Source organism: Halomonas sp. WWR20, assembly GCF_054602495.1.
Map to the genome: position 1 here is coordinate 169,119 of NZ_JBTRHR010000003.1, position 113,005 is coordinate 282,123.

The 113,005-nt window shown below is 58.9% G+C and carries 120 protein-coding genes, 1 tRNA gene and 1 pseudogene (2 of these 122 only partly in view); 68 read left to right on the forward strand and 54 right to left on the reverse strand.

Translation table 11 applies throughout. The annotated features are described in order from the left end of the window. Positions 1-594, reverse strand: the 5' portion of a protein-coding gene (locus tag ACW4DH_RS07155) for a LexA family protein (protein ID WP_459635687.1). Its footprint begins 66 nt before the window's first position; 594 of the gene's 660 nt are visible here — the first part of the coding sequence; its start codon is at positions 592-594; its stop codon lies beyond the left edge, outside the window. 122 nt (positions 595-716) lie between these two features. Here ACW4DH_RS07155 and ACW4DH_RS07160 point away from each other — a divergent pair, with 122 nt between their 5' ends. The 18 genes and pseudogenes from ACW4DH_RS07160 (at position 717) to ACW4DH_RS07245 (ending at position 10,035) form a co-directional block, all read left to right on the forward strand. Beyond that, entirely contained in the window at positions 717-932 is a 216-nt protein-coding gene (locus tag ACW4DH_RS07160) for a helix-turn-helix transcriptional regulator (protein WP_459635688.1), read from the forward strand. A 66-nt stretch (positions 933-998) separates the two neighbouring features. Further along, a complete protein-coding gene (locus ACW4DH_RS07165) occupies positions 999-1,343 on the forward strand; it encodes a hypothetical protein (protein ID WP_459635689.1) in 345 nt (114 codons plus the stop codon). Between the two features lie 19 nt (positions 1,344-1,362). After that, the gene (locus ACW4DH_RS07170; RefSeq protein WP_459635690.1) at positions 1,363-1,572 is read left to right on the forward strand and encodes a hypothetical protein; all 210 of its coding nucleotides are present in this window, start codon (positions 1,363-1,365) and stop codon (positions 1,570-1,572) included. Positions 1,573-1,640: 68 nt separating this feature from the next. Beyond that, a pseudogene (locus ACW4DH_RS07175) lies at positions 1,641-2,009 on the forward strand (replication protein); the annotation flags it as partial. A 481-nt stretch (positions 2,010-2,490) separates the two neighbouring features. Further along, a complete protein-coding gene (locus tag ACW4DH_RS07180) occupies positions 2,491-3,255 on the forward strand; it encodes a replication protein P (RefSeq protein ID WP_459635691.1) in 765 nt (254 codons plus the stop codon). Continuing rightward, complete coding sequence (locus ACW4DH_RS07185; protein WP_459635692.1) at positions 3,252-3,443, forward strand: hypothetical protein; 192 nt, start codon at positions 3,252-3,254, stop codon at positions 3,441-3,443. Before ACW4DH_RS07180 ends, ACW4DH_RS07185 begins: the two co-directional genes overlap by 4 nt. Further along, positions 3,443-3,763: a hypothetical protein gene (locus ACW4DH_RS07190; protein WP_459635693.1), complete on the forward strand. Its 321-nt coding sequence runs from the start codon at positions 3,443-3,445 to the stop codon at positions 3,761-3,763. Before ACW4DH_RS07185 ends, ACW4DH_RS07190 begins: the two co-directional genes overlap by 1 nt. Beyond that, positions 3,760-4,467, forward strand: coding sequence for a DNA methyltransferase (locus ACW4DH_RS07195; protein WP_459635694.1), 708 nt, complete (start codon positions 3,760-3,762; stop codon positions 4,465-4,467). Before ACW4DH_RS07190 ends, ACW4DH_RS07195 begins: the two co-directional genes overlap by 4 nt. A 332-nt stretch (positions 4,468-4,799) precedes the next feature. Next, complete coding sequence (locus ACW4DH_RS07200; protein ID WP_459635695.1) at positions 4,800-5,309, forward strand: hypothetical protein; 510 nt, start codon at positions 4,800-4,802, stop codon at positions 5,307-5,309. Continuing rightward, positions 5,306-5,629, forward strand: a complete 324-nt coding sequence (locus tag ACW4DH_RS07205; protein ID WP_459635696.1) for a DUF1364 domain-containing protein — start codon at positions 5,306-5,308, stop codon at positions 5,627-5,629. Before ACW4DH_RS07200 ends, ACW4DH_RS07205 begins: the two co-directional genes overlap by 4 nt. After that, on the forward strand, positions 5,626-6,006 hold the full coding sequence (locus tag ACW4DH_RS07210; protein ID WP_459635697.1) for a RusA family crossover junction endodeoxyribonuclease: 381 nt from the start codon (positions 5,626-5,628) through the stop codon (positions 6,004-6,006). Before ACW4DH_RS07205 ends, ACW4DH_RS07210 begins: the two co-directional genes overlap by 4 nt. Continuing rightward, a complete protein-coding gene (locus ACW4DH_RS07215; protein ID WP_459635698.1) occupies positions 6,003-6,236 on the forward strand; it encodes a hypothetical protein in 234 nt (77 codons plus the stop codon). The genes ACW4DH_RS07210 and ACW4DH_RS07215 overlap by 4 nt, the downstream gene beginning before the upstream one ends. 121 nt (positions 6,237-6,357) lie before the next feature. Next, positions 6,358-7,164, forward strand: coding sequence for a hypothetical protein (locus ACW4DH_RS07220; protein ID WP_459635699.1), 807 nt, complete (start codon positions 6,358-6,360; stop codon positions 7,162-7,164). 10 nt (positions 7,165-7,174) lie between these two features. After that, positions 7,175-7,660 (forward strand): hypothetical protein, encoded by a 486-nt coding sequence (locus ACW4DH_RS07225; RefSeq protein WP_459635700.1) that lies wholly within the window; start codon positions 7,175-7,177, stop codon positions 7,658-7,660. Continuing rightward, positions 7,641-8,279 (forward strand): hypothetical protein, encoded by a 639-nt coding sequence (locus ACW4DH_RS07230; protein ID WP_459635701.1) that lies wholly within the window; start codon positions 7,641-7,643, stop codon positions 8,277-8,279. The genes ACW4DH_RS07225 and ACW4DH_RS07230 overlap by 20 nt, the downstream gene beginning before the upstream one ends. A gap of 363 nt (positions 8,280-8,642) precedes the next feature. Continuing rightward, positions 8,643-9,209: a glycoside hydrolase family 108 protein gene (locus ACW4DH_RS07235; RefSeq protein WP_459635702.1), complete on the forward strand. Its 567-nt coding sequence runs from the start codon at positions 8,643-8,645 to the stop codon at positions 9,207-9,209. Then, entirely contained in the window at positions 9,209-9,532 is a 324-nt protein-coding gene (locus ACW4DH_RS07240; RefSeq protein WP_459635703.1) for a hypothetical protein, read from the forward strand. The genes ACW4DH_RS07235 and ACW4DH_RS07240 overlap by 1 nt, the downstream gene beginning before the upstream one ends. Next, complete coding sequence (locus tag ACW4DH_RS07245; protein WP_459635957.1) at positions 9,532-10,035, forward strand: 3TM-type holin; 504 nt, start codon at positions 9,532-9,534, stop codon at positions 10,033-10,035. Before ACW4DH_RS07240 ends, ACW4DH_RS07245 begins: the two co-directional genes overlap by 1 nt. Positions 10,036-10,071: 36 nt before the next feature. Here ACW4DH_RS07245 and ACW4DH_RS07250 read toward each other — a convergent pair whose 3' ends face one another. Next, the gene (locus tag ACW4DH_RS07250) at positions 10,072-10,677 is read right to left on the reverse strand and encodes a hypothetical protein (RefSeq protein WP_459635704.1); all 606 of its coding nucleotides are present in this window, start codon (positions 10,675-10,677) and stop codon (positions 10,072-10,074) included. Between the two features lie 153 nt (positions 10,678-10,830). Here ACW4DH_RS07250 and ACW4DH_RS07255 point away from each other — a divergent pair, with 153 nt between their 5' ends. From ACW4DH_RS07255 to ACW4DH_RS07345, 19 genes are all read left to right on the forward strand, one after another. Then, a complete protein-coding gene (locus ACW4DH_RS07255; protein WP_459635705.1) occupies positions 10,831-11,403 on the forward strand; it encodes a hypothetical protein in 573 nt (190 codons plus the stop codon). Beyond that, positions 11,400-12,923 carry a hypothetical protein gene (locus tag ACW4DH_RS07260; RefSeq protein WP_459635706.1) on the forward strand — a complete coding sequence of 508 codons (1,524 nt, stop codon included), beginning with the start codon at positions 11,400-11,402 and terminating at the stop codon, positions 12,921-12,923. The genes ACW4DH_RS07255 and ACW4DH_RS07260 overlap by 4 nt, the downstream gene beginning before the upstream one ends. 58 nt (positions 12,924-12,981) lie before the next feature. Continuing rightward, a complete protein-coding gene (locus ACW4DH_RS07265; protein WP_459635707.1) occupies positions 12,982-15,186 on the forward strand; it encodes a hypothetical protein in 2,205 nt (734 codons plus the stop codon). Beyond that, positions 15,186-15,386 carry a hypothetical protein gene (locus ACW4DH_RS07270; RefSeq protein WP_459635708.1) on the forward strand — a complete coding sequence of 67 codons (201 nt, stop codon included), beginning with the start codon at positions 15,186-15,188 and terminating at the stop codon, positions 15,384-15,386. Before ACW4DH_RS07265 ends, ACW4DH_RS07270 begins: the two co-directional genes overlap by 1 nt. 34 nt (positions 15,387-15,420) lie before the next feature. Beyond that, positions 15,421-16,377 (forward strand): hypothetical protein, encoded by a 957-nt coding sequence (locus ACW4DH_RS07275; protein WP_459635709.1) that lies wholly within the window; start codon positions 15,421-15,423, stop codon positions 16,375-16,377. 180 nt (positions 16,378-16,557) lie between these two features. Then, positions 16,558-17,550 (forward strand): N4-gp56 family major capsid protein, encoded by a 993-nt coding sequence (locus ACW4DH_RS07280; protein ID WP_459635710.1) that lies wholly within the window; start codon positions 16,558-16,560, stop codon positions 17,548-17,550. Between the two features lie 89 nt (positions 17,551-17,639). Beyond that, positions 17,640-18,065 carry a hypothetical protein gene (locus ACW4DH_RS07285; protein WP_459635711.1) on the forward strand — a complete coding sequence of 142 codons (426 nt, stop codon included), beginning with the start codon at positions 17,640-17,642 and terminating at the stop codon, positions 18,063-18,065. A gap of 3 nt (positions 18,066-18,068) precedes the next feature. Continuing rightward, positions 18,069-18,701 (forward strand): phage adaptor protein, encoded by a 633-nt coding sequence (locus ACW4DH_RS07290; protein ID WP_459635712.1) that lies wholly within the window; start codon positions 18,069-18,071, stop codon positions 18,699-18,701. After that, positions 18,698-20,161, forward strand: coding sequence for a hypothetical protein (locus ACW4DH_RS07295; RefSeq protein ID WP_459635713.1), 1,464 nt, complete (start codon positions 18,698-18,700; stop codon positions 20,159-20,161). The genes ACW4DH_RS07290 and ACW4DH_RS07295 overlap by 4 nt, the downstream gene beginning before the upstream one ends. Then, positions 20,154-21,398, forward strand: a complete 1,245-nt coding sequence (locus ACW4DH_RS07300; protein ID WP_459635714.1) for a hypothetical protein — start codon at positions 20,154-20,156, stop codon at positions 21,396-21,398. Before ACW4DH_RS07295 ends, ACW4DH_RS07300 begins: the two co-directional genes overlap by 8 nt. Before the next feature lie 9 nt (positions 21,399-21,407). Next, a complete protein-coding gene (locus ACW4DH_RS07305) occupies positions 21,408-22,391 on the forward strand; it encodes a DUF7483 domain-containing protein (protein WP_459635715.1) in 984 nt (327 codons plus the stop codon). A 9-nt stretch (positions 22,392-22,400) separates the two neighbouring features. Next, positions 22,401-23,027 carry a hypothetical protein gene (locus ACW4DH_RS07310; RefSeq protein ID WP_459635716.1) on the forward strand — a complete coding sequence of 209 codons (627 nt, stop codon included), beginning with the start codon at positions 22,401-22,403 and terminating at the stop codon, positions 23,025-23,027. Positions 23,028-23,060: 33 nt separating this feature from the next. Then, on the forward strand, positions 23,061-24,110 hold the full coding sequence (locus ACW4DH_RS07315) for a hypothetical protein (RefSeq protein ID WP_459635717.1): 1,050 nt from the start codon (positions 23,061-23,063) through the stop codon (positions 24,108-24,110). 12 nt (positions 24,111-24,122) lie between these two features. Then, positions 24,123-24,461 (forward strand): hypothetical protein, encoded by a 339-nt coding sequence (locus ACW4DH_RS07320; RefSeq protein WP_459635718.1) that lies wholly within the window; start codon positions 24,123-24,125, stop codon positions 24,459-24,461. A 1-nt stretch (position 24,462) separates the two neighbouring features. Further along, positions 24,463-25,410: a hypothetical protein gene (locus ACW4DH_RS07325; protein ID WP_459635719.1), complete on the forward strand. Its 948-nt coding sequence runs from the start codon at positions 24,463-24,465 to the stop codon at positions 25,408-25,410. A gap of 21 nt (positions 25,411-25,431) precedes the next feature. After that, positions 25,432-26,085: a hypothetical protein gene (locus ACW4DH_RS07330; RefSeq protein ID WP_459635720.1), complete on the forward strand. Its 654-nt coding sequence runs from the start codon at positions 25,432-25,434 to the stop codon at positions 26,083-26,085. Next, positions 26,085-27,137, forward strand: coding sequence for a hypothetical protein (locus ACW4DH_RS07335; RefSeq protein WP_459635721.1), 1,053 nt, complete (start codon positions 26,085-26,087; stop codon positions 27,135-27,137). The genes ACW4DH_RS07330 and ACW4DH_RS07335 overlap by 1 nt, the downstream gene beginning before the upstream one ends. 81 nt (positions 27,138-27,218) lie before the next feature. Beyond that, positions 27,219-34,304, forward strand: a complete 7,086-nt coding sequence (locus ACW4DH_RS07340; RefSeq protein WP_459635722.1) for an LPD38 domain-containing protein — start codon at positions 27,219-27,221, stop codon at positions 34,302-34,304. Between the two features lie 133 nt (positions 34,305-34,437). Beyond that, a complete protein-coding gene (locus ACW4DH_RS07345) occupies positions 34,438-34,695 on the forward strand; it encodes a hypothetical protein (protein WP_459635723.1) in 258 nt (85 codons plus the stop codon). Here the strand turns inward: ACW4DH_RS07345 and ACW4DH_RS07350 are convergent. From ACW4DH_RS07350 to ACW4DH_RS07365, 4 genes are all read right to left on the reverse strand, one after another. Next, the gene (locus ACW4DH_RS07350) at positions 34,692-34,904 is read right to left on the reverse strand and encodes a hypothetical protein (protein WP_459635724.1); all 213 of its coding nucleotides are present in this window, start codon (positions 34,902-34,904) and stop codon (positions 34,692-34,694) included. The genes ACW4DH_RS07345 and ACW4DH_RS07350 overlap by 4 nt on opposite strands. A 57-nt stretch (positions 34,905-34,961) precedes the next feature. Then, a complete protein-coding gene (locus ACW4DH_RS07355) occupies positions 34,962-35,510 on the reverse strand; it encodes a DUF4760 domain-containing protein (RefSeq protein ID WP_459635725.1) in 549 nt (182 codons plus the stop codon). A gap of 716 nt (positions 35,511-36,226) precedes the next feature. Next, the gene (locus tag ACW4DH_RS07360) at positions 36,227-37,111 is read right to left on the reverse strand and encodes an endonuclease (RefSeq protein ID WP_459635726.1); all 885 of its coding nucleotides are present in this window, start codon (positions 37,109-37,111) and stop codon (positions 36,227-36,229) included. Further along, the gene (locus ACW4DH_RS07365) at positions 37,108-37,413 is read right to left on the reverse strand and encodes an Arc family DNA-binding protein (protein ID WP_459635727.1); all 306 of its coding nucleotides are present in this window, start codon (positions 37,411-37,413) and stop codon (positions 37,108-37,110) included. The genes ACW4DH_RS07360 and ACW4DH_RS07365 overlap by 4 nt, the downstream gene beginning before the upstream one ends. A gap of 86 nt (positions 37,414-37,499) precedes the next feature. Here ACW4DH_RS07365 and ACW4DH_RS07370 point away from each other — a divergent pair, with 86 nt between their 5' ends. Further along, a complete protein-coding gene (locus ACW4DH_RS07370; RefSeq protein ID WP_459635728.1) occupies positions 37,500-37,670 on the forward strand; it encodes an Arc family DNA-binding protein in 171 nt (56 codons plus the stop codon). 356 nt (positions 37,671-38,026) lie between these two features. Here ACW4DH_RS07370 and ACW4DH_RS07375 read toward each other — a convergent pair whose 3' ends face one another. The 5 genes from ACW4DH_RS07375 to ACW4DH_RS07395 form a co-directional block, all read right to left on the reverse strand. Next, on the reverse strand, positions 38,027-38,356 hold the full coding sequence (locus ACW4DH_RS07375; RefSeq protein ID WP_459635729.1) for an STAS-like domain-containing protein: 330 nt from the start codon (positions 38,354-38,356) through the stop codon (positions 38,027-38,029). Then, entirely contained in the window at positions 38,340-39,290 is a 951-nt protein-coding gene (locus ACW4DH_RS07380; RefSeq protein WP_459635730.1) for a hypothetical protein, read from the reverse strand. Before ACW4DH_RS07380 ends, ACW4DH_RS07375 begins: the two co-directional genes overlap by 17 nt. Before the next feature lie 181 nt (positions 39,291-39,471). Next, a complete protein-coding gene (locus ACW4DH_RS07385) occupies positions 39,472-39,684 on the reverse strand; it encodes a DUF4113 domain-containing protein (RefSeq protein WP_459635958.1) in 213 nt (70 codons plus the stop codon). Positions 39,685-39,835: 151 nt separating this feature from the next. Then, positions 39,836-40,084 carry a DUF1654 domain-containing protein gene (locus tag ACW4DH_RS07390; protein WP_459635731.1) on the reverse strand — a complete coding sequence of 83 codons (249 nt, stop codon included), beginning with the start codon at positions 40,082-40,084 and terminating at the stop codon, positions 39,836-39,838. Between the two features lie 272 nt (positions 40,085-40,356). Then, positions 40,357-40,446, reverse strand: a tRNA-Ser gene (locus ACW4DH_RS07395). A 165-nt stretch (positions 40,447-40,611) separates the two neighbouring features. Between ACW4DH_RS07395 and ACW4DH_RS07400 the strand changes: the two genes are divergently transcribed. From ACW4DH_RS07400 to ACW4DH_RS07425, 6 genes are all read left to right on the forward strand, one after another. After that, positions 40,612-41,283, forward strand: a complete 672-nt coding sequence (locus ACW4DH_RS07400) for a Bax inhibitor-1/YccA family protein (protein ID WP_459635732.1) — start codon at positions 40,612-40,614, stop codon at positions 41,281-41,283. 103 nt (positions 41,284-41,386) lie between these two features. Continuing rightward, positions 41,387-41,779: a sulfurtransferase complex subunit TusD gene (tusD, locus tag ACW4DH_RS07405; RefSeq protein WP_459635733.1), complete on the forward strand. Its 393-nt coding sequence runs from the start codon at positions 41,387-41,389 to the stop codon at positions 41,777-41,779. 46 nt (positions 41,780-41,825) lie between these two features. After that, the gene (tusC, locus tag ACW4DH_RS07410; RefSeq protein WP_459635734.1) at positions 41,826-42,206 is read left to right on the forward strand and encodes a sulfurtransferase complex subunit TusC; all 381 of its coding nucleotides are present in this window, start codon (positions 41,826-41,828) and stop codon (positions 42,204-42,206) included. A gap of 66 nt (positions 42,207-42,272) precedes the next feature. Then, entirely contained in the window at positions 42,273-42,563 is a 291-nt protein-coding gene (tusB, locus tag ACW4DH_RS07415; RefSeq protein WP_459635735.1) for a sulfurtransferase complex subunit TusB, read from the forward strand. Next, positions 42,563-42,916, forward strand: a complete 354-nt coding sequence (locus tag ACW4DH_RS07420) for a TusE/DsrC/DsvC family sulfur relay protein (protein ID WP_459635736.1) — start codon at positions 42,563-42,565, stop codon at positions 42,914-42,916. Before tusB ends, ACW4DH_RS07420 begins: the two co-directional genes overlap by 1 nt. A 3-nt stretch (positions 42,917-42,919) precedes the next feature. Next, positions 42,920-43,480, forward strand: a complete 561-nt coding sequence (locus ACW4DH_RS07425) for an acyl carrier protein phosphodiesterase (protein ID WP_459635737.1) — start codon at positions 42,920-42,922, stop codon at positions 43,478-43,480. A gap of 13 nt (positions 43,481-43,493) precedes the next feature. Here the strand turns inward: ACW4DH_RS07425 and ACW4DH_RS07430 are convergent, their stop codons facing one another. The 5 genes from ACW4DH_RS07430 to ACW4DH_RS07450 all read right to left on the reverse strand — a co-directional run bounded on the left by ACW4DH_RS07430 (position 43,494) and on the right by ACW4DH_RS07450 (position 47,310). After that, positions 43,494-44,687, reverse strand: coding sequence for a molybdopterin molybdotransferase MoeA (locus tag ACW4DH_RS07430; RefSeq protein WP_459635738.1), 1,194 nt, complete (start codon positions 44,685-44,687; stop codon positions 43,494-43,496). After that, on the reverse strand, positions 44,680-45,207 hold the full coding sequence (gene moaB / locus ACW4DH_RS07435; protein ID WP_459635739.1) for a molybdenum cofactor biosynthesis protein B: 528 nt from the start codon (positions 45,205-45,207) through the stop codon (positions 44,680-44,682). The genes ACW4DH_RS07430 and moaB overlap by 8 nt, the downstream gene beginning before the upstream one ends. Beyond that, the gene (locus ACW4DH_RS07440) at positions 45,204-45,518 is read right to left on the reverse strand and encodes a DUF1244 domain-containing protein (protein WP_459635740.1); all 315 of its coding nucleotides are present in this window, start codon (positions 45,516-45,518) and stop codon (positions 45,204-45,206) included. Before ACW4DH_RS07440 ends, moaB begins: the two co-directional genes overlap by 4 nt. Positions 45,519-45,618: 100 nt before the next feature. After that, positions 45,619-46,251, reverse strand: a complete 633-nt coding sequence (locus ACW4DH_RS07445) for a helix-turn-helix domain-containing protein (protein WP_459635741.1) — start codon at positions 46,249-46,251, stop codon at positions 45,619-45,621. A 99-nt stretch (positions 46,252-46,350) separates the two neighbouring features. Further along, complete coding sequence (locus ACW4DH_RS07450; RefSeq protein ID WP_459635742.1) at positions 46,351-47,310, reverse strand: histone deacetylase family protein; 960 nt, start codon at positions 47,308-47,310, stop codon at positions 46,351-46,353. A gap of 105 nt (positions 47,311-47,415) precedes the next feature. On the opposite strand from ACW4DH_RS07450, the gene ACW4DH_RS07455 reads away from it, so the two are divergent. From ACW4DH_RS07455 to ACW4DH_RS07470, 4 genes are all read left to right on the forward strand, one after another. Beyond that, positions 47,416-50,163, forward strand: a complete 2,748-nt coding sequence (locus ACW4DH_RS07455) for a bifunctional acetate--CoA ligase family protein/GNAT family N-acetyltransferase (RefSeq protein WP_459635743.1) — start codon at positions 47,416-47,418, stop codon at positions 50,161-50,163. Between the two features lie 240 nt (positions 50,164-50,403). After that, positions 50,404-51,612: a quaternary amine ABC transporter ATP-binding protein gene (locus tag ACW4DH_RS07460; protein ID WP_459635744.1), complete on the forward strand. Its 1,209-nt coding sequence runs from the start codon at positions 50,404-50,406 to the stop codon at positions 51,610-51,612. 5 nt (positions 51,613-51,617) lie between these two features. Next, positions 51,618-52,451, forward strand: coding sequence for an ABC transporter permease (locus ACW4DH_RS07465; protein ID WP_459635959.1), 834 nt, complete (start codon positions 51,618-51,620; stop codon positions 52,449-52,451). Positions 52,452-52,536: 85 nt separating this feature from the next. Then, positions 52,537-53,424, forward strand: coding sequence for a glycine betaine ABC transporter substrate-binding protein (locus ACW4DH_RS07470; protein WP_459635745.1), 888 nt, complete (start codon positions 52,537-52,539; stop codon positions 53,422-53,424). A gap of 100 nt (positions 53,425-53,524) precedes the next feature. On the opposite strand, the gene pdxH is transcribed toward ACW4DH_RS07470, so the two are convergent. The 3 genes from pdxH to ACW4DH_RS07485 form a co-directional block, all read right to left on the reverse strand. Further along, positions 53,525-54,166, reverse strand: a complete 642-nt coding sequence (gene pdxH / locus ACW4DH_RS07475; protein WP_459635746.1) for a pyridoxamine 5'-phosphate oxidase — start codon at positions 54,164-54,166, stop codon at positions 53,525-53,527. 87 nt (positions 54,167-54,253) lie between these two features. Beyond that, positions 54,254-54,607, reverse strand: a complete 354-nt coding sequence (locus ACW4DH_RS07480) for a branched-chain amino acid transporter permease (RefSeq protein WP_459635747.1) — start codon at positions 54,605-54,607, stop codon at positions 54,254-54,256. Beyond that, on the reverse strand, positions 54,604-55,329 hold the full coding sequence (locus ACW4DH_RS07485; RefSeq protein WP_459635748.1) for an AzlC family ABC transporter permease: 726 nt from the start codon (positions 55,327-55,329) through the stop codon (positions 54,604-54,606). The genes ACW4DH_RS07480 and ACW4DH_RS07485 overlap by 4 nt, the downstream gene beginning before the upstream one ends. A gap of 143 nt (positions 55,330-55,472) precedes the next feature. On the opposite strand from ACW4DH_RS07485, the gene ACW4DH_RS07490 reads away from it, so the two are divergent. Beyond that, positions 55,473-56,162 (forward strand): cytochrome b/b6 domain-containing protein, encoded by a 690-nt coding sequence (locus ACW4DH_RS07490; RefSeq protein WP_459635749.1) that lies wholly within the window; start codon positions 55,473-55,475, stop codon positions 56,160-56,162. A 115-nt stretch (positions 56,163-56,277) separates the two neighbouring features. Here the strand turns inward: ACW4DH_RS07490 and ACW4DH_RS07495 are convergent, their stop codons facing one another. From ACW4DH_RS07495 to ACW4DH_RS07510, 4 genes are read right to left on the reverse strand one after another with little or no spacing between them, the layout of a single operon-like run. Next, entirely contained in the window at positions 56,278-57,552 is a 1,275-nt protein-coding gene (locus ACW4DH_RS07495) for a hypothetical protein (RefSeq protein ID WP_459635750.1), read from the reverse strand. Continuing rightward, a complete protein-coding gene (locus ACW4DH_RS07500; protein ID WP_459635751.1) occupies positions 57,549-57,941 on the reverse strand; it encodes a DUF2069 domain-containing protein in 393 nt (130 codons plus the stop codon). Before ACW4DH_RS07500 ends, ACW4DH_RS07495 begins: the two co-directional genes overlap by 4 nt. Further along, positions 57,941-58,570, reverse strand: coding sequence for an NAD(P)H:quinone oxidoreductase (wrbA, locus tag ACW4DH_RS07505; RefSeq protein ID WP_459635752.1), 630 nt, complete (start codon positions 58,568-58,570; stop codon positions 57,941-57,943). Before wrbA ends, ACW4DH_RS07500 begins: the two co-directional genes overlap by 1 nt. 47 nt (positions 58,571-58,617) lie before the next feature. Then, positions 58,618-58,965: an arsenate reductase family protein gene (locus ACW4DH_RS07510; protein ID WP_459635753.1), complete on the reverse strand. Its 348-nt coding sequence runs from the start codon at positions 58,963-58,965 to the stop codon at positions 58,618-58,620. A gap of 62 nt (positions 58,966-59,027) precedes the next feature. On the opposite strand from ACW4DH_RS07510, the gene ACW4DH_RS07515 reads away from it, so the two are divergent. Further along, on the forward strand, positions 59,028-60,254 hold the full coding sequence (locus ACW4DH_RS07515; RefSeq protein WP_459635754.1) for a YihY family inner membrane protein: 1,227 nt from the start codon (positions 59,028-59,030) through the stop codon (positions 60,252-60,254). A gap of 177 nt (positions 60,255-60,431) precedes the next feature. After that, complete coding sequence (gene smrA / locus ACW4DH_RS07520; protein WP_459635755.1) at positions 60,432-61,037, forward strand: DNA endonuclease SmrA; 606 nt, start codon at positions 60,432-60,434, stop codon at positions 61,035-61,037. Between the two features lie 68 nt (positions 61,038-61,105). Here smrA and ACW4DH_RS07525 read toward each other — a convergent pair whose 3' ends face one another. The 3 genes from ACW4DH_RS07525 to metH form a co-directional block, all read right to left on the reverse strand. Beyond that, positions 61,106-61,636 carry a DUF934 domain-containing protein gene (locus ACW4DH_RS07525; RefSeq protein ID WP_459635756.1) on the reverse strand — a complete coding sequence of 177 codons (531 nt, stop codon included), beginning with the start codon at positions 61,634-61,636 and terminating at the stop codon, positions 61,106-61,108. Continuing rightward, a complete protein-coding gene (locus ACW4DH_RS07530) occupies positions 61,629-63,281 on the reverse strand; it encodes a nitrite/sulfite reductase (RefSeq protein ID WP_459635757.1) in 1,653 nt (550 codons plus the stop codon). The genes ACW4DH_RS07525 and ACW4DH_RS07530 overlap by 8 nt, the downstream gene beginning before the upstream one ends. 268 nt (positions 63,282-63,549) lie before the next feature. Then, the gene (metH, locus tag ACW4DH_RS07535; protein WP_459635758.1) at positions 63,550-67,269 is read right to left on the reverse strand and encodes a methionine synthase; all 3,720 of its coding nucleotides are present in this window, start codon (positions 67,267-67,269) and stop codon (positions 63,550-63,552) included. Positions 67,270-67,463: 194 nt separating this feature from the next. On the opposite strand from metH, the gene nfuA reads away from it, so the two are divergent. Beyond that, a complete protein-coding gene (gene nfuA / locus ACW4DH_RS07540) occupies positions 67,464-68,054 on the forward strand; it encodes a Fe-S biogenesis protein NfuA (protein WP_459635759.1) in 591 nt (196 codons plus the stop codon). Positions 68,055-68,178: 124 nt separating this feature from the next. Then, the gene (locus tag ACW4DH_RS07545; protein WP_459635760.1) at positions 68,179-69,138 is read left to right on the forward strand and encodes a TAXI family TRAP transporter solute-binding subunit; all 960 of its coding nucleotides are present in this window, start codon (positions 68,179-68,181) and stop codon (positions 69,136-69,138) included. A 43-nt stretch (positions 69,139-69,181) separates the two neighbouring features. On the opposite strand, the gene ACW4DH_RS07550 is transcribed toward ACW4DH_RS07545, so the two are convergent. Further along, positions 69,182-70,147 carry a DNA-binding protein gene (locus ACW4DH_RS07550; RefSeq protein ID WP_459635761.1) on the reverse strand — a complete coding sequence of 322 codons (966 nt, stop codon included), beginning with the start codon at positions 70,145-70,147 and terminating at the stop codon, positions 69,182-69,184. Positions 70,148-70,484: 337 nt separating this feature from the next. On the opposite strand from ACW4DH_RS07550, the gene ACW4DH_RS07555 reads away from it, so the two are divergent. Both ACW4DH_RS07555 and ACW4DH_RS07560 read left to right on the forward strand, forming a co-directional pair. Further along, positions 70,485-71,591 (forward strand): tyrosine-type recombinase/integrase, encoded by a 1,107-nt coding sequence (locus ACW4DH_RS07555; protein ID WP_459635960.1) that lies wholly within the window; start codon positions 70,485-70,487, stop codon positions 71,589-71,591. A 42-nt stretch (positions 71,592-71,633) separates the two neighbouring features. Next, complete coding sequence (locus tag ACW4DH_RS07560; protein WP_459635762.1) at positions 71,634-72,053, forward strand: SufE family protein; 420 nt, start codon at positions 71,634-71,636, stop codon at positions 72,051-72,053. 15 nt (positions 72,054-72,068) lie between these two features. On the opposite strand, the gene yidD is transcribed toward ACW4DH_RS07560, so the two are convergent. The 10 genes from yidD to gorA all read right to left on the reverse strand — a co-directional run bounded on the left by yidD (position 72,069) and on the right by gorA (position 81,073). Further along, the gene (gene yidD, locus ACW4DH_RS07565; protein WP_459635763.1) at positions 72,069-72,374 is read right to left on the reverse strand and encodes a membrane protein insertion efficiency factor YidD; all 306 of its coding nucleotides are present in this window, start codon (positions 72,372-72,374) and stop codon (positions 72,069-72,071) included. Beyond that, positions 72,371-72,817 carry a phosphoribosyl-AMP cyclohydrolase gene (gene hisI, locus ACW4DH_RS07570; protein WP_459635764.1) on the reverse strand — a complete coding sequence of 149 codons (447 nt, stop codon included), beginning with the start codon at positions 72,815-72,817 and terminating at the stop codon, positions 72,371-72,373. Before hisI ends, yidD begins: the two co-directional genes overlap by 4 nt. Before the next feature lie 37 nt (positions 72,818-72,854). After that, entirely contained in the window at positions 72,855-73,295 is a 441-nt protein-coding gene (locus ACW4DH_RS07575; RefSeq protein ID WP_459635765.1) for a Fur family transcriptional regulator, read from the reverse strand. A 79-nt stretch (positions 73,296-73,374) separates the two neighbouring features. Continuing rightward, the gene (locus ACW4DH_RS07580; protein WP_459635766.1) at positions 73,375-74,346 is read right to left on the reverse strand and encodes an alpha-L-glutamate ligase-like protein; all 972 of its coding nucleotides are present in this window, start codon (positions 74,344-74,346) and stop codon (positions 73,375-73,377) included. 3 nt (positions 74,347-74,349) lie between these two features. Next, the gene (locus ACW4DH_RS07585) at positions 74,350-75,855 is read right to left on the reverse strand and encodes an inactive transglutaminase family protein (protein WP_459635767.1); all 1,506 of its coding nucleotides are present in this window, start codon (positions 75,853-75,855) and stop codon (positions 74,350-74,352) included. An 8-nt stretch (positions 75,856-75,863) separates the two neighbouring features. Further along, positions 75,864-76,721, reverse strand: coding sequence for an ATP-dependent zinc protease family protein (locus ACW4DH_RS07590; RefSeq protein ID WP_459635768.1), 858 nt, complete (start codon positions 76,719-76,721; stop codon positions 75,864-75,866). Between the two features lie 340 nt (positions 76,722-77,061). Further along, positions 77,062-77,457, reverse strand: a complete 396-nt coding sequence (locus tag ACW4DH_RS07595) for an ectoine synthase (RefSeq protein WP_459635769.1) — start codon at positions 77,455-77,457, stop codon at positions 77,062-77,064. A 122-nt stretch (positions 77,458-77,579) separates the two neighbouring features. Further along, positions 77,580-78,845, reverse strand: a complete 1,266-nt coding sequence (gene ectB / locus ACW4DH_RS07600) for a diaminobutyrate--2-oxoglutarate transaminase (RefSeq protein WP_459635961.1) — start codon at positions 78,843-78,845, stop codon at positions 77,580-77,582. Between the two features lie 22 nt (positions 78,846-78,867). After that, entirely contained in the window at positions 78,868-79,446 is a 579-nt protein-coding gene (gene ectA / locus ACW4DH_RS07605; protein ID WP_459635770.1) for a diaminobutyrate acetyltransferase, read from the reverse strand. A 265-nt stretch (positions 79,447-79,711) separates the two neighbouring features. After that, positions 79,712-81,073, reverse strand: a complete 1,362-nt coding sequence (gorA, locus tag ACW4DH_RS07610) for a glutathione-disulfide reductase (RefSeq protein ID WP_459635771.1) — start codon at positions 81,071-81,073, stop codon at positions 79,712-79,714. 139 nt (positions 81,074-81,212) lie between these two features. On the opposite strand from gorA, the gene can reads away from it, so the two are divergent. Then, entirely contained in the window at positions 81,213-81,863 is a 651-nt protein-coding gene (gene can, locus ACW4DH_RS07615; RefSeq protein WP_459635772.1) for a carbonate dehydratase, read from the forward strand. Positions 81,864-81,904: 41 nt separating this feature from the next. Here the strand turns inward: can and ACW4DH_RS07620 are convergent, their stop codons facing one another. Further along, positions 81,905-82,402 carry a c-type cytochrome gene (locus ACW4DH_RS07620; protein WP_459635773.1) on the reverse strand — a complete coding sequence of 166 codons (498 nt, stop codon included), beginning with the start codon at positions 82,400-82,402 and terminating at the stop codon, positions 81,905-81,907. 312 nt (positions 82,403-82,714) lie between these two features. Between ACW4DH_RS07620 and ACW4DH_RS07625 the strand changes: the two genes are divergently transcribed. The 8 genes from ACW4DH_RS07625 (at position 82,715) to ACW4DH_RS07660 (ending at position 92,014) form a co-directional block, all read left to right on the forward strand. Then, a complete protein-coding gene (locus tag ACW4DH_RS07625) occupies positions 82,715-84,298 on the forward strand; it encodes an ABC transporter substrate-binding protein (RefSeq protein WP_459635774.1) in 1,584 nt (527 codons plus the stop codon). A gap of 151 nt (positions 84,299-84,449) precedes the next feature. Continuing rightward, complete coding sequence (locus ACW4DH_RS07630; RefSeq protein ID WP_459635775.1) at positions 84,450-85,499, forward strand: ABC transporter permease; 1,050 nt, start codon at positions 84,450-84,452, stop codon at positions 85,497-85,499. Next, positions 85,496-86,437, forward strand: a complete 942-nt coding sequence (locus ACW4DH_RS07635; RefSeq protein ID WP_459635776.1) for an ABC transporter permease — start codon at positions 85,496-85,498, stop codon at positions 86,435-86,437. The genes ACW4DH_RS07630 and ACW4DH_RS07635 overlap by 4 nt, the downstream gene beginning before the upstream one ends. A 5-nt stretch (positions 86,438-86,442) precedes the next feature. After that, complete coding sequence (locus ACW4DH_RS07640) at positions 86,443-87,447, forward strand: ABC transporter ATP-binding protein (RefSeq protein ID WP_459635777.1); 1,005 nt, start codon at positions 86,443-86,445, stop codon at positions 87,445-87,447. Positions 87,448-87,467: 20 nt separating this feature from the next. Then, on the forward strand, positions 87,468-88,529 hold the full coding sequence (locus ACW4DH_RS07645) for an ABC transporter ATP-binding protein (protein ID WP_459635962.1): 1,062 nt from the start codon (positions 87,468-87,470) through the stop codon (positions 88,527-88,529). Between the two features lie 138 nt (positions 88,530-88,667). Further along, a complete protein-coding gene (locus tag ACW4DH_RS07650; protein ID WP_459635778.1) occupies positions 88,668-89,585 on the forward strand; it encodes a LysR family transcriptional regulator in 918 nt (305 codons plus the stop codon). After that, a complete protein-coding gene (gene pepQ, locus ACW4DH_RS07655; RefSeq protein WP_459635779.1) occupies positions 89,575-90,894 on the forward strand; it encodes a Xaa-Pro dipeptidase in 1,320 nt (439 codons plus the stop codon). The genes ACW4DH_RS07650 and pepQ overlap by 11 nt, the downstream gene beginning before the upstream one ends. Before the next feature lie 76 nt (positions 90,895-90,970). Next, a complete protein-coding gene (locus ACW4DH_RS07660; protein WP_459635780.1) occupies positions 90,971-92,014 on the forward strand; it encodes a hydrolase in 1,044 nt (347 codons plus the stop codon). Between the two features lie 27 nt (positions 92,015-92,041). Here the strand turns inward: ACW4DH_RS07660 and msrA are convergent, their stop codons facing one another. Further along, the gene (msrA, locus tag ACW4DH_RS07665; protein ID WP_459635781.1) at positions 92,042-92,677 is read right to left on the reverse strand and encodes a peptide-methionine (S)-S-oxide reductase MsrA; all 636 of its coding nucleotides are present in this window, start codon (positions 92,675-92,677) and stop codon (positions 92,042-92,044) included. A gap of 18 nt (positions 92,678-92,695) precedes the next feature. Here msrA and ACW4DH_RS07670 point away from each other — a divergent pair, with 18 nt between their 5' ends. Next, positions 92,696-93,169, forward strand: coding sequence for a YchJ family protein (locus ACW4DH_RS07670; protein WP_459635782.1), 474 nt, complete (start codon positions 92,696-92,698; stop codon positions 93,167-93,169). Here the strand turns inward: ACW4DH_RS07670 and tamB are convergent. Genes tamB through ACW4DH_RS07685 form a run of 3 tightly spaced genes read right to left on the reverse strand, consistent with a single transcriptional unit; the run spans position 93,138 to position 100,164 of the window. Continuing rightward, positions 93,138-97,232 carry an autotransporter assembly complex protein TamB gene (gene tamB, locus ACW4DH_RS07675; protein WP_459635783.1) on the reverse strand — a complete coding sequence of 1,365 codons (4,095 nt, stop codon included), beginning with the start codon at positions 97,230-97,232 and terminating at the stop codon, positions 93,138-93,140. The two genes, ACW4DH_RS07670 and tamB, sit on opposite strands and share 32 nt — an antisense overlap. Next, positions 97,196-99,043, reverse strand: a complete 1,848-nt coding sequence (gene tamA / locus ACW4DH_RS07680) for an autotransporter assembly complex protein TamA (RefSeq protein WP_459635784.1) — start codon at positions 99,041-99,043, stop codon at positions 97,196-97,198. Before tamA ends, tamB begins: the two co-directional genes overlap by 37 nt. A 2-nt stretch (positions 99,044-99,045) precedes the next feature. Then, positions 99,046-100,164, reverse strand: a complete 1,119-nt coding sequence (locus ACW4DH_RS07685) for a hypothetical protein (protein WP_459635785.1) — start codon at positions 100,162-100,164, stop codon at positions 99,046-99,048. Between the two features lie 191 nt (positions 100,165-100,355). On the opposite strand from ACW4DH_RS07685, the gene ACW4DH_RS07690 reads away from it, so the two are divergent. Continuing rightward, positions 100,356-100,934 (forward strand): superoxide dismutase, encoded by a 579-nt coding sequence (locus ACW4DH_RS07690; RefSeq protein ID WP_459635786.1) that lies wholly within the window; start codon positions 100,356-100,358, stop codon positions 100,932-100,934. A gap of 103 nt (positions 100,935-101,037) precedes the next feature. Here the strand turns inward: ACW4DH_RS07690 and ACW4DH_RS07695 are convergent, their stop codons facing one another. Further along, complete coding sequence (locus ACW4DH_RS07695) at positions 101,038-102,324, reverse strand: nucleotide sugar dehydrogenase (protein ID WP_459635787.1); 1,287 nt, start codon at positions 102,322-102,324, stop codon at positions 101,038-101,040. Positions 102,325-102,328: 4 nt separating this feature from the next. Then, positions 102,329-103,216, reverse strand: a complete 888-nt coding sequence (galU, locus tag ACW4DH_RS07700) for a UTP--glucose-1-phosphate uridylyltransferase GalU (protein WP_459635788.1) — start codon at positions 103,214-103,216, stop codon at positions 102,329-102,331. A gap of 485 nt (positions 103,217-103,701) precedes the next feature. Between galU and ubiG the strand changes: the two genes are divergently transcribed. Together ubiG and ACW4DH_RS07710 are read left to right on the forward strand one after the other, a co-directional pair. Then, positions 103,702-104,439 carry a bifunctional 2-polyprenyl-6-hydroxyphenol methylase/3-demethylubiquinol 3-O-methyltransferase UbiG gene (ubiG, locus tag ACW4DH_RS07705; RefSeq protein ID WP_459635789.1) on the forward strand — a complete coding sequence of 246 codons (738 nt, stop codon included), beginning with the start codon at positions 103,702-103,704 and terminating at the stop codon, positions 104,437-104,439. After that, positions 104,436-105,122, forward strand: coding sequence for an HAD-IA family hydrolase (locus ACW4DH_RS07710; RefSeq protein ID WP_459635790.1), 687 nt, complete (start codon positions 104,436-104,438; stop codon positions 105,120-105,122). Before ubiG ends, ACW4DH_RS07710 begins: the two co-directional genes overlap by 4 nt. A gap of 72 nt (positions 105,123-105,194) precedes the next feature. Here ACW4DH_RS07710 and ACW4DH_RS07715 read toward each other — a convergent pair whose 3' ends face one another. The 10 genes in view from ACW4DH_RS07715 to ruvA are tightly spaced (at most 47 nt apart) and all read right to left on the reverse strand, a layout consistent with a single transcriptional unit that may run on beyond the window. Then, entirely contained in the window at positions 105,195-105,956 is a 762-nt protein-coding gene (locus tag ACW4DH_RS07715) for a YciK family oxidoreductase (RefSeq protein WP_459635791.1), read from the reverse strand. A gap of 23 nt (positions 105,957-105,979) precedes the next feature. Continuing rightward, positions 105,980-106,741 (reverse strand): tol-pal system protein YbgF, encoded by a 762-nt coding sequence (ybgF, locus tag ACW4DH_RS07720; RefSeq protein WP_459635792.1) that lies wholly within the window; start codon positions 106,739-106,741, stop codon positions 105,980-105,982. Between the two features lie 40 nt (positions 106,742-106,781). Then, on the reverse strand, positions 106,782-107,303 hold the full coding sequence (gene pal, locus ACW4DH_RS07725) for a peptidoglycan-associated lipoprotein Pal (RefSeq protein ID WP_459635793.1): 522 nt from the start codon (positions 107,301-107,303) through the stop codon (positions 106,782-106,784). Between the two features lie 47 nt (positions 107,304-107,350). Beyond that, positions 107,351-108,637, reverse strand: a complete 1,287-nt coding sequence (gene tolB / locus ACW4DH_RS07730; protein WP_459635794.1) for a Tol-Pal system beta propeller repeat protein TolB — start codon at positions 108,635-108,637, stop codon at positions 107,351-107,353. Beyond that, positions 108,637-109,851, reverse strand: coding sequence for a cell envelope integrity protein TolA (gene tolA, locus ACW4DH_RS07735; RefSeq protein WP_459635795.1), 1,215 nt, complete (start codon positions 109,849-109,851; stop codon positions 108,637-108,639). The genes tolB and tolA overlap by 1 nt, the downstream gene beginning before the upstream one ends. 9 nt (positions 109,852-109,860) lie before the next feature. Then, positions 109,861-110,298, reverse strand: coding sequence for a protein TolR (gene tolR / locus ACW4DH_RS07740; protein WP_459635796.1), 438 nt, complete (start codon positions 110,296-110,298; stop codon positions 109,861-109,863). Positions 110,299-110,313: 15 nt separating this feature from the next. Then, complete coding sequence (gene tolQ / locus ACW4DH_RS07745; protein ID WP_459635797.1) at positions 110,314-111,003, reverse strand: protein TolQ; 690 nt, start codon at positions 111,001-111,003, stop codon at positions 110,314-110,316. 22 nt (positions 111,004-111,025) lie between these two features. After that, positions 111,026-111,421 carry a tol-pal system-associated acyl-CoA thioesterase gene (gene ybgC / locus ACW4DH_RS07750; RefSeq protein WP_459635798.1) on the reverse strand — a complete coding sequence of 132 codons (396 nt, stop codon included), beginning with the start codon at positions 111,419-111,421 and terminating at the stop codon, positions 111,026-111,028. Beyond that, positions 111,418-112,458 (reverse strand): Holliday junction branch migration DNA helicase RuvB, encoded by a 1,041-nt coding sequence (gene ruvB / locus ACW4DH_RS07755; RefSeq protein WP_459635799.1) that lies wholly within the window; start codon positions 112,456-112,458, stop codon positions 111,418-111,420. Before ruvB ends, ybgC begins: the two co-directional genes overlap by 4 nt. A gap of 10 nt (positions 112,459-112,468) precedes the next feature. After that, positions 112,469-113,005, reverse strand: partial view of a Holliday junction branch migration protein RuvA gene (ruvA, locus tag ACW4DH_RS07760; protein ID WP_459635800.1) — the 3' portion only. Its footprint extends 75 nt past the window's final position; the window shows 537 of its 612 coding nt (coding positions 76-612); its start codon lies off the right edge, out of view; the stop codon is at positions 112,469-112,471.

The following is a 113,005-nucleotide window of genomic DNA, read 5'->3' on the forward strand; positions in this document are numbered from 1 at the left end:
CTGCTGTGGCCAGTTAGGATTCATGGCCTTAAGCATCTTTTGGCCCCCGTCCTCAATGTATTGCTTGAAAGTGGCTTGGTTTGTGTCGGTCAGAATGGCAACGACCTTCTTACCACTTATCGGCATCACTTCTGGATCAATGAAGATCAGCGTGCCAGGCATGAAGTTGGGCGCCATGGAGTCGCCCTCGACACGCAGCGCAAACGTGTTTTCACTGCAGCTGACTGGACATGGCCAATAGGGCGCATCGGAAAGATCCAAGGAGAAGTCTTCCACCTCGGTCCAGCAGCCAGCCTGTACCCAACTGATTTCGGGAACATGGCGGAAGAAGGCGGGGCCTGGCCTGACGTTCTCTTCAGTTGGTTCACGTCTTTTGTCGGGCGTGCTTTCTTTTCCGCTCCAAAGCCACTCCATACTGACATCAAGCGCCTTGGCGAGCTTCTCTAGGTCGGTCCGCTTTGGCTCGCGTAGATCCCTCTCATAGTTCGAGATGCGCCCCTGAGAATCCCACCCGCAAGCCGCAGTCAGCTCTGGCTGGGTTAGCCCCATTCTTTTTCTCGCTTTTCGGATGCGGTCCCCGATGGTCTCGCTCATACCGTATCTCCCGTTGATACGCCTAGGCTAACCACGTTTCGTGATAAGTCACTCGACAAATCGTGTTGTTGGAAAACACATTACGTGATATACCTAGGGGCAATTATCACGGGGCATCACCTATGAAGCTGAAAGAACTCCGCGAGAAGGCCAATTTGACCCAGAGCGAGCTGGGCAAAGCCACTGGGCTCGGTCAAACGGCCATCTCCAACTACGAATCCGGTTACCGGACACCTGACTTAAACAAGGTGGGCCGGATCGTGGCCGCACTTCGCGCCAAAGGTGTGCCGGTGACCCTTGAAGATATTTTCAGCGACCTGGCCGACCAGGCCGCTTAAACCCCAACCGCCTGCTCGTGAGAGCCGCGACCCATAGAACCCCAGAAACAAGCAAGGAAAGCATTCATGGATCGTTATCTCTCTCACGACAGTTGCATCACCGAGGATCGCCGGCGAAAGCCCGAGGGCACGCACCAACGCAACGAAGTGAAGGTGCGCTTCACCGACTCCGAATTCGAGGAGCTAAAGGCGGCAGCGGCGATGCAGACCGGCGGACGACTGGCACCGTATGTCCACGATCTCGCCCTGGAAGGGCTCGCGAGAAGCCAGCAGCGTCATGCCCAGCTGCTCGCCGAATTGGCCGAAGGCAAGCCGCTCAGTACGGATAGCCGCGAAGCCGCCACGCAGATGCTGCAACGCATGCTCGAGGTCGGGCTCATGCGGAGTCTGCACCAACAGCTAACTGCCTGAAAGGCCCTAGGAGGCACATGTGTACGACCGGGAAATGGCGCAAGCCGCACTCCAAAGAACAAGCCCCGAGTACCAGGCAATGGTGGAGGAAGTCGCAAGGAAACGCGGCATGGCAGCTTGTGACGTAGCGCTGGAAACAGCGCTGCTGGTCGCGCAGGAAGCAACGAGGGAAGCGCTATTCGCGCTGAACAACCGAAAGGGTAACCCGCCGCCTTTGCGGCTGGTGTGACATCCAGACAAGAGAAAGCCCCGGCGGCTGTGGGGGCCATGTGCCGGGGCTTCAACGAGGTAATCAGTATGTCCGAAACAGCAGAAATAATCCAGTTCCCAGCGCGTCGTGATGACGCCCAATCGTCAGGGCCTGCTAGTGCCCCGGCAAGGAGTCCTCAGGTGGAGGATGGTTTTACGCGCATAGCTCACGAGCTGTACGAGGCCACGTACAACCGCAAAGTATGCCCTGCCACCGCAACGCAGCTTTGCATCATTCACGCTGTCATTCGCAAAACCTACGGCTTCAACAAGACGCAAGATTGGATAAGCGACTCTCAGCTGGCCAAGGCGGTGGGTATCTCTCGCCAGAACGTCAATGAAGCCAAGCAACAGCTGCTCTCGATGAAGGTGCTCAACCTTTCAAGCGATGGGCGGTTGCTGAGCGTCAACAAGCATTACGACGAGTGGGATTTTTCCGCCTCACCGAAGCGTAAGGCCCCTGTCTCCAACTCTGCACAAGGTGGAGACACTGTCTCCAAGATGGAGACAAAAAACGTCTCCCAGGTGGAGACACACAATAGACAGAAAGACATAACCCCTCTCACTACGTTCGAGGGGAACGTCGCGCAAAGCGCTCCTCGCTCCTCGAAGCGGAAAGTCTGGGGCGAGCCTGTTGATCACGAGCTGGCCCACTGGATGGCCGAGATCATCGACCAGCTGCCCGGCGGCTCTGAGAAACGAAACATGGATGGCTGGGCGAACACGATCCGCCTGATGCGTGAGCGTGACGAGCGTGACCCAGCGCATATCCGAATCCTGTTCACCTGGGCCAGCCAGGACACGTTCTGGCAATCCAACATCCTCAGCCCCGCCAAGCTGCGCAAGCAGTGGAAAACGCTCGCCATCCAATTCAACCGTGACCGCTCTGGAGCCCGCCATGCAGACCGCCAAACAACTGACAGCCAGCGCTCAGAGCGAGATCGCATCGCGGCGCGGCTCGCCAACCCCCACGACGACGACTGGATGGACGGGTTCTGGCCCGACGAGGAAGGAAACGATTCAGGAGCTGGTCAACCGGGCGTTCACACGGCTGGAAGCGATCTATCCCAGGACGTGGAGAACCTCGTTCACGACGGACGACATGGTGAAGCTGGCGAAGCGCGAGGTCGCGTCTTCGATGGCGAAGTGGAAAACGCTGCCGACGCCAGCAGTGCTGGACGCAGCAATCGAGCGGATCAAGGCCGAGGGGAGCGACTGGCCACCGTCGATCGCCAGGCTGGTCAAGGCGATGAAGCCCAAGCCGGAGGATTTCGGGATGCCTGAACTCCAGCAAGCGTTCTTCGAAGCGCGGGCCCATGCCCAGCAGCCTGAGGCCCATCAGTGGAGCCATGAAGGCGTACGCCAGGCCGGTGCGATGACTGGATGGTGGGACCTCGCCAACGCCACGAGCAACACCAAGGCTGATCGCCTGCTTTCAATCTTCCGGGCCAGTTACGAATCGATCTGCAACCGCGTCATGGCCGGGGAGCCTGTCGAGCCCCGGGCGCTGATAGGTAGCGATGGCCAGCTCAGTGCATCCGAGATCGCCGAGCGTAACGGGCGCGAGCAAGCCGCTGCCCAGGCCGAGGAGCAGTTCGGAAGTCGCATGTCTGCTGAGCAGGGGCTGGCAGCACTGCGCGCCTTGGTAGGAGGTGCCGCATGACCACCTTACGCCGACCCTCAACCATCCGCTGCCCGGCATGCGGGCTCGACAAACCGATCGGCAAGATGACCGTGGCCACAAGCCGTTATGAGCGCCAGATCCTGACGGAGTGCAAGGACTGCCAGATGAGTATCAGCCGTCTCAACCGCAAGGCCCTGGCAGTCGCTAGCAAAGGGAGAACCGCCTAATGGGAACCGTAACGCAAATGCGCCCACACCGGGCCGCTGAGCACCTCGACGCAGGCACCCAACTGGGCCGGACGTACCTGGTGCTGCGCGACGCCACCTACTGGATGCAGTTGCATGAGATCGCCGAGTCGATCAAGGCCCGCTTCGAGGTGGTGGATAGCCATGCGGCGGTTAGCGCTCGAGTCCGTGACCTGCGCAGCCAGTGTGGGCTGCAGATCCTGCGCCGCCGACGCCAGGGCAGCACGGCAGACGAGTACCGGCTGGTCAGCGGGTATGCGCCGCAGCCACCGCAGGGCGATATGTTCGGGGGTGCGGCATGATTCAGCTACTCAACATTGACTGTATGGAGTTCATGCGCAGTCAGCCAGACAACGCCTTCGACCTAGCTATTGTGGATCCCCCGTATGGGCGTGGAGAACACGGAGGGGCTATCCGCACCCATGCTGTTTTGCAGAAAAACGGCACTCGCCTCATTGCACATGACGGAGGGTACGTAAAAAAAGACTGGGACAAGGCCCCTCCATCGTCAGCGTATTTCTCTGAGCTTCGTCGTGTCAGCAAAGACCAGATTATCTGGGGCGCAAACTATTACGCCGGCATGCCGGCATCTGGCGCCATTGTTTGGGACAAGGTGAATGACGGGGCGGACCAGAGTGGGGCGGAAATTGCGCTCAATACCCTCAACCAGCGCGTGGACATCGTTCGATACATGTGGCGCGGCATGATGCAGGGCGAATCCATCTGCAACGGTACGCGACAGCAGGGAAACAAAGCTCTCAATGAGAAGCGAATCCATCCAACGCAGAAGCCGGTGAAACTGTATGAGTGGCTTCTGCGCACTTATGCCCAGCCTGGGCAGCGCATCCTTGATACCCATCTAGGCAGCGCTTCTAGCGCTATCGCAGCGCACTATTTCGGCTGTGAGTTCGTAGGAACTGAGATTGATCGCGAATACTTTAGCGCAGCAAAAGCGCGTTTTGATCGCGAAACCAGCCAAGTTGACATGTTCGGGGGTGCGGCATGAAGCCATTAGAGCCGGGATGCTTGGCATTAACAGTCGGTGGCATAGATGTCGGGAGAATTGTGACGTGCATAAAGCCGCTCGAGGCTGGCACCAAAGTCACTAGCTCTCGCGATATGGAGAAATACGTAGTCCCTGAACGCTCATGGGTCACAAGCGAAGGTGAATTCGACCTTTGTTGCCGATTCGAGCGTCATCTTCTCCGCATCGACGGAGACGAAGATCTGACCGAGCAGCGCGAAGAGCAGGAGGTGCCGGCATGACGTTCTTCCTCCTGTTCATGGCCTTCTGCTCAGTGACCACCGTACTGGTGTGCTTCTTCCTGCGAGGTGCTGATGAGCAAGCGTAAGCGCCCAGCCCGGCCGCTGTATCTGGTGGTCCGGAAACTGGTTGATCCCGCAACGGGCGTCGAGGTGGGCGCCCTGGTCCCGGCCTATGACATCGACGGCGCCATGATGCGCAAGCGTGGCCTCAAGGTGGGCACCACAGTACGCGCCGAGCTGACGGCACCCCGTAACGTAACCATTCATCGCCTGGTGCATGGCCTGGGCGGGCTGGTCTGCCAGCACATCGAAGGGTTCGAGGACCACGACCACCATAGCGCCCTGAAGAAGCTGCAACAGGATGCCGAGGTGTGCTGCGACGTGTATTACACCGACGTGCCCGGGGTGGGGCAGTTCAAGACCGTGGTGCCGCAATCCATTGCCTTCGATGCGATGGACGAAAGCGAGTTTCAGCGGTTCTGGCGCGGTATCTGCCGCCATATCTGCGAGCGCTACTGGCCCAGCGAGAGCCAGGAGACCATAGAGGAAATGATCCGGCTGATGCCGAGGGAGGTGGCGTGATTCGCCCCAAGATCCGTTCGCAGAAGATTCGCGACGCTGCCGAGCGCGAGGACTGCACGCTCCAGATACCCGGGATCTGCAATCACAACCCCGAGACGACTGTCCTGGCGCATCTGCCCAGCGAGACCAACGGCATGGGCACCAAGAGCAGTGACGTCAGTTCATGCTTTGCCTGCTCGAGCTGCCATGACGCCATCGACCGCCGGATCCGCTTCGCGATCACCGACGAGGAGCGCGAGTTCTATATGCGCCGGGGACAGGCCCGCACCATCGAGCGGCTGTATGCCAAGGGCATCATCAGCATCAAGGGGGCCGCATGATCCGCCTGTTCGTGCCCTACATAGGCCCAAGCACCAACGTTGCCATTCGCCAGCATTGGAGGAAGCACAAGGATCAGGTCGAGCTGTGCGACGTACTCACCAAGCAGGCGGTGATCGATGCAAGCCTGGCCCCGATTTCCCACCAGGTGGATTTGTACTTCACGCCCCGGCTGGGACCGAAAGAGCGGATCCGCGACACAGGCAACTACTCGATCAGCTGCAAGACGATCGAAGACGGCCTGGTCCGCGCCGGTCTGCTGCCCGATGACCGCGGGGAGTACGTCAGGGAGTGGAAGGTCCGGCCGCCGATCATCGACCGCAAGCAGGAGAGCGGCACCTGGGTGGAGATCATCCGAGTAGAAGAGGAAGCGGCGTGAAAGAGCCGTTCCGCACCTGGCCCGACGGCCGCCCAGTCGGCGGATGCAACGGTTACCCGCCGGAGTTCGCCGAGTGGACGCTGTACTGCCAGGCCAAGATGGTTGCAAAGGAAATGCTGGCAGCAGGTCAGGGGAGTCGAGAGGCGGTATTCCAGCACTGGGAGGGCAAGCTGCCCAGGGTGACAAGAGAACGGGTAAGGGAAGCATTGCAGGAATTGAGCGGGGCATAGAAGTACGCACCTGCGCACCGCAGCAGCCATGCGGGGTAGAGCGGATTCAGGGGTAATAACAGTTCGCGAAAGTACGCGATTAGGTACGCAGTACGCAGGGTGCGAACCACAAGGGGACGATATGAGATATAACTCGGCACGCCAGATGATCTTTGATGCTTACCTGTTCCACCGTGGTGACAGCCCGGTGGCCAGTATCTTCGATAGTGCAAAGCGCCTAGAGAAGGCTGTAGGACGCAATGCAGGCGCACGCACGCGCAGCATCGTCGCTCAGTACAACAAGGCGCTGGCCACACTGAGCAATGCGCAGAGGATCGGAGAGGGCGAGGCCCAGGCAGCAAAGGCGGTGCGTCTGCTGGAGCGTCAACTATCTTCGATCCGCTTGGCCCTGGCCGACAGTCCGAAGTCCAGCAACGAGGGCTATATCCGTGATAATGACTGGAACATTGTCAGCGGCCTGGAAGCTGGAGCTGTCCTGAGTGTGGTCGATGCGCTGCCGCGTCATCAGCGTGCGCTGGCTTTGTATTGCTATGGCCCCCTTGAGCGCCGGGAGCGTGATGCTTTAGCCGAGGTGGTTCAGCTTGCCCTGCACCATCAGCTATTAGCCGGGGGCACGAAGTTGCCAGGCCAAGGCAAAGGGCTGCCAACGGCAGAATCACTGGATGCGCTGTACTGGCTATGCTTGGCCGCCGTTTATCACTACAGCGAGACGCAGGCAGGGCGGCCGGGGCTCTCAACACCCCAGATGATCCAGCGATGGATGTATGAGGAGCACGGTTTGGTTATTGAGGTGCGACGCTGGAGTTCAAAGAAAGATGGTCACCAATGGGCAGAGCCCTGGCATGCCGCCCTGAAGCTGATGATAGAGTGGGAGCAGGATGCACTCGAACGGCTTGAAACTCTGATTACTTTGAGGCGAGCCGCATAAGGACTCTTGAATGTCAAACATTGATGATTTCAATTTGGTTGTCGGCCTGGCCTTCGAAGATGCGCTGAGCGCATTCCCTAGGCCGGTGAATATCAATGAACGACGCATTCTGAGCGTCGTCTGGAATGAAGCTGTGTCTGAGCCAGGTGGATATGACCCTGTGTCTGGGCGATACGATAACGGCTTCACAAAGGAGCAAGATGCGAAGCTGGATTTCATCCGTTACTCCATTAAATGGCTAGTCGATGAGGGCTTTCTGCGCTACGAGACTGTTCCCGAGGGGGTTTCCCGACCTGTAGTGCTTACCTCAACAGGACATGCGGCTCTTGGGTCTAGGCTGGAGTCGGTAGCAGGGCAGCCTGAAGGCCAGACATTTGGCGATAAGCTAAGGACAGGTATTAATGACGCAGCATGGACGTCGGTAAAGCAGACGGTTTCTACAGTTCTGCTTTTTGGTGCAAAGGCAGGAGCGGCATATGTCATGGGTGCGCCTTGATATACCCGCCCGTTTCGCTTACTCTCTCCCCATGATCGAATACTGCGCCCTGGCAAATGCCGGGGCGTTTTCGTATGGCTCGGCAAGGAACAGACAGTTGAACTCATTCGCAGCACTCCAGCACGTCATCCAGCATCACTTTTCCGGCAAGGCGGCTGAACTGCAGTCCTTCGTAAGGACGGGATACTCATTCGAAGAATGGTTCAACTGGGAGCTGTTCCATGCACTGCAAGTTTCGGAAAGTGGCCTCCAGCCGAAGCCGTCATACCGCCACCTTGCCAACCTCGACTCTTCCAGAAAAACTGGGGATGTTTTCTTCACCAAAGAAGACCATGGCTACATCGTTGAGGTTGCTCTGGTGCATGACTACACCAGCGACAACAAGTGGCGAGCCAAAGTGCATCAGGATCGGGATCATCTCCTTACCCTCAAGGAAGTGGAAAGGGTGACGCCAATTCAGTTGCTGTTGCTCGTTTCCAATCATAACGATATGGAAGCTTCATCCGACTGGATGAACTGGCTGGAGTCGCTGCACTTCTGGAACGATCCTAAGGCTCTCGAGGTCAAGATCCGCCTGCCCCAACAAGGCCAGGCTTGGATTGTTGGCTGGGCTGTTTGAGTAACTAGCCTGGGGTTGGTTCCTGTTTGTGGCCGTGCTGATGTCAACACCAAACGCTATCGAGCAGATTGTAAGTTCGAAAGAGAAAACGGTCACTTAAGAGTTTAAGCTCTCCGATAACATAAGGCCCTGCCAGTCCGGCGGGGCTTTTTGTACCAGGCAAAAAATAGCCCCAACTCTTCAGCTGGGGCAAACACGCAGGGAACATAAGTATCACAAACCATACTTACCGCCGAGCCGAGTAACCAAGGGCTTTTGGTGTAAAAGTGTTACGGTTTGGTACCCAGCCCTGCCTCACTCCAAGGCCCTGCCAGTCCGGCGGGGCCTTTCCCTTTCTACTGTCGTGAGACAGCAGGTACCTACATGACGCATCCGCTCCAGCAGCGACTGATCGCCGCGGTCATCGACCGCGAGGGCGGTTACGTCGATCATCCCGCCGACCGCGGCGGGCCCACGAAATACGGCATTACCCAGGCGGTGGCACGCAAACACGGCTATTCCAGCGCCATGTGCGAACTGCCTCATCAGAAGGCGTGCGCTATCTATGCCGCCGACTTCTGGCGCCCGCTACGCCTGGACGATATCGCCGCGATCCATGAGCCGCTCGCCGAGTATCTCTTTGACTATGGCGTGAACTCTGGCCCGTCTCGGGCTGGGGAAGAGTTGCAGATCACCCTGAACGTCCTCAACGACCAGCAGCGCTACTACCGCGATATGAAGGTAGATGGTGCGGTCGGGCCGATCACGCTTTCAGCGCTTCGTGAATACCGCCGTGCGCGGGGTGATGAAGGGCTCAAGGTGCTGGCCGCAACGATCAATGCCTGCCGCATTGCCTTCTGTCGCAGCCTGGCGCGCAAGCGTCAGTCTCAAGAGGCATTCGCCTACGGCTGGTTCCAGCGTGTCGTACATCTGCGCGACGAGGTGGCGTGATGGCGCATCCTGACCTTGGCAATCAACAGGACAGGATCGAAGGCAAAGTCGATCAGATACTCGACCGTCTCACGCGCATGGAAGAGCGCCAGAACTCTCACGCCGGAAAACTCGAAGCCCACGACACCCAGCTTGCCGAACATGGCAAGCGTATCCGTGATGTTGAACTGCAGCATGCCGTCAACGTGGCCACGACCAAGCAAGAGGGCAAGCGACTGCTGGGCCGATGGGGCGCGTTGTTCTCCGTGTTTCTGGTAGTGCTCGGGGCCATTGGTACGCTGGTCGCCAATGCCATCATCGGGCTGATGAAGGGGATACCGTGATGGAGTGGAGAGATGTCGCACAAACCGTGGGCAAGATCGCGCCAGCGCTTGGCGCAGCTCTGGGCGGCCCTGCTGGTGCTGCTGTGGGTGGTCTCGCTGCTCGCGCCCTGGGCGTTTCGGAAACGCCGGAAGCGCTGGCCGCATCGCTCAAGGCTGATCCGGAGGCGGCAATAAAGCTGCGCAAGGTCGAGGCGGATCTGGAAAGCGTCCGCATCGAGGCTCAGGCCAAGGTGATCACCGCCGAGGCGCAGGGCGAGAGCTACTGGCAGCGCAACTGGCGCCCCATTCTGATGCTCACCATCACGGCTATTGTGGCCAACAACTACCTATTCGCACCGTACCTGGGTGCCATGTTCGGCAGCGCACTGACGCTTGATCTGCCAGACCGGCTCTGGGATCTGATGACCCTGGGCGTAGGCGGGTACATCGGCGGGCGCTCTCTCGAGAAAGTCACCCAGACCGTCAGCGGCAAAGGCCTCCTAGACAGGCTCAAGCTCAAATAATACAAAGATGCTTTCGTATTTCGCGCTTGAGCTAAGCTAAGCCTTCGTTAAGGCGCTAATAGCGTCGATGCGCTTGACTATCGGAACGGTGAGTATTGAAGTGACTATAACCGGAGACATATATAAAACGGTCATCACGAGTGCTACGAAAACCTTCAACCCCCCGTCTTCCGGCACAAAATAGTTCGTTATTGGCTCTAGCGTTGTGGTTATCGCGGTCAAGGACCCAATTGAAAAAATACAATATGTCAGAATTGATGCTATTCGCTTGTAATTGTCACTTTTGGCTGTGGTGCGGGACCGCACTATTCTTTTATTTAAATGATCATATTCAACATAGTCACCGGCAATCGAAAGCTGTTCGAATAAGACAGGGTTGGTTTTGCTGGAAACAACTGTGTAAACGCACTCAGCCTGAGCTTTGTTTTTTGAATAATCATAAAAAGCATGGTTGATGACTGCTAGCTCTTCATCGGTGGGGCTGCGATACGAAGGAAGTGATAAGTATATGTCAAACACACGATTCTTTTGTTTTTGCCGATGATCGTTATTAGTTAGTTTCAACTTAGCTCTGCTGAAGAAAAACGTGAGAGTGATTGTTATACAGCCAATTAAAAAAGAAAGGATTTCAGGTTGTTGCATCGCCCCACTCCGGCAGGTTCAAGGTGAATCGACTAATTTAGCTTCTTTATATGGATTTTTGAATTCACCTTACTGCAAACCTGTTTGCGGCTCGTCGTGAGACGCCCGCACTTTTACAAAGAGGCCGCACGCCGTGAGGCGTCCGGAATACCTATGGCAGCACGATTCGATTGGGAGGCGATCGAGGCGGAATATCGCACCGGTCGTTTCTCGCTGCGTCAACTTTCAGACCGTCACGGCCCGAGTGAGGCCGCGATACGCAAGCGCGCCAAGGGCGATGCCAAGCGTCCGGCCTGGAAGAAGGACCTGACCCAGAAGGTGCGCGAGCGCACTCGGGAGAAAATTACCCGCGAGGCCTTGCCGCCCGAAGCCCGAGAGACGTTGAGTGACGACGACGAGGCTATCGTCGAGCATGCGGCGAACGAGAACACTGCTGTTGTCCACGGTCACCGCAAGCTGCTCAATCGCTGGCGAGGCGTGTCCGACCAGTTCATTGATCGCCTGACCCAGCAGTTAGAGCGCGGCAAGCGTGAGGTTCAGCTCAAGTCGGGTGACGTGATCGAGATCGACCTCGACATGGAGTACCTGGGCAAGTGCATGGGCCATGGAGCCAATGCGCTGGAGAAGGTCGTCAAGCTTGAGCGCCAATCCTATGGGCTGGATCTTGAGGGCGAGAAGCAGGCCAGCCATGAAGATGCGCTGGATGCGCTAGACGAACTCGAATGAACGAACGCGAGCGTGCCATCCGCATCAAGCTGCGTGACGACTTCGAGCACTACGCGCCGCGCTGCCTGAAGATCCGCACCAAGGCAGGCAAGGTCGAGCCCTTCGAGCTCAACGTGGCGCAACGGCATATCCATGCCTGCATCACCGAGCAGAAGCGCCAGACCGGCAAGGTGCGGGCCATTCTGCTCAAGGGTCGCCAGCAAGGCGCATCCACCTACACCGAAGGCCGTTTCTATTGGTTGGTGTCGCACCGCAAGGGCAAGCGTGCCTTCATCCTGACGCATGAGGCCGAGAGTACCGGTGCACTCTTCGAGATGGCCGAGCGCTATCACGAGCACTGCCCGCCCCTGGTGAAGCCCAGCACCGGCGCATCCAATGCCAAGGAGCTGCTCTTCGACCGGCTGGATTCGGGCTATAAGGTCGGCACCGCCGGCAACAAGTCGGTAGGGCGAGGCACCACGGTCCAGTATTTCCACGGATCGGAGGTGGCGTTCTGGCCCCATGCCGCCGAGCACGCGAAGGGGATACTGCAGGCGGTACCGGACGAGCCCGACACCGAGGTGATCCTTGAGTCCACTGCCAACGGGATCGGCAACTACTACCACCAACAGTGGCAGAAGGCCGAGGCGGGCGAGAGCGAGTTCATCGCCATCTTCGTGCCATGGTTCTGGCAGTCGGAGTACCGCAAGCCGGTGCCTGCCGACTTCAGCCTAACCGCCGAAGAGGAAACGCTGGTCAAGCTGTATGGTCTGGATAACGCCCAGATCATGTTCCGACGTTTCAAGATTGCCGAACTGACGGCAGACGGTATCGACGGCAAGAGCGCCTTCAAGCAGGAATACCCCATGACGGCGCAGGAGGCCTTCCAGGTCTCCGGTGGTGACACGCTGATTCAGCCTGAGCCAGTGGTCGCGGCACGCAAGTACAAGTGCCTGGGCAATGGCCCGTTGATCATTGGCGTGGATCCGGCCCGTTTCGGCGATGACAGCACAGCGATCATCCGTCGGCGCAACCGTGCGGCATACAACGTCGAGACGCACCGCAACAAGTCCACCATGGAAGTGGCTGGCATGGTGCACTCGATCATCAAGGCCGAGAAGCCGGCACAGGTGGCCATCGACGTAGGCGGTATTGGTGCTGGCGTAGTGGATCGCCTCCTCGAGCTGGGCCACGAAGATATCGTGGTGGCGGTCAATTTCGGCTCAGCTGCACTGGACCCCGAGCGCTACCGCAACAAGCGTGCCGAGATGTGGTGGACGATGCGCGACTGGCTCAACGATGACATGCCGGTGATGATCCCCGATTCCGATGCCCTGCACGCCGACCTGTGCGGGCCGCAGTACAAGTACGACAGCAACCAGCGCCGCATCCTCGAGAGCAAGGAGGACATGCGCCGCCGGGGCCTTCGGTCTCCTGACGCTGGTGACGCGCTGGCCATGACGTTTGCCGAGCCAGTCAGGCCCAAAGACCGCCATACCGTTATCGAGAGCGTGGTGGCTGATGCCACCGCTGGTTACTGACTTTCCCTCGCCGTGAGGCGATACGACACCTTTCTCTTTTCACAGCCGTGAGGCTCTGATGCACCCTGCCGACCAAGACGATGACAAGCAGCTCGCCGCCGAGCGGCTGCAGATATTTGCTGCGCGCTTGTCGCGCAAAGCGCACGAGCAGGTACAGAAGCGCTCCTCGCTCGAGACTCGCTGGCTGGACGACTATCGCCAGTACCATGGCGAGTACGACCCGCAAACCGCAGCGCGCCTGGCGCGTGCTGAGGGCTCCGAGGTCTACGTCAACATTACGCGCAACAAGACCAACGCCGCCGAGGCCCGGCTGCAGGACATGCTCTTCCCGACCGACGACCGCAACTGGGGTATCCAGCCGACGCCGGTACCGGAATTGGACGGCATCGAGCCTGGGCAGATGGGGCAAGGGCCGAACGGTGAGCCGGTGGATATGGGGCAGGCCGCCGACGAGGTCATGCGCGGGGCCAAGAAGAAGGCCGAAGCCATGCAGGCCGAGATCGACGACCAGCTCAAGGAGAGCCGCTATCAGATCAAGTCGCGCGACGTTATTCATGACGCGGCGCTGATTGGCACTGCTGTGCTCAAGGGGCCGGTGATCGTCGGGCGCACCCACAAGCGCTGGGATACCGATGGTGAAGGCACCTCGGTGCTGACCGTTGAGGAATCCCTGGCTCCCTCGGTCGAGCGCGTCGATCCCTGGGATTTCTACCCCGACATGAGTGCGCGCACCATCGACGAGTGCGAGTTCATCTTCGAGCGTCGCCTGATGAGCAAGCGCCAGTTGCGCGAGTTCGCTCGACTGCCCGGCGCCCTGGTCGAGCAGATCCGTTCAGTGGTGAGAGGCGGCAAGGACAATACGGCGATTGCCAAGGACCACACCAACGATATTCGCAGCATCACCGGCGTGGACTCGATCAGCACTGACACCAAGTACGAGGTGTGGGAATACCACGGTCCGATCAGCAAGTCTGAGCTGCTGGATGCCATGGGCGAAGCAGGCCAGACGGCGGAAGAGCAGGAGATCGACGAACTCGACGATGAGGTCGAGGCAGTAGTGTTCTTCTCGGGCAATAACGTCCTGAAGGTCACGCTCAACCCGATGGATACCCAGGATCGTCCCTACAGCGTATTCAACTGGGAGAAGGACGAGAGCTGCATCTTCGGGTTCGGCATTCCCTATCTAATGCGTAATCCCCAGCGGGTCATCAATGCCGCGTGGCGGATGATGATGGACAACGCAGGCGCTTCAGTGAGCGATATCATCGTCGCCAACCGAGACATCATCGAACCTGCTGACGGCTCGTGGTCCAGCCAGCCCGGCAAGAAGAAGCTCTACTTCCTGAAGGACAAGACGCGCAGTGTCCGGGATGCCTTCGCCAGCTTCACCATCCCAAACCACCAGGTGGAGCTCGCCAATATCTTCTCCATGGCCCGGCAGCTCGCCGACGAGGAAACCAACCTGCCATTGATCGCCCAGGGCGAGCAGGCTGGACACGTTACCCAGACATCAAGCGGCATGGCCATGCTGATGAACAGTGCCAATATCGTGTTGCGCCGCGCCGTGAAGAACTGGGACGACGACATTACCCGGCCGACGATCACGCGCTTCTACGACTGGAATATGCAGTACAGCGACAAGGCGAACATCAAAGGCGACTACAGCGTCGATGCGCGTGGATCCGGTGCTCTGCTGGTGCGCGAAAAGCAGCAAGAGAGCCTGATGGTCTACGCCAACATCAGTGCCAGCAATCCGGAATTCGCCATTCGGCGTGACTGGGCGGGGATGGATCGGGAGATCGCGAAGGCGTTGGAAGTGCCGTATCAGAACATCACCCTGTCGGACGCCGATGTCGAGAACAAGCGTAAGCAGATGGCCGAGCAGCAGGGCGACCCCCAGACACAGATCAAGATGGCCGAAATGCAGCTTAAGCAGCAGGAGCTGCAGTTCAGGGCCCAGCAACAGCAAGCCGACTTCCAGCTGCGTCAGCAGCAACAGCAGTGGGACCAGCAGTACAAGGCGGCTCAGTTGCAGAGCGACCAGGAGATCGCCCGTCAGAAACTGGCCCTTGAGATGAACATGACCCAGGCGGAGCTCGAAACAAAGCTGGGCCTGGAGTCGCAGAAGCTGGAGCTGCAGATGCGCCAGACGGCGGCTAAGTTGCAAACCGATCGCGACAAGGCTGCAGCGCAGCTCACCGAGCGCCAGAACGACCGCCTTGCACGCGAACAGAACCAGTCAATGGGGTTCGATAGCTACTGATGGCAGACATCAACAAGCATTCCGAAACCTGGCAGGCCGTGACCGAATGGGCTCGGCAGCAGCGCCAGGACGCGATAGAGCAACTGATCGCCGACCGCGAATCCGAGCAGCAGCGTGGCAAGATCGAATTGCTTGATCAATTGCTGAACCTCACTAACACATCATCCATCCCGCCCGTCGTGGCGGACAATTACCAGTAACCAATAGCCGCCCGTGAGGGCCGCTGGAGGCGATATGTCAACGCAACAAGAAGTCACCCCTGAAGAACAGACGTTCATCGACGACGCCAATGCCGATGCACTGTTCGAGGAATTCGCCGGGGGCAAGCCTGCCGAGGATCTCGGTTTTTCCGAGCAGGAAGAGCAGGAACTGGGCGGCCAGGCTGGCCAGCCCCGTGATGGTCAGGGACGGTTCGCGACGAACGATGCCCAGAACGGCCAGGGTGAGGATGGCGAAGGTGAGGACGGGGAGAACGCAGGCGAGACGCCAGCCGATCCGCTGGCCGACCTTGAGCGCTACAAGCAGGAAGCCCAGCAGTGGCAACACCGCTACCAGTCTGACCTGGGACGCCAGAGCGCCCTGCAGCGCAAGATCACCGAGCAGCAGCAAGAGATCGAGCAGTTGCGCAGCGGTGGTCAGAAGCCCGAACAGAAACCTGGCCAGCAGCCATCAGGAGACAACCCCGAAGGCTCGGGCATGTCGGATACCGAGTGGGAGTCTCTGAAACAGGATTTTCCCGATATCGCCAAGGCGCTGGAATCGAAGTTCGGCGCGCTGTCTAGCCATTACGAGCAGCAAATCAATCAGCTCAAGGGGCAGTTGCAACCGATCCAGCAGCAGGCGCAGGACCAGATGATGCAGGCCCAGTACGCCGCACTGGAACAGCAGCATCCCGACTGGCGTGACACCGTCAGCAAGCCCGAGTTTAACAACTGGCTGCAGCAACAGCCGTCGGCCGTTCAGCAACTGATGAGCAGCGAGAGCGCCGCAGATGCCGCGTACTTGTTGAGCACTTATAAGCTGACCACGTCCCCAGCACCAGCAGCACCGCAGCCCAACACCAACCTGCAGCAGCGTCGCCAGCGACAACTGCAGTCAGCCCAGACCGTTCCAAACCGGGGCGGACGTCCGCGCAGCGCGATTCCAGATAACGACGAGGATGCGCTGTTCGATTACTTCGCGAACCAGTAGGGCCGCACCCGCCGCCCAGCACCCTGGTTTGCACCGACACACCCGCAACGCAAGCAAGCGGACGAAACACAAAGGCCTTGCCTCCCTCGGGACGCGAGGCCTTTTGCTGACTCCTCCGTGTGAGCAAGCGAAAGGGTAGCAAAGCAAGCCTTTCACCTACTGACACAGGAAATACAGCCCATGGCTACCACAACTTACGCCGGACTATCCCAGCGCACCACCTTCTGGGCGATGACTGAACACCTCAAGCATGCCGAGCCGCAACTGGTGCTCTCCAGGTTCGGCATGTCCAAGCCGGTACCCAAGAACAAATCCGAGGCGGTCAAATTTCGCCGCCCGGTCCCGCTGCCCCTGGCTACTACGCCGTTGACCGAAGGCGTCGCACCCACATCCAAGGCGCTGACCTACGAAGATGTGCAGGTGGCGTTGAGCGAGTACGGCGATGTCGTCGAGATCACCAACCGAGTTGCTGACCTCGCAGAAGACCCGGTGCTCAAGGATGCTACCGGTATCACCGGCGAGCAGGCCGGCGAGACCATCGAATCGCTGATGTGGGGCATCCTGCGCGGCGGCACGAATGTCTTTTATGCCAACGGCTCGGCCCGCAGCGCGGTCAACACCCCGATCAGCCTGGCCAAACAGCGCGCCGTGACTCGACTGCTCAAGGCCGAGCGCGCCAAGAAGGTCACCACTATGGTGGCCAGCTCCGTGAAGTACGGTACCGAAGCGATCGATGCCGCGTACATCGGCGTGGCTCACACCCACATGGAGTCCGATATTCGTGACATGCCTGGATTCGTGCCTACCGAGAAGTACGGCAGCATGAAACCGCTGCCGTTCGAAATCGGCAAGGTCGAGGATGTGCGTTACATCCTGACGCCCGTGCTTGAGCCGTTCGCCGATGCGGGTGGTGTTGAGAACGGCATGGTCTCCACCAGTGGGGCCAACGCCGATGTCTACCCGGTGGTGTATTTCGGTAAGGATGCCTACGGGCATATCGCGCTGAAGGGCAAGGAAGCGGTGGAGATGAAGATTCGTCAGCCTGGCGAGATCGACTCCAACGACAAGCTTGGCCAGAAGGGCTGGGTCGGCTGGAAGACGTACTGGAAGGGTTTCATCGCCAACGAGATGTGGATGGCCCGATTGGAAGTGGCAGCCACTGACCTGGTGTAAGCCAGGATAAGGCAATGACCGAAGGGGAGGCAGACGCCCCCCTTTTCTTTTGATGTAACGCCGCCCGTGAGGGCCGCAGGAGAATTACCGTGAGCGAAGAACTCAACCTCGACACCCTGAACAAGGAAGAACTCAAGGCGCAGGCCGGGATTCTCGGTATTGAGCTGAAGGGAAATCCCAGCGACGACACCATTCGCGAGAAGATCCGGGAGGCGTTGGGTGAGCCTGACCCTGAGGCAACTGCCAAGCCTGCCGTCTCTGAGGACAGCGGCATTGCCGTGCGCAAAGGCGAGAAGCGCTACACCATCAAGATCCACAAGGACGGCAAGGACAAGCAGCCCGTGCCGCTGGCCTGTAATGGCCGTGTGGTGCGCGTCAAGCGCGGCGAGGAGGTCACCATTGGCGCCGGTCTTTATGAAAGCCTCAAGAATGCTGTGCAGATGGTGAAAGACGAGGACAGCGAGGAACTGACCGAAGTCCCGGCCTATCCCTATACCGTGCTGAGCGTGGAGTAACCCATGACCTTCCTCGAGCTTTGCCAACGGCTGCGCCGGGAGGTCGGTGCAGCTGGCAGCGGGCCGGCGACAGTGACGGGGCAGAACGGGGAATACTTGCGCCTGATCGGCTGGATTGCGCAGGCGTGGCAGGAGATCCAGGCGGAGCGCCGCGACTGGCGCTTTGCCTGGTCCGAGACCGAGATCGAGGTATCGCCCGAATTCCGCGACTACCCGGTGCCGGACGACTTCGAGCACTGGATTCCCGAGACGCTGCGCATCGGCATAAACCAGCTGCGACCGATGGAATACAGTGACTTCCGCGCCAGGTACCGTGAGCCCAGCAACGCCTCGGCACCTTCCGTAATTACGTTGCTGCCCGATAACCGTATCCGTCTCGACACGTCGCCGCCGGCCACATCTCTGCTGGCCTTCGAGTATTTCCGCACGCCTCAGGTGCTGACCGAGAATGGCGACGTGCCGCGCCTGCCTGAGCGTTACCACATGCTCATCGTCTACCGCGCCATGATCCAGTACGGGCTGTTCGAGAATGCCCCCGAGGTGGTGCAGCAGGGTGGCGCCAATGCGTCGCGGCTGATGAGCGACATGCTCATCAGCGAGCTGCCCTCTATGGAAATCGGGGGAGCGCTGGCATGAGTCGATCCGCGTATATCAGACTGGGTGGCGGCATCGATCTGGTCACGCCGCCCGAGCAATTACCACCTGGTGCGGCCATGTACTGCGTCAACTACGAGTGTCCGGTGACCGGTGGCTACCGACGCATCGACGGCTACACCCAGTTGGGGCCGGTGGTGCCGGGGGAAGGGACGCTGTTGGGCGTAGTGACGTTCGCCGATGTCATCTATGCCGTGCGCAAGGACACCGGTGCCGACACCGCAACGCTCTACAAGCTGGTCGATGGCGCCTGGGTATCAGTGCATGCCGTGCACAACGGACGCCATGAGTTCGTCGAGGGCAATGTATACGCCACCGAGACCGGCCGGGCCCTGTACGGTGTCGGCGGCGGCAAGCCGTTCGAATTGAAGGTAGACGGTACCTTCAGCGAGCTGAGCAATGCCATGGCCGGCGCCAAATACATCGCTCTGCATAGCGAGCACCTCATGCTGGGCTACCCGGCAGGGAGCCTGCAGCACTCGGCTATAGGCAAGCCGGCAGTCTGGGACGCTGCGACCGGCGGGGCTGGGGAGATCGGCGTCGGCCAGACGCTTACCGGCTTGTTACCCGGCACCGGCGGCGTCCTGCATATCCTTTGCCGCGATAGCGTGAAGACACTCTACGGCACGAGCGGTGCCGACTTCCAGCTTAAGACCACGGTACCCAACAGTGGCGCGCGCCCGTACTCGGCGCAGTCACTGATGCAGCCCTACTTCATTGCCGAGCGCGGCATCACTTCACTCGATGCGACCCAGCAATACGGCGATTTCCGGCCCATGCAGCCGGGGCGCAAAGTCGAGACGCTGTTCACCGAAGATGGGCTGACTAATCGCGTCGTGGCCAGCGCGATCAGCAAGAGCAAAGCCCAGTACCGCGTATGGTTCGACAACGGTACCGGCATTTTCATGTCGCCGGCGGGAATCACTACCGTGCGTTACCCGGCGCAGGTGGTCGTGGCGCATACCGGCGAGCTCTCCACCGGGGAAGAGCAGCTGCTTATCGGTGACGACCAGGGATTTGTGCATCGCCTGGGCAATGGCGCGACCAGCTTCAACGGCGAGCCCATCCCCGCATTCCTCACGCTGGCCTTCACCGACCTCAAGCAGCCCAGCGTGCGCAAGCGCTTCCGGCGCGTGTTCTGGGACATCCGCTCAGGCACGGATGAGCAGATCGCTATCCAGGCCGACTACGACTACGGGCGCACCGAGACCGGAAGGCCGCGCCGGGAATTCATCGACTTCATGCTCGGCGGTGGCCTGTGGGACGTGGCGCGCTGGGGTGAATTCAACTGGTCCGTGCCCAGCCTGGGGCAAGAGCCAGTCAACGTCGCCGGCACCGGCACCTCGATCAACTTCGCCATCTATTCCAACTCGATCAGCGCCCCGCATGAGCTGCTGGGCTATGACCTGCACTTTGATGTAAGGAGGCAGCGCCGTGGCTAATGACTATTTCGATAACAGCGACCCGGGGCAGCGCTTCCAACCCGGCACCACGGCGGAAAGCGAGGCGGTTGATGAGAAGTTCGACCGTGTGGCGACAGGGTTCGGTGGGGTCAGCGAGGACACTGGGCGCGCCCTGAAGTTGCCCGCCGAGGCTGGCGTCAGCCAGGAGATCGCGGCCAGCGCATTGCAGCGGCGCTCCAAAGTGGTGGGCTTCGATGCTGAGGGCAAGTTGGCATTGCTCACCGGCTTCACCTGGCGGGAAAACTGGACGCCGGATACTGATTATTTCGTGAATGACGTGTTCGTGGACGCCGCGACCGGCAACTGGTACCGCGTCACGACCCGGCACACCTCGGGCGCCGTCTTCAGCACGGAAAATCTTACGCTGGCGCTCGACGTAGACGCCCTGAACCAACTCAAGGCCGACACCCAGGCCCTTAAGGAGCAGGCAGCCACCTCGGCACAGATCGCCACCGACAAGGCTGACCAGGCGGCTGCCGATCGCCAACAGACAGGGTTGGATCGAACGACAACCAGCCAGGATCGCACCGCTGCAGCTCAGAGCGCGCAGGTAGCCAGCGAGAATGCCCAGAAAACGGCAGCCGACCGCAACCAGACCGGGCTGGATCGGGCGGCGACGAAACAGCATCGGGACGAGGCAAAGCAGTTCCGCGACGAGGCACGACAGACCGTGCTGGGCGACGTGGCCATCACCGACCTCCAGCCCGGCACACTCACCGATGAGAAGGACTACGCCTCAGTTGATGCCAGCGGGGCGTTGGTTAAGCGCAACGTATCAAGCGACATCATTGAGCAATTGTCAGGCTCATCAAGGCTTGGGCGATACAATACGACCGTAAGAAGGATAAACATTAGCTTTGGAGATACGCCTTTTTCGCTTTATTCGATTGACGTTCAAAAATATCAGGGTGTTTATATAGACGTTGAGGATGTATCTACAACGATTAATCTTGAGCTCTTCAATCTTGCGCAAACACCAGCATTTCAGTCCATTGAGGAGGATGAGTATCAATCATCGTTCCCGCCTGGAAATGTGGCCATAGGATCAACCGTGTTCATGATTGAAGTCCGCACCGGAGTTTCTATTAACATCAATAACAATGTCATCTGGCCCGGCGACTCCGCTCCTGAGCTCGGCGAGAACAGATCAGTCATTGCGCTCACGATTTCAGGCAATGGCTCCACCATCCTTGGCTCTATCGGCCACACGTCATAAGGGGGCTATATGTTTGAAGCATTGGCGGGGATGGGTGGCAAGCAATCAGTAAAGCCCGAAGAGGTATTTTCGACCACGCTTTATACTGGCAGCGGTGGGGCGCAAACGATAAATAACGGGATTGATTTAGCAGGCGAAGGTGGGTTGGTTTGGATAAAAGGGAGGGATACGTCATATAGTAATGTTTTAAACGACACAGTACGGGGGGCAAATAAGAATATTTATACAGATGTAACTAACGCCGAAAACCCAACTTCATTCATAAATTCATTCAGATCCAGCGGATTTAATATTACGGGTTTTGCTCAAGTTGGGGCAAATGGTAACAACTATGCCTCTTGGACATTCCGCAAAGCCCCTAAATTCTTTGACATTGTGAAGTATACAGGGGATGGGGTCAGTGGACGACAGATAGCGCATGATCTCGGTATCAAGCCGGGGATGATTGTGGTGAAGCGCCTCGATTCAATTGGCGGTTGGCTCACATACCATAGATCAATACAATCTACAGATTACCTTCAGCTACAGAGCGCAAACCATAAATCATCAGCATCAGTATTCTGGAGTGATATTGAGCCTACAGACAATGAATTCACATTAGGATTAAACTCCGCAGTAAACGGATCAGGTGGACAGTATATCGCATACCTATTCGCACACGACCCTTCCGATTCTGGCATTATCCAGTGCGGAAGCTATACCGGGAATGGGTCAAGCGATGGCCCGATGATTGAACTTGGATGGCAGCCGCAATATATAATGATTAAGGGATCTGATCAAAGTTCGAATTGGTTTGTATTAGACTCGCAACGATCTTTCACAACAGCTATAGGCGTCCCAAATAAAATTTTAATGCCTAATAGCACCAGTTCCGAGTTTTCAGGCATTTATGCCCACTCAACGGCTTCTGGTTTTAAAATGCAAACCTCGTCAACAGTTTTTAATCAGAATGGCGGGAACTTTATTTACATGGCCATTCGTGCATTCGAATAAGGAGTTATCATGTACATTAACAAAGAAACACTCGAAACGGCGCAGTCAAAGCGCGAAGTGGTCAGGAAGATCAAAGCTCAGAATCCCGGCTTGCTGATTACCAATAATCCGCCCGATGAACTTCTGGCGAATTACAAGTGGGTGCCAGTGCAATATACCGCCCGACCCTCCGGCGATGTCGTAGCCGAGGGCCAGCCCGAGCTTGTCGATGGCATCTGGCATCAGACATGGGAGGTGCGCGAATACACCGCCGAGGAGCTTGCCGAGCGGCTGGAGCAGGCCAAGGACGATGCCATGCAACGCATCAATGACGGCTATGCCGCCGAGATGCAGGCGATCCTCAAGGATTACCCGAACGCCGAGACGCTGACCTGGGACAAGCAGGAGCGCGAGGCGCGCGATTACCAGGCGTGGATCGAGGCCGGCGAGCAGGGTGCCGCTGCCCCCAATACGCCGTATGTGTCGGCGCTGGCTGAGGGCCGTTCAATGCCCAAGGTCGAAATCGTCGCGCGGATCATCGCCAAGGCCGACGCCTGGATCGAGGCGAGTGGCATCGCCACCGGCAAGCGCCAGGGCGCCGAGGATCGCATCAAGTCAGCAACCACCCTATCAGAAGCCAACGCCATCGACTGGTAACCCACCATCCCCGGCAAACCGTGAGGTTTCCCCATGGCAACATCGCAAGACATCAATTCGCTCTTCCAGAGCACGCTCGGCCGCAGCGCCGACAAGAGCGGGCTCGACTACTACACCAAGATGGCCAACGAGAAGGGCATCGATTGGGTGCAGAACTCCCTGTCCGGCAGCGACGAGGCTCAGATCTACAAACAGCGCGGATCTGCATTCACGGTGGCCAAGGGCGACCAGGCCGAAGGGCTGAACTATCGCAACAACGCCAACGTGGCCACTACCCAGGCGAAGGATGCCAATGACTACGGCCTGCTGAGCAGCGCGATGCAGAAGGGCGTCGAGCAGGGCAGCTTTACAACCGTCCAAGGCGACAATGGCCAGACGCTCTACCGCAGTCAGACAGGTGGCCTTTACGACATCACTGGCGCCCCCGCGCAGCAGCGCAGCGCACCACAGTCCACCGTCACCCCGCAGCAGACATCGCAGTACCAACTGCAGCAGATGCTTTCCAGCGACTCGCCGCTGATGAAGCTGTCCGCCACGCAGGGGCAGCAGCAGGCAGCCCAGCGCGGCCTATTGAACTCCAGTATGGCGGGGCAGGCGGCGCAGGGCGCGATGATCTCAGCGGCTACGCCCTTCGCACAGCAAGATGCGCAGACCTACTTTCAGAACAGCCAGGCCAACACGGATCGCCAACAGCAGGCGTTCATGTCAGATCTGCAGTACCAGCAGCAGCGGGGGCTCAATCAGCAGGGATTCAACTTCGACACCCAGAAGCTGGCCCAGCAGTTCACCAATGACTCTCAGCTCTCCGAGCAGGAAGCCAACCAGTCGCTGAATAATCTCTACGCCACCTCGACCGCCAACGCATGGGGTGTGATGGCCAACAACCTAACCGACCTCGTCGGCCAGTCAGCGAGCGCCATCCAGCAGATCCAGATGAACGCAGATATCGCCCCTGAGAGCAAGGCAACGATGATCCAGCAGGTTCTCGACATGCGGAACACCGACATTCAGTTCCAGCAGGATCTGTACGCCAATCTAGGCACCTACCTCGCCAACACCGGCGTGTTCCCCAACTTGTCATAAGGAGCGACCGTTATGAGCTGGATTGACAGCATTGGCACCGCGATGGACGCGGCGAGTGAGTCGGCCGGCGGCCTGTTCGAATCGGCGGCATCCTACGCCACCGACGCATTCGACTGGCTGAATGAGAACCCTGCAGCGGCAAACGTGATCGGTGGCCTGGCAACTGGTGTGGCGAGCTACTACGCGACTCAAAACGAGCAGAACTCTCGCTTTGATTTCGAGCGCGACCTCTACGAGCAGAAGCGTCGTGACCAGATGATCAATCCGGGCACGATCGAGAACTACGGCACCCATGTCGGCACCGCCAAGAAGGGGTTGCTCTCCAACGGCATGATCGCGGGAGGGCAGTGATATGGCAGGCGATTCTGATGGACGTGGCGGCGGCGGGCGTGGCAGCACTGGCTCGCCGGGGGGCGACTCAAGCGCCGGGCACGGTGGTTCCTCAAGCTCAGGAAAGGGCGCGGCAGGAGGCGGGGGCAGCAGCAATAGCTCCAGCAGCGGCGGCTTCATGTCCGAGGTGGATACCGGCGGCACACGCAGCGGCGGAAGCTCGAGCAGTACCAATAGCAGCAGCGGACAGTCCACGACACAAGCATCCTCCTACGGCGGACGCTTTGGCGGCGAACTGGGCACCACACCCTCAAGCGAGGCAAGCAACAACCAGAGCATTACCAGCGGCACAATCGCCTCGATGGACGAGGCCGCCGAGCAGGCCGAGCGCTCGTTTATGGATCGCTTGGGTGCCTCTCCCATGACAGATGCCCAGGCCGAGCGAAGTATTCAGGAGAACGCCAGCCCGGGCGTGCTGGGTAGTGCGATCTCGACCGTCGCCAGCTTAGTGGGCGGGGTGCCCGGGGCAATGCTGAGCACAGGCGTCAATACAGCGTTATCGGCGCAGGAAGCGGCACGGAACATTGAGCACTATAATGGCATGACCGGCGCCAACCTGGACTCCAGTTTCGGTCATAGTCTGGCGCAGCAATCTGTCGGCACCGCTACCGGTTTTCTGGGAGGCAAGGTCGGCGGTACCGCAGGCGCCAGAGCAGGCGCCTCCGTTGCTGGCTTACCAGGCGCTATCGCCGGCGGGCTGCTGGGTGGCATGACGGGTAAGAACTTTGGGCGTGAAGCTGCCTTTGCGGGCCCGAACGAAGGCTCGGCAATAGGCGTCGGAGCGGGCGATGCTCAGCCCCGCGGTCTACTCGCCAGCGCCGTGAACAACTCACCAGTCGCCACGGCGCCCAGCAACGGTCCGACCGATTTCGACGGTTACGCCAGTTACGCCGAGAGCTTTTTCGCATAACCACTCGCCGGGAGGCGACACATGGCAGGATTACTTCAGAGCGCCCAGCCTCAGGCGGCGCCACCGCAGCAACAGGCGCCCCAGGGACAACCACCCCAGGCACAACCCGGCCAGCAGGCCCAGCGACCACCCCAAGGGCAGCAACAACCGCAGCAGGGCGACCCACGCACCGACACTGATCCCAAGCAAGGCCAGCAGATGTACGACGCCTTGATGGAGTCGATGCTCGGCTACCTGTACGGCCCCGGTATGCCGCAGGTCGAGCAGGCCTTGGGACAGGGCGACGATATCGTTCAGCGCATGGCCACGGTCATCAGCTCGGTGATGCTCACCACCTATCACGCGCTTAGCGCCGAGGGAAAAACCGTGCCGCCGGGCGTGATGTTCCAGGCGGGCATGGAACTCGCCAAAGCCGTCGGAGAAATCGCCGTCGAGATGCGCAAGCTGCCCGCGCAGGGCAACCGTGACCCCATCGAGGCCGCATTCATGGCCGGCATCGGACGCTTCGGCCAACTCGTCCAAGATGGCGCCATGACGCAGGAGCAGAAGCAGCGTTACGCCGAGATGATCCGTGCCATGCGCCAACTCAAGAAGCAGGCCGGTGGTCAGGCTCAGCAAGCACCCCAGCAGCCAGCGCAACAGCAACCGCAACAGCCAATGCAGGAGGCCCGCTAATGGCCGGTGGACTACTCGCAGCCGCTTTGGGCGGCGCTGGCGAAGCCGTACAGACAAACGCCAAGCTGGAATTGAAGAAGCGTAAGGAGGCCTCACTGCTCGAGCTGCGCCACAAGTACAGCATGGAGCAGCAGCAGGACCAGCAGCAGTTCACCGCCGGCGAGAATCAGGCTGACCGCACGTTCCGCTCCGATGAGCGCGTCGCAGGGCAGGAGTTCACTGCCGGACAGAACGCCGCCGACCGCGAACAGAAAGCGCGCCTCGCCGATCAGCAGCAGGCCGGCGCCAACTATCGAACCAATGCCGGGGCATGGCAACTGGTGCCCACCGAGGACGGCGGCTATACCCGATTCAATACTGCGACCGGCGACACCGCTGACGTGCCGGAAGGCATCAGTCCGAAGGGTCTACTGAATGGCGCCATGACCGAACGCCAGCAGGCCCAATCCAAATATCTGCAGAACCAGATCCAGTCTATCGACAAACAGCTATACGGCACCGAGTCAGCAGGATTGGGCGAGGATCAGCGGGACAAACTGGAGGTCCAGCGGAACCAGCTGCAAGTTCAACTGGAAGGCATGCTCGGCATGGGCGGCAGCGCCACGGGCGGCAGCTTGGCCGATGACCTGGTGGGTATGCGCGGCGGAACTGCATCACCAGGTGCTGCTGCAGGCGTCGGCGGTGAGCCTGCCCCGCAAGAGCCGACCAGCGCCCGCGGCCTGCTCCAGCAAGAGCAGCAGGCCAGCCAGCAAAAGCAGATGGAAGGTGAACACAAGCGCATCGTCAACGCTACCGCCAAGCAGGCCGAAGACTTGGTGGAATCCGTCACGCGCCAGCGTAACGGCGGGGCCGACAGTTGGTTGGCCGCGAGCGTCAACCAGGCCCGCAACGGCGGGGCTATCGAGCCTGATGCCGAGCTACTCAGCCGAGGGCAGCAACTTGCTGACGAGCTGATCCAACTGCACGACGACCCCAGCACCAGCGACTTCCAGCGCAACCAGATAATGGATGCATTACGAAGCCTGCGCGAGAGCGGTATCGCGGTACAATAAGCCGTCCGCTATTCGGCCTTGGCTGAGCCACGCCATAGCCGGGTAGCGATCCAACTACGCCTTGTCGGGAGACAACGCACCATGGCCTTGATTGACCAGCTTCGCCAGGACCCGCGCCTGGCTGACGCATCCGATGATGAACTGCTCGGACTGCTCGCTAAACATCCTCAGTATCAGAACCTTTCCGACAGCGCCCTGCGCTACGCCGCACTCGGCACTCTCGAAGGCGCCTCGCCTAACTACTCCGCCGAGCCGGGTTTTACCGCTGGCTTCAGTGCCGGTGTCGATCAGACGCAGGCGATGGGCGGCGGGCTGCTCATGGCCGCCGGCGAGAAGCTGGGCAGCGAATCCACCTGGAATGCCGGGCGCGACGTTTACCAGCGCAACATGGCCGAGGCCGAGGAGAACTCGCTCGGCTACGGCTTCACCGACCTGTTCACCAACCCTGAAACCAGCGCTTGGCAGTGGGCGAGTTACACCGCAGGCAACCTATTGCCCATGCTGGCCACGTCCATGGCCAGCGGTGGAGCGGGTGGCGTCGGTGCTCGCATGCTGGCTGGGACTGTCGCCAAGCAAGCGGCGACCCGGGCCGGCCAGGCCATCGGCGCCTATACCGCTTCGGCGGGTATGGAAACCGGCTCGATCATGGGTGAGGTCGAGAATGCCGATGCTGCGCTGGCTCACGGCTCCTTTGCGGGTGCGCTTGATGCGCTGCCCGTCATGCGGGTACTGCGCAAGGTGGGCGGCAAGGAGCTCGCCGAAAAGGCTGCAGGAGACATCGCTACCGATGCCCTGAACGACTTGCGCCGCACTGCCAATCGCGGCGTGACCGGTGCCGCCGCCCGCGGTGGTGCTACGCAGTTGATGGCCGAGGCCTCGACCGAAGGCCTGCAGACGCTGATCGAGCAGCACGCCAAGTACTGGGTCGATAACAATGGTCAGAGCCTGTTCAACAACCTGGGTGAGGCCAACTGGAAGCAGGTGATCGATGCCGCTGCCGCCGGCGGCCTGATGGGCGGGGGCATTGGTGCGCCGGCTGGTATCGTCGAGCGCGGCCGCGCCGGTACCGAAGTGGCCCGACAGGATAAAATCCAGGCTCAGCAGCAGCGCAAGGATGAGGCGATTGCCCAGGCTCGCCAGCAGACAGCCGCCGGCGGCGGTGACGCCCTGAGCCAGGCCCAGGCCGCCCAGCAGGCCGAGCAGATGGCCAATGGCGCCAAGCGGCAGGAGGATGCCGCCGAAGCCCCACAGCGTGCCGCTCAGTTGGGTAACCGTATCCAGATGACCATGGATGCTGCCGCCGATCTGACCAGTCTGGCGCGCGGCTCCGACCAGGGGCAGGCGCGTCTGCGAAACCTGCAGTCAGTACTGAACCGCGCCGAATCCGCCTACGACAAGGGCAATATCGACTTGGCTGAGCGCCTGACAGCTCGAGCCGAAGGCATTGCCCAGAACCTCACCGCTGCGCTCAATCGCGTCGGCAGCCGTGAACGCCCCATGGAGGGCCAGCTGGCCGAGCCCGACCGCCTCGCCGGCCTGATTGGCCAGGACAGCGCCCCGCGCCTGAATGCTCCAGATCCCGGCGTGATCAACATGGGCGGACCCACCGCCGATACCACGCAATACGACCCGCAGGCACACAAGGCACGTCGCGATGAACGCATGGCAGCCCAGCAGCAAGGCGCACAGCGCATGCGCGAGCAGGTCGCCTCCCAGCGTCCGCAGATCCCCGACCAGGATATCGTTTATGGCCAGGGCGAAACCGCTCGTCGAGGCAATGCCAATACTGGGCTGGATCAACCATTTGGACGTGCCCAGTTCAGCGATACTGGCGCCCAGCAGAGCCGTGGCACTCAGCGTGCCGACATGGAACGCCAGGCGCAGCGTGTCGCTGAGCTATCCCGCACACGCGGACCGGTGGAGACTGCTTATCTACCCGACAATACCCCGGTACAGGCCCGCTACCGTGTCGTGAACCTCTCTGACCTGACGGCCTCCAACTCACCCGATGGGCGCGTCAACTCCCGCTACCCGCAGGAGCTTCAGCCGCGAGATCGCACTAACGCCAACAGCCAGGTGCAGGTTCGCAACATCGCGGCCAATCTCAACCCCGAGCGGCTGGGGCGCAGTAACGATGCCGCCACCGGTGCGCCGATTATTGGCCCCGATGGTGTCGTGGAGTCCGGCAATGGTCGCACCATGGCGCTGGCACAGGCCTACCAGGGCAATGGCGAGCGGGCGCAGGCCTATCGGCGTTACGTCACCCAGCAGGCCGAGGCCATGGGCATGGATCCCTCTGCTGTCGAGGACATGGCCCAGCCGGTTCTCGTGCGCGAACGCGTGACCAATATCGACCGTGCTGAATTTTCCCGCCGAGCCAATGAATCCACCGTCTCCGGCATGAGCGGCTACGAGCAGGCGCAGGCCGACGCTGACAGTCTGAGTGCCGACGATCTGCAGCAGTGGAGCCCCGACCAGTCCGGTGATCCGCTGGCAGCCAGCAACCGTGCATTCCAGCGCACCTTTGTTTCTCGTCTAGGCAACAACGAAGCTAGCCGCTACACCGGTCGAGATGGTCAGGCTTCGCCGGAACTGGGCAGCCGCATGCAGCGCGCCGTTTTTGCCAAGGCCTACGCCGATAGCGATATGGTGGAAATGGTGACCGAGCAGGGCGACGCTATGCGTAACCTGACCGCTGCGCTGCAAGAAGCCGCCGCCGATCTGGCCATGGCCCGCGAGGCCGGCAGTGAGGATGCCCTGACCGCCATTGGCACGATCAACGATGCCGTGCGCTTGGTGCGCCGCTCGCGTCAGGACGGCACGCCAGTACGAGAATTGGTTAGCCAGAGCGATGCCTTCAGCGATCCGGTACCGGCATTGACCGCTGACTTGGCCATAGCAATCAACAACAGCATGCGTTCTCGTCGCGCCCTGTCCGACGCGCTCCGTTATATTGGGCAGTCAGTGCGGCAGCGTGCCGAGAGCGAGGCCAACGGCGCGCTATTCGAAGACACCACCACCAACCAGGACGTATTCGATGAAGGATTCCGTCAAGCCGACGCAGAACAACGAGCACCTGCGCGGGATGTTTCAGGACGCACTGCACCAGGCGAATCAGCAACTGCCGAAGGGAGACAAGTTGATCCTGCCCAAGGGGTTGCAGAAGCCGAAACGGTAGATGACGCACCTCTGCTCGAAACCTACACCGAGCAGGATCTGTCCGAACGCGATAATGCTACGCGCCAGGCTGAACAGGACGAGTCCGCCCAGCGCGTTGAACAGGAACAGCGCGCCCAGGCTGACGCCGAGGCTGGTGACTTCACCCTGACCGGCAGTGACCGTACCGCCGACGAGGCGATGGCACGGGGGCAGGGCGATATGCGCTTCAGCTTCGCCGGACAGCGTGCTGCCACTGCTGACACCTACTCGCTTGGCGCTGCGCAAGAGCAGATTGAACAAGGCGCCGATCCGGAGACAGTGCGGAAAGAAACTGGCTGGTTCCAGGGGGGAGATGGCAAATGGCGCTTCGAGATCGATGACAGCGATGCGCGGTTCCTGCCTTTCGTGGACAAGAGCGTCGGCGAGCTATGGACCAAGCCCCTTGACGAGGTGCTGGACCACCCCAAGCTGTTCGCGGCCTACCCCGGGCTGCGCGACATCGATGTTGTTTCGGCGCGCGGAATGGGCGGGCAGCGTGGTCGATTCGTCGCCCGCCGCCGGGAGATCATGCTGAACGCAGAGCGCGACCCGATTGAGCAGTTCAGTACCCTGATGCACGAGATCCAGCATGGCATTCAGGACATTGAAGGTTTCGCCAGTGGCGGCAATCCGGCCGACTACCGCCTGCCACCGCTGCGCGAGAAGTGGCTGCGCGACAACGTTCGTGATCTGGGTCGCCAATCCGGCGACCACGCCGCCGAACTGATGGAGAGGCATCGAGCTGGTGATATCTCTCTGGAGGAGGTTCAGCAGGGCATTCGGGAATATGCCGACCAGATCGGCCTCAACGAGATGCGGCAGAAACTACGCGACGGCGATGTACGCGGGGCCTACCGCTACTACCAGCGTCTATATGGTGAAGTCGAAGCCCGCAACGTTCAGGCTCGTCAGGGCATGAGTGCTGCCGAGCGACGCGACACGCCGCCGTCTGAGACACAAGACGTGCCCGACAGCGACGTGGTGGTGGTTTACAACGGCCAGGAGATGGCCAGCACGCCACCGCCTCAGAATGCGCAAGATGCCGCCCAATCCGGCAACGCCCAGCCTCCCACCGCCGACGCCGTCCGTGAAGCCCTGGCCAACCATGCGGAGTTCGCCGACGTCGAGGTCATCGATCATCCCCGAGAGCTGCCGTCGAACGCCATCATGGCCATGGCCCTGCAGGGCGTGAACCCCCAGGACGTGAAGGGCATGTACTGGGGCGACCAGCTCTATGTCATCGCCGGCAACAACGACAGCCTGGAGCAGGCCGTGCGCACCGCCGTGCACGAAACCGTCGGACACAAGGGCATGCGCGGCGTGCTCGGTGACGAGCTAGCCCCGGTGATGCGCAGCCTGTACCGCAACCTGCCGCATCATCCGAAGGGCCGCGAAGCCCTCAACGAGGTGTTGGAAACCTATACTTTCCTTGACCGCAACAATACAGACGATCAGATCACTATCGCCGAGGAGATGGTTGCCCACCTGCTGGAGAAGGGTTTCCGCCCCAAGGCTTGGCAGCGTGCCGTGGCGAAGATCCGCAGCCTGCTGCGTCGATACTTCCCGACCGTCGCATGGACGTATACGGACGTGCTGGCCTTGGGCGAGCAGTCGCGCGCGTGGCTGCAGAAGCGGCAAGAACAGGATACCCAAGCACAGGACACTGATGCCGAGCCGCTGTTTGCACTCGCCTCGAAGCGACGCATCCCGCTGGCCGACCAGTTCAGCGACTTTACCGATACTGACCGCAGCGCCGCCGACAAGATCGGCCCCAAAACGCCGACACGCCGCGCCATTGACTGGTTCCGCGAGCATGCCGACCGTGCCGGCCTGAAGATTCGCCAGGGTATGGTGGACCGCTATGCCGCGCTGCTTGAGATCGATCAGGCCGCTACCGGTGACCGCGACGTCGTTCAGAACAGTACCGCATCCTCGAGCTGGGTACTGGCCCGCATGGCTAACGCCGCGAACGGCGCCCTGCACGCCATGCTCCACAACGGCCGCGTCTACCTGGACCCCGACGAGAAGGTGATCGATATCCGCGACGATGACAGCAAGGGGCTGGGCAGCGTGCTGGGCAGGCTCGGCAGCGCTGCGGAGATCGAACGCTTCATGGGCTGGATCGCCGGTAACCGGGCGGCGAAGCTGGCCGCCGAAGGCCGGGAGAATCTGTTCGAGCCGGACGAGATCGCCTCCATGCGCAACTGGAACCGCGGCTCTACCGAAGACGGCCGCAACCGCGCCCAGCTCTATGACGAAGTGTTCGCCGAGTTCCAGCAGTACCGCGACGACGTGCTCTCCATTGCTGAGCAGTCCGGCATCATCAGCGCCGATCAGCGGGCCATGTGGCGCGACGAGTTCTATGTGCCGTTCTACCGCGTCAGCGAGCAGGATAAGGCTTTCCAGGGTCCGATCGCGACCAGCGGGCTATCCCGGCAGCAGGCCTTCAAGAAGCTCAAGGGCGGCAAGGAGAACCTTAACGATCTGCTGCAGAACACGATGATGAACTTCCATCACCTGATGGAGGCCAGCCTCAAGAACCAGGCATCACTGCAGGCGGTGGAGAATGCCGAGGCGGTGGGTATCGCTCAGGTGGTGCCGGAATCTAACCGCGACACCACCAACAGCACCTTCGTGATGCGCGATGGTAAGAAGGTGTTCTACCAGATCGACGACCCACTGGTGTTCAAGGCAATCACCAGCCTGGCGCACCCGGGCATGAATAGCGCTGCCATGAAAGTGATGCGCGGCTTCAAGCGCGTGTTCACCAATATGACGACCGTGACACCCCAGTTCGTCGTGGCCAACCTGATCCGCGACAGTCTCCAGGCGTCGGCGACCTCCAAGGTGAGCAAGAACGCCTTGGGCAATGTCCTCATGGGCGGTCGCACGCTCAAGGATGCGCGCACCCATGCCCGCATGATGGCAAGTGGCGCGTCGTTCAACTTTGGCCACCTCTACGGCGATAACCCCGACGAGTTGCGCGCCCAGCTGACGCGCAACATGCGCAATGCCCACATTATCAGCGGCCCGAAGGGGATCCCGGATGCGGTGCGCGGGCTATGGTCGGGCTGGAATGAGGTCAACAACTTCGCCGAGAACGTCAACCGGGCAGCGGTCTACAGGCAGAACCGGGATGGGGGCAGCGGCAAGCTCTACTCGGCGTTTGAATCCCGCGACCTGATGGACTTCAGCTCGCATGGTGCTTGGCCGGCGGTGCGTATCTTGATCGATATCGTGCCGTTCCTGAACGCTCGCATTCAGGGCCTGGATAAGATCTACCGTAGCGGTATCAAGCCTGGCGCCAATATCGTGCTGGAGGCCTTCGGCAAGGGGCAGGCCGGAGTCAGCGACAAGCAGGCGGCGGCCCGCTTCTGGACCGTGACCGGCGCGTTGGCCGTGGCCACCATGGCGCTCTATGCCCATAACCACGACGACGAGGAGTACCGCAAGCTCGAGGACTGGCAGAAGGACACGTACTGGTTCTTCCGCATCGGCGACCAGGGCTTTTTCATCCCCAAGCCCTTCGAGGTCGGGGCCATCAGCACGCTCACCGAACGCATGCTCGAGCAGGCTATGGATGACGAGGCAACGGGTAAGCTGTTCGCTCAGCGCCTAGGGCACATGCTCACCGACACCTTCAGCTTCTCACCGGTACCGCAGGCCTTCCAGCCGGTGCTGAACATCTACGCCAACCGGGATGACTTCACCGGGCGGCCTATCGAAGGCATGGGCATGGATCGCCTTTCGCCCGAGTTACGCCGTAACAGCAGGACCAGTGCCGTGGCGCAGGGCATCAGCAGCTTGCTGAACAGCACGCTGGGCGCGATCGGCAACCCCGACGACAATCCGCTGGCGCTCTCGCCGGTGCAGGTGGACCACCTTATTCAGGGGTATCTGGGGCAGGTCGGCGCCTGGGGGGGCCGGCCTTACCGATGTCGGCTGGCGAACCCTGAATGGCGAAGATAGCCCGGCGCAACGTTGGTACGAGTATCAGCCGATCCGGCGCTTCTATCAGAACCTGGGCGATGAGGATCGCTATACCAAATACGGCACGCTGTTCTATGACGGACTGCGAGAAGCTCAGCGTGCATACTCGGACGTGAAGGAGTTGCGCGAGATGGGGGAGCTGGAGAAAGCCCGAGAAGTCACCCGCAGCAAGCAGGCCATGCTCAGGCTGCGCCCGGCACTCAACCGCGCCCAGTCACGTCTGCGTACCGTGAACCAGCAGATGGATCTGATTCGCCGCTCGAACCTTGGCAGCGAAGAGAAGCGGCAGCGCATGGATAGGCTGCGCGCAGTGAAAAACCAGATCCAGCGGGCCTTGGGTGAGCGGGTGCAGGAGGCGAGGGCGAGCTAGCGCCTTTTGCTGGCGAATACGCCGGCGAAGAACAGCAACCCGAAGACCAAGGGAGGGAAACAGATCACCAGCAACAGGCCAGGGATGGCCACGAAGCTGACGATCAGCCAGCCCTGCAGGTTCTGCCAGTCACGAGGCATCACGGTCATGACCATCAAGCCAAACAATGGCAGGGTCATCAGTACCGGGCCAAGGGTATCCATGTCCATGGATGCATCTTAACGGGGCGTAGCGTGGAATGCGAGAGGCTCATGAGGCCTGTCCGCTTAATCTTTCTTGCAAGGAATTCCCCATACTCTTAGGTGAGCTCGCCTAGCCTTCGCATTATCTTCCTGATTTCGCCACTTACGCCATTGTTCTGCCATATCGAGAAACTTAACGTGCGCCTTGGGCTGCCTCACTTCTCGGACCTTCATCACATAGGGCAGCAGATGATCATGCATGCTAATCACATGCGTACCGTACATTTCATAAAGAAAGTGACTGTCATAGACCTTCTTATTGATGCCGTTCGCTGCGCGTTCCCAGCTGTTTAGGACATAACGAATCGATTCGGCTTCAGGCTCGTCAAAATTAGGGTTGTCCGCCCAATGGGCTACTGAGACATGGTTACGGTTCGCTACGACACGCTTCACTACCTCCCAATGCTTGTCGTATTCCTCGTCGCTTCCAAGCATTACTTCGAAATCAATTGTGTTCTTGCTAACAGCAGTTTGGCGTTGCTTCCAGATTCCGACAATTGCGATGGTGCCACCCAATAAGGCGCTGAATAGGATCCCAAAGAAGCTTGGATTGGTTTTGAAAAATTCCCACATACCGGCACCTACAATGAAAAACCCCAGCAACTGCTGGGGTTTAGTCTGCTTTACCTGTGTTTACTTGAGCACACCGCGATCTTCTTCGCGAAAGATCTTTGAATTCACCATAGTGCCTTCTCCCTTCCACCTAATAAGTAGGTTTGGTCTATCGCCATACCGTAACCATCTGGCTGGCGTTAACCTCAATTATAGCACCAATGCCTAGCTGTAGCTTAGCAACGCTGTGCATTCATACCGCAATCCAAGATCAGCGGTCAAGCTATGGAACGCTGTACTACCCTTCGTCCCGCCATCAGATGCCTTGGCGTGCCCGGCCTCGATCAGTTCCTGCCCCATATCTCAGCCATCAATCATCACATCGGCCAGTAGCCGGAATTATTTCCCTTGATCAACATGCTTGCACGGCATCAGGTCGAGGCAGCTAGCGCCAGCATATGCCGGCACCAGACTACCTCAGAGACAGCCCATCATTTACGGTGAGCAGTAGCCGCCTTTGTGATGCGGACCTACGCCGCCGTGAGGATGCTCTCCCTTGGGACACGCGTAAGCAGATCCAGCTCCCAGTACCAAAACGGCGAGCAGAGCGATAGCAACTTTTTTCATGATGTTCTCCTTGTTATGGAGAAGCTATATTAGCGGATGCAAAGGGTAAAAGGGGTGACTCTACGACCTTTTAGCTATCAGCACCCAGCCTGCCTTCCTCGGCAGGACTGCTATCGGCAGATGGCCTCGCACGGCGTGCCGTCATTATCGCCATCAAGCCTTCCGTTACCGCACTGCTGCAGATGGAATATCGCTTCCTCGCATGAGGCCATGACACCACAGGTTTTCTTCGTCCCGCAGTCAAATTGATCCTTTGAAGGCTGAGCGAATACCGGATCGTTAGCCGCTGGCGTGGGGAGCGGCGCTGGCCCAGCGTTGGGCTCAACATACGGGTTGCCACGGCCTTGGATGGCGGCAATACGCTGGTTACGAAGCCGCTCCCAACTATCAACGGGATCCGCCGCGGCCCAAGCTTCAAATAGGCGCTGCTGCTGACCGCTGATGTCGATGCCGTAGGTGTCACGCATATACCAGTAGGTTCGAGCTACATCGCCTCTTACTTCAGGACGCGGCTCGAATCGATCAACACCGAAATCGACCTTCGACTGGCACGCCCCATACTGAAAGGCATCGGCACTTGTGGCCATGCCGTAGCGTAGATTAGAGCGGTCACCGTTCACTTCGCCGATAGACGGGACCAAGTTAACGAGGTCACCCTCGGCGCGGTTGAACTCGGGGCTGGTTGCTTCGCAGTTTTTGCGCCCTCCCTCTTGCCAGCACTGCATCGCACGACCGAAATCGTACGCTGGCATGATGTGCTCCCACTCGATGCGTGCTGCACGCTTGGGCTGTTTGCGTACTTGGTAGCCGCAGCCTTCCAAGTCCGGCGTGTTGTTTGGCCCGCTGTAGCTGCAGCCGCAGTAGAATGTCTGCTTGTGGTCCGCGTGGATCTCCCGGGCGATGCGCTTGGCGGCCGAGAACGAGGAAGGGGCATCGGCAAAGGCGGGCAGCACGGTAAGGAAACAGGAGAGCAGAAGGAGGGCGCGATGGTTCAAGACTGATCATCCTTGCCATCTCCCAGCACTTTCATGCGCTCGTTCAGCTCCTTACGCATCAGGTCGAGCTGGCTCAACATCAGCTCCATGGTGACGACAAGCTCCCTCACGTTTTGATCTTCCAGGCTCCGATGCCTCACGGTATGGGCGCCTTTGATAGCGCCTTCCCGCACGAAGCTTTCTTCCAGGCGGGCGGCCACCTCAGCTGTCTGAGAGCGATTGTTTTTCTTGGCAGCTTCCTTAATCAGGGCGCGTAACTCCCCGGAAAGCCGCACATTAAATTGCGGGTCTGGTTCTTTCATGTAGCGAAGGTGTAGCACTTTGCTACATCGGTCAAGATACCAGTGTGCTAGCTTCTTTATAATTAAATGCTAGTTAGGAGGCTTTTATGGCCGCTCATGAACAGACCAACGTACGCCTGCCCAGCGGTATAAAGGAACGGCTGAGACAGCGAGCGAAGCAGAACCACCGTAGCCTGAATGCGGAGATTGCTTACCGCCTTGAGCTGTCTCTCGCTCAGGACGAGCAGAAAGGGAAGGGAGGCCGGTCGAAGACATAACTGCAGGCAGGTCACACGTGAGCAGATTGAGATGCAAGGGCGGCCAAGCCGCAGCACACAAGAGGCACGCCGGATATTGGAAGAAGCGGGAAGGGCGCGTAACGCTCAATGCGGAGCAAGCGGCCGAACTCAGACTGTTGTGCTATCACGCCAAGTGGATGAGTCGGCGCTGGCAGGCGGAGTTGGGCCCGGCATTGCAGGCGCTGGGCAGTCACCACGCGGTCGAGTGCCACGAGCACATCGCAGTAGCGGCAAAGCTAGCACATTCGGTCCTGAATGGATCCCATAGATAAGTGCGGAAGCAAAAAAGCCGCCATCATCAGGCGGCTTATTACATTAAGCTATATAGTTTTGAACTATATAGTTTTATATAACTCGCGATGCTTGCTTATCCCTTTGGCCACTGATGTCTGGATGGGCTTTTTCAGCTTATCATGTGCGTTTATAATCGTTATTCGATTTTTCATCCCTTCGCCATACTTTACAAATAAATTCGTGAAGAATGCGTTGCAGAACGAGCTATTCATGTTTCTTACGCCTTCTAAATCAATTACTAGCGGTTCATTGGCGTCCAGATTTGGAATGACGTACTCTTCTAGATAGTTAACTGCCAAGCTTCCTCTAGCGCAGAAGTCACCAAACTCTGAATGCATATGAATTATCATATTACTACCCAAAGATTCCATTTAATGACTCCTCTTCAAGAGTTAGTCCTGCGTTTATCTTGGATCTTTCTAAATAAAGATCAAAGTTTAACATTTGGCTTTTTTTGAAGGCGAATACACTAAAAGTCCCGCTGTATTGCCCTCTAAGGAGATTCCGTACGCCGCGGACATCAGCGTAAGCATTACCAGAGCAAACATGGAAGTAGCCACCAGACTGACGAGCAATGTCACTGAGCAGAGTCAGCCCTACCCCCGCATTCTCTGTGCCGCCCCAAGAGGCCGCAGCATGCGTCTTACTAGAAGTGTTCGGCTCAAGAGCGGCTTCAAGAGCGCTCTTGTCATCATGAATACGGTTAGTTAACGGAGAGCCTGAGGTGTAGAAGCTTTGCTTAATTCCAATGCCGCTATCGACTACCGATACTACTACCACATCATGCTTATTATAATACTGAGCAGCAATGTACCCCGTTCCGTCCGAATGCTGTATAACATTATTTATAAGCTCAGAAACCGAGTATTCTACGCAATCATAAACACTTGTCTTTGAAGGATCGGATTCGCTTGCCTGCTCAGGAACAACGCAGTCCGCAACTTCTGTAGAAATGCTTTCTGTGTTTATGCTTCCGTCCACTCCAATCATTTTAAATGGAACAAACTTTTTTCTGGGATCGTTTCTTACAAAGTTTTCTTCAAAGTCTATGCCGCCCATTTTGAAGAAGTCCATTCTTTGCAAATAGCGAAAAAGATTTTCTCGAATGCTATCTTTGTGAATTCTTACAATTCCGCCGCGTTGCACTATGCCGCGAGCGTAGCCAGCCAAAAAAACAATATATGAGATAGGCAGGAAGTTGACATATTTAAAATCGAGAATAACCTCATCTTGCTCAGCGGGGAAGCTGGACATGATTTGTTCTGATTTCTTGTAGTCATCAATATTCGGTAAAACGATGTTCATTTGTTACCTGCGCTGTACTTTTATAAAATGTCTAGCTATCGCTTAAAATTGCAAAGATGCAGGCCAATCACGTATCTCAAGCCTCTCTGCATTATGGCATTCCTTACCTCAAAATCATCCATGCTTTCAACTAATTTATGCAACCAGGTTCGGCATGGATTTGCATCAACAGGGCCAAACCCTATTTTGTGACAGCCACGGGCAACTCGTCCCACCGGGTGGCGTATCTCGGCGTCCGGCGCTGACAGCGGAGATTCCTGTCGCTGTCCTGCTTGGCCTTACTGACACTAACCGTGTCCCGGCCATGCTCCCGGTTGATCTTATCCATAATGGCTATGAGCCGCTCGTTACACTGCCGATCGGCATCCAGCTGCGGCGTGTCGAGTAGATCCATCTGCAGCGTCGCCTTGTCGGCCAAGTCGAGCTCTCGCTCCAGGTAGTCGTCGGCAGGAGAGGGAATCCGGCACGCACCTCACCGGCGGCAAGTGGAAGCAGGATGGGGGCAGTAAGCTCATCGACTCGTCCGATGATGTCGATAGTCATGCTCATGCTGACGTCTCTGCCAGGTTCCAGCGAAGGCCGATCGCCCCATCGTCATAGCGTATGAGAGTGACGTGGCCGTGGGAGTCAATCTCCTCGAGCATGCTCTCCCAGTCTTCGACGCTTTCGTCAGGCTGTCGCTCGATGATGATGTGCTGGGTAAGCCTAGCGCGAGGCGCGTTGATTGCTCGCTGCACCCGCTTCCCAAGTTGCACGTAGGACGACTGTTCCACTGCCATCGTTTCAAACGCCATGATCTCCTCCTTTACGGTTACTGGTAATTTATACAGTATCGTAAACACATGAAGAGAAAGGCAAGCGTTTAAGCGGAACGAGGGTTTCAACGGCCCGAAGGGATGAGTGAGCAGGAGGCAAATTCATACTTTGGATTAAAAACGGGCGTTTATGCACCGGGGCGGGGGAGCCTCTATAACGGCAAGCGTTATAGACGTTATAGAAACGGAGATTTTTACAGGCAGGAACGAAGAAGGGGAATCAGCCAAGTGACTGATTCCCCTTCGTATTGTGGCGGAGGGACAGGGATTCGAACCCTGGAAGGGTGTTAACCCTTGCCGGTTTTCAAGACCGGTGCATTCAACCGCTCTGCCATCCCTCCGGCTTACGGCGAGCAATCTTACCAGCTTGTTGTGTTTCGTCAAGCCCTGCGTTTGGTTTCAACGAGTTATTTGCCTGCCAACGGCCATAACATGGCTTGTGCCGGGAACCCTGACAGGGCATTCTGGTCTCATTGACAGTTTCTTCTTGGACAGGAGCTAATTCCATGGCTTTTCAGACTTCACAACAGGTTTCCGAGCGCCAGTCGCACTCGGTGGGCGCCAGCAGGGTATTGCGCAACACTTATATGCTGCTGGCCATGACATTGTTGTTCTCCGCCGTAACGGCCGGAGCGGCGATGGCAATGGGCGTAGGGCAGATGAATATCTTCGTGTTCTTCATCGGTGCCTACGGCTTGATGTTCCTCGTGCACAAGACTGCGAACTCGGCCGCAGGCCTGCTGGCGACCTTCGCCTTTACCGGGTTTATGGGCTTCACCTTGGGCCCGATGCTGAGTCTCTATCTGTCGGTTCCCAATGGCGCTCAGTTGGTGATGACGGCGCTGGCGATGACCGGAGCGACTTTCATCGGTCTGTCCGCGGTAGCGCTTGTCACGCGCAAGGACTTCAGCTTCCTGGGGAACTTCATGATCGCGGGAGCGATTGTGCTCGTGCTGGCCATGGTCGCGGCGATGATTTTCAATATCCCGGGTCTGGCTCTGGCGGTTTCTGCAGGCTTTGTCCTGTTTGCTTCGGCGGCGATCCTGTATCAGACCAGTGAAATGGTTCATCGTGCCGGTGAAACCAACTATATCCTCGCCACCATTACTCTGTATGTGTCGATCTATAATCTCTTTGTCAGCCTGTTGTCGATCCTGGGCATCATGTCGGACGATTGACGCTTAAGCCAGAAAGTGATAAGGCCCCGCCTGGTGCGGGGCCTTGTCATTCTGGGTAGGGAATGGCTTGTTAAAGCCATCTGCAAGCCGAAGGGGACCACTCATGCGTTATGCATTGATCGTTCATGGCGGGCCTTACAGCCATCAGGCGGCTCATTCGGCGATACGTTTCGCGCATGGGCTGGTTGCCAGAGGCCATGAGCTGGCGACTGTTTTCTTCTATCATGACGGTGTCTACAATGCCGCGCGACTGGCCTCGCCTCCGCAGGATGAGCCACATCTTGTCGATGCCTGGTGCGAATTGCACGATCGTTACGGAACCTCGCTTTTCGTCTGTATCGCTGCTGGCTTGCGTCGAGGCTTGCTCGATGCAAAGGAGGCCGCCCGCCATGGCAAGCGGGGGGCCAGTCTCGATGTGCCCTTCGAGTTGACCGGTCTGGGGCAATTGATCGATGCCGGATTGAGTCATGATCGTCTGGTAACCTTTGCCCCCTGAAGCAAAGACGCAACCGATGGCAGTACAGCGGGAAGGTGATGCAACGATGAGCGATCATACTGCAGCTGCGGTAAACCGAATTCTGGTTATGCTTCGCCATGCCCCGCATGGCAGCAGTTGGGTGCGTGAAGGGCTCGATGTCGCCTTGGTGGGGGCGGCGCTGGGGCAGCAAGTGAGCCTGCTGGTGACAGGTGATGGCGTAACGGCGCTTCTCAAGGAGCAGGGGGCGGGCCCGCTAGGACAGAAGGGAACGCACCCGCAGTTCGATATGCTGGAAATGTACGACGTCGAAACGATTCTGGTCGATCGCGAAGCGTTGACCTGCCGCGGACTGGCAGTGGACGATCTGCGGGTATCCGTCACGCTATTGTCCGCGGAAGACATCGCAAAAACATTGGCAAGCCATTCCCTCATCTTTACTTTCTGAGATTCGCTCGGAAACGGTGAAGGCTCTGGCGCTCTGCCTGGCAATTATGTGAGGAGTCCATCACGCATGATTCTGCATCTGCTGAATCGTTCTCCCGCTTCGAGCAGGATATATCAGGACACGCTTCGCGCGATGGGGCCTGAAGACCGTCTGTTGCTGATCGAGGATGGGGTGCTCGGCGCCATGCCAGCATTGGTTCGCTACTTCGAGGGTATCAGCGGGCGTCTCTTTGCATTGCAGGAGGACGTGGCATCGCGAGGCCTGGCGGGTCGCTGTGACGAAACGGTATGGATTATCGATATGGATGGGTTCGTCACCTTGACGGAAGAAGCCGAGAAAACGGTGAGCTGGTTCTGATGGCAACGGTAAACGCTACGCGATATATCACTGCCGAAGGGCGCGAGGTGGCGCTTGATCCCGAGGGTTACCTTGTGGATCTCGATGCCTGGTCTCCGGCCGTGGCTCGAGCTTTGGCACAGGAGGAAGGCCGTGAACTGCGCCACGAGCACTGGGAAGTCATCCATGTGCTGCGGGATTTCTATGCCCGTTTCGAGACCGCGCCGGCCATGCGCCCTCTAGTCAAGGCGGTCGGCCAGGCGCTGGGCGCGGAGAAAGGTAAGTCCGTTTATCTGATGCGGCTATTCCCGGAGAGCCCAGCCAAGGTCGCAGCGCGCCTGGCCGGGCTGCCAAAGCCAACCAACTGTCTTTAATATATGAATTTTCTCGCACATGCATGGTTGGCCCGCAATGGCAGCGATGACTTTCTATACGGAAACCTGATTGCCGATGGCGTGAAGGGCACGGATCTTGACGCATGGCCGGTGGAGGTCGCACAGGGCATCCGCCATCATCGACATGTGGATGCCACGGTGGATCATCATCCGCTCATAAGCGCGGCCAAGGCGCGTGCACCTTCGGCACAGCGGCGCTTCGTGGGCATCGCTCTGGATCTGGTCTGGGATCACTTCGTGGCACTCCATCACCACGATCCCGCATTAGTAAGGCGATGCTATCGGCTGATGAGTGCCCGACCGGCCCCCAACCGCCTGGCCACTATGGTGCCTTCCCTGGTGGCCGGCGACTGGCTGTCTCGATATGCGGATTTCGGCTTCACTTGTCGAGCAATCGAAGGGCTCGGACGGCGTCTGAGCCGGGCGGACAATCCGCTCGCGCAACTGGTTCCATGGCTCGAGGCGGACTACGTGTCGCTTGAGCAGGATTTCTGGCTACTATGGCCCGCACTACAGCGCAGCTTGAGCGTTCCCGTCCGCTAGGTAGAGGCAGCACTCAAGCGCCGGCTAGCCAGAGACATTCGACATCATCGCCACGTTCAATCTCGCTATGGGCGTTCACGATTGCCAGAGCGTCGGCGTAAACGCAGGAAGATAGCACTGCCGAATTCTGATCGCCAAAGGCTCGGGCAATGATGCCGTGCCGCGTAAACTCCAGCGACACTCGCATATAATGGCGGCGTATCTGGGTGCGTGTGGCAAAATCCGCGCGTGCAGTGATACGAGGCAATTCATTCAATACCGGACAGGCAAGAAGGGCGCCCATCAGCGGACGTAGGAAGAGCCATGCTCCGACAAAGCTGGAGACCGGATTGCCAGGCAGGCCCACCAGCCGCGTGCTGCCGATACGGCCCAAGGCGAGAGGCTTGCCGGGACGAATGGCGAGGCGCCAGAGATCTAGCTGACCTAGAGTGGCGATGGCCTGTTTGACATGATCTTCTTCGCCCACACTAACGCCTCCCATGGTGACCACGACATCGGCTTGCCGTGCGGCAGCATCAAGAAGGCGCCGAGTCTCGGCGGCGTTGTCAGGTACCCGCTGCATGAGCGTGACCTCGGCGCCGAAGCGTTCGAGTAAACGCTTGAGCATCGGCCGGTTGGAGTTGTAGATCTGACCGGGCTGCAGCGGCTGTCCCGGATCGACGATCTCATCTCCCGTCGACAACAGGGCGACACGAGGGCGGCGGCGTACGCTAACCTGGGTAATGCCCTGCCCGGCGAGTTGGCCCAAAGCAGCGGCTTCCAGACGCGTTCCCATGCTTAGCAGTTCGGCGCCGGCGCTGACGTCCTGCCCCCGAAGACGGATATTGTCTCCTGCGCCAAGCTCGTCAGGCAGGCGTGCCAGACCATTGTCGACTTCCACTTTTTCCTGCATGACCACGCAATCGGCGCCGGGGGGAATTTCCGCCCCGGTGAAAATACGTGCACAGGTTCCCGTCGCCAAGGGTTTCGGGGCATGGCCGGCGGTGATGCGCTGACGGATCGGCAGCCACCCTCCGGCGTCGGCGGTGCGTAGCGCATAGCCGTCCATGGCGCTGTTGTCGGCAGGGGGAACATCGAGCCTGGCCATGACCGGGGATGCCAGTACCCGACCTGCCGCCTCGTCGCAGGCAAGGTGCTCTGCCGGCAACGGTGCGGTGTCGCGTAACAAGGCTTCCAGGGCCTGCTCGACGCTCTGCAGCTCAGCCATGCTGCCCCCGGCCGGGAATCACCAAGTTGGCGTAGTTGCACGGCTGATGACGGCTGTCGAGCTGTTCTCGCAGTATCCCGTTCCAGGCGGTACGGCAAGCGCCGGTGGAGCCGGGCAGACAGAACACCACGGTGGCATTGGCCAGCCCGCCCAGGCAGCGGCTCTGAATGGTGGAGCTGCCGATTTCCTGCCAGGAAAGATGGCGGAACAGTTCGCCGAACCCCTCGATATGCTTGTCGAGCAGCACGCCAACCGCTTCCGGCGTCGAATCCCTTCCGGTAAAGCCGGTTCCGCCAGTGGTCAAGATCGCCTGAACGTCCTGACCGGCGATCCATTGCGCGACCACGGCGCGAATGCGATAGACATCGTCGGGCACGATCTGCTTGGCGGCAAGCCGGTGGCCGGCGTCGGTCAGGCAATCGACCAGTGTCTGGCCGGAACGATCGGTGGCTTCGCTACGGGTATCCGAGATGGTCAGCACCGCGATACTGAGAGGCACGAAATCGCCGGCGCTGCTCATGCTGATCCCTTGTTCTGCTGGCGGGCCTCGAGTGCGGCAAGTTGCTCCGGCGTGGCCGGGGCCTGATACAGGTCTTTCCATTCGCCATAGGGCATGCCGTAGACGTATTCGCGAGCCGTTTCATAGTCCAATGCCTGCCCTCGCGCTTCGGCGGCGGCCACCAGCCACTTCGATAAGCAGTTGCGACAGAAATCCGCCAGGATCATCAACTCGATGTTCTGTACGTCCTTGTTGGCGTCCAGGTGCTCGAGCAGGCGGCGAAAGGCCGCGGCTTCGATCTCGGTACGTGTCGCATCGTCAAATTGCTGCATGAATGGTTCTCCTGGAAGTGTCTCAAGCGCAGGCACAAGCATAACAAAGGCAAACCGCTTCGTGAGCGTACCTGAGGGAATGTCCTGAGGCGGGCTGCACTCAGCTGAGCTCGCCGGGTGTGCAGACGGACAGCACCACGGCATCCTGCTCGCTGACCGACACCAAGGCGTGCCCCATGTCGCTGTCGAAATAGATGCTGTCGCCCTGCGTCAGGCGCAGGGGTTCATAGAACTCGGTGTATAGCAGAATGTCGCCTTCGAGCACGATCAGGAACTCTTCTCCATCGTGACGTACCCACTCGTGAAATTCATCGAAGCTGCGCGCCCTGACGATGGTCTTGAAGGGGATCATGCGTTTCTGGGCCAACTGCCAGGAGAGCAGCTCATGCTCATAGGTCGGCGTGGGATGCTGCTTGCCTTCGCCGACCCGAGTTAGGTCGCGGCGGCCCAACGTGCGGGACTGTGCCCTGGGTGGCGTCAGTAGCTGAGGCAGATCGATTCCCAGGCCGATGATGAGTTTCTGCACGGCACTGAAGGTAGGGGAAATCTGGTCATTTTCAATCTTGGACAGCGTCGAACGTGCCAGCCCGGTGCGCTGGCTGACATCTTCCAACGTCCACTGATTGGCGAGACGGATCTCCTTGAGACGCTCGCCCAGTTGTAGGGGCTCGACGAAGGCCTTGCGCCCGGAGGCGATACGCAGTGCGGTGTCTTGATCGGTGGGCGTGGTCATTGACGTTCGCAATAGGAAATAAAGTTTCCTGGAATCATACCATAGGCATCTCATCTCCTGGCGCGCCTTCCCGCGCGACCAACGGGTCAAAAAAATGCTTCATGTAGGGGATTCAAGTCCGGCGGGAGGACCGAAAGGCAGGCCCAGTAGGGCTTGAACATGTGCCTCGACACTGCGACCGAGCGCCGCCGGGTCGTACCCGCCCTCGAGTACCGATACCAGACGGTTATCGGCATAGGTGCGGGCGATATCCATGGCGAGCAGCGTTACCCAGTGATAGTCCTCGTCTTCCAGACACAAGTCCGCCATCGGGTCTTGCCGGTGGGCGTCGAATCCGGCCGAGACCAGGACGATATCCGGCTTGTGCGCTTGCAATGCCGGAAGCCAGTCGCGCTCAAGGGCATGGCGAAAATCGCGACTGCCGGTCCCCTGTTCCAGCGGCGTGTTGATCACGTTGTCCCAATGTGACCGCAGATAGCGCCAAGGGTAGAAGGGGTATTGGAAACTCGAACAGATCAGCACGTCCGGATCATCCTTGAAGATATCCACCGTGCCGTTGCACTGATGGACATCGAAATCCAGTATGGCGACCCGTTTGGCGCCATGCTGGGCTCGCGCATGGGCGACGCCCACGGCAACGTTGTTATAAAAGCAGAAACCGAGCGCATCGGTATGTTCGGCGTGATGGCCCGGGGGACGGACCGCGCAGAAGACATTGTCGGCCTGATGCCGGTAGACCTGGTCGACGCCGCGAATCACCGCACCGGCCGCCACGCGCGCAGCCGATAGGGTGTCGCGGCACATGAAGGTATCATCGTCGAGACTGATCAGCCCTTCGTCGGGCACGCAGCGCATCAGCGCATGCAGGTGACGATGAGCGTGAACGCGCCCCAGGGCTTCGTCGCTGGCGGGGGTGGCCTCCGATTGCATGGTCTGCTGAAGTACTCCTGAGAGCGCCAGGCGTGCACGTATTGCCTCCAGCCGCAGCGGGCTCTCAGGATGCTCCGGCCCCATGTAATGCAAGGCACAGTCGGGGTGGGTAATATACGAGGTGATCATGGGCTTCTCCGAGCATCGCAAGCTGGAAGATAAGGCTACGCTGTACTTGCATCACAGTGTCAATAAGTCGTACACAAGTAACATGGTGGGTTAAAGGAGACTCCTGTGGGGACGCGATTTCTACGCCATTTCTTCGAGCCACGGACGTTAGCGGTCATCGGAGCCTCGGAAAAGGATCAGTCCATGGGTGGACTGGTCATTCGTAACCTGCAGGATAGCGGATTTCCCGGCCCGATCTGGGCCGTCAATCCCAAGCACTACGAGTCGGTTTTCGGAATACCTTGCGTACGCAAGGTATCCGCGCTGCCCGAAGTGCCGGATCTCGCCGTGGTCTGCTCCCCCGTCGAGACGGTGCCCAAGCTAATCGAGCAGTTGGGAAGCTTCGGCGTGAGAGCCGCGATGGTGCTCTCCGGTGGCTCTTATCTGGACGATACCAGTCGTGGCGGCACATCGATTCGCGAGCGCATGCTCAAGGCGGCGCTGCGTTCGGGAATTCGCGTGCTCGGGCCGGAATGCCTGGGGCTGGTGGTACCGGGCCGCAAACTCAACGCCACTTACGCCAGTCAGCCGGTAAAAGCCGGGAAGGTGGCCTACCTGGGCCAGTCGGGCATGCTCGGCAACGCCATGATCGATTGGGCGGCAGGCCGCGGTATCGGCTTTTCGCACCTGGTCACGTTGGGGGATAGCATCGACGTGATGATTCCCGACCTGATCGACTACATCAATCAGTACGCACCCTCGCAGGCCATTCTGCTGCATCTTGAGCGTATTCATGACTCGCAGCATTTCATGACGGCGCTGAGGGACGCTTCGCGTAATCGGCTGGTGGTGGCGATCAAGAGTGGTCGTACACCACAATCGGATCTCTCCGGGGAGCCGCCCACTCCCGGCGTGGACAACCGTGACGTGATTGTCGATGCGGCTTTAGCGCGCGCCGGCGTGGTACGCGTAGATAATTCCGATGAACTGTTCGATGCACTGGAAACCTTGTCACGCATGCGGCCCCTGCGCGGGGATCGCCTGGCGATCGTCGCCAACGGACTCGGGCCGGCACTGCTTGCCATTGATAAGCTGATCGTCGGCGGCGGTAAGCTTGCCGAATTCAGTGACACGACGCGCATGGCCCTGCTGGAGGGTGAGTTCGACGTCAGCCTGCCGGGACGCAATCCGGTCGATCTGGGGGGCAATGCCTCTCCCCAGCGGTTTGTCGATGCCCTCGAGATCGTCGCGGCGGATGCCAATGTCGATGCGGTGCTGGTGGTGCATGCGCCCACCCGCATGGCGCCGTCGCGGATCACGGCCGAGGCGCTGATCGCCAATCGCAAGCGCTTCAAGCGTAATTTATTGACCAGTTGGATGGGCCTGGAAGAAGCGCTATCGGCACGCCATGAATGCAATCTGGCGGGCATTCCGACCTATATTTCGCCAGAGAAGGCCGTCAAGGCGTTCATGCACATGGTCGACTATCAACGCGTCCAACTGCTGCTCCAGGAGACGCCCCCCAGCCTGCCATTCGCGACCAGCCCCGAGATCCGCTCGCGCTGTCATGCCCTGATCGAAACGGCCAAGGCGCGAGGACGGGACCGCCTGACGCATCAGGAAACCGCTCAGGTGCTGGCGGCTTATGGCATTCCCGTGGCGCGCAGCCGTTACGTGTTCAGCCCCGCGGATGCCTTTGACGTCGCCCAGGATTTTGGCGGACCGATGGCATTGAAGGCGGTACATGAAAATAACTGCGTTCCCTTTCGTTACCGCAAATACCCCCGCCGGCTTTCCGCCGGGTTGTTACAGGATCTTTCCACGCCGGAGGAAGTGGCGGAAGGCGTCCAGCGCCTGGCCGACAATGTCCGCGAGAAGTATCCCGACAGCGAAATCTATAGTTACTGTCTGCAGGCGATGCAGCGCGGTAAAGGCTCCATGCAGTTCTGTGCGGGCATTACCCGCGATCCGGTTTTCGGGCCCATCATCGTGTTCGGTACGGGCGGCTATAAGGTCGATGTGCTGGCGGATCGTCACGTGGCGTTACCTCCGCTGAACATGTCGCTGGCGCATGACCTGGTGTCCGGAACGCATGCCGCCCAAGTGATCCTCGAACACTCGTCGGCGCCGGTGCGCGATATTCAGCAGCTGTGCCAGTTGCTGGTCAAACTGTCGCAAATGGCCTCTGATCTGCCTGAGCTCAAGGGGCTGGAACTCAACCCTCTGCTACTGAACCGTGATCGCTTGGTGGCGGTGGATTTCGCCATGGATCTTGGGTCGCCGGCGCGTCATGCGATCATGCCGTACCCCGAAGAACTGCGGGAATGGGTAGAACTGGAAAATGGCATGCATGTCGAGGTGCGCCCGATCCGCGGAGAAGACGCGCCCCTGATTACCAAATTCCATACCCACCTTTCCGAGGAGAGTATTCGGTTTCGTTATTTCCACCATAAGGCGAATCTTTCCAAACGCGATCTGTCGTTGCTGACGCACATCAATTACGACCGTCAGATGGCCTTCATCGCCGAGCATAAGCGTGAGGATGGCAGCATGGAGATGCTGGGGGTAGTACGTGTCTGGAATGATCCCGACAACATCCGCACCGAATTCTCGATCATCATCCGCGACGATCTGCACGGTCAGGGGCTCGGCAGTTTGCTGATGAACAAGATGATTCGCTACTGCAAGGGGGTGGGCACGCTGGAAATGGAAGGCAAGATCATGGTCGATAACCATCCTATGCGGGCCCTGATGAAGCATCTTGGCTTCACCTGTCGGTACAACATGGAGGAGCAGGTTGTAGATGCCGTGCTCAGGCTTAACGAGCCGGTGAGCGACTGGCAGCGACACCGATTGGAATCCCAGACATCATGATCTCCAGCCACCCAATGGGTGGCTTTTTTTGGTCTTCCTTGCGCGGCTTGCAGGGACGGAAGAGCCGCGAAGCGGTTATTGAACCGTCAATTAATCATCAGATGTTTTTAATTGTAGGCTAATCAATAAGAATGTATGATGCGAAACAAAAGATAACCTAACGTTATACCTTGGCGCAGGGCTATCGTTGCACACCGATTGCAGCAATACGCGCTTGTGCCATGAGCTAACAGGCAGGCTATGACCGATACGCACGAGACAAACACCAAGATTCACGTCCACGGGCTCAGCAAGGTTTTCGGCAATCATCCGAAAAAAGCCCTTGAGCTACGCAACCAAGGACTAAAACGTCCCGACATCCTCGAGAAGACCGGCCAGACGCTGGGATTATCGAATATCAGCTTCGACGTTTACGAAGGTGAGCTACTGGTGATCATGGGGCTTTCCGGATCCGGTAAATCGACCCTGATTCGCTGCCTCAACCGCCTGATCGAGCCGACCGAAGGCGACATCATCATCGATGACGAGAATGTCTCCAAACTGAACGACAAGCAGCTCCTGCAATGTCGGCGTAAACACTTCTCCATGGTATTTCAGAATTTTGCGTTGTTTCCGCATCGCACCGTGCAGCATAACGCCGAGTATGGTCTGGAAATTCAGGGAGTGGACAAAGCCGTCCGTCAGGAACGAGCGCGCAATGCCTTGAAACAGGTCGGGTTGGACGGTTGGGAGGACGCTTATCCGAATCAGCTGTCGGGCGGGATGCAACAACGCGTGGGTCTGGCGCGGGCCCTGGCCAACGACTCTACCGTATTGCTGATGGATGAAGCCTTCTCGGCGCTCGATCCGCTGATCCGCAAGGATATGCAGCAAGAGCTTCTCGAACTGCAAAACCGCATGAAGAAGACCACGATCTTCATCACTCACGATCTTGATGAAGCGCTCAGTATCGGTGACCGCATCATTCTGCTCAAGGACGGCGAGATCGTGCAGATCGGTACGCCCGAAGAGATACTCACCAACCCGGCCGATGCATATGTTGCACGTTTTATCGAAGGCGTCGACATGTCACGCATATTGACCGCCAGCAGCGCCATGCGCTCGGTGCGGGCCACCGCACGCGAAGATGACGGGCCGCGCACCGTACTTCACAAGATGCGTGAACATGGGCTCGACTCGATTTACGTGACCCGTCGTGACCGGACCCTGTTGGGCATCGTCGATGCCGAAGCGGCCGACCAGGCAGCCAAGGCGGGTAAGACTTCGATAAGCGACCAGCTCCGTCAGGACTTTCACAAGGTGGGGCCTGATGAGCCGCTGCATAACCTATTCGCGCTATTTGGCGACAATAGCTATCCGATTGCAGTGGTGGATGAAGGGCAGCGTCTGCTGGGCGTAGTCGTGAAGGGAGCCGTACTGGCTGAGTTGGCAGAAGCGGGAGACCACTGATGGCGATCGACGTACCTCACATACCGCTGGGCGACTGGATTGAAAGCGGCCTGGATTTTCTTACCACCGAATACTCATCGGTGACGCGCGGCATTTCCCGGGTGACCCAAACCGGGATCAATTTCCTCAACGATACGCTGATGTGGCTGCCCGAGTGGTCGTTGATGGCGCTTGTCGCCTTGTTGTGCTGGCGCCTCTCCGGGGTCCGCCTGGCCATCGGTTCGGTACTCGGCCTGCTACTGATCTGGAATCTCGATCTCTGGGACCCGATGATCGAGACGTTGACGCTGGTGGTGATCGCCACGCTGGTCGCTGTGGTCATCGCGCTGCCCTTGGGGATATTCGCGGCGCTTTCCGACCGTTTCTATAGGGTGATCATGCCGGTACTGGATTTCATGCAGACCATGCCGGCCTTTGTGTACTTGATCCCCGCCATTCCCTTTTTCGGAATCGGCTCGGTCTCGGCCATTTTCGCAACGGTGATCTTCTCCATGCCGCCGGCGATTCGTTTCACCACCCTGGGGATTCGCCAGGTTCCCAAGGAACTGATCGAGGCTGCGGATGCCTTTGGCTCGACCCGTAGCCAGAAGCTATTCAAGATCCAGTTGCCGTTGTCGCTGCCGACGGTGATGGCGGGCATCAACCAGACCATTATGCTGGCGCTGTCGATGGTGGTCATCGCAGCCATGATCGGCGCCGACGGTCTGGGTAGCGAAGTCTGGCGGGCCATTCAGCGCCTGCGTCCCGGAGACGGGTTCGAGGCGGGTATTGCCGTCGTGATCCTGGCAATGCTGTTGGATCGCCTGACGCAGACCGTTCGCGGCAAAAAGGCGCAGTAAGACGCCCAGAGGCTATTTCATGCCGACCCAGCTCGAAACAATAGCCTCATTCAACACCCATCCAATGATAGAGAAGGGGAAGAAGATGACACGCAACGCAAAGACGCAAGCGATTCGTTTCGGCGCATTGATGACGGCGGCAGGGATGAGCCTCGGGGCTGGCATGGTTCAGGCCCAGGACAGCAAGGGGACGGTCAATCTGGCCTACGTGGAGTGGGCTTCTGAAGTGGCGTCCACGAATGTGGTTCGCGCGGTGCTGGAGCAGCAGGGCTTCGATGTGGATATGTCCTCCCTGTCGGCCGCCGCGATGTGGCAGGCCGTGGCTTACAACGATGCAGATGCCATGGTCGCGGCATGGCTGCCTACCACGCACCAGGATTATCTCGACAGGGTCGCGGACAAGGTCGTCGATCTAGGGCCGAACCTGGACGGCACCAAGCTGGGCTTGGTGGTGCCTGCCTATACCGAAATCGCTTCCATCGATGAGTTGGATGACAAGGCCGATCTCTACAATGGCGAGATCATCGGCATCGATCCGGGGGCGGGGCTGATGGGGCTTACCGAGCAGGTTCTAGAGGATTACGATCTGGAGGACGAGGTTGACCTGCGCTCGGGAAGTGGCGCGACCATGACGGCCGCTCTGGATACGGCGATCAAGAACCATGAAGATATCGTCGTGACCAGTTGGACACCGCATTGGATGTTTGCCCGTTGGGACCTGAAGTACCTTGAAGACCCCAAGAATGTCTACGGTGGCGCTGAGCAGATCCACACCGTCGCACGCAAGGGACTCAAGGAAGACATGCCGCAGGCCTACTGTATTCTGGACAACTTCGAGTGGACGCCGGAGCAGATGGGTGAGGTCATGCTCATGAACCAGGAAGAGGATGCCGATCCCTACGCGAATGCCCAGCAATGGGTTGAAGAGCATTCTGATGTGGTTGCCCAGTGGACCCAAGGCTGCAATAGCTAAGCGCTTCCTCTGTTGTCATGCCTTGCCGGCTGGCAGGGCGTAACGTTAAAGGCCCGATCCGTTTGCGGATCGGGCCTTCATTTTTCGGGATGGCAGGTTTTCAGGGTGCCAGGCGCACTTTAAGCCAGCTATCGTCTTGGCGCAGATACCGCAGCCGGTCGTGCAGTCGGCTCGGCTGGCCCTGCCAGAACTCGAACATGGTGGGTCTTACGCGGTAGCCCCCCCAATGCGGAGGGCGGCGAATGTCCTGACCGTCGTAAACCTGCTCGAAGCGTAGCTTACGCTCCTCGAGCCATTCCCGGTCAGGAATCTCGACACTTTGCTGTGATATCCAGGCGCCCAGTTGGCTGTCACGTGGACGGCTATGAAAGTAATGGTCTGAATTCTCGGGGCCGACCTGCTCCACGCTTCCCTCAATGCGCACTTGGCGCTGCAGACTGGGCCACCAGAATACGACGGCTGCCTTGGGCACATTGGCCAGTTCGCTGCCCTTGTGGCTTTGATAGTTGGTGTAAAACACCACGCCCTGCTCATCCAAGCCCTTGAGCAGCACGATACGAGCATGGGGGTAACCCTGACTATCGACAGTAGCCAGCGTCATGGCATTGGCATCTCCCCCCTCGCGGGCATGGGCAAGCTGAAACCACTGCTCGAACAATGCCATGGGGAGGTCGGGACTGGCGGAGGGATCGAGGTGGTCTCCCGAGTAGTCGCGTCGGATATCGGCGATATCGCGGTTCATGGTGTTCTCCTAGGATTTAGGCTTTATCTTCGCTGTGGAATGGAGAAGGCTCAACCTTGATTTCTCGGATGGCGGCGGGCCTTGACATTATCGGAACCCAATCCAGCCGGTTTGGACCATGAACATGTAGAGCCCAGTGCCGCAGACGATGGATAGCAGGGCGTTGCGCCGCCAGAGATGCATGACCACTACAGTGAGCGAGGACAGTAGGGTAGGCAAGCCATTGGGCGCCAGATTGATCAGGCCATCCTCCAGCAGCCGCAAATCACGCAACGCGTAGATGACGAGAATGAGCATGACCGCCGGGGGCAAGTAACGACCGAGGTGAAGAACCAGTGGATGTTCGGCGTGACGTGAAAGTGCGATGAAAGGCAACACTCGAGTGGCAAAAGTCGCCAGCGCGCAGGCCACAATCACCAGTAACAGTTGCGAAAGGCTCATGCTTGTCTCCTGGACGCGGGGCGTGGCGTAAACCGATACTGCGCCAGGAGTATCAGGCTGGCGGCAGCGATCGCTCCCAGCAGAAGGTGGCGTTCAGGTAGCAGAACAATGGCACCGATGCCGCAGGCCAATGCGATGGCGAAGGGCAGAACCTGTCGTAGTCGACTGGCCTGCTCAAGGGTGAGGACGATGAAAAGGGCCGTCAGCGCAAATTCGATGCCCTGGCTGTCGAAGCTCAACGTGACACCGGCCAGTGCTCCGGTCACGGTACCCAGTACCCACCAGAGTTGATTGAGGGCGCTGACACGCAAGGCCATGCGATGATCCTGCTGTCGATGCTGTTCGCCAAGGCGTGGATGTGATGTCAGCAGGGAATAGGTTTCATCGGTCAATGCAAAGATCAGATAGATCTTGCGCCAGCCCGCATGCTTGAACCGTTCGATCAGCGACAATCCGTAAAAGAGGTGGCGCGAGTTCAGCATGAACGTGGCGACGATCACCTCCAGCAAGCCGGCATGGTTGGCGAGCAGGGTGACGGCAAGGAACTGACCGGCACCGGCATATACGATGCACGACATCAACAGTGCGGCCCACCAGGGATAGCCGAGCTGGCTGAAGAGAATTCCAAACGCCGCCCCCAACGGCAGATAGCCAAACATGACGGGCAAGGTGCGTATGGCGGCATCGCGCCACGATACGGTGGGTGCAGAAAAGCTGGACACGTCGGATTTCCTGTAAAATCGCTCATGATCGGTGGGGGGAGATCGCCGGTAGATTGCAACGCATGGCCTCGAGGCGATGCCGCCGGTCTTGGCATGCCATTATATAGTGAAGCACTGATAAAACGATGGGCTAGGGGGGAACGATGCAGGAACCGCGGACTGCGGCACCACGGCGTATCCGGGTATGGGATATGCCGATAAGGCTGTTTCACTGGGGGCTGGTGTTGGCCCTGATACTGTTGTGGTACACCGGCACCACCGACGCTACCCTGTTCGACTTTCCCATCGAATGGCATGCGCGGGCAGGGTATGTCGTACTGGGGCTGGTCGCCTTTCGCTGGATCTGGAGCTTTGCCGGAAGTCGTTATGCTCGCTGGGGGAACCTGCTGGCTACGCCAGCTGAGGGTCTGCGTTATGCGCTAGCCTTCTTGAAGGGCAATGCTCCGCGTTATGTCGGGCATAACCCCTTAGGTGGCTGGATGGTGCTGGCCATGTTGCTCTCCCTGACCTTGCAAGCCGTCACGGGGCTTTTCGCCTCAGACGATATTTTTTTTGACGGCCCGTTGGCGACAAGAGTGTCCGGCGATACCGCTGATACTTTGATGTGGCTGCACCGGAGCAATGTCAATGTACTGCTCTGGCTGGTGGCACTTCATGTTATCGCCGTTCTGCTGCATCGGCTGCAAGGCGAATCACTCATCATGGCGATGATAACCGGACGCAAGACTGTCGGCGCCGAAGCGGTAGGTGAAATGCGTGATGAGGTTCCATCATGGCGCGCCTGGGTCATATCGGCCGGCGTGGCGGCATTGATCGTCTGGCTGGTGAACTAAACGAGACAGCCGTTACCCGGCATGGTCAATCGGCACGATATTCGTCGTAATACAACTTGCAGGCCCGGTGATTGCCGGCAGCGCAAGGCCCAGGTTTTGGCGGTTACGAGACGTCTTAAAAAGCGCCAGGAGAATGTGGCCCGGCCCAGGCATGTAGGGCGAACACCGAGCCACACGCCAGCCAGCCCAAGACAGCGTAAGGAAAATTCCACCGCAGCAGATCTCGGGCCGCAATGCCATAGCGTACGCTCAGCGCCAGGTTGCTGCCTGACAGGGGGCTGCTCCCGGTCCCCAGTGCCCAACCCATCAAATATAGCATGCCCAGCAGAGTAGGATCCGGGCCCAATGGCGCAAGTAACGGGGCCAAGGTCACGATGGAGACCAATGGGTGAATGCCGACAAAGGCCAATGCTACGATCATTCCTAGCGTTATCCAGGCATGCAGGTGAGTGAAGTGATCGATGGGTAGCGGGGGATTGCCGGGCCAACTGGCGAGCAATGCGGCAAGTCCGCTAGAAAGTAGCCCGGCGGCCAGAAACAGCGCAAACTGCGGCGCAAGCCGGGGCAGGCCTTCCTGCAACTGGAATCGTAGCCGAGCATTACGCTGCGTTCTAGGCAGCATCAATATGGCAAAAAAGGGGGCCGCGACGCTGATGATCAGAAGAATCGAAAGAGCTGGCCAAAAATGATGAACACCGATTACCGCCAAGGCCAGAACGCCCGGTAGCAGCAGGGCCTGGGGTTGTAGCGGATAACCGATAAAGGGGGCTTCGCCTCGCCGAGCCTCAAACGCCACGAGCCCAAGCAGCAGAGCCGCACTCATCAGCCCCCACGGCAGTAACTCAAGATAGTCTAGGCCGGGTACGTAGGTCAGCGCGGCCCCCATGGCCACAAAAAACGGTGACCAGGCGGCAGCGGCAGGAAAGGCCCGGCCCAGCACGATGGCTTGCTGTTTGTTCAGTACACCGCTGCGCTGCATGCGATCGCCGAACAGGAACAGTACCGACAGGTTGATCACTGCACCGAAAAGATGCACACCCAGCAGAGTGCCCCACAAGCTGCCTTGCGTGTGGTGGGCCGTAACGGTATCGGCGGGCCTGGCCATGGCCAGGAAGCTGACGCCGGCAAACATCATCAACAACGGCTGGTTGATGGCGAAGGCATGGATCAATGAGTTGGGCGTTCCCCTTAGTAGGGCCAGGCTCCAGATCAATAGACCGATTCCGCCCAGCCAGGCCGACTGACGGCGGGAGGTTCGCGGCAAGCCTGGCCACAGCCGACAAGTGGCCCACCAGCCCAATACGGCCGCGGGCCACAACGGAGCATCCAGCAGACTCGCCACGATGCTGGTCAGCAGCATCAGCAGGATTAACGCACTGGTCAATGTCACTGCCGGAGTTGGCGGCTGCGCCAGCGCGCGAAGCTCATTGAGGCGACAAACAGCAGCAACGAGGCGGCTATTTCAAGCAGACCCAACCAAGTCTTGTCAGGCAGGGAGGCGATCATGGTACCTTGCATGAAATAGAGTAGGCTGACGAAAGCCAGCCAGGCGTGGCCTCGAGGGCGCTGGGTCAGAATCGAGGGCAGAAACAGCAGTAGCGGCAGTATTCGCACCAGTATCGGCGCCAGGCTGGACTGTCCGCTTCGATAAAGCTCCAGGCCTCCCAGCAGCAGCAAGATAATGAGGGCCGTGAAGCCAACCCAGACGCCTTGCCGGGCCCGTCGGGTGACGGTATCGAGGCCATGGGTGTGTTCCATGCGATCGAATAGCTGGCGCATCATGCCTCCTGGCGCAGCGAGGCCAGAGCCAGAGCGAGCCTGGCCACTCGGCGCCCTTGGGCATGTGCCAGGGTTCGCTCATCACGGGTGACGTCATTTTCGCCACGCGCCCCAGCGACGTGGCTGGTGCCGTAGGGAGTTCCGCCACTTTGGGTGGAAAGCAGCGTGGTTTCACTATACGGAACACCCGCATAGACCATACCGTGATGAAGCAGAGGGACCAGCATGGTGAGTAGTGTACTTTCCTGTCCGCCATGCAGGCTGGCCGTGGAGGTAAAGGCGGTAGCAGGCTTGTCAACCAACGCTCCGTTCATCCATAACGTGCTGGTCATATCCAGAAAGTATTTAAGCGGTGCTGCCATATTGCCGAAGCGCGTAGGGCTTCCCAGGGCAAGGCCGGCGCAGCCTCGCAAATCGTCTTCATCGACGTATACGGCCCCTTCAGCAGGAATGGAAGGCTCGACGGCCTCGCAGGTCGGCGACACCTCTGGCACGGTACGCAGCCGTGCGGCGATGCCGGCAACGCTCTCGACCCCGGCGGTCATTTGCTCGGCGAGAGTGCGAGTGGCGCCGTGTCGGGAGTAATACAGCACAAGGATATAGGGACGATCACTGGCTGACTGAGGCATATTGGATTCCTTTATCGCTACCGGAGGGGGCAGGTCGGCAGATGAAGTCACTTGAGAAGTTCGAGAATCGCTTCGGGAGGGCGGCCAACGATGGCCCGGTCACCACGATCCAGAATAGGGCGCTGCATCAAGCGGGGGTTGTCGGCAATGGCGAGCAGGCGCTGTTCCTCGCTGGGTGTGTCGAGGCCGAGGGCTTTCCAATCCGCCTCATTGGCGCGCAGCAGCGCGGCGCTGCCTTGATCGAGACGTAACGCCAGTTCGCGTAGTGTTTGCTCATCAAGCGGCTCCTGCAGATAGCGGTGCAGTCGAAACTCAACGCCACGCGATTCTAGCAATGCTAGGGCTTCCCGAGACTTGGAGCAGCGGGGATTGTGATACATTATAAATTCAGGCATGCCCAACTCCGGTCGATACGATTCGATAAATCAAGCAATTAGGAAGCATTGTAGAGCGCCCTATGCGACGGCCACAACTCCCCCATCCCGCCTGGATTCAAGGTCCTTTCCGGATTGTTCGTATCCTGATCCAGCGCTTCGACGAGCATGATGGCTTGAAGACCGCTTCGGCGCTGACGTACACGACACTGTTTGCCGTCGTGCCGTTTATGACAGTGTTGTACGCCATGCTGTCGGGCATCCCCAGCTTTCAAGGCGTCAGCGAGCAGATTCAGTCCTTGGTATTCCGCCAGTTTGTGCCCACCACGGGCACTACGGTGCTGGAGTATCTGCGCGATTTTTCCTCGCAGGCCCGCAACCTCACCGGGGTGGGGCTGCTGTTTCTGTTTGTGACGTCGGTCTTGATGATGGTTACGGTCGAGCATGCGTTCAACACTATTTGGCGGGTACGCCACAGCCGTCGAGGGTTGGCAAGCTTTCTGTTGTACTGGACGGTGCTCACGCTCGGCCCCTTGCTTGTGGGCTCGGGCTTCCTGCTGTCCTCCTATCTGGCATCGCTGAACGTTTTTCGCGGTGCGGCGTCGTTGTTGGGAGGGCTGGCCAACGTATTACGTGTCTTGCCTTTGCTGTTGAGCTTCATGGCTTTTCTGTTCATTTACATGGCGGTGCCTAATTGCCGCGTCCGGCTACGCCATGCCGTGATCGGCGCGGCGACAGCGGCTCTGGCGCTGGAACTGGCCAGAAGCGGCTTTTCCTTTTATGTCTCCTCCTTTCCCACCTACCAGGTCATCTATGGCGCTTTTGCCACCGTCCCGCTGTTTCTGGTCTGGGTATTCCTGCTATGGGCAATTGTACTGCTAGGGGCAGAACTGACGGCCTGGCTGGGAGAGAGGCAGCAAGCCGATTGGCAACAATGGCCGGATTTCTGGCAGGCGCTGGGAGTCGTGGTCCTGTTGCGTGATGCTCACGTAGATGGCCGTCCCTTGCGTGACAAGACCTTGGTCTCGCGTCTGGGCAACCATAATCATCGGATCATGGAGCCTTTGGCCGCGATCGGCATTGCAACACAAACCGGCGACGGCAGTTGGGTGCTATCGCGTGACCTGGATACCATGACGCTATGGGAATTGATTCAAGCGATACCTTGGCCGATCCCTGAGCTTGACAGCGTACCGTTGCCCCGACTTCAGCTGCTTTATGATGCGTTGTTGGAAGGCTGTGAAAATCAGCGACATGCAACACAAAAGTCCTTGGGAAGTCTTATAGTCGAGTCGCGCGCCATAAAATGAGATCAATAAAGCATTTATACCGTTATCTTTTTATATCAAATCAATAAATCTTAAAATCCAAGTTAACATAAATCATTGAAATTCAGTCAATAAAAGATGCCATATTAAGTAGCCAATGAGGAACCCAAACTAGAACTCACGCTCCAATAGATGGGAACAGTTGCGAGGAGAGAGCCGGTGAATCAATCCGCAAGAAGTGATGATTGGGATTTCCGTCGCGCCATGGGAGGGGACATCCAGCCATTGACCAAGGGGCTGGATCGGGCCGATATAAGAGACGTATCGCAAAGATCCCCTTCAGAAGCCCAGCTAGCAAAAAGAGAAAGTGCCCAGGCTTCTCTGGGAGACGATAATTTTCTTTCCGATGAGTTTGTGGAACTATTGCCTTCACATGATCCGATTGAGCACCGGCGTGATGGCATTCAAACTGCGGTGCTCGATCGCTTGCGCCAGGGGGGCTATCCTCCCGAGGCTCGCCTGCATATTCAGAAGATGCCGCTCATCGAGTGCCGACGTGAACTGTTTAAGTTCGTTACCGAGGCCCAGGCACATGACCTACGCTGCGTGATGGTCGTGCACGGACGGGGAAAGGATATGGCTAGCCATGCCAATGTCGTACGCTCTTATGTCGCCAAATGGCTGATGCAATTCGAAAACGTTCAAGCTTATGCTTCGGCACATGCCGCACACGGAGGATTGGGAGCCACTTACGTCATGCTGCGCAAATCCGAACGCGCACGTGCGCGAAATCGCGAGATTCAGCAAAAGCGGCGGGGTGGATAACTCAACGCGGTTACGTCGATTACATAAAAGCCTCGTTCATCGCGAGGCTTTTTGCGTTGATAGTTCAATTACTTGAGGGCTGCTTCGCGCAAGCGACGCGTGAATAAAGGCTCATCGCTATCGATTCCCGGTTGGTAGCTAATACTGAAGGCGCTCAGTGCCCGTTGCGCATCATCAAGCTGCTGGTCTTCACGCAGGGCCAGTGCATCGAAGCCGCAGCGCGTCATGTAGTACAGTTGATCGACTAGCACATCACCGATGGCCCGCACCTCACCTTGATAATGAAAGCGCTCGCGTAACAAACGCGCCAACGTGTAGCCACGCCCGTCGGTGAACACCGGGAAATCGATCGCCACGAGAGGGGCCTCTTCGAGACGGGAGGCGAGCTCAACCGAAAGGTCACTATCGCTGGGCAGCCAAGGTGCCAATTGGGCCGAATTTTCAGCCTCACGCCACAGTGCCAACGGCACGATAGCGGGGCGTTTCTCAGGCAGGACCTCGGCATCTCGTGAAAGAAACCACGTATCTTCTGCCGGCTGCCCAAGCTTGAGCAGCGTTTGGGTGTGACCGGGCGTGTTGTCAGGCAGGCTGTTAAGCATAAACCCGCTCCTTGAATGGCTTGAGACCGATACGACGGTAGGTATCGAGGAAACGCTCGTCCTCTTGGCGCTGCTCGACGTAGACTTTGAGGACTTTGTCGATCACCTCGGGGACATCTTCGCGGTAAAAGGAGGGGCCCAGGATCTTGCCCAGCGTGGCGTCATCGTTCGCGCTGCCCCCTAGCGAAATCTGGTAATACTCCTCGCCTTTCTTGTCGACTCCAAGAATGCCGATGTTACCGACATGGTGGTGGCCACAGGCATTCATGCAACCGGAAATGTTCAGATCGAGCGGTCCCAGGTCGTAAAGGAAATCAAGGCTCTCGAAACGTTCCTGAATGGCCTGCGCGATGGGTATGGATACCGCATTGGCCAGGGCACAATAATCGCCGCCGGGACAACAGATAATATCGGCCAGTGTGCCCACGGTGGGATTGGCCATGCCCAAGGCCTCGAGCTTGTGCCACAGGGCTTCGATCTCGTCCACCGGCACGTCCGACAACACCAGGTTCTGTTCATGGGTGACACGCGCTTCGCCAAAGCTGAAGGCGTCGGCCAGGTCGGCAATGGCTTCCATCTGATCCGCGGTAACATCACCAGGAGCGTGTTCGCGGCGCTTGAGTGAGAGAGTCACTGCTTTATAACCGGGGACCTTGTGCTCGGTCACGTTGTTGGTGACAAAGCGTGCGAAGTGGCGGTTCTCCGCGCGGAGCCTTTCGTATTCGACGTTGGCCGTCTCACTGACCTGACGGCGATCAGGCTCGGGAAAATGGGCACGGGCCGTGGCGACGATGTCCTCATTCAGTGTCTGCGGCCCATCCTTCATATGCGCCCACTCCGCATCGACACGACGCCGGAATTCGTCGATCCCCAAGGCCTTGACCAATATCTTGATACGCGCCTTGAACTTATTGTCGCGCCGGCCAAATTGGTTATACACCCGGACGATGGCTTCGAGATACGTCAGCAGATGCTGCCAGGGCAGATCGTCACGCACCACATCCCCGATCATCGGGGTACGTCCCAGGCCACCCCCCGCGAGGACACGGGCCCGGAGTTCTCCGGCATCGTTCTTCCACAAGCGGATTCCGATATCATGCACTTGAATGGCCGCACGATCCTGCCGGGCACCGGTCACGGCAATCTTGAACTTGCGTGGCAGGTAAGCAAACTCGGGATGCAGCGTCGACCATTGACGAATCAGCTCGCACCAAGGGCGTGGATCTTCGACTTCGTCATTGGCAATCCCCGCGAACTGGTCGCTGGTCGTATTGCGAATGCAGTTGCCACTCGTCTGGATGGCATGCATCTGCACCTTGGCCAACTCGGCGAGTATGTCAGGAACCTCTTCCAGCTTGGGCCAGTTGAGCTGAATATTCTGGCGAGTGGTGAAGTGGCCATAGCCTCGATCATAACGGCGCGTGATATCGGCTAGGGTGCGCAGCTGATGGCTGGATAGCATGCCGTAGGGGACGGCGATACGTAGCATCGGAGCATGGCGCTGAATGTAGAGGCCGTTCTGCAGGCGCAGTGGCAGAAACTCACCTTCGCTCAAGCGTCCGCCGAGATAGCGGTCCATCTGATCGCGGAACTGCGCAACGCGCTCATTTACGAGCGTCTGGTCATACGTGTCGTACCGATACATTCAGGCATGTCCTACTAGTCAGAATGGCCGAAGCAGAGCGGCAGCATACTCTGCCTTATATTCTATTAGTGAATAAGCATTCAATGCATGCTTGAGTATATGTTATAAAAACTTAACTTGAGAAGAAAGTAGCCACGGCCGATTTATGGCCAAATCGGCACGTCTGGTCTGGCTCGTCCCTAGCGATTCCCAGGTGAACAAGCACCTCCGAACGGATCTTGTCAAAGAGCCGACAGTCGGAGGTGCTGAAGAGACGATCTGGCATTATTCAATCGATATCGTAGGAAAGCACCGGAGACAGCCAGCGTTCCATTTCGGCGAGGGGCATTCCCTTGCGCTCCGCCAACGCTTCGACCTGATCCCGCGTGATCTTGCCCGTCGAGAAATACTTCGACTGCGGATGCGAGAAATACCAGCCTGAGACAGCTGCTGCCGGCCACATGGCGAAGTTTTCAGTCAGAATCATGCCGGTATTAGCGGTGACGTCCAGCAATTGGAACAGGGTGGCCTTTTCGGTATGGTCCGGGCAGGCCGGGTAGCCGGGAGCGGGGCGGATGCCCTGGTACTTTTCCGCAATCAACGCATTGTTATCGAGCGTTTCGTCGGGGACATACCCCCATAGCTCCTTACGTACGCGCTCATGCAGGCGCTCGGCAAAGGCTTCGGCAAGGCGGTCCGCCAAAGCCTTGACCATGATCGCACTGTAATCGTCTCCCGCCTGCTCGTAGCGCTTGGCGAGTTCGTCGGCGCCATGTCCGGTGGTGACCGCAAAGCCGCCGATCCAGTCAGGTTTGCCGCTCTCCTTGGGAGCGATGAAGTCAGCCAGGCTGTAACAGATGCCATCGCGATTCTTGGTCATCTGTTGACGGATATGATGCAGGTGCGTCAGTACCTGAGTTCGAGAATCATCGGTGTAAACCTCGATGACGTCATCATCCACGCTATTGGCCGGCCAGAATCCAATCACTCCGCTCGCAGTGAGGTGTTTTTCCTCGATCAGCTTGCGCAACATGCTCTGAGCATCGGCAAACAGGCTGCGGGCCGTTTCGCCGACGATCTCATCCTCGAGAATCTTGGGGTATTTACCCGCCAGCTGCCAGCTCATGAAGAAGGGCGTCCAATCGATACGCTCGACCAACTCCTCCAGATCGTAATCGTCAAAAACCCTGACACCGGTAAATGTCGGGGCCACCGGCGAATGGTTGTCCCAGTCGGCGCGAAAGCGCCTTTTTCGGGCTTCGGCGTAAGAAAGGTCCGCCGCCTTGGGACGACGCTTGGCGTTTCGCTCGCGCACCTTTTCATACTCGGCGCGAATGTCCGCGACATAGGCGTCGCGCAGACCCGGCGAGAGCAGCCTTCCGGCGACCCCGACGGCACGCGAGGCATCGGTGACATAGACGACTGGATGCTGATACTGAGGCTCGATCTTGACGGCGGTATGCGCCTTGGAAGTCGTGGCGCCGCCAATCAGTAGTGGCAACTCGAATCCTTGTCGCTGCATTTCCTTGGCGACGCTCACCATCTCATCCAGCGAGGGTGTAATCAGCCCCGATAGACCGATGATATCGGCCTTCTCGTCAATCGCGGTTTGCAGGATCTTCTGGGCGGGCACCATGACACCGAGGTCGACCACGTCGTAATTGTTGCACTGCAGCACTACCCCGACGATGTTCTTGCCGATGTCATGTACGTCGCCCTTGACGGTCGCCATGACGATCTTGCCCTTGGCCTGGGTGTCCTCGCTCTTTTCCGCCTCGATATACGGGATGAGCAACGCCACGGCCTGCTTCATGACCCGGGCCGATTTTACCACCTGAGGCAGGAACATCTTGCCTGCGCCGAACAGATCGCCAACGACGTTCATGCCATCCATGAGCGGACCTTCGATAACCTCGATAGGGCGCTTGGCTCTTACGCGGGCCTCTTCGGTATCCTCATCGATATACACCGTGATGCCCTTGACCAGGGCATGCTCGATACGCTTCTCGACCGGCCATGAGCGCCACTCCAGATTCTCCTTCTTTTCCCCGGTGCCGCCGTCGCCCTTGTACTTCTCAGCGATATCCAGCAGCCGCTCCGTGGCATCATCACGCCGGTTGAGTACGACATCCTCGACGGCGTCACGCAGCTCTGTCGGCAAGTCATCATAAACCGCCAGCTGACCGGCATTGACGATTCCCATCGTCAGCCCGGCACGGATGGCATGGTAGAGAAAGGCGGAGTGGATCGCTTCGCGTACCGGGTTGTTGCCCCGAAACGAGAAGGACACGTTGGAAACGCCGCCGGAGACCATCGCATGAGGCAGATTCTGGGTGATCCACTGCGTCGCTTCGATGAAATCGACGGCATAGTTGTTGTGTTCTTCGATGCCGGTGGCGATGGCAAAAATATTAGGGTCGAAGATGATGTCTTCGGCCGGAAAGCCAATCTCGTCTACCAGTAGCTGATAGGCTCGCCGACAGATTTCGGTCTTGCGGGCGAAAGTATCGGCCTGCCCCTGCTCGTCGAACGCCATGACCACGATAGCGGCTCCATAGCGTCGACAGGCGATGGCCTGCTGGCGAAACGCCGCTTCGCCTTCTTTCATCGAAATGGAATTGACGACCGGTTTGCCCTGAATGCACTTCAGGCCTGCCTCGATGATTTCCCACTTGGAGGAGTCGATCATGATCGGGACGCGAGAGATATCCGGCTCCGAGGCGATCAGATTCAGAAAGCGCACCATCGCTTCCTGAGAATCGAGCATGCCCTCATCCATATTGATATCGATGATCTGAGCGCCGTTTTCGACCTGTTCGAGAGCGACTTCCAGCGCAGTGGTGTAATCCTCGTCCTTGATCAGGCGCTTGAAACGTGCGGAGCCCGTGACATTGGTGCGTTCGCCGACATTGACGAACAGCGAATCCGCTTCGACATTGAAGGGCTCCAGGCCCGACAGGCGGCAGGCGCGAGTTCGCTGTGGTACGACTCGCGGTGCAACGCCATCCACAACTTCACGAATGGCCGAAATATGCTCCGGCGTCGTGCCGCAGCAACCGCCGATAATATTGACCAGTCCGCTATGGGCGAACTCGCGGATGATGGTAGCCATCTCGTCGGGCGTCTGGTCGTACTCACCGAACTCATTGGGCAAACCGGCATTGGGGTGAGCCGAAACGAAAGTATCCGCCTTGTGAGACAGTTCCTCTAGGTAAGGGCGTAGATCATCGGCGCCCAGTGCGCAGTTGAGGCCCACCGACAGCGGCTGGGCATGCCGGATCGAATTCCAGAACGCTTCCGTGGTCTGTCCGGAGAGCGTGCGCCCCGAGGCGTCGGTAATCGTCCCCGAGATCATGACCGGAAGGCGCCGGCCCAGCGTCTCGAACAGTTCCTCCAAGGCATAGATAGCCGCCTTGGCATTGAGTGTATCGAAGATGGTCTCGATCATGATCAGATCGCTGCCACCCTTGATTAAGGCTTCGGCGGCCTCAAGATAGTTCTCGCGCAGCGCATCGAAGGTAACGTTACGCTTAGCGGGATCGTTGACATCCGGCGAAAGCGAGGCGGTCCTGCTTGTCGGCCCCAACACACCGGCGACATAGCGCGGCATCCCCGTTTCCTCGGCAACCGCATCGCATACTTCTCGGGCGAGGCGTGCCGACTCGAAATTGAGCTCGCCCACCAGGGATTCCATGCCATAGTCGGACTGCGATAGCCGAGTGCTGTTGAACGTATTGGTTTCGACAATATCGGCCCCGGCCTCAAGGTAGGCACGATGAATATCGCGCACCACATCCGGGCGGGTTAACGCCAGCAGGTCATTGTTGCCCTGTAGTTCAGAGGACCAGTCGGCGAAACGGGCGCCACGGAAATCCGCTTCGGCGAGCCGATAGCTTTGCAGCATGGTGCCCATGCCACCGTCAAGCAGCAGGATCCTATGGGTCAAGCTTTCGGTTAGCGTCTGAAAAACGGGTGAAGCAAAAGGCAAGGAAGCATTAGCGGCAGCCATGACGGTGTTTGGGTCTCCGGCAGTATCGATTCGTTCTTGTAGACAGCATGATGGGCTATCGAAATTGACCGCTATGGTAGCAGAAAGCGCCCCCCGCAGGGCATGGGGCTATACCCTAGCAATTCACTCGGGATTGTGTCTGCACGGGGTTTTTCTTACCATAAGTACTATTCTCACTCCGGAGTGCAAGATTTATGAGCCAAGCAATTCAGATTACCGACAACGCTCAAGGGTATCTTGCCGAACTGCTTGAAAAGCAGAGCGTGTCGGATATCGCCGTGCGTGTCTTCATCACTCAACCGGGTACGCCTTACGCCGAAACCTGTCTGGCCTACTGCCGCCCTGGTGAAGAAGAGCCCACCGATGAGCGCCTGGCACTGGAAAAGATCACCGTCTTCCTGGATAAGAACAGCTTGCCGTTTCTTGAGGAGGCGGTGGTGGATTTCAACCCGGATCGCATGGGTGGGCAGCTGACCATCAAGGCACCCAATGCCAAGATGCCCAAGGTCAATGCCGACAGCCCGTTGGAAGATCGCATCAATTATATTCTGTACAGCGAAATCAACCCGGGCTTGGCCGCGCACGGTGGTGAAATCAAGCTTATCCAACTGACCGAGGAGAGTGTCGCGGTGCTTCAGTTCGGGGGAGGTTGTCAGGGGTGTGCAGCCGTCGACCTGACATTGAAGGAAGGGGTGGAAAAGACCCTGATGGAGCGTATTCCCGAGCTGGCAGGCATTCGCGACGTTACCGATCACAGCGATGCTACCAATGCCTACTATCGGTAAATGCTAATTAAATTTATGCTCGCGAGCATATGATTTAGCGCTGGGAATGCCCTTGGAAGGCGCGGATTTTAAGCGTAACGCTCGTTCGCCAGGGTGCCTCGATAAGATATTGTTGGAGGGTCGAATGCGATACCTGAAGGCGCTGGCTTGTACCCTGTGCTTGTTTGCGCCCGGGGCGTTCGCCTTGGATACCTCATTAGTCAGTATCGGGACCGGCGATACCTCGGGCGTCTATTATCCGGCCGGCGGGGCGATTTGCCAGTTGATCAATCAGGATACGACAGAGCACGGTGTGCGTTGCAGCGTGGCCACGACGGGCGGGTCAGTCTATAACGTCAACGGGATCCGCACCGGAGAGCTGGAACTGGGAATCGTTCAGTCGGACGTGCAGTACAACGCCTACCACGGCGTAGGAGCGTTCGGCGATATCGGCCCCTACGAGAAACTGCGCGCAGTATTCTCGCTATACCCGGAACCCTTTACCGTGGTGGCGGGCAGCGGGAGCGGTATCCATGGGTTTGATGATCTCGAAGACAAGCGCGTCAATATTGGCAATCCAGGATCGGGACAACGCGCGACGCTGGAAACACTGCTTGCTGAAAAAGGCCGGGATACCGACATGTTCGCGCTGGCTTCCGAGCTCAAGGCCTCGGAAATGTCACGCTTGTTGTGCGAAAACCGTCTCGATGCCTATACCTACGTGGTCGGGCATCCTTCCGATGCTATTCGGGACGTGATTGCAGAGTGCGATGCGCATCTGGTCAATGTGAATGACGAGGCAGTGGAGCATCTGCTGTCTCGTTATCCGTTCTATAGCGTGACGACGATTCCTGCCGGTACGTACCCCGACATCTCCGAAGATGTGACTACGTTTGGCGTCAGAGCCACGCTGGTGACGTCCGCTGATGTCAGTGCGGATGTGGTTTATCGGCTCGTCAAGGCGGTATTCGAGCATTTCGACCAGTTTCAGCGCCTCCATCCCGCCTTTCGAAACCTGACCAAAGAGGAAATGGTCAAGCAAGCTCTGAGCGCGCCGTTACATGAAGGTGCGCGGCGTTACTATGAAGAGGCAGGGTTTCTTTGAATAAACTCTGTCCAGGCTGGCCCGCGCGTTACGGGGTTGGGTTTTAGTAGACGAAAGGGGGCAGCGGCGTTTGAGCGAGACGCTGCTGCAACTCCCGATAGGTATCCCATAGCTGCCGATAGTCTTGCTCGAGACGAGATCTATCGTGCTGGGCCTGTTGCGCACGTGTCTCAGCCGCTTCGAGCTGTTCCCCCAGGCGCTGTCGTTCCCATCTGCCTTTGCGCTCGTTCTCCCGCGCATCTGTATAAAGCCTGCGCTGTTCGGTGAGTTCCCGTTCCATTCGCTCGAGACGCTGTTCCACGGAAGCCACACGTTTGACGTGTTGTTTTTCCTGAGCCTGTCGCTCCTGGCGGGACTCGTCGAGTAATGCCATGAGCCTGGCTTCCGCGGCCTCGTGACGCTGCTCCTCCTGTGCAAGACGCGCCTGATAGTCGCGCTGCAATTCTTCTATCGACTCACGATGTTCTGCCTGCAACCGTTCTTGGTGCCGGGAGGCGGCATGATGTTCAGCTTGGGCTTTTGCCAACTGCTGCTCAAGACTCTTTTCGCGTTGCTGCGTCGATTCAAGCTCGCTTTCCAGGCGTGCGGACAAGGTTGTTTTGTCTTCAAGGCGTGCCTGCACCTGGCCAAGATGTTCATTAAGTGCGGCTAGCCGCTGAGCGGCATCCTCTGCTTCACGCTGTGCCTGTCGAGCCTGCTCCTGCGCGGCACTGATACTGCGGTCGGCTTCCTCCCGGTAATGGGCAAGCTGTTCGACCGCCAGCTGCTGCGCCTTGTCCCACAGAGTCTGTGCCCATCCTTCCAACGGTTCGGGTAATTCCGCAGCCGCAGGATAATCACGCTTTTCCTCGCGGCGAGTTCGCCACTCACGCAGGTGCTCGCTGATGGTAGTGAAACTGCCGGTTCCCAGCACTTCGCGTATTTTCTGCACGCTGGGGTTCTCGTGCCGTTTTAACAGAGTATCGACTGCACGTTGTACATCCTCGTACTGAATACCACTGCGTGCCATAGCGCCTCCCTAAGCCTCCAGTACCGATAACCCAGTCTTGCGTCGCTTATACAAGGCGATCATAGCTGATGCGTTCGATAATGGACATAATTACGTAATACGTAAAGTGTAAAATACATTATTTTATAAGATTAAAATTCATGATTACGCGGCTTATCTTGAGTTTTTATGGCGGTAAGCGGACAATGCGCCCGCAGTGACGCAAACAGCATGAGACGTGCATGAAGAGAAAAGCCTCGAGGAGCACATGACGCAGCGACCGAACGATTTCCCAACCTTTCCGGCTCGGGCCGCCAAGGCGCAGAATTTCGACGCTGGAGACTTGATCCATCCGCTTATGGACGAGGCGCCTTCAGGGACGCTCCGGATCAATGCCCGCAACGATAGGCAAGCAGTGAGCCAATGGCTGATCGAGTATCGCGAGAGTCCACAAACATTTCGCAGCTATCGCAAGGAAGCGGAGCGCCTACTGTTGTGGCTGGAAGGGCGAGGGGAAAGTCTGGGCAGCTTGCGCCGTGACTCACTGGATGAATACGAACGCTTTCTGGCAGATCCACAACCCGCCTCGCACTGGGTGGGGCCGCCACGCTCACGTCAGTCCCCCGAATGGCGGCCTTTCAGACGGCCATTGACCGCTGCCAGCCGTCGACAGAGCCTAGTGATCCTGCAGGGGATGCTGGCCTGGCTGGTCGAGGCGGGGTGGCTCGATCACAATCCATTCCGGCTGATGCGGGGCAAGCGGCGCAAGCTGGACAATCGTGCCCCGGGCCTTGAGCGCTACCTGCAGCAGCCGTTATGGCAAGCCCTTTGGACATGGCTTGAGCGGCCCATAAACGAGCCCATGACGGCAGCGCGACGCCTGGACCACGTGCGCCGACGCTTCATCCTTGGCTTTGCTTACTTGTTGGCTCCGAGGGTGCATGAAATGGCGGCCGCCTGCATGAACGATTTTCGCTACCGGGAGGGCTTCTGGTGGTGGAGAGTCGTCGGGAAGGGCAGCAAGTGGGCCGAAATTCCGGTGCCTCCCGACATGCTGCACCTGCTTCAGGAATGGCGCGAGACATTGGGACTGCCGGCCAAGCCTGACAGCACGGAAGATACTCCACTGCTTCGCAGCCTCGACGGCCAGCGCGCCCTGGGTGATAACCAACTCTACCGGCTTATCCGCGCCACGTTCCGTGAGGCAGCGCAGGCGCTCGAAGAGGAGGGGATGGAGCACGAGCACCTCCGTAGCCTGCGTGCCGCAACACCGCACTGGTTGCGACACACGGCATTGACGCACCAGGCTCAGGCCGGCGTGGAATTGCGCTACCTGGCCAAAACTGCACGCCATGCCCGGCTGGACACTACGGCCCGTTATTTACATGCCGAAGCGCACGAATGGCAGCATCAACAGGCACGGCATAAGGTGAGTCGAGCAGATGAGCCGCCTGAGACGTTATAATGCCGGCAGCCACGCGTTAAAAACACCCGCAGGAGGAATCATATGACCGCCCAGGATGCCCAGACGGAACTGGTCGAGGAATTTTCACTCTTCGACAATTGGATGGATCGTTACCAATATCTCATCGATATGGGGAAACAGCTACCCACGTATCCCGAGCCGCTCAAAACCCCCGAAACCAAGATTGCGGGCTGTCAATCGAATGTCTGGATGCATCACGAGGCACGGGACGCCAAACTGCACTTCGAGGCGACTTCGGATGCCGCCATTGTGTCGGGGCTGATCGCCGTATTAATGCGGATTTACAACGACCGCACGCCTGCGGAAATCCTCGCGACCCAACCAAGCTTCTTGAATGACCTGGGCCTCGATAAGCACTTATCCCCTACGCGCAGTAACGGCCTGCATGCCATGCTGGGAAGAATTTATGAAGTCGCCGAGCGTGAGAGGACATCTCACTGAGTCGAGCCAGCCTACTCAGGGGGCATTTTCCTTGCCCCGAGGAGGGGCTTGTTCAGCATCATCGTCAGCGGTGGGATGAGGGCAGCGGGGCGGGACAAGATCGATACCGCCAGGATGCCATGGATGACACTTGGCGATGCGCCGCAGCCCCAGCCAGCTGCCTCTGAACGGGCCATGCTCGGAAATGGCTTCCAGCGTATAATGCGAGCAGCTTGGCCAGAAACGACAGCGCGGCCCCAGCAAGGGGCTGATCAAGTACTGATACCCCTTCACAAAACCGATCAGCAGCGTGGCGACTCCTTGACGAATCACGAGGCTCATTTCCCGGCAGAGGAGTACAGTTCAGCGGGATCCATCAGCGGGGCAGCGTCGACCCTGGCACTGTCCGCGTCCAGCGCTACATAAAAACAGCTGCGTCGACCGGTATGGCAAGCCGGGCCATGCTGGTCGACACTGAGCAGCAAGGTATCGCCATCGCAATCCAGATGAGCCGTCTTGAGGTGCTGTACCTGTCCGGAGGTTTCTCCCTTGCGCCACAATTTCCCCCGCGAACGTGACCAGTAACAGACGCGCCGTGTAGATAAGGTTTCCTCGAGAGCCTCTCGATTCATCCATGCCAGCATCAGCACCTCGCCACTGCCGGACTGCTGCGCAATGACCGGTAGCAGCCCGTCGGCATTCCAGCGGATAGCCTCGAGAATGTCGTTGAGGGCATGCTGCGTGCCTATCTCTGCGGCTTCCAACGCCTTGAACAGTTCACTCATGAATCACCTTCGCTGGGTATGAATGGCAGGAAATGCATCAGCTCGCAGAGCATTGATCGCAGGAACCTAGCAACTCGATGGTTTGACGTTCGATACGAAAGCCTTGCCGGCGCGCGGCGTGGACCAGCTGATCGCCCACCTCGTCGAGATGCAGCTCTTCGACACGCCCGCAGTGCCGACAGATCAGCAGCTGGAAGCTATGCACATGCTCCGGGCAAGGGCAGGCCACATAGGCGTTGAGCGACTCGATACGATGCACCAGCCCTTGGTCGATCAAAAAGTCCAGTGCACGATACACCGTCGGCGGCCTGGCTGAGGCGTGCTCACCCGCCAAGCGATCCAGCAGGTCGTAAGCCTTCAAGCCGCCGGGCGATGACGAGATCATTTCCAGCACACGGCGGCGAATGGGAGTAAGACGCGCACCCCGCAACTGACACTGCTGTTCCGCCTGTCTAAGAAGGGCTTGGGAATCGAACATTACAGACCAATAGAATTCAGGAAAACGGTATTTTACGCCTTTCGCCATACCCTCGGCCAGGCATTGCCGGCGAAGCGCCTCACGAGACCTTGGAACCCAACGCCAGTTCGCCCTTACGGGCAAAGTGCTGTTGGGAAAAGGCCACTCGTTGCTCGACCGAACGCTCTGCGGTTTGACGCTCAATGAGGTCAAGGCGCTTGCGCAGGCCTTCTCCGTTGGCCATCTGGATGGCCAGGCCGGGACGGGCATTGAGTTCAAGCAGCATCGGGCCACGATAGCGGTCGAGCACCATATCGGTCCCCAGATAACCCAGGCCAGTCATTTCATAACAGCTAGCCGCCAGGCGCAGTAGTTCCTCCCATCCCGGTACCTGTAGCGAGGCCAGATCATGCCCAGTATCCGGATGGTCCTCGCGAGGCAGGTTGAACTGCACACCACGCAGTGCCGTGCCGGTGGCGATATCCAGCCCCACACCCACGGCGCCCTGGTGCAGGTTGGCCTTGCCATCCGAAGCTGCGGTCGACAACCGCATCATGGCCATGACCGGGTAGCCCTTGAAGATAATGACCCGAATGTCGGGCACGCCTTCATAACTGTACTCGGCGAAGATCTCGTCGAAGGCAATCAACGTTTCGACAAGGGCGATATCCGGGGATCCGCCCAGTGAGTAGAGGCCGGAGAGGATATTCGAGACGTGGCGCTCAATGTCGGCACGCGCGATATGCACACCGCTGGGTTTAACGTAACCTTCCGCGTCCTGCCGCTCGATGACCAGTATCCCCTTGCCACCGCTGCCCTTGGCGGGTTTGATGACAAAGCCGGAGTAGGGCGCCACCATGGCGGCGACACCCTTGACACCGAACTGTGTGGTTACCGTTCCGATGAGATCCGGCGTGGTGATGCCGAAGCGCTGCGCCAACAATTTGGTCTGGAGCTTGTCGTCTACCAGGGGATAGAGGTGGCGCGCATTGTAACGACCGATGTAGCGAATATTGCGCCGATTCATGCCGATGATGCCCTTGGCACGGAGCTTGCCGGGAGAAATCCACATGACTCAATCCTCAGCCAGGGGCTTGAAGCGCCGCAATTCGAGCAGCCGGTACCCCGTGTAATTACCCAACAGCAGGATCAGCGCCATCAAAATCATCTGCACACCGAGAAAGTTGAAGGTGATATGGCGTACCCAGGGATTGTTCATTGCCAGATAGGCGAGTACCGCGGTAAGCAGGCTGCCGCCGCCTTGCTTGAGCACTTCCTTGGGGCCTTCCTCTTCCCACAATATCGACATGCGTTCAATGGTCCATGACAGGATGATCATCGGAAAGAAGGTTATCGTCAGCCCGGCATTGAGCCCGAAGCGATAGGCCATCACCGAGAAGATGGAGATGATGGCGATCACGGTGATGATGACCGCTGACACGCGGGCGACCAGGAGCAAGTTAAGCCGCGAGAGATAACTGCGAATGACCAGCCCCACCGACACGACCAACAGGAAGCCGATCAGCCCCGTAAACAGGGTGGTCTGGATGAAGGCGAGGGCGATCAGTACCGGCATGAAAGTACCGGAAGTTTTGAGCCCCACCAGCACGCGCAGCAACACCACGACGAGTGCACCGATGGGAATCAACAGAATGGTCTTGAACAGCGCTTGCTCTTCCAATGGCAGGCTATGTATCGAGAAGTTGATCAACGTGCTGTCGATCAGCTGGTTGCGCACCGCGACGGAGGCCGGCTCGCTATGCCGGATCATCGAGAAGGAGACCCGGGAGTTGGTACCGCCTTGCACCTCGAGCACTGCCTGGCCGCCGGTTTCCCAGAGCAAAAGATTGTCCGGTCGACCTTGCTCGCCGGTTTCGGGATTGATCAGTACCCAACGATCACCCTCGAAGACCTGGAGCCAGGGCGTAAGTGACTGACGCCGCCGACCATCCTCAAGCATAAGGCCGTAAACCAGGCGTGCCCGTACCTTGGCTTCCTTGAGCAGCCGAGTGAGGAGTTCGGGGCGCGCATACTGGGTCAACAACAGTCGCGCATTTTCACCCTGGCGCTTTTCGGCGAATTCCTTGATCAGTTCGCGCGTAAACGTATAGGAATCCGCCGAGCGATTATAAGCTTGTTGTATGACAGCCGTGGCAGCGGTGTCGAAAGGATGCTCCCAGACGATATCTTCATCCCAGGAGGGGGGCTGAGCCTCGAGAGATTCGCCTCCCTCGGTTGCCAGAAACTGAGCCGAATAATACAGCTGCTGGGGCCCTACGGCTTCGCGAATGGCCCACTGAGCGCGCCGGCCATTATCGGTTTCCAGAAAGGAAAGGCCATAACCCGAGGAGGCGGTGTTTTGCGTGAGTATCCGAAACCCCGGCTGATTCGAGGGCAGTGCAAGGTTGACCTTGGCGGCATCGCCCAGGGCGGTGAAGTTGACCTGGGCCTCAACTTCCCATATCTGGCGTTGCTCGCCCGGAGACAAGGGAACATCAGAATGTACATGACGGTATGCCGTCAGCACGATACCGGCCAGCAGCAGAATGCCGACCAGGAGATAAAAGGGCACGCGTGACATGGAATTCCTTAGCGGGTTTCTGCGTCATCAATGGCGGCATCATCCTGAGCGGTCGCATCGATGCGGGGGCCACCGCTGAACTCAGGGCGAGGCTGAACATAGGTGCGGCTGACATCGATGATCACGAGATCCATCAAGAAGCGCCGTCCCAGCAGCACCGGATAAGTGAGGTGAGTGCGGTCATTCAGGGTGAACTCTACACGCTGCTTGATAGTTCCCAGCGTCATTAACAGGCTGACAACTGGACGACTTTCGCTGCCCGAAGCCTGAAGTATCTTGACCGTGCGGGTTACGGGCGCCTCGATCCATTGATCGTTGACGGAAGCGACGAACGAGTCCTCGTTTTCAAGCGCAAGCTTGAAGCGTACCCAATTCTCACCGTTACGCTCGAATTCGGTGATGTCCTTTGCCGACAAGGACGATGTGTTGGCTCCTGAATCGATACGAGCCTTGAGGTGGGTTCCGATCGTCGGAAATCCGACCCATTCGATGCGACCGACGATCTCCTTGTTATCCAGCGGACTGTCGGCACCCGCGGGACAGTTATTGATGACTTGCGGACTTTCATCGAGGCTTTCGACATCTGCGCGCAGTCCACGGAGTAGCACACCGTTATCGGTAACACCGCTGAGGATGCGTTGAGATTTCTCGGCCTGGGCGCGCAATAGCCGTGTTTGGCTAGCGCATTGCTCAAGCACAAGTTGCTCCATCTGACCGATGCGCGTATCCATCTGCAACGGCGTTACTGAATCGGCAGCGGTCGAGGGAGCAGGCAGCGTGCTGCAGCCTGAAAAGGTCAGCGCTGCTACAAGCAACGTGGATAACGCAAAAGGTCGGATCGGCATCATGGATTCCAGGTCAACCACGTTTCCAACATTCGGAAACGCTACACGAGTCAACGCGACCCGTAGTGAAGAGGATTTACCGCCACACCATAAACGGCGAAAGTTAAGCAGCGCCAAATGATAAGGGCTTGGCCGGGGCGCGTCCATTCGACCGCTACTGAGCGCGGGGGAAGCGTCACGAGTTGGGCTGGTTATATGTGATTTAACATAATATATATTATGCGAAGTTATGGCAAAGAAGCCGGCTGGGCGACAATCATCACAATCCTTCTGCGCCAGCTGAATAAGCAAGGCTTGGAATAAACCGCTGCATAAAAAAGGATGCCCCACTGGAGCATCCTCTTGAATTCCCGATCGGGGTTCAATCGTCCGCCGGTGCGTAAGAGCCGTCTTCACGGTGGACTTCGCGTCCGGTTAGCGCCGGGTTGAAGACGCAGGCCACGGTCATGCCTTTTTCCTTGCCGCGTAGCAGATGCTCGTCGTTGAGGTTGAGCAAGTACATGTCGCCGGCCTTGATGGGATGAATCTTGCCATCCGCAAGAGTTTCCACTTCACCTTCACCTTCGTAGCAGAACACCGCTTCGAAATGATGCTTGTAGTGAATGTGGGTCTCGGTGCCAGGATGGATACGGGTGATGTTGAAGGAAAAGCCCACATTATCATCGGCCAGAACCAGGCGCGTACTATCCCAATTGCCATTTTCGGCTTCAACAAAGCGCTCCGTCTTGCGGCATTCCTCGAGGTTACGCACGATCATATCAATAATCCTTTTTTGACAGCCCTTGTATAAACAAGCCGGCCCGCGCATGACGGACCAACCTTACCCACTCGACTTTTACCGGATACGGCCACGAGAAGACTGTTTCTCATGGCATATCATCAAGACAGAACTTCCTTTGCACTCTTGTCGAGAATATCGAGCGCCTCGTTCAAATCTTCATCGCTGATCGTCAGCGGACAGAGGCATTTCACCACATGGCCGTCCTGACCACTGGTTTCGATCACCAGGCCATTCTTGAACGCCTGGGCAGTGATTTTATCAGCGATCTCTCCGCGTCCCACGTCGATACCGCGCATCAGGCCGCGGCCACGCTCACTGGCCGGGTGGCCTTGCTCGGTAATCCAGGCGGCAAGCTGCTTGAAGCGTTCTTCGACGATGCCTCCCTTACGCTGTACTTCGCGCTCGAAGGCGTCGTCACTCCAGAAATGACGGATGGCGGCGGTGGCCGTCACCATTGCCAAGCTATGACCGCGGAAAGTGCCGTTGTACTGGCCTGGCTTCCACTTGTCGAGCTCGGGGCGCATCAGCACATGGGCAAACGGCAAGCCAAAGCCGGACAGTGACTTGGAATTGGTCACGATATCCGGGGTGATGCCCGCATGTTCAAAGCTGAAGAACTTGCCGGTACGGCCGCATCCCGCCTGGATGTCGTCAACGATCAGCAGGATATCCTGCTCGCGACAGATCCTGGCGAGGCGCTGCATCCATTCGATCCCTGCGGGAGTGATGCCGCCCTCCCCTTGAACGGTTTCGAAAATGACTGCCGCAGGGAAATCCATGCCACCGGATTTGTCGCCCAACAGTTTTTCGAAATAATCCAGAGTGTCGACACCTTGGCCCAGATAGCCGTCATACGGCATGAAGCTGGAGCCTTGGGTGGGGATGCCCCCGGTCGCTTCGCGGAACTTGCGGTTACCCGTGGTCGCGAGCGCCCCCATGGTCACACCATGAAAGCCATTGGTGAAGGCCACGATATTGTGACGGCCCTTGACGACACGAGCCAAGCGAATGGCCGCTTCAACGGCATTGGTACCGGTGGGCCCCGGTAGATGAACTTTATAGTCCAGGCCGCGCGGCTTGAGAATATTCTCCTCAAGGGCCTCGAGATAGTCGCGTTTAGCCTTGGTCCACATGTCCAGGCCATGAACAATACCATCGGACGCGATGTACTCGAGCAATGCTTCCTTGAGCTTGGGATGGTTGTGCCCGTAATTGAGCGTACCGGCACCGGCCAGAAAATCGATATATTCCTTACCATCCTCTGCGTACAGACGCGCCCCCTTGGCCTGATTGAAGACCGTGGGAAACGAGCGGGAATAGGTACGAACCCCGCATTCCATCCGTTCAAGAATATCTGTCAGCATGTTCATGTTCACCTTCCTGGTATTAAATACGTTGTGGCTCGAAGGGGCCGATCCGCACTAGGTTTTCCGGATCGTGCTCTCCGCCCAACTGATCTGTCGAAAAGTATTCACGGCTGTTCAAAGGCGCTTGCCAGCGATCCGCCAAGCGTTTGAACAACCCCCACGAAGCTTCGTTATCGGGCGTGATAGTGGTTTCCAGATGGCGGACCGAAGCCATTTCGGGGCGGCTCATCACCGCCTCGACAAGGCGTCTGGCCAAGCCCGTACCGCGAGCTTTCTCACCCACGGCCACCTGCCACAGAAAATAGGTGTCGGGCGCACTGCGTTTCACATAGCCTGAGACGAAACCGACTATCTCTCCCTCCTCGTTGGTGGCAACTGCGCAGCTGTCGCGGAACTGAGTGGCGAGCAGCAGATAGGCATAGCCCGAGTTGACATCCAGTGGAGGGCAGGCCTTCACCAATTCATAGATACCCCATCCATCGTCAGTGGTTGGCTTGCGAATGAACAATGGTTTTTTGGCGCTGCCGACCACAGCATCCGCCACACTGGGGCGGGCCAGGTCGGCTGAAGGAGTGAAGACTTGAGTGGTAGCGTTCATATCTATATTTCGCAGTTGGCGAATTCATGAATAATGATAACAGGAGCTTATAGAGCAATCAAATCCGTACTTATCAACGTCATATGAAACTATAAATAACGGTTATACGCTGATGTGTCGTGCTCATGCGCTGCTGTTGCGATGAGAGATACTGCCATCGAGTTTAGTTCACTTGCGCGACAATAGCTGACGAAAGTCGCCATGCGACCCGAGGCTAAACGAAAACAGGCCGCGTTATGCGGCCTGTGACGTACTCGCAGCGCGATCAGCGGCGTGTGACGCTGCGCATGGTGACGAATTCCTCAGCCCCGGTGGGATGAATGCCAACGGTGGCATCGAAATCGGCTTTGGTCAGCCCCGCTCTGACGGCGATGGCGATGCCCTGAATGACTTCGCCTGCCTCTTCGCCCACCATATGAGCCCCCACTACGCGATCGCTGGCATCGTCCACGACCAGCTTCATCAAACAGCGTTCGTCGCTGCCTGACAGGGTGTGCTTCATGGGGCGAAAGTCCGCGCTATAAATACGCACATCACCGAAGCGTTCACGAGCCTCCTCCTCGGAGAGCCCAACCGTACCGATATTCGGATGGCAGAACACGGCCGTCGCGATATTCTCGTAATCCAGCGGGCGTGGCGCCGTCCCGCCATAATGGATCTGCACGAGATGCATGGCTTCTGCCAGCGCAACCGGCGTCAACTCCGGGCCGCCAATGATGTCGCCAAGCGCTAGGATGCTGGGCTCGGAGGTTTCGTAGCGATCATTGACCTTCACGGTGCCGTTGGCGTTGAGCTCTACGCCTAACGTGTCGAGCCCCAGTCCGGCCAAGTTGGGACGTCGTCCCGTAGCGCCGAGTACGGCGTCGACTTCCAGCTGCTCTCCGTTGGTCAGAGTCACCTGCAAGGCATCGCCCTGCCGGTCGATACGCTCGATCGTGGTTTCGAAATGCAGGGTTACCCCCTTTTTCTGCATTTCGTTACGCGTGAATTCGCGCACTTCCCGATCGAAACCGCGCAGGAACAGCTCGCCACGATAGATCAGGTGAGCTTCGCTCCCCAATCCATTGAAGATGCTGGCAAACTCGACGGCAATATAGCCCCCGCCTAGCACCAGAAAGCGCTTGGGGAACGTCTCGAGATCAAAGACCCGATTGGAGTCGAGGACATGCTCATGCCCTGGAAAGTCCGGAATCCAGGGCCACCCGCCCGTGGCAACCAGAACCTTTTCTGCACTGTAGCGCTGCCCGGCGATTTCCACGGTATGGGCATCAACGATCGAAGCCCGGCCGTTGATCAGCTCGACACCGGCGCCCTCGAGCAGGCGGCCATAAATGCCGTTGAGACGTTTGATCTCTTCGATCTTGTTATCGCGCAGCGTCGCCCATTCAAAACGCGGCGCGTCGGAGAATGTCCAGCCGAAACCGCCACTGTCGGAGAATGACTCGTGAAAGTGCGCGGCATAGGAATAGAGTTTCTTGGGCACGCAACCTACATTGACGCAAGTGCCGCCGAGATAACGGTCTTCGGCAATGGCGACGCGTGCGCCGGTTGCCGCCGCGGTACGGGCAGCGCGAACCCCGCCTGATCCGGCTCCGATGACGAAAAGGTCGAAGTCATGTTGTGCCACATCGGTCTCCTGGTGCGTAAATATTGCCGATGATACCAGTCCGGCAACAGTTCAGGGAGGGGCGCTACAGGTTGACCTGCACCAAGATGTCGGAGTAAAAGCGCATCACTACCAAGATCCAAAGGGTATGGACCGATCCATGAACGAGATAGATAAGTTACTGGAACAGAACCGTTGCTGGGCGCAATCCATCAGTGAGCGTGATCCGGATTTCTTCTCTCGCCTGTCTCGGCAGCAGAATCCTGATTACCTATGGATTGGTTGCTCCGATAGCCGGGTGCCAGCCAACCAGATCATCGACTTGCCCCCCGGAGAGGTATTCGTACACCGCAACGTGGCCAATATCCTCTACCACAACGACATGAACGCACTGTCGGTGGTTCAGTTTGCGGTCGATGTCCTCAAAGTGAAACACGTCATGATCGTGGGCCATTATGGCTGTGGGGGGGTTAGAGCGGCGATTACCGGCGGGGAAAACGGCATCGTCGATTACTGGCTGCATAGCGTGCGCGAACTGTACAGCCTTCACCGCCCGGAATTGGAGCAACTGCCTCTGGAGCAGCAGGTCGATAGGATGTGCGAACTCAACGTCAAGGCGCAGGTGGCCAATCTTAGCCGCACCAAGATCCTGCAGCGAGCTTGGCAGCGCGAGCAGCCCCTCTCCGTGCATGGCTGGGTCTACAGTCTGACGGATGGACGCGTCACCGACCTGGGCTGCACGCATTCGGGGCTTGAGCAAGTGGCCCAGCTGTATCGCATGGATCGCTTGCAGCCCTCGCCCGACGCCTGATGCTTGGCTTGCATTTCCTGTCGGCCTTTGCGCCGGCAGGCTCAGCGCTCCTTGAAGCGGCGATGACAATTCTTGCAACTCAAGGCCACGTCACTCAATGCCTGCTTGGCGGTATCGAAATCCTCGGCCTGTGCGGCTTGGTTCAGCGTATCCACCTTGGCCTCGAGATCCGCGAACCCCTGTGCAAACGTTTCCCAGTTCTCCCATATTTCGCGGCGGGCTTGCGACTCGCCCCCATAACTTTCCATGCGAAACGCAGGCAGCATATGCTCGGCATTGGCCTTTTCCTTAAGCAGCGCGAGAGGCTCACGTGCCGCCTGCAGGTCGGGATGTACCACTAGCGAGAAACGCAACTTCTTGATTGCCCGCTCGATCGACTTGAATTCATCGCGCCGCCAGGTGATGGCTTGCTCAGGAGTGTCCCAACTGACCTCGGAAGCCTGGGGGGGCGACGTCGTGACGTCATCTGCCAGGGTTCGAAAAGATATCGCGAGCAACAGCGAGGCAACCGCCGCAGGCAGAAGAAACTGGGTATTCACCATCTAAATCCTTTTTTTTAAGCTACAAGATACAAATTGCGCGCTCGTGCAGCCTGAGCGCCGGTAAAGTTCCTGCAGTTACAGTCTGTCTGAAATATCTGCACTTGCCCATGTCGTCAATTTTCACCGTGCCTGGACAGCATTCGTCGATTTTTCACAGAAGACCATGAGGCACCGCCATGGTTCGTTCGGACACGTTATTCAGTTCATGCATGATGTCAGTGACAATTTCGATTGTCGCTAGGCCATTCACGTCTTTATGTTGTGTTATCGGTCACAAGGCCGCATAACAACATACCATGGGCAAATTTCATGCGACTCAAGAAAACCTTGCTAGCGACCTTGGTGGGCGCAGCCGTCAGCCTTCCCTTGACAGTAATGGCACAAGCCGAGAATACCGATAGCGAAGTCACCCTGCGCGTGGCTTATGACGCGGACCCGGTATCCCTGGATATTCATGAGCAGCTTTCCGGGGGCATGCTCCAGCTGTCTCACCTGACCCATGATCCGCTGGTACGCTGGACCAAGGACTTCGACTTCGAGCCGCGCTTGGCGACCGACTGGGAACGGATCGATGACACCACCATGCGTTTCACGTTGCGCGACGGCGTCAAGTTCCACTCCGGCAACGATTTCACGGCCGAAGACGTCGCCTGGACCATCGAGCGTCTGAAGCGCAGCCCGGACTATAAGGCGATCTTCGAGCCTATCGAGAGCGCCGAGGCGATCGATGAGCACACCGTAGAGATCAAGACCCGCGAGCCCTATCCGCTGTTGCTCAACCTCGCCACCTATATCTTCCCCATGGACAGCGAGTTCTATTCCGGCACGACCGAGGACGGCAAGGACAAGAGCGAGATCGTCAAGAGCGGCAACTCCTTTGCCTCGCGCAATACGTCAGGGACCGGCCCCTATACCGTCACCAGCCGTCAGCAAGGCGTGAAGGTCGAGTTCGAGCGCTTCGATGATTACTGGGACACTCAGTCGCCAGGGAATGTCGATCATATTGTCCTGACGCCGATCAGCGAAAACGCGACACGCGTCGCCGCCCTGCTTTCCGGCGATGTCGACTTCATCGCTCCGGTGCCGCCCAATGATCTCGATCGCGTGCGAGCCGACAAGAATGCCGACCTCGTCACCATGTCGGGGGCACGCATCATCACCTTCCAGCTCAACCAGAACCGGGTCGAAGCATTCAAGGATCCTCGCGTGCGCCTGGCGTTCAACTACGCCGTCAATCAGGAAGGCATCGCCGACCGATTGATGAAGGGGTTCGCCACGCCAGCAGCCCAGCTGTCTCCTGAAGGCTACGCCGGCCACAATCCGGAGCTGACGCCGCGCTACGATCTGGAGAAGGCCAAGCAGCTGATGGAGGAAGCCGGTTACGCCGATGGTTTCAGCATCACCATGATGGCGCCCAACAACCGCTACGTGAACGATGCCCAGATCGCCCAGGCCGTTGCCGCAATGCTCTCGCGCATCAACGTCAAGGTGGACCTCAAGACGCTGCCCCTGGCGCAGTACTGGGATGAGTTCGATGCCCGTGCTGCCGACATGATGATGATCGGCTGGTATTCGGATACCGGCGACTCGGCAAACTTCTTCGAGTACCTGACCGAGTGCCCGAATCCGGAGACCGGCGCCGGCCAGTACAATGCGGCCAACTACTGCAATCCGGAAGTCGATGCCATGGTGGACGAAGCCAATACCATGGTGGATCGCGAGCAGCGTGCCGAATTGCTTCAGGCCGTGGAGAAAGCCCTGTATGACGATGCCGCCTTCATGCCGCTGCACTGGCAGGATCTCGCCTGGGCGGCCCGCAAGGGTATCCAGATCGAGCCCGTGCTCAATGTCATGAACTTCCCCTACCTGGGGGACCTCGTCGTCGAGGAGTGAGCTCGGCTCGCTCCTCGCTTGCAGGAAACCGGGTATCCGGCGGCTTGCGGGGAGCGGCTCTCTCTACTTTCGGTAACTCACCCAAGCTCGGGAACGACGCGGCGTATCCTACGTCCGCGTCGTTCCCGTCTGCAGACAGGACACGCAATCCATGATTGCCTTTCTGATCAGGCGGCTGATGCACGCCATTCTGGTGATGTTTGTCATCAGCATCATCGGCTTCTCCATACAGAGCAATCTGGGCGATCCCATCCATCAGATGGTCGGCCAGTCGGTGCCGGAGAGTGAACGCGCGGAACTGCGCGAGCAGTTGGGGCTCAACGACTCTTTCCTGGTGCAGTATGTACGCTTCGCTAAGAATGCCGTACAGGGCGACTTCGGCTATTCATACTTCTTCAACGAGCCCACGACCGATGTCATTCTGCGCCACTTGCCGGCGACACTGGAATTGGTCATCGCGGCGACCTTGATCATCATACTGCTGTCGGCACCCATCGGGGTGTATAGCGCCATCAAGCCGCGCTCGCCTCTGTCTCGACTGTTCATGGGCGTCTCCATCGTCGGCATCTCGATCCCCGTGTTCCTCACCGCCATCGTGCTGATCCAGCTCTTCGCCGTCGGCGTCAGCTTCACCCCCTTTCCCGACGATACCGGCTGGGGAAGCTGGCTCAACGGACTGCTGTCCACCGAAGGTGGCATGCCGGCTTACGGGCGTGGCAATGACCTGACCCATGTTGCCGGTACCTGGTATACCAATTTCGCCTCGTGGGAGGGGCTTCAGTACCTGGTGCTGCCAGCGCTGTCCCTGGCCTCGATCATGTTGCCGCTATTCATCCGCCTGATTCGCGCCGAGATGCTTGAAGTCATGCAGTCGGACTACATCAAGTTTGCCCGGGCCAAGGGCATCTCCATGCGCCGCATCTATTTCCTGCATGCGTTGAAGAACACCATGCTGCCGGTCATCACCGTCGGTGGCGTGCAGATCGGCACCATGGTCGCCTACACCATTCTCACCGAGACGGTATTCCAGTGGCCGGGGATGGGCCTGATGTTTCTCAACGCCATCAACCGTTCCGACATTCCGCTTATCGTCACCTACCTGATGGTGGTTGGCCTGATTTTCGTGATCACCAATACCCTGGTGGATCTGATCTATGGCCTGGTGAACCCCACCGTCAAGCTGACAGGGAAGCCCGCATGAACACGCCCCTACAGACGGTCCCGACGCGTTGGTCGAGGCTGCGCAATTCCTATCTGCTCTACAGCTTCAAGCGGGATATCGTCGCCCAGCTATGCCTGGTGGTGTTCGTCGCCATGGTTCTCGCGGCGTTTCTGGCGCCCTGGCTGGCGCCGATGAATCCCTACGACCTGACGCAGATCGATATCCTCAGCTCCGAACTACCGCCGTTCTGGGTCGACGGCAGCGACCCCATGTACCCGCTGGGCACCGATGCCCAGGGGCGCGACATGCTGTCGACCATCCTCTATGGCGCTCGGGTCTCGCTGATCATCGGTTTCGGTGCGGTGATTCTTCAGGCGCTGATCGGCGTCACCTTCGGTCTGATGGCAGGCTACCTGGGCGGACGTGTCGATGCGTTCCTGATGCGCCTGGCCGATATCCAGTTGTCATTCTCGACATTAATGGTGGCGATCATCGTTGGCGCGGTGATCAAGGCGTCTTTCGGCGGCGCCATCTACAGCGACTATGCCGTGCCGATCCTGGTGCTGATCATCGGGCTTGCCGAATGGCCGCAATATGCGCGTACCGTGCGCGCCTCGGTGCTGGCGGAACGCAGCAAGGAGTACGTCGACGCTGCGCGGGTGATGGGCTTTCGCGCCAAGCGGATCATGTTCCGCCATATCCTGCCGAACACCCTGTCGCCGATTTTCGTCATCTCCACGGTGCAGATTGCCAACGCCATCATTTCGGAGGCGGCGCTGTCGTTTCTCGGCTTGGGCATGCCCGAAACCCACCCGTCATTGGGCTCGCTGATCAAGTCCGGCTTCGACTACATCCAGTCGGGATCCTGGTGGATCACCCTGCTGCCCGGTGCCGTCCTGGTGGTGCTGGTATTGGTCATCAACCTGCTGGGTGACTGGCTGCGCGACGTCATGAACCCCCGACTCTACAAGGGCTGATGCACATGGCATTACTCGAAGTCTCCAATCTCGACGTGCGCTTCGCCCTCCGCCAGGGCGAGGTTCGCGCGCTGCGCGATGTCAGTTTCACGCTGGACCGCGGCGAGCGCCTCGGCATCGTCGGCGAGTCCGGCGCAGGCAAGTCCGTCGCAGCGTTCACGTTGTTGAACCTGATTTCCAAGCCGGGCTACATCGCCGGCGGCAGTATCCGCTTCGATGGACAGGACCTGACGAAGCTATCCTCGCGTGCCTTGCAGCGCATCCGCGGCAATCGCATGTCGATGATCTTTCAGGATCCGATGATGACGCTCAATCCGGTACTGTCGATCGGCGAGCAGATGGTCGAATGCCTGAAGGCGCACCGGCGCATTTCAACCCGCGAGGCGCGGGCCATTGCCTTGCAGAAACTCCAGCAGGTGCATATCCCCTCGCCCGAGAAGCGCCTCGATCAGTATCCGCATGAACTCTCCGGGGGGATGCGTCAACGCATCATCATTGCCATCGCGCTGCTGCTCGACCCGGACATCATCATAGCCGACGAGCCGACCACCGCACTGGACGTCACCATTCAGGCCGAGATCATGGATCTGCTGCTCGAGCTGTGCGAAAAGCACAATGTCGGTCTGATCTTGATCACCCACGACCTGGGGGTGGTCAGCCAGGTGACCCAGCGCACCCTGGTCATGTATGCCGGGCGCATCATCGAACAAGGGCCCACACGGGAGATCATCAACGACGCCCAACACCCCTACACACAGGGGTTGATCAATGCCTTGCCGCAGATGGCGACTCCCGGCCAGCGGCTCAACCAGATACCCGGCGCCATGCCGTCACTGTCGCGCATTCCCAGCGGCTGTGCCTTTCATCCGCGTTGTCAGTACCATTTCGATGCTCAGGGCAATGCGCGGCAGGACTGCATCGAGACGGTGCCGGGATTCGTAGCCGCCGGTAATTGCCGCGTCGCCTGCCACATGGTGCGCGATATGCTCGAAGAGAGGGAAACGTCATGACCCTGGATTCCTCCAGCGCGATGGCATCGCCCGATGCTGTCGCTGATCAACGCGCCCTTTCGGGAACCACGACGGCCAAGACCTTGGTCGAGATTCGTGACCTCGAGAAGCGTTTCCCGCTGACGGAAGGTCTGCTCGAGCAGCTGCGTTTCGAACGCGGAAGGCTGGTTCGGCGCCGGGAGGCGGTGCATGCCATCAATGGCGTCAATCTCGAGGTCAAGCGTGGCGAAGCGTTATGTGTTGTAGGCGAGTCCGGCTGCGGCAAGTCGACGGTTGCGCGTACCGTCATGGGCCTGCTGACGCCGAGTGCCGGCGAGATCCACTACGATGGCGAACGCATCGATCATCTCAGTCCGCGCCAGCTGCTGCCCTACCGCCGTCGCATGCAGATGATCTTTCAGAACCCCTACGCCTCGCTCAACCCGCGCATGACCATTCAGCAGACGCTGGAGGAACCCCTGCGCTTTCATCATCCCGGCTCGACGCAGGACCAGGTTCGCTCCAAGGTCGCCGAGGTGATGGAATCGGTCGGCATCGATCCCGACTGGGGATCGCGTTTCGGTCATGAATTCTCCGGGGGGCAGCGTCAACGCATTGCCATTGCCCGGGCGCTGGCCGTCGATCCGGAATTCATCGTGGCCGATGAGCCGATTTCAGCACTGGACGTCTCCATCCAGGCACAGGTGCTCAACCTGCTAATGGACGCCCAGGATCAGCGCAACCTGACCTACCTGTTCATCACCCATGATCTTGCAGTGGTCGAGCATTTCGGCACCCGGGTGGCGGTGATGTACCTGGGCACGGTATGCGAGCTGGCGGACACCCGCAGTCTGTTTGCCGCGCCCCGCCATCCCTATACCCAGGCGCTGCTCTCCGCGATTCCGCGTCTCGAGGATGACCGGCCGGATTTCGTCCGCCTCTCCGGTGAGGTGCCGACGCCGGTACATCTTCCCTCCGGATGCGTTTTCCACGCCCGGTGTCCACATGCCAATGCACGGTGTCGTCAGGAAGTGCCACGCTTGATCGCCACCGAAGGTGACAATCGCGTGGCGTGTCATGCGGTGGAAGAAGGCCGTATCTGACCGCGGCACAAAGATTGCCTGCCCGGCGATACGAACCGTGATATCGGGAAGCGAACATGTACGCCATGATATCTTCCCGTTATCGCGTTCGGGATATCGTTTGCCTTCGGAAAATTTTATTCGCCACGAGAGCCGAAGATGGAAATCCGCTGGCTGGAAGATTTCATTGCCTTGGCCAAGACACGGCATTTCTCGCGTGCCGCCGATGAGCAGAACGTCACGCAGCCGACGTTTTCTCGTCGTATCCGTCTGCTGGAAGAAGAAATGGGCACGACGCTGATCAATCGCCAGACATTGCCGCTGAGTCTCACGCCGGCCGGTGAAGAATTCCTGTTGCTTTGCGAACAGGTCACCGAGCGGGTCCGGCTGACGCGCGAACGCTTGCAGAGCATCGCTTCCGCAGACGCGAGCCGTCTTTCACTGGCGGCCCCGCAGAGTCTGGTTTCCCACTTCCTGCCGCGATGGCTGGAAGTCCACGGCCTGAGGCAACGCCTGATCCCTTACCTGCGAGCGACCACCTGGTTGATCGGCGACTATTTTCAGGCACTCGAACGCGGCGAATGCGACATGGCATTGTGCTACTGGCCGATGGGGCGCTTTGACATGGCCAACGACTGGCAGGGACTGCGCTATCTCAATATCGGTGAGGAGCGTCTGATTCCGGTCAGTGCCCCGGATGAGCAAGGCAAGGCGCGTTTTACACTACCCGGCCGGCGCCAAGCCCCGTTGCCGCTCATCGCGTTTCATCCGCGCGGCCTGATGGCCGCAGCACTTGAGGCGCATCTGCAGCGTTCGGCGCAAACGGTGTATCTCACCCCCCTCAATGAAAACATACAGACGGCCAGTATCAGGGAGCTGGTCATTCAGGGCTATGGCATGGGCTGGCTGCCGTGGCGTACGGCGCGCCAGGCATTGGACACTGGTGAACTCATCCGGGCTGGCGATCAGCGCTGGGATGTTCCGCTGCACTTGCGGCTCTATGCCCGGGAGGACTCGCGCCATCCCGGCCTGGCGGATATCTGGAAACATCTACGGGAGACACTGCATGACGGATGATATGAAGGATGCTCAACGGGAGCCGCTTCACCACGCCCATCTGGACAGACTCGAGCGTGAGTATGCCCGTATACTCGGTGAGCAAGGCTATGATGGCGTGTGGCTGTACAGCGGTCATCCGCATCAGTTCTTTGGCGACGACCAGCATGCCACGTTCACAGCCTATGGCCACTTCGTGCATTGGTTGTCCCGCTCCGATATCGAACACAGCTGGCTGCTGATTCGTCCCGGACAGCGCCCATGCTTATGGTGCTATGCGCCTGAAGATTTCTGGCATCTTAGCCCCGTCCTTCCGGACGGGGTGTTCGCAGAACGCTTCACCATCGCGCCACTGCGTGACGCGCATTTTGCCGAACAGGTCCCCGGCAAGTTGGCCGCGCTCGGCGATATAACGCCATCTCAGGCACAAGCGCTAGGTGCCGAGGCCAACCCCGCCCTGCTCATCGCTGCCCTGGACGAACTCCGGGTCCGCAAAAGCGCATATGAAGTCGCTTGCCTTGGCGAGGCCAATCGTCTGTCACTCTTGGGCCATACCGCGGCACGCGATGCCTTTCTCGCCGGCAGTGCCGAACTCGATATCCAACTGGCCTACCTGGCGGCCAGCCGTCAGCGTGAATCTCACGTGCCCTACCAGAACATCATGGGGCTCAACGAGCATGCCGGGGTGCTGCATTATCAGCATTATGCGCTGGTCCCGCCTCGGCAACGCCATTCGCTGCTGGTGGACGCCGGTCGTCGCGTGGCGGGCTATGCCGCCGACATTACCCGTACCTGGGCGGGTCCGGAGTCTCACGATACGTTTACGGCCCTGCTGGACGGTGTCGAGACCCTTCAGCAAGCGCTCATAGAGCATATGCACCCGGGCACGAGTTACCTTGACCTGCACCTCTCGATGCATCGCCATCTAGCGGTTCTGCTCAGCCAGGAAAAGCTGGTGCACTGCAGTGCCGAGGCGGCATTCGACCAGGGGATTACCCGCGCCTTCTGCCCGCACGGTCTGGGCCATCTGCTGGGTATTCAGGTGCATGACGTAGCGGGACGGCAGAAGAATGCCAGCGGTGAAGTATTGCCCCCTCCCGATGAGCATCCGGCCCTGCGTCTGACGAGGCCGCTGGAAACGGGCATGATCGTTACCGTGGAACCGGGGCTATACTTTATCGACATGCTGCTAGCCCCCTTGAAACAACAACCTGTCGGGAGCGACATCGACTGGGCACGTGTCGATGCGCTGCGCAGTCACGGGGGGATCCGCATCGAGGATAATGTCGCGATAACCGAACAAGGCCCGTGCAACCTGACACGTCGCTGACAGCAGCGACGTTATCGTAAGCGCTTGCGCCAGACGTCGGGCAGCCAAGCTGTCGTGAGCAAACCGGGACATCGCTATGTCACGCACCATCGTCGCCGCCGATTTTCTCGCCCCTCGAGGCCTTGGCAACCGCCACGTACAGACGCTATTGCCGAGACTGTTACCACTGCGACCTCTGGAGCGCGACACCGAAATACTCAACCTGCCGGACGGTGACTTTGTCGAACTGGCCTGGGTGCGTCCGGCTCCCGCCAATCCCACTGCGCCGATTTTCCTGCTCTTTCATGGCCTGGAGGGCGGCTTCGACTCACCTTACGCGCGCGAGCTGTTGTACATGGCTTCGAGACTCGGCTGGCGTGCGTTGATGATGCACTTCCGAGGCTGTGGCAAGACGCCCAACCGGCTGCCGCGCGCCTACCATTCAGGCGATACGGCCGATGCCTATTGGCTGATCGGACAACTTGCCGCGCGCTATCCTCATGCGTTGAAAGTGGCCGCCGGCGTCTCGCTGGGCGGCAACATGCTGCTCAAGTTGGTGGCCGAACAAGGCGGAGACGGACTTGACCTGGCCGGTGCCATTGCCATCAGCGCGCCGCTCGACCTGGCGGCCAGTGCCGACGCCCTCAACCTTGGCTTCTCACGTGTCTATCAGCGTCACCTGCTCAAGTTTCTCAAGCGCAAGATTGCCTTGAAGATGACCAGCGGTTGCTCTCTGCCTATCGATCTTTCGTTGCAGCAGCTCAAGGAACTCGACACCTTCTGGGCCTACGACAATGAGGTGACCGCGCCGTTGCATGGCTTCACCTCTGCCAGCGACTATTATCAGCGCGCCTCTGCCGGACGTTTCCTGGGGGACCTCGAACTGCCGACATTGATTCTGCACGCTGCAGACGATCCCTTCATGCCGGGCGATATGTTTGCCCGGCTACCGCCCCCCTCGTACGCAGTGCGCGTAGAGATCGCCGCTCAGGGCGGTCACGTCGGATTCATGGAGCGACGCGATGCCACCCTGGCGTCTTGGCTATCTCGTCGGGTAACCGCTCAGTTGCAGGAATGGGCGGCGATGGCCGGACACGTGAAGGAGACGGGCACAGAGTGGCGCTCAAGCCGGCAAGAGTAAGCCCCGCGCATCGTCTCCCCTAACGTTTCAGGCGATCGGACAACTCACCCCGGTCCCCTTCAGACCGCAGTAGCCACCAGGATTCTTGGCCAAGTATTGCTGATGATATTCTTCGGCGTAATAGAAGGCTTCGAGCGGGGCGATTTCGGTCGTGATCTCGGCAAGACCCGACATCTGCAGCGCTTGCCGATATTCGTCACGGCTCTTTTCGACCAGCGGACGATGTTCGTCCTGCGTGGTGTAAATCGCCGAGCGATACTGGCTGCCGATGTCATTGCCCTGGCGCATGCCCTGGGTCGGGTCGTGCGCTTCCCAGAAAACGCGCAACAGCTCGGGCAGACCGATAACCGTCGGGTCGAAGACCACCTTGACGACTTCGGCATGCCCTGTCTTGCCGGTGCAGGTTTCTTCATAGGTCGGATTGGGCGTCACGCCGCCGGCATAACCTACCGCCGTGACATGCACGCCGGGAAGCTGCCAGAACAGACGTTCCGCTCCCCAGAAGCACCCCAGCCCCAGCACGATCACTTCGCTGCCTTCGGGATAGGGCGGTATCATCGAGCGGCCCGTCACGTAATGTTCGCCACTAATACGGACGGGTGTGTCGCGGCCCGGCAATGCTTCCTGCGCGGTGGGAAGACGGGTCTTGTTCAATGTCCACATGGGAAACGTCTCGCTCTGATGGATGCCAAGAATATTGATTCATGCCCTTGCGGTAGCCGGCAGCGCTTCGCCGAATGCTGCGGCCCCGTACATCAGGACCCACGTCGCGCGGCGACACCGCAGGCTTTGATGCGTGCCCGTTACACGGCCTTCGTCCTGCAGGACGTCGACGTACTGCTGACAACCTGGGAACCGGACCAGCGTCCGTCACGTGAATCGCTTGCCGCACCTGGGCCTCGCTGGATCGGGCTGAATATCGAGGATGCCCAAACTCAAGATGGGGATGCTAGCGTGACTTTTCGAGCCCGGTTCATCGATGCCGGCCGCTTCGGGGAGCTACGCGAGACCAGCCGCTTCCGCTTTGCCAACGACGTCGGTCACTGGCGCTATGTCGATGGCGATGCCCAGTGGCGGCGACTCGATATCGGCCGCAACGCGACCTGCCCCTGCGGCAGCGGCCTCAAGGCGAAGCGCTGCTGCGCCCGCGGCTGAAGGTATAGATCAGATCCATCGCCTGGGCGGCCCCGCTTATGACCTCGACATACAGATTCTGCAATAACTGATAGCGCAAGGTGAGCTCGGCAATCGGCGAGAAAATCCCTACACCATAGCTCACCTTGAGATCGTCGAAAACATAACCGCTAACCACAACCTGACTCTCATCGCCACTGCCGGCGGTGTCCAGGCTCAAGTCCTCGACCCCGAATGCTTGTCCGATCTGCCCCACGACACGGCCGCTGCGGGAAAGCGACAGGCCAATCAGTGCCGAAGCCAGAGCGTTGTCATCCGCCGTGCTTTCAGGCGCTCGGCCACGCAACAGATAAGCCAGCGCCCGACTCTCGTTCATGGCAGGTTCCGAGAATACCTCGAGGTTGGGTTGGGACGCCGGCCCAGTGACGCGTAGCCCGGCAATGACATCGTCCTCGGTCGCTTCGGGGTTGCGTATCGCCTCAAGTTGCAAGCGCGGCTGCGAGGCCGGACCGCTGAACAACACCTGCCCCTGCCGGATGATCAGGTCCTGTCCGAAAGCGCCGTAACGGCCATCTTCCAGATTGATATCGCCGAAGAGCTGTACCGGGCCGGTGGACTGACGGACTTCCAGCGTGCCGGTCAAGCCGGTTTCGAGTCCAAAGGCCTCGAGCAGGACATCATCGCCCAGAATCAGCTCGATGCGCACATCCAGTGCCATGCCGGCATCAGCCAATGCCTGGGCCGCAGCTTCTGTCTGCTCTGCGCCAGGAGCTTCGGCGGTTCTGCGGGCATCCTCGCTTTGCGTGATGATGACTTCATCACTGCTGGGCGCGACGGCCGACGCCGGGACTTGGTCCACTTCAAGGCGGGCCCAGGGCACCCGAACCTGCCCGCGCACTCGCAATAAGTCGGGATTGACCGCGATCTGCAGATCCGGTGCGACACGCAACCGGCCGAAGTCGGGAAGCGCCACCAACAACGGAGCCTCGACGCCATTGAGATTCATGCTTGCCCGCCACTCGACAGGGTCCTGCCAGCCGGCCGTACCATCGAGATTCAGGCGACCACTGTTCTCACCGGCCACGTAGCCATCGATACGCGCCGAGGTTCCCTCAAGGGTTACTGCCAAGCGCGCATCCGCCACGGTGACGGGAATATCGGCTCCCTGTGCCTGGAGTCCATCCAAAAGCAGGTTGCCGTTCAAGCGCGGTGTTTCCAGGGTCCCGGCAAGCGCCACGTTAGCGTTTAAGGTTCCGTCCAGCCGGTTCAGCGCCTCGGTCAGCGCACGATAGGGAGCAAGCTGCAGATTGTCGATATTCAAGCGACCCTCCAGTGCGCGAGCACCGATAGGATCGTCGATATCCAGATCCAGGCGCACATTGCCGGCATCTTCCAACTCCAGAACCAGCTGGGTGCTGGCTTGGCGCGGTGTCGCTTGCGCCTGCAGGCTCAGTGTCGCCGGCGGTACCTGCCAGGGCTGACCGGACGCATCCTCGCCCGTGACGATAAACTGGCTATCGACATCTGCACTGGCCGACCATTCGCTACCCCCTTGGCTCCAGCGTAGCGACGTCTGGCCCGCAAGCTCGCCGGCCATCGCCCATCCAGGCGGCAAGGACGCGTTGACCATCGATAGGGGGACATCCTGTAGCGCCAAGCGGGCATTGCCTTGTTGGGCGGAGGCGCTCAGCACGTCTTGCAGACATGCGTTGCCTCCTTGTTCGCGAACCAGGCAGAAAGGCTGGACCGTCACGTTCTGAGCGGCCAGATCGGCGGCGAACGGCAAATCGTTCCCGAGGTGAATGTCACCATAATCCGTCGCGGCCTCGAGTCGAGTGAATCGGCCCTGGTAGCGTTGAGCCTGTTGGTCAAGCCCACCTTCCAAGGTCAGCTGTGAACTCGACGCGGGCAGCCCCTCTCCCAGATCGGCCTGTAACGTCAGCCGGTGTTGGGACAAGCGCCCGGTGAGGTCGGCGCTGATCGATGCAATACGGTTCCCTGCCGCGACGAGTTCCTGCATGTCGAGATCCAGGTCCAGACGCGGGTCCACGAGCCCAGTCGAATGCGCCTCGAGGCTCAGGGAGCCAAGACGATTCTCGGCATACTGCAGCGAATCACCCTGCAGGTTGATATCGACCTGGGGCGCTTTCAGCGTACCGCTAGCCTCGAAGTTGCCCCGCAAAGCGCCGCCCAACTCGGGCATCAGCGTCGCCAGAGCCGGCGCCTCAAGCGAGCCATGCATGGCCAGCCTGTCACTGATTCGCCCCTGGGCTTGCAGGCGATTCTGTCCCTGGCGCAGGTCCAGACGCTCGATCTGCCACTGCATGGCACTGTTGCCCTGCAAACGTGCTTCAAGACTTAAAGGACGCCCTTGCAGCGTGCCGTCCACGGAAAGCTCGGGCAGGCTGAGAGCCCACCCACCCTCGGTCATGTTGAAGGCCAGCTCTGCCTCGCCATTGAGGATGCCTTCCACCGCATCCGTCACCAGGTTTAGGGGTAACTGGTCGAGATGGAGGTGCGCTTTGACTGCCAGGGCCGGCTGCCAGTCGATTCGACCGGTACTGCGCAGCGAACCTTGCTGCGCTCTCACTGCCAGAGGCTCCCAAACGAAGTGCTCCATATCTCCCGCCCCGGTCAGGGCGATATCGGTGGCGGGGAGCTCACTACCCTCTGCCCTGGCGGTTAGCGCCACCCGGTAAGCGTCGAGACTGCCATCAGCCTGCAACTGCAGCCTCGGGAGCCGGTAACTGGGAATACCGGCCTGAGCCAGCTGTCGCGAAGCCTCGACAGCCTCCTTGTCGAGGCCTTCGGGCCCACCTGCCAGGTCCATGGCGGGGCTGCCCGGCAGCGGCCAGCGTAAATCCTGGGCGTGCAGTGCTACTGAGAAAGGCAGCGATGATGACAGTGCGTCAAGCTCGGCATTGAGCTGGGCGGTGACTGCCCCTTCAGCCTGCAGGTCGAGATTCAACGCCGCCAAAGAGCCGTGGGCTTTAAGCTCCACATGCTGTTCATGTAATACTTCGTGGCTGATATCAGCGATCAGATGGGCTTCGAGCGGGTAATCATCCTGCAACTGCACTTCGCCCTGAAAGCGCAGGCTGCCGTCGGGCGTTTCCATGCGCAGTTGATCGAGAGCCACCTGGCTGCCCTGAGCGCTGGCGGAGAGCCTCAGTTGATCGACCCGGTACGGCGTCGGCCCTTGCAGGCGAAAATCGCTGACCACCAGGCGTGGAATACGCACGTCGAGTGGTAACTGGATATCCGGCAATGAGAGCCGCTGTGCCTCTCCCGTCGTCACCTCCGGCAGTGCCTGGGCAATCTCTTCCGCGGGTGTCGGGGGTGTCACGAGCTCGGCCGCGGCGACATTCACTTCGCGCGACAGGCTCTCACCGGGGGACGTGGATGGCGCCGGTTCGCGTATCGCGCTAGCGGCGTCGATAGCCTCCGCGGTGAGAGAGGTCGAGCCCTGCGTTTGCTGCAGCGCCAGTGATTGCCCCGGTGATTCCGGCAAGCTCAAACGCACCGCCTCCCAGCGCGTGGGGAGTAACGTGACACGTTGGCCGGAGGCGCGAACGCCCGAGCTAAACCGCTGCCAGCTCAGCCGTGTCCCGTCGGGGAGCAAGACGGCAACATCCTCGAGCACGAGGGCGCGCAACTCGATGGGAAAGGGAAGTGACATACGAGGCATGCCCGCCGATATGGATGACTCGGACTGAGGCGTCTCGTCGGTAGGCTCGTCCTGAGTGATTCGGATACGTGCCCCGCGCAGCTGCAAGGCGTCCAGGCATAGCTTGCCATCCAGCAGACAATCGTCTGCCCAGGCCAGTCGCAGCGTCTCGGCGGAGAAGTCCACGGCGCCGGCCTCAACCTGCAAGCCATGGAGCACCAGGGTGTCGAGCGGTGCGCCTTCCACGCTCTCCACGCTCAACCAGCCCTGCGTTTGCGCTTGGGACATCAGCCAGGACGTTCCCCAGGGAGAAAGTGCCAATCCCAGCACGAACAGCAGGAGCCCCAGTAACCAGAGAGGCACGAAGATCAGTGCACGGATCAGAATTCCGGCCCGATGGCGAAATGCAGACGCCACGAGTCCTCCTCGTCATCGAAGGGGTGAGCGATATCAAAACGTATGGGGCCTACCGGCGAAACCCAGCGTATCCCCAGCCCGGCACCGGTCTTGAGATCCTCGGGCCACCAAGCGTCGAAGGCGTTGCCGGTGTCGACGAAGGCGGCCCCCCACCAGTCACCCGTGACACGCCGCTGATATTCCAGACTCGCGGTGAGAAGATGTTGGCCGCCGAGCAGTTCGCCCTCTTCATTCTCCGGCGACAGGCTTTCGTAGGAGTAGCCACGCACGCTCTGATCGCCACCGGCGAAAAAGCGCAACGATGGTGGTACCTGATCGAAGGTGTCGGTCGCCATTGCACCTCCGCCCATGCGGCCGACAAATCGGTTGTCGTTGCCCAGCATCCGTACCCATTGACTCTCGAAGGTGGTTCTGACGAAGCGTGCATCCGAACCCCAAAGGGGATCGGAGACTTCGATAGACAGACGCTGTCGGTCGCCCCAGGTAGGAAAGCGCGGGTTCCGGGTGCGCACACGCGCCCAACTGATCCCCGGATACAACAGGAAGACCTGCTCCTTCTGATCCGCCTGGGTAAAATCCTCGTAAGCGGCACGCAGGTAAACATCCTGACTCCAGCCATCGTCGAGGGTATCGAATTCCCAGTGGCGGGCCAATTCCACGGCACTCACAAAGCTTTGAGTGTCTTCGTTATCGATGCTTTCCAACCCATAGCGCAGTTGGTAACTGTCACGCAGCGGGTTCGCTAACGGCATGGTGTATTCGCCGCTGAAGCGTTGCTCGGGAGCGGACAGGAACAGCTCATGCTCCAGACTATGACCGCGCGAGTTGATCCAGGGCCGATTCCAGGCAAACCGGGTCCGTGGTCCGACATCGGTGGCATAGCCGACACCGATCTCGAACTGGTGCCTGTCGGCGGGAATCAATCTGACATCCACCGGGACGCTAATGTTGCGCTGACCGGCCAGACGCCGTGAAACACGGATACTGGCTTCTTCGATTCGGGGCACAGCCTGGAGGCCGCTACCCGTGGCTTCCTGCCACCAGGTCGCGGTCGATGGTGGTGAAAGAGGCTCGTCGTCCACATGGGGTCGTACGCTAATTCCGCGAAACCAGTTAGTACGGCTCAGGCGCTGGTTATACAAGGCGAGATCACCCGCCAGGTAGGGCTCGCCCGGTGCGAAGGGCAGCATATTGACCAGACGATCCTTTTCTATCTGACTCCCCTCGAACGAAACATTGCCAAAATGGTAGCGCGGCCCACTTTGCATATTGAGAGAGATCCTGGCGCTCTCTTCCCAGGGCCGGACCTCAATACGCTGCTGAGTAAACGTGGAGTCGAAATAGCCTCGCTCAAGCGACAACGTCGATAGCTGGCTCTTGAACGCCTCGTAAGGCTCATGACGCAGAGGGTCGCCCTCGTGCAGCGAGAAACGGGTTAGCGCAGCCTGAAAAGCTTCATCGTCCTTGGCATCGCCTTCGACAGCCACATCGAGGTGCGTAATCTTTACCTGCGGTCCCGGCGCCAAGGTGATGATCACCTCATCACCCCGAGGGCCCTCGGGGTAAGCCGTTTCAATCTCGGGCTGGTAGTAGCCGAACGCCCGTAACGCTTCCTGGGTTCGTGAACGCACCACGGCGTCCAGACTTTCCTGGTCGGGCTCCTCGGATGCCTCCAACTCGGCCAGATAGTCCTGCACGTTAGCGGCAGCGGGGCCGGAAAGGCCTTGCACCTCGACATCCATAGCCTGAGCGGGCAACGCTAAAAGCGCCCCCAAACATGCACCGTAACGCAGCATAGGCGTACAGCGCATGTTTACCCATTCCTCGTCTGGCGCTGGAGAGTAGCGACATCCGAGAGCAGAGAGGTGACTCGACGAGTGAGTTGAGCACGGCTGGCTTCCAATGATTCCATCCTTGTCGATAGATCGCGCAGTTCCCGCGAAGAGGGTCCCTGCGACAGCGATTCCATTCCTGCGCGCAACGATTCCAGGCTGGCGCTCATGGCGGTTTGCGCCTGGCGTAGCTCGCGCAGCGATCGTTCAAGCTGCTGTACATTATCGTCCAGATTGGTCATGCGCGTCTGTAAAGACTCGTCACTGCTCGCGAGCGTCTCAAGACGTTCCTCGAGTCGGGCAACTTCAGCCGAATCCTGCCCGGGCGCCGCTTCCAATGAGTCCAGCCGCGCTACGATCGCTTCTTGCGCGCTGCCGAGATCGTCGAGCCTATCGCCTCGGGCACTGACCTGCGCTTCAAGCCTCTCGGTCTGCGACATCAACGACTCGAACGCCGTTTGCTGCTCTTCGACTTTCTCGGCCAAGGAAGCCAACGCCGCCTGACGTTCGGCAATGTCTTCAAGCTGCTCGCTCTGGCGGGACTGCGTGGCAGCCACCCCCTCGAGCCGCTCGGACAGCAGACCACGCTTTTCTTCACCCAACCTTTCCAGCGCCTGCATGGACTCCTGTAGCGACACAAGCGTTGCCTGGCGAGTTGCATCGGCCTTCTCGAGAGCATCAATCGAGGCTCTCAGCGCTTCAGGACGTAGCTGTTCGGTATCCACGACTCGCTGATCCAGGCTGCCGATGACGGCTTGGGACGCTTCGAGATCGCTGCGCAGGCGGTCGAGTTCATCACGTAAGCTGGCTCCCGAGGCATCGAGAATGTTATCCGTGGCAGCGATTCGCTCCTGTAATGTCTCCACCCGCTGGTTCATGCCTTCCAGGCGGGCTTGCCAGGCTTCGCGCTGCTGCCAGTAAGCATAGCCTCCGACACCCATGCCAGCCGTTAGCAGAAGAGTCAGCACCCATAACGGCCAAACGTGAGGCGTGCGCGAGGTAGCGGTATTATTCACCTTGGTATAGCGTGTTGGCTGCGCGCCATCTTCTCTTTCCGGCACGATGGGGCCGAGTCGTGTACTGTCGGGTCGATGTGCCATAGCGTTACCTTCCGTCTCGAGCCCTTCTGGCAATAGGGTGACAATTCCTCGTACTGGCCGTGGAATTGGTGCTGTAGGAGCGCAATGCTAAGCTGGCTCCGCCCCGCTTTGCGGGTGGCTGGCAGTATAAGGTTTTTTGCCGCCGGGTGTGACCTTGCGGTCCGCTCCCCAGTAAGTCCAAGGAGATCCTCATGGTATTTGAACTTCCTGCGTTACCATACGACAAGACGGCGCTGGAACCGCATATTTCCGCGGAGACGCTGGAATACCATTATGGCAAGCATCACCAAGCTTATGTGACCAAGCTCAACGAGCTGATCGAGGGCACCCCCGACGCCGGAAAGTCTCTTGAAGAGATCATCTCGTCATCTTCCGGGGGGCTGTTCAATCAGGCCGCCCAAGCCTGGAACCATACCTTTTACTGGCACTGCCTGTCGCCGAGCGGTGGCGGCGAGCCAAGCGGCCCATTGGCAGACGCCATCCAGGCCCGGTTCGGGTCCTTCGAGGCGTTCAAGGAAGCATTCAATGCCAAGGCCATCGATAACTTCGCCTCCGGCTGGACGTGGCTGGTCAAGACGACAGATGACGGCGTGGAGATCATCAATACCGATGACGCCGACTCGCCCATTGCGCGCAGCCAGATTCCGCTGCTGACGGTCGATGTCTGGGAGCATGCCTACTATGTGGATTATCGGCATGCACGTGCCAAGTATCTGGAAGCCATCTGGAACGTCATCAACTGGGATTTCGCTTCTCAGAATTTTGCCTGAGCCTTGGGACGTCCTGCCGCAGGGGATGAGCTAGCCGGAGCGGTATGATCGGGTTGAACGACACCCGCATTGCGCGGAGTGTCGTTCGGACATTGGCAGTCGATCAGGGGTCGGCCCGACGCCCTATGCCACGATACACCAGCCCACGCGATGCCACATATGCCGGATCATAGATATTGCGCCCATCAAGGATCAATGGAATGCGCAACATCTCGATCAGTCGACGCCAATCTGGATTCCAGTAGCACTTCCACTCGGTCACCAGCATCAGGGCATCGGCCCCCTGGCAAGCGGTATAAAAATCCCCCTCGCATGTTTCTAGCAGCGGCTGCTGAGGATAGTGGGCTCTCAATGCCGGCAGCGCCTCGGGGTCGTGAACGCGAACCTTGACACCCTGGGCCCATAACGCTTCCAGCAATATCAACAGTGGAGCATGATCGATGCGCGTCGTGCCCGGTTTGAAGGCCGCCCCCCAGATGGCCACGGTACGTCCCTCGAGCTGGCCATTGAAGTGACTCCACAGCTTACGGAACAAGGTTTCCTTCTTGTTCTCGTTGATGTCGAGCACGTGCTCCAGCAACAGGGACTCACGGCCCGTGGAATGCTGCACATCGGCCAGACGCATGAGATCGCGAGAGAAATTGGGTCCGCCGAAGCCACAGCCGGGATAAAGATATTCGTAGCCGATACGCGGGTCGGCTCCCATCCCCTGGCGCACGTATTCGACATCGACGCCTAGCGAATCCGACAGGCCCGCCAGTTCGTTCATGTAGCTGATACGTGTTGCCAGCATGCCGTTGATGGCCAGCTTGGTCAGCTCAGCGGCACGCCGAGGCATGCATTGGAAGATTTCATTGCGGCGGTTGAAGGCCCGCAACAATTCACGCAGCTGTCGGGTCGCCCAGTCATCCTCACTGCCCAGCAGCCAGCGTGAAGGACGCGTGAATGTCTGCCAGGCACGCCCTTCCTCGAGCATGTCGGGCAATGCCACGGCGACTTGTCCGGCATGTCCCAGCAGTGCCTCGAGACGCTCGGTCTGACCGATGGGAAACGTGGAATTATTGACCACGACCAGCGGGGTCGTTTGTCTACCCGGCACGCGCGCTACGTAGGCATCGGCAGCATCCCGCTGATCTGGAGCCAGTGCCAGCCAATGGATGTCGGCATCGGCTTCGGCGGAGACTTCCTCGACTAGACGGAGCATCCCCGAGCTCAAGCTATCATCGATTTGCGTCTTGAGGCCGGGCTCACGCGTCAGCCATTCCGCATTCGACAAGCTGGACCAGGGAAAGTCGGGGTGCGGCCACCATGCCACCTGATGTCCGACCGACGACAGCGCTGCAGCGGCCGTAGCCGCTGCCAATTCACTTCCGTGCACCACCACTCGCATAATATCAGCCCTCTTTGGCGTAGCGAGTCAGCAGTTCGCGGAAACCTTCCCCGAACTTGGGATGACGTTTGGCCAGTACCATGGTGGCTTCCAGATAACCCAGCTGATGCCCGCAATCATAGGTGGCGCCCTGCATCCGGTAGGCGGCGACCCCTTGGGTTTCACGTAATGTGTCGATGGCGTCGGTCAGCTGAATCTCGTTGCCTGCGCCAGGAGGCGTCTTGGCCAGGATCGAGAAAATGCTGCCCGGTAGAAGATAGCGTCCGATCACGGCCAGCGTCGAAGGGGCTTCTTCCACCTTCGGCTTCTCGACCATGCCGGTGATTTCCTCACTTTCTCCCGGTGCTGGCGTATCTCCCTTGAGGGCGACAATGCCGTACTTGTAGGTCAATTCTTCAGGCACGTTCTCGACCATGATCTGGGCATCGCCCGACTTCTCGTAGGCGGCAATCATGCCGGCCAGATCGTTACGCTCGAGGCCTTCGGCGTCGACCAGCACATCAGGCAGGAGGACGGCGAAAGGTTCGTCGCCAATGACCGGCTGGGCACACAATACGGCATGCCCCAGGCCCAAGGCTTCAGGCTGGCGGACACTGATGATTTTGACATCCGCCGGCACGATACTACGGACTTCCTCGAGCATGTCCTGCTTGCCCTTGGCCTCCAGCATCGATTCGAGTTCGTAGTGCTTGTCGAAATGATTTTCGATGGCACTCTTGCTGGAATGGGTGACCAGGACGATTTCCTTGATCCCGGCAGCCACAGCTTCTTCGACTACATACTGAATGACCGGCTTGTCGACGATGGTAATCATTTCCTTGGGAATCGCTTTGGATGCCGGCAAACAACGGGTACCCAGACCAGCGACAGGCAGCACAGCCTTACGAATCATAAAAACTCCTTCCTTGGTGTATATGAAAGCGACTTTCGCAGTATGGCATAGCTGCGCCCCGCTTGCGACGTCACCCCGCATTGACTTGGGGATGGTTTCGATAAGCCCGGCCAGCGTGATAACACGGAATTGAACGTGCCCAATCTCTCTGGCGCCATGCATCGCTCGCCCTTTATGCCAGCGTCTCGTTCACTTCTCCACAATAATATTCTCGGCTCGACGGGGTCATGACAATGGGCCCAAAATCACACCGTGAGAGAGTAGAATGGGCCGATCATACTCAAGGAGGCCATCGATGCCACCCGCGGGGCTCGAGGCCGAGCCGCTGATCGAAGCCTGCGGTGTGCCGCCGATGGCTTCAGGGCTGCTGAGGCCATGATGACCGTCGGCGAAGCGATCGATTCGGAAGAGTTCAAGACCATGGCCATACATTACCAGCGGACCATGACAGGCACGCACGTTACGAACACTATGAGGGAAGGCAAATGACAGCACCGCTACGCCACAATGTGGACCAGGGTGAAATCGCCAAGTTCGAGGCACTGGCCAACCGCTGGTGGGATCGCAACAGTGAATTCAAGCCGCTGCATGACATCAATCCGCTGCGTCTGGGTTTCATCAGTGCACGTGCCGGCCTGGCCGACAAGAAGGTTATCGACGTTGGCTGTGGCGGCGGGATTCTCAGTGAGGCCATGGCGCATCATGGCGCCCAAGTGACGGGTATCGACATGGGCGAAGCCCCTCTGGCGGTGGCACGGCTGCATCAGATGGAAACCGGCGTGGAGGTGGATTATCGCCAAGCCAGTGCAGAGGAGATGGCCGCGGCGCATCCCGGCGAATACGATGTGGTGACCTGTCTCGAAATGCTCGAGCATGTCCCGGACCCCGCGGCAGTCATCCGGGCCTGCACGACGCTGGTAAAGCCTGGCGGCCACGTATTTTTTTCTACTATCAATCGTAATCCCAAGGCTTATGCCTTCGCGATTCTGGGTGCCGAGTACGTCCTGCAACTGTTACCCAAGGGCACTCATGAGTACCGCAAGTTCATTCGCCCCTCCGAACTTGCCTCCTGGTGCCGCGAAAGCGGCCTGCGCGTACGCGAGCAGACCGGACTGACATATAACCCCGTGACGCGTCGCTACCGACTGACCGGGCGTGACGTTTCGGTCAATTACATGATGCACTGCACGCGCGAATGGACCTCGCCAGAGCCAGGCCTATGACATCGGCTGTTGCATCCTTGCCCGATGCCCTGCTCTTCGACCTGGATGGCACGCTGGTCGATACGGCACCCGACCTGGCCAAGGCAACCAATGTGCTGCGCGCGCATCATGGCCTTGAGGACTTGCCCTACGAGGTCATCCGTGCCGAAGTTTCCAACGGCGGCAGTGCGCTGGTTCGTCTGGCGCTGGGGCTGGAAACCTCGCATGTCGATCACGCCGAGGCCCGACGCTTCCTGCTCGAAGCCTACGGCCACGATGTCGCGTCGCAAAGCTGCGTGTTCCCGGGGCTTCAGCGGCTGCTGGATCGCTGGGCAGATGCCGAGCGTCCCTGGGGCATCATCACCAACAAACCGCGTGCTTATGCGGCCCCCTTGATCGAAGCCTTGTCACTCACGCCAGGAGTCCTGCTTTGCGCCGACGATCTGCCGGTCAAGAAGCCCGATCCCGAGCCGCTATGGGAAGCGGCCAGGCGTCTGGGAATCGCCGCCTCCCGCTGTTGGTACATTGGCGATCATTTGCGCGACATGCAGGCGGCCCGTGCCGCTGGCATGCAGGCCATTGCGGTGCGTTACGGATACATTAGCGACGAAGAGACGCCCGACACTTGGCCAGTGGACTGCTGGTTCGAGACGCCTGAGGCGTTGACCGATGCGCTGCTGACACAACTGGAGAGAGGCTCATGACACGCTGAGCGGATAGCAGAACGCCTCCCGACGGGAGGCGTTCTGCTAAAACGCTATCCAACAGGAACATCGTCAAGAGCGCGGCGGCTGAGCGTCGAAAGACTCTCCCGAATGCTCTCGACTGTCCGGCCCCATCAGCCACAGGTAGGTCGGCATGATATCCTCCGGGGTTCGCAACGTGTTGACGTCTTCTCCCGGGTACGCCGTCTTGCGCATCTGGGTACGTGTTGCGCCCGGATTGAGGCAGTTGACGCGAATTGAGGCGAGATTCTCCAGCTCATCTGCGAGAACCTGGACGAAGCCCTCGGTCGCGAACTTGGACACCGAATAAGCTCCCCAATAGGCGCGGCCCTTACGCCCTACCCCGGAGGAGGTAAAGATGACCGAGGCATCTTCAGACGCTTTGAGAAGGGGCAGCAATGCCTGTGTCATCCAAACCGGGCCATTCAGGTTGACTTGCATGACCTGTTCCCAGAGCTGGGGATTATACTGCTCGAACGGCGTGAGACGCCCCAGCTGGCCGGCATTGTGCAGGATGCCATCGAGACGCCCGAACTCCTTATCCAGAGCCAGGGCCATGTCCTGGTAATCCTTGAGCGTCGCCCCCTCGAAGTTCAGAGGGAAAATGGCGGGCTGAGGCGCCTTTAGTGCTTCGATCTCATCATAGACTCTCTCCAGCTTGGCGGTCGTACGTCCAAGCAGGATCACTGTGGCGCCATGGCGAGCATAGGTCAGCGCCGCTGCGCGGCCAATCCCATCACCGGCGCCGGTCACGAGGATGACCCGCCCATCAAGCAGATCGGCGGGCGCCTGGTAATCAATCCGACAGTTCATTGCCACTCCTGTCATGCATGGAATCAGTTACCGGACTGGTTGATGAAATCCGAGGCCATTTGTGCCGCATTGCTATCGGGATATTCGCTCTGGACACGCTCAAGCAATTGACGGCTATCCTCTGGCTGTCCCTGGCGGGCACGCAACAGACCGAGTTTATAGAGGGCGTCAGGTACCTTGCTGCTTTGCGGGAACTCGTTGATGACGGTTTCGAAAGCCTGCGCGGAAGCCTCGAGATTCGATTGTGCGGAGTACAACTCACCCAACCAGTAATGAGCATTGGCTCTTAGGCTGGATTGCGGATGGTTATCGATGAAAGCCTCGAAGTCGCGAATCGCCGTATCGAAATCACGCGACTGAACCTTTTGGAATGCGGCCTGATAGGCCTCGCGACCTTCCGCATTTCCACCATCATCACTCACGGCGCTCGCATTTTCGGTCGTTCCGGCTTCGCTGGTCTGGCCATCGCTGGGGTTGGAGCCACGGCTGGGCGCCTGTCCCAGGCGTTGTTCAAGATCGAGATATCGCTCCTGCGATAGCTGGCGAAGCTGTTCAAGCTGATGACGCAGCTCTTCGATTTCTCCGCGCAGTTGTTGAATCTGCTGCTGGTTTTCCTGAACGTCATTGAAAAGGGTCAGACTGCCTCCCCCTTTCTCACGGACCACCGCCTGATTATAGATGGACTGGGGTTGTGCCGTCAGGTCTTCGACTACAGGTTGGGCCCATACGGACAACGGGAGCACTAAGGCTCCCGCGCCGCACAGTCCTTTCAGACTGTGTTTCATGCTTGATTCCCTTTAACGCTTACTAGGATCAAAGCTTAGCTTAATAGACAAAGACTACGCGACGATTCTGAGCGTAGGATTGTTCGCTGTGGCCCTGTACGGCCGGACGCTCTTCGCCGTAGCTGACGATCTCGATCTGTGAGGGAGAAACGCCCTGCACGGTCAGGTACTGCCGGACGGCCTTGGCACGACGCTCCCCCAGTGCCAGGTTGTATTCCCGAGTACCGCGCTCGTCGGCATGACCTTCCAGCACGATATTGGTATTCGGGTGGGACTGGAGATACTGGGCATGCGCGTTCAGTACGGATTCGAATTCCGGACGAATAGTATCGCGGTCGAAGGCGAAATAGATTGTCCGTACTTCCGGAATCCGATCCTGCTGGCCCAGTTGCTGGGAACCGGAGGTCCCCTGACCCGTTGTCATGCCAGTGGTGCCGGTGCCAGTAGTACCGGCAGCGCCATCCATGCCCCCATCCTGGGTGCCACCGCTGCTGGAGCAACCAGCCATAACAGCGAGGGACAGAGCTACAGCCAGGCTCTTGGCATACGGTTTGAATTGCATTGTCATCTCCTTGCTCGAATGACACAACAACATTTAGTAATGCTTATTTAAAAGGGTGACCACGCGGGTTCGCGAACGTCACCTTGTGGCGAAGGCAGGCGGAAAGACGCCCGTCCATCGGCCGACACTGCACCCAATACCCCTCGGGTTCCTTGCTGGGTGGCGAAGATTACCATAGTGCCATTCGGCGCAACGCTGGGCGACTCATCCCACTGGGAATCCGTTAGAACCGTGACGCGTCCTGTCTCCAGATTCTGCTTTGCCACGTGATAACCGCTGTCATCACGATGCACCATGTATATCTCTTTACCCTCTGGTCCGAAACGGCCGCGGGAATTGTAATTTCCGGTAAAGGTTATGCGTTCTGCCTGCCCGTTGGCAATATCCAAACGATATAATTGTGGTCCTCCGCTACGATCGGAGGTAAAGATCACACTCCGGCCATCCGGCGACCAGCTGGGCTCGGTGTCAATCGCTGAATTATTGGTCAAACGCTGGAAACTGCGAGCCCCTATGTCCATGACATAAATCTCGGGCTGACCGTCTTTCGACAGAGTCATCGCCAGTTTTCGTCCATCGGGTGACCAGGCCGGGGCGCCATTAAGGCCTTCGAAAGAGGTGGCGCGTACCCGCTGACCGGTCGCCAGATTCTGGATATAAATAGCGGGCCGTCCTGTCTCGAAGGAGACATAGGCCAGCTTTTGTCCATCCGGCGCCCAGGCGGGTGACAGGATGGGCTCGTCCGAAGAGAGTATCTCCTGACCATTGTATCCATCCGCATCGGCGATATGCAGTGAAAAGCGGATGTTATCGCCGACACCGCTGGCCGTAACGTAGGCGATACGTGTTGAGAAGGCGCCGCGAATACCGGTAATGGCCTCGAATATCTGATCACTGATGTAGTGGGCGCTGGCGCGTAATTGGTCGCGATCCGAAGTGACCACCTCACCGATCATGCGGCGTTCGCCATAAATGTCCATAAGTTCAAACTGGATACGATAATTGCTGCCATCCGGCTTGACGCTGCCGACCACCAGATAATCGGCATTGACCTGACGCCAGTCACGATAAAAGACATCCTCGCTACGGCTGGGCAATGCAATAAGCGAATCGCGGCTCAGCGGCTCGAACTGCCCGCTGCGCGCCAGATCATCGCTAATGATGCGCGAAATATCTTCGGAAATCCCCCCCTGCCCGCTAAACTCGAACGGGACAATAGCGATGGGGATGGCCTGATCATTGCCCTTGGTAATTTCAATGGTCAGCTCGGCATGCGCCATGAGGCTCGCCAGCAGCATGAGCAGCCCAAAACATAATATATTGATTCGTTTCATCAGCGCATATCCTCTGGTTTGAAGTCCAGATTGAATTCACGGAACTGGCGTTGTGCGGCCGGATCAAGCTGGCGCAGCTCTCTAAACGGTGCAGCTTTTTCTACTGCCACGACCACGGAGCGGTCGAACGCAGCATTGCCGCTACTTTGAATTATAGTGGCATCAACCAGCTCACCGGTGGGTAATAGGCGAATGCGCACAATGGCACGCATTCCTGCGGAAGAACCCGCAGGCAGCACCCAATTCTGCTCAACGTAACGCCTCACCAAATTCTTGAAACCGTTGGCAGCCTCATTGGCCTGTCGTGCATTGGCGATCGACTCTTGCTCGTTGGCAATCATATTGTCCAATGAGGAAGAACTTGCCTCTGCAGCGCGCCGCGCCGCCTCTGCGGCCTGACGTTTCTTCTCGGCTGCCGCTTCGGCCTGACGCTGCTTCTCGGCTGCCGCCTCGGCCTGACGTTTCTTCTCGGCTGCCGCTTCGACCTGACGTTTCTTCTCGGCTTCCGCTTCGGCCTGGCGTTTCTTCTCGGCTTCCGCTTCGGCCTGACGCTTCTTCTCGGCTTCCGCTTCGGCCTGACGCTTCTTCTCGGCTGCCGCTTCGGCCTGACGCTTCTTCTCGGCTGCCGCTTCGGCCTGACGCTGCTTCTCGGCTGCCGCTTCGGCCTGACGCTGCTTCTCGGCTTCCGCCTCGGCCTGACGCTGCTTCTCGGCTTCCGCCTCGGCCTGACGCTGCTTCTCGGCTGCCGCTTCGGCCTGGCGCTGCTTCTCGGCTTCCGCTTCGGCCTGGCGCTGTTCTTCAGCGGCTATTTGAGCCTGTTCGAGGCGTTGGCGTTGTTGCTCGGCCTGTTCAGCTTGCTCTGCACGCCTCTGGGCTTCCGCTTCGGCTTGGCGCAGGGCTTCTTCTCGCGCTTGCTGTTGGTTAGCCTGTTGCTCGGCTTCGGCTTCGGCTTCGGCTTCGGCTTCGGCTTCGCGGGCCTGTTCTTCCTCCTGAGCCTGGCGGGCAGCAGCTTGTGCTCGCGCTTCCTGTACCCGCTGGGCCTGGTCCGTCGCGGTTTCGGTGCTTACCAAGGTGGCCTGAACGATAGACGAAGATGTCGGAGTCGGTTCACTCGCCGGAAGTTTGAGCATCGTCAGCAGCAGAACCCCCACATGTACGCCAATCGCCAAAACGATAGGCACACCATAGCCTACACGGCGTTCGTGTCTCGCCATGTCGACTCCTTAGTTGTCTTTGGCAGGGGGCTCGGAGATCAGCCCCACGTTCGCGACACCCGCTATCTGCAATGTGCTCATCAGAGTGACGATCTGCCCATAGGCGACATTGCGATCCCCTCGCACCATGACGGGGGTTCCCGGTCGACGACCGAGGATTGCCATGACCTGATCGCCGAGTGTCTCCAGGGAAACCGAGGTTTCCTCATCGCCCAGCGAGATGTAGTAATTGCCCTCTCGATCGACGGAAACGATCAGTGGCTCCTGATTTTCGGTATCGATCGGCTCGGACGTGACTTGCGGCAACTCGACCTGCACCCCCTGGGTGAGCATCGGCGCGGTAATCATGAAAATCACCAGCAGTACCAACATGACATCAATGAATGGCACTACATTGATTTCTGCCATCGGCTTGCGTCGATGGCCACGATTATAGGGACCTTGCATGATTCGGATCCTTGCTCAGGCAGCGCTACGTTCGTCGCGACCCTGCAGATTACGATGCAGGATGGAATGAAACTCCTCGGCGAAATCTTCGTACTTGCCGAGGAGCTGCGTCGCCTGGGCCGACAGCCGATTGTAAAAAATAACGGCAGGAATCGCCGCGAAAAGCCCCATCGCAGTTGCAACCAAGGCTTCGGCAATCCAGGGGGCGACGGTGCTTAAGGTGGCCTGCTGCGCCATGGAGAGGCTCTGGAACGAGCCCATGATGCCCCATACAGTGCCGAACAAACCGATATAAGGACTGGCCGATGCCACCGTTGCCAGAAAGATCAGATGCAAATTGAGACGATCCTCCTCACGGGACAAAGCCACACGTTGAGCGCGCTGCACACCTTCAAGCACCGCATCGGAGCTCTTCGTCTTGGGCAGCAGCCGATTGAAATCCCGGAATCCCGACCGAAAGACGTGCTCGGCCCCGTGCACTTCCTGCTCGGGAGGTGCCTCACGGTACAACTCGTTGAGGTCAACGCCAGACCAGAAGCGCTCTTCAAAATCGGCATAGGCTTTCTTGGCCCGCCTGAGGGCGAAGCTACGCTGAAAAATCACGACCCACGAGGCAATCGAGCCAGCCAGCAGCAGCAGCATGACTAACTGCACCACAAAACTGGCATTCATGATCAAGTGGGGAATGGACATGGTGTCGTTCACGGCTATCCTCGTTACGCTAATGTCAACCGTTAAGCACTGGACGCAGCGCATCCGGCCATCTTATGGGGCGAAGCCGCTCGGCATCGAGACAGGCAACATCGACCTGGGCTTCGCACAATCTTTCCCCGCGCCCCACCACCTGCTGCCTGAACGTCATTCGACACGCCGATGTATCGACAACCTCGGCACTGACCAGCAGGTGATCGTCAAGACGGGCGGGCTTGGCATAGCGGCATTCCAATCGATGAACAACCAGTTGGATTCCCGCTTCCAGCAATTGTTGCTGGGAAAGCTCGTACTGCCTGAGCCACTCACTGCGTGCCCGCTCCATGAATTTGAGATAATTGACGTAGTACACGATGCCACCGGCATCGGTGTCTTCGATATAGACCGTGATCGGATGCTGAAACACACTCATGTCGCATCATTTCCTGGCGTGAGGTCGGCCACCGAGTCGGTAACCGGCAAGCCGAAATGCAGGTAGGCCAGCCGCGTCACCATGCGTCCTCTGGCAGTCCGCAGCATGAAACCTTGCTGAATCAGATACGGCTCGAGAACATCCTCGATCGTGTCACGCTCCTCACTGATCGCGGCAGCCAAGCTGTCGACACCTACCGGGCCGCCGTCGAACTTCTCGATCATGGTCAGCAGGAGACGGCGATCCATATGGTCGAGTCCATGGCGATCCACATTAAGCATATTCAGTGCCTGATCGGCAATCTCGACATTCAATCGGCCGTCGCTGCGCACTTCGGTAAAATCCCTGACTCGCCGCAGTAGACGATTGGCAATACGCGGCGTACCACGCGCACGCCGGGCAATTTCCGCAGCGCCTTGCGCATCCGCCTCGATCCCCAGTAGATGTGCCGAACGCGTCACGATTTCGCTCAGCTCTGCGACGTTATAGAACTCGAGACGCTGCACGATGCCGAAACGATCACGTAACGGTGCAGTCAGCAATCCGGCACGGGTCGTGGCGCCGACCAGGGTGAATTTGGGCAGGTCCAGCTTTATCGAGCGCGCCGCCGGGCCATCTCCGATCATGATGTCGAGCTGGTAATCCTCCATGGCGGGATACAGCACTTCTTCCACCGAAGCAGGGAGCCGGTGAATCTCATCGATGAACAGAACATCGCCGGCCTGAAGATTGGTCAGCATCGCCGCCAGGTCACCGGCACGCTCCAGCACCGGCCCCGAGGTGGATTTGATGTCCACGCCCATCTCCTCGGCGATGATGTTGGCCAGGGTCGTCTTGCCCAGCCCCGGCGGGCCAAACACCAGCGTGTGATCCAGGCTGTCGCCACGCTGACGAGCCGCCGTGATGAAGATGTCGAGCTGCTCGCGCACACGAGGCTGACCGATGTACTCGGCCAATCGCCGCGGTCGAATGGCGTGGTCGGCACGCCCTTCTCCCTCCATGGGCTGAGCCGCGATCAAACGGTCGGTTTCGATCATCGCGACATCCTTATCCGGCCAGCTGGCGAGTCAGGGCAGACTTTATCAAGGCTTCCGTCGACAGCTCCCGGTCCAGTCCGGACAGCATTCGCGCTGCCTCTGTCGGCTTGTAGCCCAGTGCGACCAAGGCCGCTTCGGCATCGGCATGTGCGTCGTGCTCGAGCGCTGGCGAGGCCGCACGCCCCAAGGCCTCTAGACCGTCACCGTGCTCAAGCGACCAGTGCGGGAAGCGATCGCGCATCTCGACGATCAAGCGCTCGGCGGTTTTCTTGCCGACCCCCGGTAAACGGGTCAGCGCCTTGGCATCGTCTTCCATGACACAACGCACGAAGGCGTTCTGCTCCATCCCCGACAAAATGGCTAACGCCAGCTTGGGACCTACGCCATTGACCTTGATCAGGGCACGAAACAGCTGCCTCTCCTGCGGGCCGGAAAAGCCATACAGCAGATGCGCGTCTTCGCGCACCGTCAGGTGCGTATGCAGCAGCACTTCTTCGCCAAGCCCCGGCATCGCCAACAGCGTGTTCATGGAGGCTTCGAGCTCATA

Coding starts and splice junctions, on each gene's coding strand:
- ACW4DH_RS07210 (WP_459635697.1), top strand. CDS start 5,626: ATGATCCGCCTGTTCGTGCCCTACATAGGCCCAAGCACCAACGTTGCC.
- ACW4DH_RS07575 (WP_459635765.1), bottom strand. CDS start 73,295: ATGTTCGATTCCCAAGCCCTTCTTAGACAGGCGGAACAGCAGTGTCAG.
- pdxH (WP_459635746.1), bottom strand. CDS start 54,166: ATGAACCGCGATATCGCCGATATCCGACGCGACTACTCGGGAGACCAC.
- ACW4DH_RS07290 (WP_459635712.1), top strand. CDS start 18,069: ATGACCTTCCTCGAGCTTTGCCAACGGCTGCGCCGGGAGGTCGGTGCA.
- ACW4DH_RS07550 (WP_459635761.1), bottom strand. CDS start 70,147: ATGGCACGCAGTGGTATTCAGTACGAGGATGTACAACGTGCAGTCGAT.
- wrbA (WP_459635752.1), bottom strand. CDS start 58,570: ATGCCTCAGTCAGCCAGTGATCGTCCCTATATCCTTGTGCTGTATTAC.
- ACW4DH_RS07420 (WP_459635736.1), top strand. CDS start 42,563: ATGGCAACGGTAAACGCTACGCGATATATCACTGCCGAAGGGCGCGAG.
- ACW4DH_RS07595 (WP_459635769.1), bottom strand. CDS start 77,457: ATGATCGTGCGTAACCTCGAGGAATGCCGCAAGACGGAGCGCTTTGTT.
- ACW4DH_RS07270 (WP_459635708.1), top strand. CDS start 15,186: ATGGCAGACATCAACAAGCATTCCGAAACCTGGCAGGCCGTGACCGAA.
- tolR (WP_459635796.1), bottom strand. CDS start 110,298: ATGCAAGGTCCCTATAATCGTGGCCATCGACGCAAGCCGATGGCAGAA.
- ybgF (WP_459635792.1), bottom strand. CDS start 106,741: ATGAAACACAGTCTGAAAGGACTGTGCGGCGCGGGAGCCTTAGTGCTC.
- ACW4DH_RS07400 (WP_459635732.1), top strand. CDS start 40,612: ATGGCTTTTCAGACTTCACAACAGGTTTCCGAGCGCCAGTCGCACTCG.
- ACW4DH_RS07530 (WP_459635757.1), bottom strand. CDS start 63,281: ATGTATCGGTACGACACGTATGACCAGACGCTCGTAAATGAGCGCGTT.
- ACW4DH_RS07525 (WP_459635756.1), bottom strand. CDS start 61,636: ATGCTTAACAGCCTGCCTGACAACACGCCCGGTCACACCCAAACGCTG.
- ACW4DH_RS07160 (WP_459635688.1), top strand. CDS start 717: ATGAAGCTGAAAGAACTCCGCGAGAAGGCCAATTTGACCCAGAGCGAG.
- metH (WP_459635758.1), bottom strand. CDS start 67,269: ATGGCTGCCGCTAATGCTTCCTTGCCTTTTGCTTCACCCGTTTTTCAG.
- ACW4DH_RS07450 (WP_459635742.1), bottom strand. CDS start 47,310: ATGATCACCTCGTATATTACCCACCCCGACTGTGCCTTGCATTACATG.
- ACW4DH_RS07690 (WP_459635786.1), top strand. CDS start 100,356: ATGGTATTTGAACTTCCTGCGTTACCATACGACAAGACGGCGCTGGAA.
- ACW4DH_RS07645 (WP_459635962.1), top strand. CDS start 87,468: ATGGCATCGCCCGATGCTGTCGCTGATCAACGCGCCCTTTCGGGAACC.
- ACW4DH_RS07470 (WP_459635745.1), top strand. CDS start 52,537: ATGACACGCAACGCAAAGACGCAAGCGATTCGTTTCGGCGCATTGATG.
- ACW4DH_RS07375 (WP_459635729.1), bottom strand. CDS start 38,356: ATGGAATCTTTGGGTAGTAATATGATAATTCATATGCATTCAGAGTTT.
- ACW4DH_RS07325 (WP_459635719.1), top strand. CDS start 24,463: ATGGCAGGCGATTCTGATGGACGTGGCGGCGGCGGGCGTGGCAGCACT.
- ACW4DH_RS07310 (WP_459635716.1), top strand. CDS start 22,401: ATGTACATTAACAAAGAAACACTCGAAACGGCGCAGTCAAAGCGCGAA.
- nfuA (WP_459635759.1), top strand. CDS start 67,464: ATGAGCCAAGCAATTCAGATTACCGACAACGCTCAAGGGTATCTTGCC.
- ACW4DH_RS07250 (WP_459635704.1), bottom strand. CDS start 10,677: ATGCAACAACCTGAAATCCTTTCTTTTTTAATTGGCTGTATAACAATC.
- ACW4DH_RS07500 (WP_459635751.1), bottom strand. CDS start 57,941: ATGCGCCAGCTATTCGATCGCATGGAACACACCCATGGCCTCGATACC.
- ACW4DH_RS07240 (WP_459635703.1), top strand. CDS start 9,209: ATGGCGCATCCTGACCTTGGCAATCAACAGGACAGGATCGAAGGCAAA.
- ACW4DH_RS07695 (WP_459635787.1), bottom strand. CDS start 102,324: ATGCGAGTGGTGGTGCACGGAAGTGAATTGGCAGCGGCTACGGCCGCT.
- ACW4DH_RS07185 (WP_459635692.1), top strand. CDS start 3,252: ATGACCACCTTACGCCGACCCTCAACCATCCGCTGCCCGGCATGCGGG.
- ACW4DH_RS07225 (WP_459635700.1), top strand. CDS start 7,175: ATGTCAAACATTGATGATTTCAATTTGGTTGTCGGCCTGGCCTTCGAA.
- ACW4DH_RS07625 (WP_459635774.1), top strand. CDS start 82,715: ATGCGACTCAAGAAAACCTTGCTAGCGACCTTGGTGGGCGCAGCCGTC.
- ACW4DH_RS07320 (WP_459635718.1), top strand. CDS start 24,123: ATGAGCTGGATTGACAGCATTGGCACCGCGATGGACGCGGCGAGTGAG.
- ruvB (WP_459635799.1), bottom strand. CDS start 112,458: ATGATCGAAACCGACCGTTTGATCGCGGCTCAGCCCATGGAGGGAGAA.
- ACW4DH_RS07295 (WP_459635713.1), top strand. CDS start 18,698: ATGAGTCGATCCGCGTATATCAGACTGGGTGGCGGCATCGATCTGGTC.
- ACW4DH_RS07490 (WP_459635749.1), top strand. CDS start 55,473: ATGCAGGAACCGCGGACTGCGGCACCACGGCGTATCCGGGTATGGGAT.
- ACW4DH_RS07635 (WP_459635776.1), top strand. CDS start 85,496: ATGAACACGCCCCTACAGACGGTCCCGACGCGTTGGTCGAGGCTGCGC.
- tusD (WP_459635733.1), top strand. CDS start 41,387: ATGCGTTATGCATTGATCGTTCATGGCGGGCCTTACAGCCATCAGGCG.
- ACW4DH_RS07275 (WP_459635709.1), top strand. CDS start 15,421: ATGTCAACGCAACAAGAAGTCACCCCTGAAGAACAGACGTTCATCGAC.
- ACW4DH_RS07385 (WP_459635958.1), bottom strand. CDS start 39,684: ATGGATCTACTCGACACGCCGCAGCTGGATGCCGATCGGCAGTGTAAC.
- tolA (WP_459635795.1), bottom strand. CDS start 109,851: ATGGCGAGACACGAACGCCGTGTAGGCTATGGTGTGCCTATCGTTTTG.
- ACW4DH_RS07365 (WP_459635727.1), bottom strand. CDS start 37,413: ATGAAAGAACCAGACCCGCAATTTAATGTGCGGCTTTCCGGGGAGTTA.
- ACW4DH_RS07710 (WP_459635790.1), top strand. CDS start 104,436: ATGACATCGGCTGTTGCATCCTTGCCCGATGCCCTGCTCTTCGACCTG.
- ACW4DH_RS07715 (WP_459635791.1), bottom strand. CDS start 105,956: ATGAACTGTCGGATTGATTACCAGGCGCCCGCCGATCTGCTTGATGGG.
- tusC (WP_459635734.1), top strand. CDS start 41,826: ATGAGCGATCATACTGCAGCTGCGGTAAACCGAATTCTGGTTATGCTT.
- ACW4DH_RS07315 (WP_459635717.1), top strand. CDS start 23,061: ATGGCAACATCGCAAGACATCAATTCGCTCTTCCAGAGCACGCTCGGC.
- ACW4DH_RS07585 (WP_459635767.1), bottom strand. CDS start 75,855: ATGTCACGCGTGCCCTTTTATCTCCTGGTCGGCATTCTGCTGCTGGCC.
- ACW4DH_RS07280 (WP_459635710.1), top strand. CDS start 16,558: ATGGCTACCACAACTTACGCCGGACTATCCCAGCGCACCACCTTCTGG.
- ACW4DH_RS07200 (WP_459635695.1), top strand. CDS start 4,800: ATGAGCAAGCGTAAGCGCCCAGCCCGGCCGCTGTATCTGGTGGTCCGG.
- ectB (WP_459635961.1), bottom strand. CDS start 78,845: ATGCTGACAGATATTCTTGAACGGATGGAATGCGGGGTTCGTACCTAT.
- ybgC (WP_459635798.1), bottom strand. CDS start 111,421: ATGAGTGTGTTTCAGCATCCGATCACGGTCTATATCGAAGACACCGAT.
- yidD (WP_459635763.1), bottom strand. CDS start 72,374: ATGAGCCTCGTGATTCGTCAAGGAGTCGCCACGCTGCTGATCGGTTTT.
- ACW4DH_RS07230 (WP_459635701.1), top strand. CDS start 7,641: ATGTCATGGGTGCGCCTTGATATACCCGCCCGTTTCGCTTACTCTCTC.
- ACW4DH_RS07630 (WP_459635775.1), top strand. CDS start 84,450: ATGATTGCCTTTCTGATCAGGCGGCTGATGCACGCCATTCTGGTGATG.
- ACW4DH_RS07480 (WP_459635747.1), bottom strand. CDS start 54,607: ATGAGCCTTTCGCAACTGTTACTGGTGATTGTGGCCTGCGCGCTGGCG.
- msrA (WP_459635781.1), bottom strand. CDS start 92,677: ATGTGGACATTGAACAAGACCCGTCTTCCCACCGCGCAGGAAGCATTG.
- galU (WP_459635788.1), bottom strand. CDS start 103,216: ATGATTCGTAAGGCTGTGCTGCCTGTCGCTGGTCTGGGTACCCGTTGT.
- ACW4DH_RS07580 (WP_459635766.1), bottom strand. CDS start 74,346: ATGTGGATTTCTCCCGGCAAGCTCCGTGCCAAGGGCATCATCGGCATG.
- ACW4DH_RS07650 (WP_459635778.1), top strand. CDS start 88,668: ATGGAAATCCGCTGGCTGGAAGATTTCATTGCCTTGGCCAAGACACGG.
- hisI (WP_459635764.1), bottom strand. CDS start 72,817: ATGAGTGAACTGTTCAAGGCGTTGGAAGCCGCAGAGATAGGCACGCAG.
- tolB (WP_459635794.1), bottom strand. CDS start 108,637: ATGAAACGAATCAATATATTATGTTTTGGGCTGCTCATGCTGCTGGCG.
- ACW4DH_RS07370 (WP_459635728.1), top strand. CDS start 37,500: ATGGCCGCTCATGAACAGACCAACGTACGCCTGCCCAGCGGTATAAAG.
- pepQ (WP_459635779.1), top strand. CDS start 89,575: ATGACGGATGATATGAAGGATGCTCAACGGGAGCCGCTTCACCACGCC.
- ACW4DH_RS07380 (WP_459635730.1), bottom strand. CDS start 39,290: ATGAACATCGTTTTACCGAATATTGATGACTACAAGAAATCAGAACAA.
- ACW4DH_RS07515 (WP_459635754.1), top strand. CDS start 59,028: ATGCGACGGCCACAACTCCCCCATCCCGCCTGGATTCAAGGTCCTTTC.
- ACW4DH_RS07440 (WP_459635740.1), bottom strand. CDS start 45,518: ATGCAGCAATTTGACGATGCGACACGTACCGAGATCGAAGCCGCGGCC.
- ACW4DH_RS07340 (WP_459635722.1), top strand. CDS start 27,219: ATGGCCTTGATTGACCAGCTTCGCCAGGACCCGCGCCTGGCTGACGCA.
- ACW4DH_RS07195 (WP_459635694.1), top strand. CDS start 3,760: ATGATTCAGCTACTCAACATTGACTGTATGGAGTTCATGCGCAGTCAG.
- ACW4DH_RS07165 (WP_459635689.1), top strand. CDS start 999: ATGGATCGTTATCTCTCTCACGACAGTTGCATCACCGAGGATCGCCGG.
- ACW4DH_RS07260 (WP_459635706.1), top strand. CDS start 11,400: ATGAACGAACGCGAGCGTGCCATCCGCATCAAGCTGCGTGACGACTTC.
- ACW4DH_RS07220 (WP_459635699.1), top strand. CDS start 6,358: ATGAGATATAACTCGGCACGCCAGATGATCTTTGATGCTTACCTGTTC.
- can (WP_459635772.1), top strand. CDS start 81,213: ATGAACGAGATAGATAAGTTACTGGAACAGAACCGTTGCTGGGCGCAA.
- ACW4DH_RS07445 (WP_459635741.1), bottom strand. CDS start 46,251: ATGACCACGCCCACCGATCAAGACACCGCACTGCGTATCGCCTCCGGG.
- ACW4DH_RS07425 (WP_459635737.1), top strand. CDS start 42,920: ATGAATTTTCTCGCACATGCATGGTTGGCCCGCAATGGCAGCGATGAC.
- ACW4DH_RS07660 (WP_459635780.1), top strand. CDS start 90,971: ATGTCACGCACCATCGTCGCCGCCGATTTTCTCGCCCCTCGAGGCCTT.
- ACW4DH_RS07245 (WP_459635957.1), top strand. CDS start 9,532: ATGGAGTGGAGAGATGTCGCACAAACCGTGGGCAAGATCGCGCCAGCG.
- ACW4DH_RS07640 (WP_459635777.1), top strand. CDS start 86,443: ATGGCATTACTCGAAGTCTCCAATCTCGACGTGCGCTTCGCCCTCCGC.
- ACW4DH_RS07235 (WP_459635702.1), top strand. CDS start 8,643: ATGACGCATCCGCTCCAGCAGCGACTGATCGCCGCGGTCATCGACCGC.
- ACW4DH_RS07350 (WP_459635724.1), bottom strand. CDS start 34,904: ATGGACATGGATACCCTTGGCCCGGTACTGATGACCCTGCCATTGTTT.
- ubiG (WP_459635789.1), top strand. CDS start 103,702: ATGACAGCACCGCTACGCCACAATGTGGACCAGGGTGAAATCGCCAAG.
- ACW4DH_RS07555 (WP_459635960.1), top strand. CDS start 70,485: ATGGACGAGGCGCCTTCAGGGACGCTCCGGATCAATGCCCGCAACGAT.
- ACW4DH_RS07190 (WP_459635693.1), top strand. CDS start 3,443: ATGGGAACCGTAACGCAAATGCGCCCACACCGGGCCGCTGAGCACCTC.
- tamA (WP_459635784.1), bottom strand. CDS start 99,043: ATGCGCTGTACGCCTATGCTGCGTTACGGTGCATGTTTGGGGGCGCTT.
- ACW4DH_RS07265 (WP_459635707.1), top strand. CDS start 12,982: ATGCACCCTGCCGACCAAGACGATGACAAGCAGCTCGCCGCCGAGCGG.
- ACW4DH_RS07460 (WP_459635744.1), top strand. CDS start 50,404: ATGACCGATACGCACGAGACAAACACCAAGATTCACGTCCACGGGCTC.
- ACW4DH_RS07180 (WP_459635691.1), top strand. CDS start 2,491: ATGCAGACCGCCAAACAACTGACAGCCAGCGCTCAGAGCGAGATCGCA.
- ACW4DH_RS07255 (WP_459635705.1), top strand. CDS start 10,831: ATGGCAGCACGATTCGATTGGGAGGCGATCGAGGCGGAATATCGCACC.
- tusB (WP_459635735.1), top strand. CDS start 42,273: ATGATTCTGCATCTGCTGAATCGTTCTCCCGCTTCGAGCAGGATATAT.
- ACW4DH_RS07560 (WP_459635762.1), top strand. CDS start 71,634: ATGACCGCCCAGGATGCCCAGACGGAACTGGTCGAGGAATTTTCACTC.
- ACW4DH_RS07545 (WP_459635760.1), top strand. CDS start 68,179: ATGCGATACCTGAAGGCGCTGGCTTGTACCCTGTGCTTGTTTGCGCCC.
- ACW4DH_RS07335 (WP_459635721.1), top strand. CDS start 26,085: ATGGCCGGTGGACTACTCGCAGCCGCTTTGGGCGGCGCTGGCGAAGCC.
- ACW4DH_RS07670 (WP_459635782.1), top strand. CDS start 92,696: ATGGATGCCAAGAATATTGATTCATGCCCTTGCGGTAGCCGGCAGCGC.
- moaB (WP_459635739.1), bottom strand. CDS start 45,207: ATGAGCAGCGCCGGCGATTTCGTGCCTCTCAGTATCGCGGTGCTGACC.
- ACW4DH_RS07510 (WP_459635753.1), bottom strand. CDS start 58,965: ATGCCTGAATTTATAATGTATCACAATCCCCGCTGCTCCAAGTCTCGG.
- ACW4DH_RS07685 (WP_459635785.1), bottom strand. CDS start 100,164: ATGGCACATCGACCCGACAGTACACGACTCGGCCCCATCGTGCCGGAA.
- ACW4DH_RS07305 (WP_459635715.1), top strand. CDS start 21,408: ATGTTTGAAGCATTGGCGGGGATGGGTGGCAAGCAATCAGTAAAGCCC.
- ACW4DH_RS07355 (WP_459635725.1), bottom strand. CDS start 35,510: ATGTGGGAATTTTTCAAAACCAATCCAAGCTTCTTTGGGATCCTATTC.
- pal (WP_459635793.1), bottom strand. CDS start 107,303: ATGCAATTCAAACCGTATGCCAAGAGCCTGGCTGTAGCTCTGTCCCTC.
- ACW4DH_RS07390 (WP_459635731.1), bottom strand. CDS start 40,084: ATGGCGTTTGAAACGATGGCAGTGGAACAGTCGTCCTACGTGCAACTT.
- ectA (WP_459635770.1), bottom strand. CDS start 79,446: ATGAACGCTACCACTCAAGTCTTCACTCCTTCAGCCGACCTGGCCCGC.
- ACW4DH_RS07430 (WP_459635738.1), bottom strand. CDS start 44,687: ATGGCTGAGCTGCAGAGCGTCGAGCAGGCCCTGGAAGCCTTGTTACGC.
- ACW4DH_RS07330 (WP_459635720.1), top strand. CDS start 25,432: ATGGCAGGATTACTTCAGAGCGCCCAGCCTCAGGCGGCGCCACCGCAG.